Source organism: Serratia sp. CY76391, from assembly GCF_052166695.1.
GTDB lineage: Bacteria > Pseudomonadota > Gammaproteobacteria > Enterobacterales > Enterobacteriaceae > Serratia > Serratia nematodiphila.
Window position 1 is genome coordinate 53,324 of record NZ_JBJNOJ010000001.1, and the last position, 110,132, is coordinate 163,455.

Annotated in this window: 124 protein-coding genes and 4 tRNA genes; 82 read left to right on the plus strand and 46 right to left on the minus strand. The window is 55.5% G+C overall.

Going from position 1 to position 110,132, the window contains the following annotated elements; translation table 11 throughout:
* Positions 1-154: 154 nt before the first annotated feature.
* The 3 genes from mak to ACJ8PN_RS00315 all read left to right on the plus strand — a co-directional run bounded on the left by mak (position 155) and on the right by ACJ8PN_RS00315 (position 1,788).
* The gene (gene mak / locus ACJ8PN_RS00305; protein WP_171455027.1) at positions 155-1,069 is read left to right on the plus strand and encodes a fructokinase; all 915 of its coding nucleotides are present in this window, start codon (positions 155-157) and stop codon (positions 1,067-1,069) included.
* Positions 1,070-1,171: 102 nt separating this feature from the next.
* Positions 1,172-1,405, plus strand: coding sequence for a type II toxin-antitoxin system Phd/YefM family antitoxin (locus ACJ8PN_RS00310; protein WP_004940455.1), 234 nt, complete (start codon positions 1,172-1,174; stop codon positions 1,403-1,405).
* Positions 1,402-1,788 (plus strand): type II toxin-antitoxin system VapC family toxin, encoded by a 387-nt coding sequence (locus tag ACJ8PN_RS00315; RefSeq protein WP_442534462.1) that lies wholly within the window; start codon positions 1,402-1,404, stop codon positions 1,786-1,788. Before ACJ8PN_RS00310 ends, ACJ8PN_RS00315 begins: the two co-directional genes overlap by 4 nt.
* Here the strand turns inward: ACJ8PN_RS00315 and licT are convergent.
* From licT to sbcD, 3 genes are all read right to left on the minus strand, one after another.
* Positions 1,785-2,633, minus strand: a complete 849-nt coding sequence (gene licT, locus ACJ8PN_RS00320) for a BglG family transcription antiterminator LicT (protein ID WP_004940446.1) — start codon at positions 2,631-2,633, stop codon at positions 1,785-1,787. The genes ACJ8PN_RS00315 and licT overlap by 4 nt on opposite strands.
* A 231-nt stretch (positions 2,634-2,864) precedes the next feature.
* The gene (sbcC, locus tag ACJ8PN_RS00325) at positions 2,865-6,116 is read right to left on the minus strand and encodes an exonuclease subunit SbcC (protein WP_442534463.1); all 3,252 of its coding nucleotides are present in this window, start codon (positions 6,114-6,116) and stop codon (positions 2,865-2,867) included.
* Positions 6,113-7,345, minus strand: coding sequence for an exonuclease subunit SbcD (sbcD, locus tag ACJ8PN_RS00330; protein WP_442534464.1), 1,233 nt, complete (start codon positions 7,343-7,345; stop codon positions 6,113-6,115). The genes sbcC and sbcD overlap by 4 nt, the downstream gene beginning before the upstream one ends.
* Positions 7,346-7,560: 215 nt before the next feature.
* On the opposite strand from sbcD, the gene phoB reads away from it, so the two are divergent.
* The 5 genes from phoB (at position 7,561) to proY (ending at position 13,852) form a co-directional block, all read left to right on the plus strand.
* Positions 7,561-8,250 (plus strand): phosphate response regulator transcription factor PhoB, encoded by a 690-nt coding sequence (gene phoB / locus ACJ8PN_RS00335; RefSeq protein WP_004940438.1) that lies wholly within the window; start codon positions 7,561-7,563, stop codon positions 8,248-8,250.
* Between the two features lie 24 nt (positions 8,251-8,274).
* Positions 8,275-9,591, plus strand: coding sequence for a phosphate regulon sensor histidine kinase PhoR (gene phoR / locus ACJ8PN_RS00340; protein WP_004940434.1), 1,317 nt, complete (start codon positions 8,275-8,277; stop codon positions 9,589-9,591).
* A 14-nt stretch (positions 9,592-9,605) separates the two neighbouring features.
* Positions 9,606-10,568 carry a PstS family phosphate ABC transporter substrate-binding protein gene (locus tag ACJ8PN_RS00345; RefSeq protein ID WP_171453408.1) on the plus strand — a complete coding sequence of 321 codons (963 nt, stop codon included), beginning with the start codon at positions 9,606-9,608 and terminating at the stop codon, positions 10,566-10,568.
* 486 nt (positions 10,569-11,054) lie between these two features.
* Positions 11,055-12,371 carry a branched-chain amino acid transport system II carrier protein gene (gene brnQ, locus ACJ8PN_RS00350; RefSeq protein ID WP_442534465.1) on the plus strand — a complete coding sequence of 439 codons (1,317 nt, stop codon included), beginning with the start codon at positions 11,055-11,057 and terminating at the stop codon, positions 12,369-12,371.
* 74 nt (positions 12,372-12,445) lie between these two features.
* Positions 12,446-13,852, plus strand: coding sequence for a proline-specific permease ProY (proY, locus tag ACJ8PN_RS00355; RefSeq protein WP_004940425.1), 1,407 nt, complete (start codon positions 12,446-12,448; stop codon positions 13,850-13,852).
* Between the two features lie 32 nt (positions 13,853-13,884).
* On the opposite strand, the gene ACJ8PN_RS00360 is transcribed toward proY, so the two are convergent.
* Together ACJ8PN_RS00360 and ACJ8PN_RS00365 are read right to left on the minus strand one after the other, a co-directional pair.
* Complete coding sequence (locus ACJ8PN_RS00360) at positions 13,885-14,148, minus strand: hypothetical protein (RefSeq protein WP_171453409.1); 264 nt, start codon at positions 14,146-14,148, stop codon at positions 13,885-13,887.
* Positions 14,149-14,280: 132 nt separating this feature from the next.
* The gene (locus ACJ8PN_RS00365) at positions 14,281-15,537 is read right to left on the minus strand and encodes a mechanosensitive ion channel family protein (protein WP_004940416.1); all 1,257 of its coding nucleotides are present in this window, start codon (positions 15,535-15,537) and stop codon (positions 14,281-14,283) included.
* 246 nt (positions 15,538-15,783) lie between these two features.
* On the opposite strand from ACJ8PN_RS00365, the gene malZ reads away from it, so the two are divergent.
* Positions 15,784-17,607: a maltodextrin glucosidase gene (gene malZ, locus ACJ8PN_RS00370; protein ID WP_048322325.1), complete on the plus strand. Its 1,824-nt coding sequence runs from the start codon at positions 15,784-15,786 to the stop codon at positions 17,605-17,607.
* A gap of 53 nt (positions 17,608-17,660) precedes the next feature.
* Here malZ and ggt read toward each other — a convergent pair whose 3' ends face one another.
* The 3 genes from ggt to ACJ8PN_RS00385 form a co-directional block, all read right to left on the minus strand.
* Positions 17,661-19,424, minus strand: coding sequence for a gamma-glutamyltransferase (gene ggt / locus ACJ8PN_RS00375; RefSeq protein ID WP_351109997.1), 1,764 nt, complete (start codon positions 19,422-19,424; stop codon positions 17,661-17,663).
* Between the two features lie 235 nt (positions 19,425-19,659).
* Entirely contained in the window at positions 19,660-20,262 is a 603-nt protein-coding gene (locus tag ACJ8PN_RS00380; RefSeq protein WP_004940403.1) for a peroxiredoxin C, read from the minus strand.
* A 229-nt stretch (positions 20,263-20,491) separates the two neighbouring features.
* Positions 20,492-21,073: an ACP phosphodiesterase gene (locus ACJ8PN_RS00385; protein ID WP_442534466.1), complete on the minus strand. Its 582-nt coding sequence runs from the start codon at positions 21,071-21,073 to the stop codon at positions 20,492-20,494.
* Between the two features lie 119 nt (positions 21,074-21,192).
* On the opposite strand from ACJ8PN_RS00385, the gene queA reads away from it, so the two are divergent.
* Positions 21,193-22,263 (plus strand): tRNA preQ1(34) S-adenosylmethionine ribosyltransferase-isomerase QueA, encoded by a 1,071-nt coding sequence (gene queA / locus ACJ8PN_RS00390; protein ID WP_171453413.1) that lies wholly within the window; start codon positions 21,193-21,195, stop codon positions 22,261-22,263.
* Positions 22,264-22,374: 111 nt separating this feature from the next.
* Here queA and ACJ8PN_RS00395 read toward each other — a convergent pair whose 3' ends face one another.
* The 17 genes from ACJ8PN_RS00395 to ACJ8PN_RS00475 all read right to left on the minus strand — a co-directional run bounded on the left by ACJ8PN_RS00395 (position 22,375) and on the right by ACJ8PN_RS00475 (position 30,736).
* The gene (locus ACJ8PN_RS00395; protein ID WP_442534467.1) at positions 22,375-23,418 is read right to left on the minus strand and encodes a tyrosine-type recombinase/integrase; all 1,044 of its coding nucleotides are present in this window, start codon (positions 23,416-23,418) and stop codon (positions 22,375-22,377) included.
* Complete coding sequence (locus ACJ8PN_RS00400; RefSeq protein WP_442534468.1) at positions 23,322-23,645, minus strand: hypothetical protein; 324 nt, start codon at positions 23,643-23,645, stop codon at positions 23,322-23,324. The genes ACJ8PN_RS00395 and ACJ8PN_RS00400 overlap by 97 nt, the downstream gene beginning before the upstream one ends.
* 189 nt (positions 23,646-23,834) lie before the next feature.
* Complete coding sequence (locus tag ACJ8PN_RS00405; RefSeq protein ID WP_442534469.1) at positions 23,835-24,218, minus strand: hypothetical protein; 384 nt, start codon at positions 24,216-24,218, stop codon at positions 23,835-23,837.
* 1 nt (position 24,219) lies between these two features.
* Positions 24,220-24,429, minus strand: a complete 210-nt coding sequence (locus ACJ8PN_RS00410; RefSeq protein ID WP_442534470.1) for a ParE family toxin-like protein — start codon at positions 24,427-24,429, stop codon at positions 24,220-24,222.
* 53 nt (positions 24,430-24,482) lie between these two features.
* Positions 24,483-25,070 carry an antA/AntB antirepressor family protein gene (locus ACJ8PN_RS00415; protein WP_442534471.1) on the minus strand — a complete coding sequence of 196 codons (588 nt, stop codon included), beginning with the start codon at positions 25,068-25,070 and terminating at the stop codon, positions 24,483-24,485.
* Complete coding sequence (locus tag ACJ8PN_RS00420; RefSeq protein WP_442534472.1) at positions 25,067-25,369, minus strand: ash family protein; 303 nt, start codon at positions 25,367-25,369, stop codon at positions 25,067-25,069. Before ACJ8PN_RS00420 ends, ACJ8PN_RS00415 begins: the two co-directional genes overlap by 4 nt.
* A gap of 299 nt (positions 25,370-25,668) precedes the next feature.
* Entirely contained in the window at positions 25,669-26,295 is a 627-nt protein-coding gene (locus ACJ8PN_RS00425) for a hypothetical protein (RefSeq protein ID WP_442534473.1), read from the minus strand.
* Positions 26,292-26,831: a hypothetical protein gene (locus tag ACJ8PN_RS00430; RefSeq protein ID WP_442534474.1), complete on the minus strand. Its 540-nt coding sequence runs from the start codon at positions 26,829-26,831 to the stop codon at positions 26,292-26,294. The genes ACJ8PN_RS00425 and ACJ8PN_RS00430 overlap by 4 nt, the downstream gene beginning before the upstream one ends.
* The gene (locus ACJ8PN_RS00435; protein ID WP_442534475.1) at positions 26,824-27,279 is read right to left on the minus strand and encodes a hypothetical protein; all 456 of its coding nucleotides are present in this window, start codon (positions 27,277-27,279) and stop codon (positions 26,824-26,826) included. Before ACJ8PN_RS00435 ends, ACJ8PN_RS00430 begins: the two co-directional genes overlap by 8 nt.
* Positions 27,276-27,449, minus strand: a complete 174-nt coding sequence (locus tag ACJ8PN_RS00440) for a hypothetical protein (protein WP_442534476.1) — start codon at positions 27,447-27,449, stop codon at positions 27,276-27,278. Before ACJ8PN_RS00440 ends, ACJ8PN_RS00435 begins: the two co-directional genes overlap by 4 nt.
* Complete coding sequence (locus ACJ8PN_RS00445) at positions 27,442-28,149, minus strand: Dcm methylase (RefSeq protein WP_442534477.1); 708 nt, start codon at positions 28,147-28,149, stop codon at positions 27,442-27,444. The genes ACJ8PN_RS00440 and ACJ8PN_RS00445 overlap by 8 nt, the downstream gene beginning before the upstream one ends.
* Positions 28,142-28,801 carry a hypothetical protein gene (locus tag ACJ8PN_RS00450; RefSeq protein ID WP_442534478.1) on the minus strand — a complete coding sequence of 220 codons (660 nt, stop codon included), beginning with the start codon at positions 28,799-28,801 and terminating at the stop codon, positions 28,142-28,144. The genes ACJ8PN_RS00445 and ACJ8PN_RS00450 overlap by 8 nt, the downstream gene beginning before the upstream one ends.
* The gene (locus tag ACJ8PN_RS00455; protein ID WP_442534479.1) at positions 28,798-29,094 is read right to left on the minus strand and encodes a hypothetical protein; all 297 of its coding nucleotides are present in this window, start codon (positions 29,092-29,094) and stop codon (positions 28,798-28,800) included. Before ACJ8PN_RS00455 ends, ACJ8PN_RS00450 begins: the two co-directional genes overlap by 4 nt.
* A gap of 1 nt (position 29,095) precedes the next feature.
* On the minus strand, positions 29,096-29,944 hold the full coding sequence (locus ACJ8PN_RS00460) for a chromosome partitioning protein ParB (protein WP_442534480.1): 849 nt from the start codon (positions 29,942-29,944) through the stop codon (positions 29,096-29,098).
* Between the two features lie 3 nt (positions 29,945-29,947).
* The gene (locus tag ACJ8PN_RS00465) at positions 29,948-30,190 is read right to left on the minus strand and encodes a hypothetical protein (protein WP_442534481.1); all 243 of its coding nucleotides are present in this window, start codon (positions 30,188-30,190) and stop codon (positions 29,948-29,950) included.
* Positions 30,181-30,342: a hypothetical protein gene (locus tag ACJ8PN_RS00470; protein ID WP_442534482.1), complete on the minus strand. Its 162-nt coding sequence runs from the start codon at positions 30,340-30,342 to the stop codon at positions 30,181-30,183. Before ACJ8PN_RS00470 ends, ACJ8PN_RS00465 begins: the two co-directional genes overlap by 10 nt.
* Entirely contained in the window at positions 30,329-30,736 is a 408-nt protein-coding gene (locus tag ACJ8PN_RS00475; protein ID WP_442534483.1) for a hypothetical protein, read from the minus strand. Before ACJ8PN_RS00475 ends, ACJ8PN_RS00470 begins: the two co-directional genes overlap by 14 nt.
* Positions 30,737-31,167: 431 nt before the next feature.
* On the opposite strand from ACJ8PN_RS00475, the gene ACJ8PN_RS00480 reads away from it, so the two are divergent.
* Entirely contained in the window at positions 31,168-31,452 is a 285-nt protein-coding gene (locus ACJ8PN_RS00480; protein ID WP_442534484.1) for a type V toxin-antitoxin system endoribonuclease antitoxin GhoS, read from the plus strand.
* On the opposite strand, the gene ACJ8PN_RS00485 is transcribed toward ACJ8PN_RS00480, so the two are convergent.
* From ACJ8PN_RS00485 to ACJ8PN_RS00500, 4 genes are all read right to left on the minus strand, one after another.
* A complete protein-coding gene (locus ACJ8PN_RS00485) occupies positions 31,435-31,611 on the minus strand; it encodes a hypothetical protein (RefSeq protein ID WP_442534485.1) in 177 nt (58 codons plus the stop codon). The genes ACJ8PN_RS00480 and ACJ8PN_RS00485 overlap by 18 nt on opposite strands.
* A gap of 42 nt (positions 31,612-31,653) precedes the next feature.
* Positions 31,654-31,875: a hypothetical protein gene (locus tag ACJ8PN_RS00490; RefSeq protein WP_346407167.1), complete on the minus strand. Its 222-nt coding sequence runs from the start codon at positions 31,873-31,875 to the stop codon at positions 31,654-31,656.
* A gap of 17 nt (positions 31,876-31,892) precedes the next feature.
* Entirely contained in the window at positions 31,893-32,054 is a 162-nt protein-coding gene (locus ACJ8PN_RS00495) for a hypothetical protein (RefSeq protein WP_154640411.1), read from the minus strand.
* Between the two features lie 385 nt (positions 32,055-32,439).
* Positions 32,440-33,168: a S24 family peptidase gene (locus ACJ8PN_RS00500; protein ID WP_442534486.1), complete on the minus strand. Its 729-nt coding sequence runs from the start codon at positions 33,166-33,168 to the stop codon at positions 32,440-32,442.
* A gap of 329 nt (positions 33,169-33,497) precedes the next feature.
* Here ACJ8PN_RS00500 and ACJ8PN_RS00505 point away from each other — a divergent pair, with 329 nt between their 5' ends.
* From ACJ8PN_RS00505 to secF, 52 genes are all read left to right on the plus strand, one after another.
* Positions 33,498-33,872, plus strand: a complete 375-nt coding sequence (locus ACJ8PN_RS00505) for a hypothetical protein (RefSeq protein WP_442534487.1) — start codon at positions 33,498-33,500, stop codon at positions 33,870-33,872.
* Between the two features lie 18 nt (positions 33,873-33,890).
* Entirely contained in the window at positions 33,891-34,136 is a 246-nt protein-coding gene (locus tag ACJ8PN_RS00510; RefSeq protein WP_442534488.1) for a DUF4222 domain-containing protein, read from the plus strand.
* A complete protein-coding gene (locus tag ACJ8PN_RS00515) occupies positions 34,133-35,230 on the plus strand; it encodes a helix-turn-helix domain-containing protein (RefSeq protein WP_442534489.1) in 1,098 nt (365 codons plus the stop codon). The genes ACJ8PN_RS00510 and ACJ8PN_RS00515 overlap by 4 nt, the downstream gene beginning before the upstream one ends.
* Complete coding sequence (locus ACJ8PN_RS00520) at positions 35,227-35,691, plus strand: hypothetical protein (protein ID WP_442534490.1); 465 nt, start codon at positions 35,227-35,229, stop codon at positions 35,689-35,691. Before ACJ8PN_RS00515 ends, ACJ8PN_RS00520 begins: the two co-directional genes overlap by 4 nt.
* The gene (locus ACJ8PN_RS00525; RefSeq protein ID WP_442534491.1) at positions 35,688-36,320 is read left to right on the plus strand and encodes a recombination protein NinG; all 633 of its coding nucleotides are present in this window, start codon (positions 35,688-35,690) and stop codon (positions 36,318-36,320) included. The genes ACJ8PN_RS00520 and ACJ8PN_RS00525 overlap by 4 nt, the downstream gene beginning before the upstream one ends.
* Positions 36,317-36,724, plus strand: a complete 408-nt coding sequence (locus ACJ8PN_RS00530; RefSeq protein WP_442534492.1) for a hypothetical protein — start codon at positions 36,317-36,319, stop codon at positions 36,722-36,724. The genes ACJ8PN_RS00525 and ACJ8PN_RS00530 overlap by 4 nt, the downstream gene beginning before the upstream one ends.
* Positions 36,721-37,557, plus strand: coding sequence for an antitermination protein Q (locus ACJ8PN_RS00535; RefSeq protein ID WP_442534493.1), 837 nt, complete (start codon positions 36,721-36,723; stop codon positions 37,555-37,557). The genes ACJ8PN_RS00530 and ACJ8PN_RS00535 overlap by 4 nt, the downstream gene beginning before the upstream one ends.
* Before the next feature lie 448 nt (positions 37,558-38,005).
* A complete protein-coding gene (locus ACJ8PN_RS00540; RefSeq protein ID WP_442534757.1) occupies positions 38,006-38,638 on the plus strand; it encodes a hypothetical protein in 633 nt (210 codons plus the stop codon).
* Between the two features lie 128 nt (positions 38,639-38,766).
* Positions 38,767-38,843: transfer RNA gene (locus ACJ8PN_RS00545), tRNA-Ile, on the plus strand.
* 2 nt (positions 38,844-38,845) lie between these two features.
* A tRNA-OTHER gene (locus tag ACJ8PN_RS00550) sits at positions 38,846-38,920 on the plus strand.
* Positions 38,921-38,922: 2 nt separating this feature from the next.
* A tRNA-Thr gene (locus tag ACJ8PN_RS00555) sits at positions 38,923-38,998 on the plus strand.
* 3 nt (positions 38,999-39,001) lie between these two features.
* Positions 39,002-39,076: transfer RNA gene (locus tag ACJ8PN_RS00560), tRNA-Gly, on the plus strand.
* 483 nt (positions 39,077-39,559) lie between these two features.
* Positions 39,560-39,937, plus strand: coding sequence for a putative holin (locus ACJ8PN_RS00565; protein ID WP_442534494.1), 378 nt, complete (start codon positions 39,560-39,562; stop codon positions 39,935-39,937).
* Positions 39,927-40,205: a phage holin family protein gene (locus ACJ8PN_RS00570; protein ID WP_442534495.1), complete on the plus strand. Its 279-nt coding sequence runs from the start codon at positions 39,927-39,929 to the stop codon at positions 40,203-40,205. Before ACJ8PN_RS00565 ends, ACJ8PN_RS00570 begins: the two co-directional genes overlap by 11 nt.
* Before the next feature lie 5 nt (positions 40,206-40,210).
* Entirely contained in the window at positions 40,211-40,597 is a 387-nt protein-coding gene (locus tag ACJ8PN_RS00575) for a M15 family metallopeptidase (RefSeq protein ID WP_442534496.1), read from the plus strand.
* A complete protein-coding gene (locus ACJ8PN_RS00580) occupies positions 40,594-40,980 on the plus strand; it encodes a DUF2570 family protein (RefSeq protein ID WP_442534497.1) in 387 nt (128 codons plus the stop codon). The genes ACJ8PN_RS00575 and ACJ8PN_RS00580 overlap by 4 nt, the downstream gene beginning before the upstream one ends.
* Positions 40,940-41,167 (plus strand): Rz1-like lysis system protein LysC, encoded by a 228-nt coding sequence (lysC, locus tag ACJ8PN_RS00585; protein ID WP_442534498.1) that lies wholly within the window; start codon positions 40,940-40,942, stop codon positions 41,165-41,167. Before ACJ8PN_RS00580 ends, lysC begins: the two co-directional genes overlap by 41 nt.
* A complete protein-coding gene (locus ACJ8PN_RS00590; RefSeq protein WP_442534499.1) occupies positions 41,133-41,330 on the plus strand; it encodes a hypothetical protein in 198 nt (65 codons plus the stop codon). Before lysC ends, ACJ8PN_RS00590 begins: the two co-directional genes overlap by 35 nt.
* A gap of 60 nt (positions 41,331-41,390) precedes the next feature.
* A complete protein-coding gene (locus ACJ8PN_RS00595; protein WP_442534500.1) occupies positions 41,391-41,939 on the plus strand; it encodes a hypothetical protein in 549 nt (182 codons plus the stop codon).
* A complete protein-coding gene (locus ACJ8PN_RS00600; protein ID WP_442534501.1) occupies positions 41,932-42,840 on the plus strand; it encodes a hypothetical protein in 909 nt (302 codons plus the stop codon). Before ACJ8PN_RS00595 ends, ACJ8PN_RS00600 begins: the two co-directional genes overlap by 8 nt.
* Complete coding sequence (locus tag ACJ8PN_RS00605; RefSeq protein WP_442534502.1) at positions 42,837-43,457, plus strand: methyltransferase domain-containing protein; 621 nt, start codon at positions 42,837-42,839, stop codon at positions 43,455-43,457. The genes ACJ8PN_RS00600 and ACJ8PN_RS00605 overlap by 4 nt, the downstream gene beginning before the upstream one ends.
* A 17-nt stretch (positions 43,458-43,474) precedes the next feature.
* Positions 43,475-44,554: a terminase small subunit gene (locus ACJ8PN_RS00610; RefSeq protein WP_442534503.1), complete on the plus strand. Its 1,080-nt coding sequence runs from the start codon at positions 43,475-43,477 to the stop codon at positions 44,552-44,554.
* Entirely contained in the window at positions 44,551-45,876 is a 1,326-nt protein-coding gene (locus ACJ8PN_RS00615; RefSeq protein WP_442534504.1) for a terminase large subunit domain-containing protein, read from the plus strand. The genes ACJ8PN_RS00610 and ACJ8PN_RS00615 overlap by 4 nt, the downstream gene beginning before the upstream one ends.
* A 16-nt stretch (positions 45,877-45,892) precedes the next feature.
* Entirely contained in the window at positions 45,893-47,326 is a 1,434-nt protein-coding gene (locus ACJ8PN_RS00620) for an anti-CBASS protein Acb1 family protein (protein WP_442534505.1), read from the plus strand.
* Entirely contained in the window at positions 47,274-48,104 is an 831-nt protein-coding gene (locus tag ACJ8PN_RS00625; protein ID WP_442534506.1) for a hypothetical protein, read from the plus strand. The genes ACJ8PN_RS00620 and ACJ8PN_RS00625 overlap by 53 nt, the downstream gene beginning before the upstream one ends.
* Positions 48,085-49,404, plus strand: coding sequence for an NUDIX hydrolase (locus tag ACJ8PN_RS00630; protein ID WP_442534507.1), 1,320 nt, complete (start codon positions 48,085-48,087; stop codon positions 49,402-49,404). Before ACJ8PN_RS00625 ends, ACJ8PN_RS00630 begins: the two co-directional genes overlap by 20 nt.
* Entirely contained in the window at positions 49,391-50,011 is a 621-nt protein-coding gene (locus ACJ8PN_RS00635) for a hypothetical protein (RefSeq protein WP_442534508.1), read from the plus strand. The genes ACJ8PN_RS00630 and ACJ8PN_RS00635 overlap by 14 nt, the downstream gene beginning before the upstream one ends.
* 10 nt (positions 50,012-50,021) lie before the next feature.
* Positions 50,022-51,050, plus strand: coding sequence for a hypothetical protein (locus tag ACJ8PN_RS00640; protein WP_442534509.1), 1,029 nt, complete (start codon positions 50,022-50,024; stop codon positions 51,048-51,050).
* Positions 51,051-51,111: 61 nt separating this feature from the next.
* Positions 51,112-51,582 (plus strand): hypothetical protein, encoded by a 471-nt coding sequence (locus ACJ8PN_RS00645; protein WP_442534510.1) that lies wholly within the window; start codon positions 51,112-51,114, stop codon positions 51,580-51,582.
* Positions 51,582-52,037, plus strand: coding sequence for a hypothetical protein (locus ACJ8PN_RS00650; protein WP_442534511.1), 456 nt, complete (start codon positions 51,582-51,584; stop codon positions 52,035-52,037). Before ACJ8PN_RS00645 ends, ACJ8PN_RS00650 begins: the two co-directional genes overlap by 1 nt.
* Entirely contained in the window at positions 52,034-52,459 is a 426-nt protein-coding gene (locus ACJ8PN_RS00655; protein WP_442534512.1) for a hypothetical protein, read from the plus strand. The genes ACJ8PN_RS00650 and ACJ8PN_RS00655 overlap by 4 nt, the downstream gene beginning before the upstream one ends.
* Positions 52,446-53,390: a hypothetical protein gene (locus ACJ8PN_RS00660; RefSeq protein WP_442534513.1), complete on the plus strand. Its 945-nt coding sequence runs from the start codon at positions 52,446-52,448 to the stop codon at positions 53,388-53,390. Before ACJ8PN_RS00655 ends, ACJ8PN_RS00660 begins: the two co-directional genes overlap by 14 nt.
* Complete coding sequence (locus tag ACJ8PN_RS00665) at positions 53,390-54,715, plus strand: hypothetical protein (protein WP_442534514.1); 1,326 nt, start codon at positions 53,390-53,392, stop codon at positions 54,713-54,715. The genes ACJ8PN_RS00660 and ACJ8PN_RS00665 overlap by 1 nt, the downstream gene beginning before the upstream one ends.
* Before the next feature lie 24 nt (positions 54,716-54,739).
* The gene (locus ACJ8PN_RS00670; protein ID WP_261411723.1) at positions 54,740-55,168 is read left to right on the plus strand and encodes a hypothetical protein; all 429 of its coding nucleotides are present in this window, start codon (positions 54,740-54,742) and stop codon (positions 55,166-55,168) included.
* A complete protein-coding gene (locus ACJ8PN_RS00675) occupies positions 55,168-55,752 on the plus strand; it encodes a hypothetical protein (RefSeq protein WP_442534515.1) in 585 nt (194 codons plus the stop codon). Before ACJ8PN_RS00670 ends, ACJ8PN_RS00675 begins: the two co-directional genes overlap by 1 nt.
* Positions 55,753-55,846: 94 nt before the next feature.
* Complete coding sequence (locus ACJ8PN_RS00680; protein ID WP_442534516.1) at positions 55,847-57,676, plus strand: lytic transglycosylase domain-containing protein; 1,830 nt, start codon at positions 55,847-55,849, stop codon at positions 57,674-57,676.
* A 2-nt stretch (positions 57,677-57,678) separates the two neighbouring features.
* Positions 57,679-58,341: a hypothetical protein gene (locus tag ACJ8PN_RS00685; protein WP_442534517.1), complete on the plus strand. Its 663-nt coding sequence runs from the start codon at positions 57,679-57,681 to the stop codon at positions 58,339-58,341.
* Positions 58,338-58,604, plus strand: coding sequence for a hypothetical protein (locus tag ACJ8PN_RS00690; protein ID WP_442534518.1), 267 nt, complete (start codon positions 58,338-58,340; stop codon positions 58,602-58,604). Before ACJ8PN_RS00685 ends, ACJ8PN_RS00690 begins: the two co-directional genes overlap by 4 nt.
* 1 nt (position 58,605) lies before the next feature.
* Positions 58,606-59,604 (plus strand): hypothetical protein, encoded by a 999-nt coding sequence (locus ACJ8PN_RS00695; RefSeq protein ID WP_442534519.1) that lies wholly within the window; start codon positions 58,606-58,608, stop codon positions 59,602-59,604.
* A gap of 3 nt (positions 59,605-59,607) precedes the next feature.
* Complete coding sequence (locus ACJ8PN_RS00700) at positions 59,608-60,309, plus strand: phage baseplate protein (RefSeq protein ID WP_442534520.1); 702 nt, start codon at positions 59,608-59,610, stop codon at positions 60,307-60,309.
* Positions 60,309-60,656, plus strand: a complete 348-nt coding sequence (locus ACJ8PN_RS00705; protein ID WP_442534521.1) for a hypothetical protein — start codon at positions 60,309-60,311, stop codon at positions 60,654-60,656. The genes ACJ8PN_RS00700 and ACJ8PN_RS00705 overlap by 1 nt, the downstream gene beginning before the upstream one ends.
* A 118-nt stretch (positions 60,657-60,774) precedes the next feature.
* Positions 60,775-61,416, plus strand: a complete 642-nt coding sequence (locus tag ACJ8PN_RS00710; RefSeq protein ID WP_442534522.1) for a hypothetical protein — start codon at positions 60,775-60,777, stop codon at positions 61,414-61,416.
* A complete protein-coding gene (locus ACJ8PN_RS00715) occupies positions 61,409-61,777 on the plus strand; it encodes a hypothetical protein (protein WP_442534523.1) in 369 nt (122 codons plus the stop codon). Before ACJ8PN_RS00710 ends, ACJ8PN_RS00715 begins: the two co-directional genes overlap by 8 nt.
* Before the next feature lie 57 nt (positions 61,778-61,834).
* Positions 61,835-63,061: a baseplate J/gp47 family protein gene (locus ACJ8PN_RS00720; protein ID WP_442534524.1), complete on the plus strand. Its 1,227-nt coding sequence runs from the start codon at positions 61,835-61,837 to the stop codon at positions 63,059-63,061.
* Positions 63,045-63,671, plus strand: a complete 627-nt coding sequence (locus ACJ8PN_RS00725; RefSeq protein WP_442534525.1) for a hypothetical protein — start codon at positions 63,045-63,047, stop codon at positions 63,669-63,671. The genes ACJ8PN_RS00720 and ACJ8PN_RS00725 overlap by 17 nt, the downstream gene beginning before the upstream one ends.
* Positions 63,668-65,530 carry a phage tail fiber protein gene (locus tag ACJ8PN_RS00730; RefSeq protein ID WP_442534526.1) on the plus strand — a complete coding sequence of 621 codons (1,863 nt, stop codon included), beginning with the start codon at positions 63,668-63,670 and terminating at the stop codon, positions 65,528-65,530. The genes ACJ8PN_RS00725 and ACJ8PN_RS00730 overlap by 4 nt, the downstream gene beginning before the upstream one ends.
* Positions 65,530-66,159, plus strand: a complete 630-nt coding sequence (locus tag ACJ8PN_RS00735) for a tail fiber assembly protein (RefSeq protein WP_442534527.1) — start codon at positions 65,530-65,532, stop codon at positions 66,157-66,159. The genes ACJ8PN_RS00730 and ACJ8PN_RS00735 overlap by 1 nt, the downstream gene beginning before the upstream one ends.
* Positions 66,160-66,253: 94 nt before the next feature.
* The gene (locus tag ACJ8PN_RS00740; protein WP_442534528.1) at positions 66,254-66,442 is read left to right on the plus strand and encodes a hypothetical protein; all 189 of its coding nucleotides are present in this window, start codon (positions 66,254-66,256) and stop codon (positions 66,440-66,442) included.
* A gap of 212 nt (positions 66,443-66,654) precedes the next feature.
* On the plus strand, positions 66,655-67,779 hold the full coding sequence (gene tgt / locus ACJ8PN_RS00745) for a tRNA guanosine(34) transglycosylase Tgt (protein WP_004940392.1): 1,125 nt from the start codon (positions 66,655-66,657) through the stop codon (positions 67,777-67,779).
* 33 nt (positions 67,780-67,812) lie between these two features.
* Positions 67,813-68,145 (plus strand): preprotein translocase subunit YajC, encoded by a 333-nt coding sequence (gene yajC / locus ACJ8PN_RS00750; protein ID WP_004940391.1) that lies wholly within the window; start codon positions 67,813-67,815, stop codon positions 68,143-68,145.
* Positions 68,146-68,169: 24 nt separating this feature from the next.
* Entirely contained in the window at positions 68,170-70,017 is a 1,848-nt protein-coding gene (gene secD, locus ACJ8PN_RS00755; protein WP_004940390.1) for a protein translocase subunit SecD, read from the plus strand.
* A 10-nt stretch (positions 70,018-70,027) separates the two neighbouring features.
* Entirely contained in the window at positions 70,028-70,996 is a 969-nt protein-coding gene (gene secF / locus ACJ8PN_RS00760) for a protein translocase subunit SecF (RefSeq protein ID WP_004940389.1), read from the plus strand.
* A gap of 64 nt (positions 70,997-71,060) precedes the next feature.
* Here secF and ACJ8PN_RS00765 read toward each other — a convergent pair whose 3' ends face one another.
* Entirely contained in the window at positions 71,061-71,621 is a 561-nt protein-coding gene (locus tag ACJ8PN_RS00765; protein ID WP_351110000.1) for a DUF3251 domain-containing protein, read from the minus strand.
* Between the two features lie 174 nt (positions 71,622-71,795).
* Here ACJ8PN_RS00765 and nrdR point away from each other — a divergent pair, with 174 nt between their 5' ends.
* The 6 genes from nrdR (at position 71,796) to pgpA (ending at position 75,911) form a co-directional block, all read left to right on the plus strand.
* Positions 71,796-72,245: a transcriptional regulator NrdR gene (gene nrdR / locus ACJ8PN_RS00770; RefSeq protein WP_004940387.1), complete on the plus strand. Its 450-nt coding sequence runs from the start codon at positions 71,796-71,798 to the stop codon at positions 72,243-72,245.
* A 10-nt stretch (positions 72,246-72,255) separates the two neighbouring features.
* A complete protein-coding gene (gene ribD / locus ACJ8PN_RS00775; RefSeq protein WP_171453415.1) occupies positions 72,256-73,365 on the plus strand; it encodes a bifunctional diaminohydroxyphosphoribosylaminopyrimidine deaminase/5-amino-6-(5-phosphoribosylamino)uracil reductase RibD in 1,110 nt (369 codons plus the stop codon).
* A 107-nt stretch (positions 73,366-73,472) separates the two neighbouring features.
* Positions 73,473-73,943 carry a 6,7-dimethyl-8-ribityllumazine synthase gene (gene ribH / locus ACJ8PN_RS00780; RefSeq protein ID WP_004940385.1) on the plus strand — a complete coding sequence of 157 codons (471 nt, stop codon included), beginning with the start codon at positions 73,473-73,475 and terminating at the stop codon, positions 73,941-73,943.
* Positions 73,944-73,963: 20 nt separating this feature from the next.
* The gene (nusB, locus tag ACJ8PN_RS00785; RefSeq protein WP_004940384.1) at positions 73,964-74,380 is read left to right on the plus strand and encodes a transcription antitermination factor NusB; all 417 of its coding nucleotides are present in this window, start codon (positions 73,964-73,966) and stop codon (positions 74,378-74,380) included.
* A gap of 51 nt (positions 74,381-74,431) precedes the next feature.
* Positions 74,432-75,424, plus strand: coding sequence for a thiamine-phosphate kinase (gene thiL / locus ACJ8PN_RS00790; protein ID WP_171453416.1), 993 nt, complete (start codon positions 74,432-74,434; stop codon positions 75,422-75,424).
* Positions 75,417-75,911, plus strand: a complete 495-nt coding sequence (pgpA, locus tag ACJ8PN_RS00795) for a phosphatidylglycerophosphatase A (RefSeq protein ID WP_004940382.1) — start codon at positions 75,417-75,419, stop codon at positions 75,909-75,911. The genes thiL and pgpA overlap by 8 nt, the downstream gene beginning before the upstream one ends.
* 33 nt (positions 75,912-75,944) lie before the next feature.
* Here pgpA and ACJ8PN_RS00800 read toward each other — a convergent pair whose 3' ends face one another.
* The 4 genes from ACJ8PN_RS00800 to xseB form a co-directional block, all read right to left on the minus strand.
* Complete coding sequence (locus ACJ8PN_RS00800) at positions 75,945-76,919, minus strand: aldo/keto reductase (RefSeq protein ID WP_033634009.1); 975 nt, start codon at positions 76,917-76,919, stop codon at positions 75,945-75,947.
* A 107-nt stretch (positions 76,920-77,026) separates the two neighbouring features.
* On the minus strand, positions 77,027-78,892 hold the full coding sequence (dxs, locus tag ACJ8PN_RS00805) for a 1-deoxy-D-xylulose-5-phosphate synthase (protein ID WP_004940380.1): 1,866 nt from the start codon (positions 78,890-78,892) through the stop codon (positions 77,027-77,029).
* Positions 78,893-78,926: 34 nt separating this feature from the next.
* Positions 78,927-79,847, minus strand: a complete 921-nt coding sequence (gene ispA, locus ACJ8PN_RS00810; RefSeq protein ID WP_076740507.1) for a (2E,6E)-farnesyl diphosphate synthase — start codon at positions 79,845-79,847, stop codon at positions 78,927-78,929.
* Positions 79,848-79,852: 5 nt separating this feature from the next.
* The gene (gene xseB / locus ACJ8PN_RS00815; protein WP_015376838.1) at positions 79,853-80,116 is read right to left on the minus strand and encodes an exodeoxyribonuclease VII small subunit; all 264 of its coding nucleotides are present in this window, start codon (positions 80,114-80,116) and stop codon (positions 79,853-79,855) included.
* Positions 80,117-80,276: 160 nt separating this feature from the next.
* On the opposite strand from xseB, the gene thiI reads away from it, so the two are divergent.
* The 3 genes from thiI (at position 80,277) to ACJ8PN_RS00830 (ending at position 85,424) form a co-directional block, all read left to right on the plus strand.
* On the plus strand, positions 80,277-81,725 hold the full coding sequence (thiI, locus tag ACJ8PN_RS00820; RefSeq protein ID WP_004940377.1) for a tRNA uracil 4-sulfurtransferase ThiI: 1,449 nt from the start codon (positions 80,277-80,279) through the stop codon (positions 81,723-81,725).
* 451 nt (positions 81,726-82,176) lie between these two features.
* Positions 82,177-83,763, plus strand: coding sequence for a filamentous hemagglutinin N-terminal domain-containing protein (locus ACJ8PN_RS00825; RefSeq protein WP_171453420.1), 1,587 nt, complete (start codon positions 82,177-82,179; stop codon positions 83,761-83,763).
* 44 nt (positions 83,764-83,807) lie between these two features.
* Positions 83,808-85,424 (plus strand): ShlB/FhaC/HecB family hemolysin secretion/activation protein, encoded by a 1,617-nt coding sequence (locus tag ACJ8PN_RS00830; protein ID WP_442534529.1) that lies wholly within the window; start codon positions 83,808-83,810, stop codon positions 85,422-85,424.
* A gap of 46 nt (positions 85,425-85,470) precedes the next feature.
* Here ACJ8PN_RS00830 and yajL read toward each other — a convergent pair whose 3' ends face one another.
* Together yajL and panE are read right to left on the minus strand one after the other, a co-directional pair.
* Positions 85,471-86,073, minus strand: a complete 603-nt coding sequence (yajL, locus tag ACJ8PN_RS00835; protein ID WP_437189277.1) for a protein deglycase YajL — start codon at positions 86,071-86,073, stop codon at positions 85,471-85,473.
* On the minus strand, positions 86,036-86,947 hold the full coding sequence (gene panE / locus ACJ8PN_RS00840) for a 2-dehydropantoate 2-reductase (protein ID WP_171453423.1): 912 nt from the start codon (positions 86,945-86,947) through the stop codon (positions 86,036-86,038). Before panE ends, yajL begins: the two co-directional genes overlap by 38 nt.
* A 182-nt stretch (positions 86,948-87,129) precedes the next feature.
* On the opposite strand from panE, the gene ACJ8PN_RS00845 reads away from it, so the two are divergent.
* On the plus strand, positions 87,130-87,621 hold the full coding sequence (locus ACJ8PN_RS00845) for a YajQ family cyclic di-GMP-binding protein (protein WP_004940373.1): 492 nt from the start codon (positions 87,130-87,132) through the stop codon (positions 87,619-87,621).
* Between the two features lie 34 nt (positions 87,622-87,655).
* On the opposite strand, the gene ACJ8PN_RS00850 is transcribed toward ACJ8PN_RS00845, so the two are convergent.
* The 8 genes from ACJ8PN_RS00850 to ACJ8PN_RS00885 all read right to left on the minus strand — a co-directional run bounded on the left by ACJ8PN_RS00850 (position 87,656) and on the right by ACJ8PN_RS00885 (position 96,564).
* Positions 87,656-89,020: an MFS transporter gene (locus ACJ8PN_RS00850; RefSeq protein ID WP_033634004.1), complete on the minus strand. Its 1,365-nt coding sequence runs from the start codon at positions 89,018-89,020 to the stop codon at positions 87,656-87,658.
* Positions 89,021-89,218: 198 nt separating this feature from the next.
* Positions 89,219-90,109, minus strand: a complete 891-nt coding sequence (gene cyoE, locus ACJ8PN_RS00855) for a heme o synthase (RefSeq protein ID WP_015376842.1) — start codon at positions 90,107-90,109, stop codon at positions 89,219-89,221.
* Between the two features lie 17 nt (positions 90,110-90,126).
* Positions 90,127-90,465, minus strand: a complete 339-nt coding sequence (locus ACJ8PN_RS00860) for a cytochrome o ubiquinol oxidase subunit IV (protein ID WP_004940369.1) — start codon at positions 90,463-90,465, stop codon at positions 90,127-90,129.
* A complete protein-coding gene (locus ACJ8PN_RS00865; RefSeq protein WP_004940367.1) occupies positions 90,465-91,079 on the minus strand; it encodes a cytochrome o ubiquinol oxidase subunit III in 615 nt (204 codons plus the stop codon). The genes ACJ8PN_RS00860 and ACJ8PN_RS00865 overlap by 1 nt, the downstream gene beginning before the upstream one ends.
* A complete protein-coding gene (gene cyoB, locus ACJ8PN_RS00870; RefSeq protein WP_004940366.1) occupies positions 91,069-93,060 on the minus strand; it encodes a cytochrome o ubiquinol oxidase subunit I in 1,992 nt (663 codons plus the stop codon). The genes ACJ8PN_RS00865 and cyoB overlap by 11 nt, the downstream gene beginning before the upstream one ends.
* A gap of 3 nt (positions 93,061-93,063) precedes the next feature.
* Positions 93,064-94,014: a cytochrome o ubiquinol oxidase subunit II gene (gene cyoA, locus ACJ8PN_RS00875; protein ID WP_004940365.1), complete on the minus strand. Its 951-nt coding sequence runs from the start codon at positions 94,012-94,014 to the stop codon at positions 93,064-93,066.
* A gap of 441 nt (positions 94,015-94,455) precedes the next feature.
* The gene (gene ampG, locus ACJ8PN_RS00880; protein WP_171453425.1) at positions 94,456-95,934 is read right to left on the minus strand and encodes a muropeptide MFS transporter AmpG; all 1,479 of its coding nucleotides are present in this window, start codon (positions 95,932-95,934) and stop codon (positions 94,456-94,458) included.
* A 51-nt stretch (positions 95,935-95,985) separates the two neighbouring features.
* Positions 95,986-96,564 (minus strand): lipoprotein, encoded by a 579-nt coding sequence (locus ACJ8PN_RS00885; RefSeq protein WP_004940363.1) that lies wholly within the window; start codon positions 96,562-96,564, stop codon positions 95,986-95,988.
* 314 nt (positions 96,565-96,878) lie between these two features.
* Between ACJ8PN_RS00885 and bolA the strand changes: the two genes are divergently transcribed.
* The 9 genes from bolA to ACJ8PN_RS00930 all read left to right on the plus strand — a co-directional run bounded on the left by bolA (position 96,879) and on the right by ACJ8PN_RS00930 (position 107,523).
* Positions 96,879-97,193, plus strand: a complete 315-nt coding sequence (gene bolA, locus ACJ8PN_RS00890) for a transcriptional regulator BolA (protein ID WP_004940361.1) — start codon at positions 96,879-96,881, stop codon at positions 97,191-97,193.
* 367 nt (positions 97,194-97,560) lie between these two features.
* Entirely contained in the window at positions 97,561-98,865 is a 1,305-nt protein-coding gene (gene tig, locus ACJ8PN_RS00895) for a trigger factor (RefSeq protein ID WP_031300019.1), read from the plus strand.
* A gap of 438 nt (positions 98,866-99,303) precedes the next feature.
* The gene (clpP, locus tag ACJ8PN_RS00900; RefSeq protein ID WP_015376845.1) at positions 99,304-99,927 is read left to right on the plus strand and encodes an ATP-dependent Clp endopeptidase proteolytic subunit ClpP; all 624 of its coding nucleotides are present in this window, start codon (positions 99,304-99,306) and stop codon (positions 99,925-99,927) included.
* Between the two features lie 143 nt (positions 99,928-100,070).
* On the plus strand, positions 100,071-101,342 hold the full coding sequence (gene clpX, locus ACJ8PN_RS00905) for an ATP-dependent protease ATP-binding subunit ClpX (protein WP_004940354.1): 1,272 nt from the start codon (positions 100,071-100,073) through the stop codon (positions 101,340-101,342).
* Positions 101,343-101,536: 194 nt separating this feature from the next.
* Positions 101,537-103,891 carry an endopeptidase La gene (gene lon / locus ACJ8PN_RS00910; protein WP_004940352.1) on the plus strand — a complete coding sequence of 785 codons (2,355 nt, stop codon included), beginning with the start codon at positions 101,537-101,539 and terminating at the stop codon, positions 103,889-103,891.
* Positions 103,892-104,107: 216 nt separating this feature from the next.
* A complete protein-coding gene (gene hupB, locus ACJ8PN_RS00915; protein WP_004940351.1) occupies positions 104,108-104,380 on the plus strand; it encodes a nucleoid-associated protein HU-beta in 273 nt (90 codons plus the stop codon).
* A 178-nt stretch (positions 104,381-104,558) separates the two neighbouring features.
* Complete coding sequence (gene ppiD / locus ACJ8PN_RS00920) at positions 104,559-106,442, plus strand: peptidylprolyl isomerase (RefSeq protein WP_004940347.1); 1,884 nt, start codon at positions 104,559-104,561, stop codon at positions 106,440-106,442.
* A gap of 138 nt (positions 106,443-106,580) precedes the next feature.
* The gene (locus ACJ8PN_RS00925) at positions 106,581-106,955 is read left to right on the plus strand and encodes a ComEA family DNA-binding protein (RefSeq protein WP_442534530.1); all 375 of its coding nucleotides are present in this window, start codon (positions 106,581-106,583) and stop codon (positions 106,953-106,955) included.
* 154 nt (positions 106,956-107,109) lie between these two features.
* Positions 107,110-107,523 (plus strand): acyl-CoA thioesterase, encoded by a 414-nt coding sequence (locus ACJ8PN_RS00930; protein ID WP_004940344.1) that lies wholly within the window; start codon positions 107,110-107,112, stop codon positions 107,521-107,523.
* Between the two features lie 36 nt (positions 107,524-107,559).
* Here the strand turns inward: ACJ8PN_RS00930 and queC are convergent, their stop codons facing one another.
* Positions 107,560-108,258: a 7-cyano-7-deazaguanine synthase QueC gene (gene queC / locus ACJ8PN_RS00935; RefSeq protein ID WP_442534531.1), complete on the minus strand. Its 699-nt coding sequence runs from the start codon at positions 108,256-108,258 to the stop codon at positions 107,560-107,562.
* A 115-nt stretch (positions 108,259-108,373) separates the two neighbouring features.
* Entirely contained in the window at positions 108,374-110,089 is a 1,716-nt protein-coding gene (locus ACJ8PN_RS00940) for an SgrR family transcriptional regulator (protein WP_171453427.1), read from the minus strand.
* Between the last annotated feature and the right edge of the window lie 43 nt (positions 110,090-110,132).

The window sequence follows — 110,132 nt, forward strand, 5'->3', positions numbered from 1 at the left end:
AACGAATTGACGCTGAAAAATCGCCCCATTCTCTCCGAATTGCGTCGCTTTGCGCATCGGGAAAGGACGGGACGGAGAATGGGAAACAGGTGATTCATTCGCGCGCTTACATTAGGCTGTGACAACGCTGCGCGGCATCGAGGAGAAAAAATACGTGCGCATTGGCATCGACTTGGGTGGAACGAAAATTGAAGTGATCGCGTTGGCGAATGACGGGCGGGAGCTGTTTCGCCATCGCATCGCCACGCCGCGCCATGACTACCGGCAAACCCTGGCGGCGATCGCCGGGCTGGTGAAACTGGCGGAGGATCATACCGGCGAACGAGGATCGGTCGGGATCGGCATTCCCGGCACGCTGTCGCCGTTTACCGGGCGAGTAAAGAACGCCAACTCGGTGTGGCTCAACGGCCAGCCTCTGGATAAGGATCTGTCGGCGCTGCTGGCGCGCGAGGTGCGCATCGCCAACGACGCCAACTGCCTGGCGGTGTCGGAAGCCACCGATGGCGCCGGCGCCGGCGCGAAAACCGTGTTTGCGGTCATCATCGGCACCGGCTGCGGCGCCGGCGTGGCGCTGAACGGCCAGGCGCATGCCGGCGGCAACGGCATCGCCGGCGAATGGGGCCACAATCCGCTGCCGTGGCAGGATGACGATGAGCTGCGCTACGCCCGCGACGTGCCGTGCTACTGCGGCAAGCCGGGTTGCATCGAAACCTTTGTTTCCGGCACCGGTTTCGCCACCGACTATGCGCGCCTGAGCGGCAATGCGCTGCAAGGGCATGAGATCATGGCGCTGAGCGAGCGGGGCGATGCGTTGGCGGAGCAGGCGATTGGCCGCTACGAAATGCGATTGGCGAAATCGCTGGCGCACGTGATCAACATGCTGGATCCGGACGTGGTAGTGCTCGGCGGCGGCATGAGCAACGTGGATCGTCTGTACCGCACGGTGCCGCAGTTGGTGAAAGACTGGGTGTTCGGCGGCGAGTGTGAAACGCCGATCCGCAAGGCGGTTCACGGCGATTCCAGCGGCGTGCGCGGTGCGGCCTGGCTGTGGCCGCAACAGCAGCGCTAAGCGTTGCAACAAAGCGCGAGGCTGCTCGCGCTTTAAACCCTTTGCTGTACAAAAACTGGACGGCACTTTATGCTTTAGCTAACTTAGCTAAGGAGGACGCGTATGCCGATTCAGGCCAATATGCACGAAGCCAAATCCAATCTGAGCCAGCTGGCGGACAGAGCCGCGGAGGGAGAAACCGTGATTATTGCAAAAGCAGGGAAGCCGTACGTACAGCTGGTCGCCATCAAGGGGGAAGCGCGCCGCCCTGGCGCCGCCAAGGGCAGGTTCACCGTGCCGGCGGATTTCAACGCCGGGGATGCTGCCATTGCGGCGCTGTTTGAGGGCGATGAATGAAGCGCCTGCTGCTGGATACCCACGCGTTGCTGTGGTGGCTGATCGATGACGCCTGCCTGGGCGCGAACGCCAAAAGGCAGATCGCCGATCCGGGCAATGCAGTGTACGTCAGCGCGGCCAGCATTTGGGAGATCTCGATTAAGCAGGCGCTGGGCAAGCTGGTGCTGCCGGAAGACATCTTTGCGATCATCGAGGCCGAAGATTTTCTGTCGCTACCGATGGACGCCTTTCATTGCCAACAGGCCGGGCAGCTGCCGCCCCATCATCAGGATCCTTTCGATCGCATGCTGATCGCGCAGGCGCAGGCCGAGGGGCTGACGCTGATTTCCGCCGACGCGGTGTTTCCGCAGTACGGCGTGCGGGTGGCGGACGCCCGCCGTTAAACCGGCTTTTCCTCGCTTTCGCTGCGCACCCGTTCGATATGAATGGTCAGGAACATCATCTCTTCCGTGGTGAGCTGGTGTTGATAGTGCTTTTCGATGTGGCGGTTGATCTTGCCGGCGCAGGCGAATGACTCGCGGTACTTCTCTTTCACCACCTGATACAGCGAGTCGTCGTCGCTGTCGACATAGTTTTTCCCCAGCAGGCGCTGGGCGAAAAATTTCAAATGGGTGACGAACCGGTGGTAGCTCAGGGATTCCTCATTGTAATCAAAGCGGAAATGGTATTTGACCAGGTTGAGGATCTCTTGCATCACGCGGGTAATGTGCAGCGTGTTGTGCATCTCGTCGTTAAGCTGGGCGTTGACCAGGTGCAGGGCAATAAATCCGGCTTCGTCTTCCGGCAGCGCGGTATCCAGCCGCTGGGCGATCAGAGCCAGCGCCTCCAGCCCGACGGCGAATTCGGCCGGGTAGAGCTTTTTAATCTCCCACAGCAGCGCATTTTTGATATCCAGCCCTTGCGCATGGCGCTGCAGGGCGAAATGGATGTGATCGGTGAGCGTGATGTAGACGATGTTATGCAACTTGCCCGGCAGGCGTTCGCGGGCGAGGGTAATGATCCTGTCGGCAGTGGTGACGCAGGCCAATGGGATCTCGGCGAGCAGCTCTTTATAGCGCTCGGCGATTTCACCGCCGTTATGGGTGAACACCTTTTCGATCAGGCTTTCGTCCAGCGTATCGCCGGGCTTCTTTTTAAAGCCGATTCCTTTTCCCATCACCACCGTCTCTTCCTGACGGTCGTCCAGCGTAATCACCACGTTATTATTGAGTATTTTAGCGATTTTCATGGTTTTTCCCGGTGTTTCAGCATCCTGAAAACGAAAAAACCTGACGCCCGGAAGCGATCCCGGGCGTCAGGTTTTGCCTGTATTTTATGTTTCTGTCCTGCGGCCTGAGCGGCGAAGGGGATACAGTAACAATCCTGTTATGCCTGCATAATAACCCGTGCTCGCCGCGGCTCAACGCTTTTCACTGCGGAGTGCCGCCGCGGTCACACTTCTGCGCCGTGCGCGGCGGGATCATTCCAGCCTGAAGTGCGCCTCTAGCCGGCTGACGCCAAGCCCGTTGACCTTTTTCACTTTGATCTGCACCGGAATACGCTCTTTCATCGCCTCGACGTGACTGATCACGCCAATGGTTTTGCCGGAGGCGTTCAGACTGTCCAGCGCGTCCAGCGCGGTATCGAGGGTTTCGGCATCCAGCGTGCCGAAACCTTCGTCGAGGAACAGCGAGTCGATGCTGGTTTTGTGGCTGACCAGATCGGACAACGCCAGCGCCAGCGCCAGGCTGACCAGGAAGCTCTCGCCGCCGGACAGGGTGCGGGTATCGCGCAGCGCATCCGCCTGCCAGGTGTCCACCACCTGCAGCTCCAGCGCATCGCTGGTCTTGCGCTGCAGCAGGTAGCGCCCGTGCAGACGGCCGAGCTGATTGTTGGCCAGGTAAACCAGATGATCGAGCGTCAGCCCCTGAGCGAAGCGGCGGAACTTGTCGCCTTCTTTTGAGCCGATCAGTTGGTTGAGGTAGCTCCAGTCATCGTAGTCTTGCTGGCTGCGGGCGATCTGCTCGAACAGCGCCTGCTGATTGAGACGGCGTTCGGCGTCGCTTGCCAGCTGGTTGCGCAGTTCGCCCTGGCGCAGCTGCAGCGCCTTCAACTGCTGTGCCAGCTCGGCCAGCGATTGGGTGAGCGCGTTGAGATCCGCGTTGGCTTCATCCAGCCCTTCAGGGCGGTTCTGCCGGTGCTGTTCCAGCGTTTGCGTCGCCTGTGTCAGCAGGGCGGCGGCCTCCACCTGCCGCTGTTGCAGCTGTTCTTTGCGCTGCTGCAATTCGCGGCGCAGGGCGTCGTCCAGCAGCGCGGCGGCGAAGGCGGTTTCATCGGCGAATTCGCTGTCGGCCAGCGCCTGCTGCCACTGCTGCTGCGCCTGCTGCAGCCGCTCCTGCATCTGGGTGTGTTGTTGTTGCAGCCCGGCCTGCTGGCCGGCCAGGCGCTCGCGCAGTTCCTGCGCCTTTTGCCAGTGCTCGGCGGCCTGCAAACTGGCCTGTTCACAGGCGGTTTGTTTGGCGCGCAGCTGTTCGCGCACCTCGGCGACCTGCTGTTCGCCGAACAGCACCAGCCGCTGCGCACGTCGTTCAGCGAGGGTCTTCTCGCCTTCTTGCCAGCGTTGTTGCAGCTCTTGCTGCTGTTGCAGGCTGTCGGCGTGGGCTTTCTGCAGCAGCGTAAAGCGTTCTTCGAGCAACGCCAGCTGTTGCTGCGCCTGCTGCTGCTGCGTTTGCAGAGCGATGAGCGCATCCTTCGCCTGCTGTACCGCCTGCGCCGCCTGTTCATGCTGCTGCAGCGCCTGTTGCCCGCGCCGTTCTTCGTCGTCGCAGCCGTTCAGCCAGGCGCTGAGTTGCTCGCCATCCGCCAGCGTAAAGTCGAACGCCAGCGGCGCGCTGAGCTGCTGCCACTGCTGCTGTTGGGTAGCCAGCTGCTGTTCATCCTGCGCGATGGTTTGCTGCTGACGCTGCAACTGCTGTTGCAGGTTGTCGTAACGAGCTCGCAGCTCGACGCCTTGTTTTTGCAATGCTTCGGTCTGGACTTTCATTTGCTCCAGACGTTGCGCGGTTTCTGACAGTTTTACCTCTTGGTATTGTTCTACCGCCGGGTGCTCGCATGAGCCGCACAGCGGGCAGGGGGCGCCGGGTTGCAAACGGGCGCGCTCGGCCTCCAGACCCACGATCCGTTGTTCCAGCACATAGGTTTTTTCAACATCGGCCTGGTGGGCTTTCTGCTGCTTAAATCGCTGACGGATGAGTTCTAGCTGTGGTTCCAACTGGGTAAGTTCATGTTGACCGCTGTTTAGCTCTTGCCGCTGTTGTTCCAGCCGTTTAACGATTTGCTGCGATAAAGAGGATAGAGTAAACAGCTGCTGGCGCGTCGGGCGCAGATCCGCCAGGACGCCCAGGCGCTGGCGCAGCGGGGCCTGCGGCGTTTGCGCCTCCAGCGCCTGCTGCTGTTGCTGTTGAGCGGCCAGCGCTTCACTCAGCGCATTCAACTGCTGCTGAAACTGTGCGCTCTGCGTCGTCAGTTGGCTGCGCTGAGCGGTGAGCTGCTCCAGCGCGGTCTGCTGCTGGGCGCACTGCTGCGCGGCGGCATCGCCGGCCTGTCGCCGCTCGGCCTGGGTCGATAGCAGTTGGGCTATTTGATGGTCGAGCGGGGCGACCTGCTCGTCGATCAGCTGTTGCTGTTGCCGCATGTGTTCGGCATGCGCTTGCTGCGCCTGGCGGGTTTTCTCCACCGCCTGCTGCAGCGGGGTCAACTGCGCCGACTGCTGTTCCTGCTGTTGCGTCAGCTGGGCTGCCTGCTGTTGTATCGTCTGCAGCTCGGCGCGGCAGCGATCGCGTTCACCGCGCAGCGGCCGCAATTTCTCGGCCGGCTCGCTGAGCGCCAGCCGCTGCAGCTGCGGGGCGGCCTCCGCCTGCTCGCGCTGGGCGGTGTCCAGCCGCAATTGCCCCTCGCTTTGCTGTTGCCGGAGGCGTTGCCATTGCTGCAGCCAGCTCAGCGCCTGTTGCTGTCGCTGGGTTTGTTCGCCGAGAGCGATTTCCTGCGCGCTCAGCGCCGTCAGCTGTTCGGTCAGAGACTGGCGCTGCTCGTCGTTCAGCAGTTCGATGCCGCTGGCGCGTTGGTGCAACGCATCCAGGTCGGTTTTGGCCTGCTTGTGCGACTCGAACACCTGTTCGGACAACCGCCCGTAGATTTCGGTGCCGGTCAGCTCTTCCAGCAGCTCGGCGCGATCGTTGGCGTCGGCGTTGAGGAAGGCGGCGAACTGCCCCTGAGACAGCATCATCGATTTGGTGAAGCGGCCAAAGTCCAGCCCGGTGATGGCGGCGGTAAGCTCCAGCTTGTCGCGCACCTTGTCCGCCAGGATCTTGCCGTCCTCGCGGCGTGCCAGTTCGACCTTCGGCGCCTGCAGATTGCCGTCTGGCGCGTTTTTGGCGCGGCGCTGGCTCCAGAAGGCGCGATAGCCGATGCCCTTGACCTCGAACTCGACCTCCGCCAGCGATTCGGCGGTGTGGCGGGTCATCAGTTCATTCTGGCTCGGCGTGACGTTGAGGCGCGGCGTCTGGTGGTACAGCGCCAGGCAGATGGCGTCCAGCAGGGTAGTTTTGCCCGCACCGGTCGGGCCGGTAATGGCGAACAGGCCGTTGCTGGCGAACGGCTCGGCGGTGAAGTCAATCTTCCATTCGCCCTGCAGCGAGTTGAGGTTTTTTAACCGCAGGCTGAGGATTTTCATGGGTTGCTCTCTTCAGGGGTGTGCTGCACCGCCTCGACCACCTGGCGGAACAGTTGATGCATCCGCCGTTGGCGCGCTTCGGGCATGTCGGCCTCCTGCGCCAGGCGCCGTTCGAACACCTCGTTGACGCTCAGCTCGTTGAGCGTTTCCTTATCCTGCTGCGCGATCGCCTGGCGGCGCTGTTCTTTACTGCGCCGCAGCAGCACCACTTCCACCGGCAACGCATCCGCCATCAGCTGGATGCGGCGCTGGATATCGCTGAGGTAGTCCTGCGTCGCCACTTCGATATCCAGCCACACCGGCAGCTCGCCGGCATAATCGGCAAATTGCCGCAGCTGCCGTTCGATCTCGGCCAGATCGCCTTTGATCAGTTGCATGGGCTGAAACTGCGGGATCGTTAACGTTGCTACCCGTTGTAAAGCGCCGTCGGCGAAATCCACCAGGAAGACGCTTTTGGCTTTGCCCAGCTCATCGAAGCTCAGCGGGATCGGCGAGCCGCTATAGCGAATATGCTCCGATTTGGCGACGTTCTGCGCGCGGTGAATGTGGCCCAGCGCGATATAGTCGGCGGGGGGGAAGGCCTGCGCCGGGAAGGCGTCGAGGGTGCCGATATAGATGTCGCGCACCGAGTCGGAGGTGGTAACGCCGACGGTGGTCAGGTGGCCGGTGGCGACGATCGGCAGTGGCAGGCCCAACTGGTCGCGGCGCTCGCAGGCCGCCTGATACAGCGCTTGATAATGTTCGGCGATGGCTTCCTGCAGCGCCTGCTGTTTCTGCGCGCCGGATTCGCCGGCGCGGCTAGTGAGCAGATCGCGCGGCCGCAGGAACGGGATGGCGCACAGCACCGCGCCCGGCTGGCCGTCGCGTTGGTTAAGCACCACGATCTGCTGTTCCGGGGCGCCCTGCGCGCTGGCGATCACCGTGGTGTTCAGGCAGGAAAGCAGTTCACGCGATTCGTTCAGCGTCGCGACCGAATCGTGGTTGCCGCCCAGCACCACCAGTTGGCAGCCGGTGCGCTGCAGTTCCACCACGAAGCGGTTGTACAGCTCGCGGGCATAGCTGGGCGGCGAGCCGGTATCGAACAGATCTCCGGCGACGATCAGCGCATCCACCTGCTGCTGATCTACCTGTTCGATCAGCCAGTTCAGAAAAGCCTGGTGCTCGGCGGCGCGGCTTTTGGTGAAAAAGTACTGGCCAAGGTGCCAGTCAGAGGTGTGGATCAGGCGCATGACACTCCCGGATGTAAAGATAATGGCGATGATTATAAAGGCCGCGGCGGCGGCTGTCCCGGCGCAATGATGATGACAACCGGATGATTTTTCGTTACTGCGGGAAATAATCGCTATGCTTACTGCCTATAACAGCCGGTTTTTTTCATAAAAGTGTCACAAAACTGACGCATAATGGCGCCCGAAAAGTCGCTAACACATTGGCAGGATTGACGATGGCAAGACGCATACTGGTGGTGGAAGACGAAGCGCCGATCCGTGAGATGGTGTGCTTTGTGTTGGAACAGAATGGTTACCAACCGTTGGAAGCCGAAGATTATGACAGCGCCGTGACGCGTCTGTCTGAGCCGTTCCCTGATTTGGTGTTGCTTGACTGGATGTTGCCCGGTGGTTCCGGCATTCAGTTTATCAAACATATGAAGCGCGAAGCGCTGACCCGCGATATCCCGGTGATGATGCTGACCGCGCGCGGCGAAGAAGAAGACCGGGTGCGCGGCCTGGAAGTGGGGGCGGATGATTACATCACCAAGCCGTTCTCGCCCAAGGAGCTGGTGGCGCGCATCAAAGCGGTCATGCGCCGCATTTCGCCGATGGCGGTGGAAGAAGTGATTGAAATGCAAGGGCTAAGCCTGGATCCGTCCTCCCACCGCGTAATGGCGAACGATCAGGCGCTGGACATGGGGCCGACCGAGTTCAAGCTGCTGCACTTCTTTATGACCCACCCGGAGCGGGTTTATAGCCGCGAGCAGTTGCTTAATCACGTCTGGGGCACTAACGTTTATGTGGAAGACCGTACCGTTGACGTGCATATCCGTCGGCTCCGCAAGGCGTTAGAAACCAGTGGGCATGATAAAATGGTTCAAACCGTTCGGGGCACCGGCTACCGGTTCTCAACGCGCTACTGATCGCGCCGCGCTGGAGAATATGCCGTGTTAGAACGTCTGTCGTGGAAGAGGCTGGCTTTGGAGCTGGCTCTTTTCTGTCTGCCCGCCTTACTGCTGGGGCTGATTTTCGGTTATCTGCCCTGGTTCCTGCTGGCCTCTGCGCTGGCTGCGCTGGTGTGGAATTTCTACAACCAGCTCAAACTCTCCCATTGGCTGTGGATCGACCGCAGCATGACGCCGCCGCCCGGCCGCTGGAGCTGGGAGCCGCTGTTCTATGGCCTGTATCAGATGCAGCAGCGCAACCGCCGCCGCCGGCGCGAGCTGGCGCTGCTGATCAAGCGCTTTCGCAGCGGGGCCGAATCGCTGCCTGACGCGGTGGTGATGACCACCGTCGAAGGCAATATCTTCTGGTGCAACGGGCTGGCGCAGCATCTGCTCGGCTTTCGCTGGCCGGAAGACAACGGCCAGCACATCCTTAACCTGCTGCGTTATCCGGAATTCAGCCACTATCTGCAACAGCAGGAGTTTTCGCGCCCGCTGACGCTGCAGCTGAACAACGAACACTACGTCGAATTCCGCGTGATGCCGTATTCCGAAGGGCAATTGCTGATGGTGGCGCGCGACGTCACCCAGATGCGTCAGTTGGAGGGCGCGCGGCGCAACTTCTTCGCCAACGTCAGCCATGAGCTGCGTACGCCGCTGACAGTGCTGCAGGGCTATCTGGAGATGATGGGCGACGAAGAGCAGGATGGCTCGCTGCGCAGCAAGGCGCTGAGCACCATGCAAGAGCAGACCCGCCGGATGGACGGGCTGGTCAAGCAGCTGCTGACGTTGTCGCGCATCGAGGCGGCGCCCAATGTCGACATGAACGAGCGGGTGGATATTCCGCTGATGCTGCGGGTGTTGCAGCGTGAGGCGCAATCGCTGAGCGGTGGCAATCATGAGATCACCTTCCGGGTGAACGAACAGCTCAACGTGTTCGGCAATGAAGACCAGTTGCGCAGCGCGGTGTCTAACCTGGTGTACAATGCGGTCAACCACACGCCGAAGGGCACCCATATCGAAGTGAGCTGGCAACAGACGGCGCACGGCGCGCAGTTCCAGGTCAGCGACAACGGGCCGGGCATCGCCGCCGAACACCTGCCGCGCCTGACCGAGCGTTTCTACCGCGTCGACAAGGCCCGCTCGCGCCAGACCGGCGGCAGCGGGCTGGGGCTGGCGATTGTCAAGCACGCGCTCAGCCATCACGACGCGCGGCTGGAGATCCTCAGCGAACCGGGGATCGGCACCCGCTTTATCTTTACCTTGCCCAATCGGTTGATTGTTCCCGCCGCTTTATCAGAGAATGCGGTGAAAAATTAACGCGAGACACCGGTATGACCCGAATCACCCGAGGGCTGTTGCTTTGCCTGGCGCTGCTGGCCGGACGCGGCGCGCTGGCGCAGCCTGACGGCATGTTGGCGGGCAACCTGTCCAGCGTCGGTTCCGACACGCTGGCGAATCTGATGGCGCTGTGGGCGCAGGATTTCAGCCAGCATTATCCCAACGTCAACCTGCAGATCCAGGCCGCCGGCTCCTCGACCGCGCCGACCGCGTTGGCCGCGGGCGCCGCGCAGCTGGGCCCGATGAGCCGGCCGATGAAGGCGGCCGAGATCTCGGCATTCGAACACCGTTACGGCTATGCGCCGCTGGCGGTGCCGGTAGCGGTGGATGCGCTGGTGGTATTGGTGCATCAGGACAATCCGCTGCGCGGCCTCAACCTGCAGCAGCTCGACCGTATTTTCTCCGCCACCCGGCGCTGCGGCGAAAGCCAGCCGCTGACGCGCTGGGGCGAGCTGGGGCTGCGCGGCGACTGGGCGACGCGCTCGCTCCAACGCTTCGGCCGCAACTCGGCGTCCGGCACCTACGGCTATTTCAAACTGCGCGCGCTGTGCGGCGGCGATTTCATGCCGCGCGTCAATGAGCTGCCCGGTTCGGCCTCGGTGGTGCAGGCGGTGGCCGGTTCGCTCAACGGCATCGGCTACGCCAGCATCGGTTTTCGCGCCAGCGGCGTGCGGCTGCTGCCGCTGGCGGAGTCGGGAGAAGACTATGTCGCGCCTACCGCCGCCAACGTGCGCAACGATCGCTACCCGCTGTCGCGCTATCTGTATATCTACATCAATAAAGCCCCCCATCAACCGCTGGAGCCGCTGACCGCCGCGTTTCTCGATCGCGTGCTGTCGACACCAGGGCAAAGCCTGGTCAATCACGACGGCTATCTGCCACTGCCGCCGGCCGCCCTGCAGAAGACCCGCCAGGCGCTCGGGTTGCCACCGCTCGCGCCGGCTACGGTGCAATAAGCGACAAAAAGCGGCGTAATTTTCGCCTTTTTTTCACGGCAAAACGGAGCTTATACCACGCGAAAACCGGGCATTTATTGGCGTTTTCGCGCGGTAAAGTGATATATGCTTCACGTTTCGTGAATTCATTGTTCAAAAATGATACAAATCATGTAGTGTATATTTATTGATAGCCAATATGATCGACTGGTGGCTAAAGTTTATATGGTCGATAGCTCTGCTTTTCGCCGTGCGTCTTGCCTTGAAGCGCTATAAACGTTTACCTTAGCCTGCGTTGTCGGATTAAACCTCCATTTTTATAACTCCTAAAATTTTGCCCATCTTCATGAGCGGCCACTTTCGAATAGGGACATAAACGCCGGATCGACTGCGTTTAGGGTGCTTATTTGGCGCGGCGACGATCGGGCATGCCGGCAACCGGGTGGGGCGTTTCGCCACCACGCTATCGGACAATTTTTTTCATTTGAACAGGCAACACGACATCGTATGAGTCATCGTTTAACGTCAAAAGATATCCTGGCATTGGGCTTCATGACCTTTGCCTTATTCGTTGGGGCCGGGAACATCATTTTCCCGCCGATGGTCGGCTTGCAGTCCGGTGAACACGTCTGGACTGCGGCGCTCGGCTTCCTGATCACCGCCGTGGGCCTGCCGGTCATCACCGTCATCGCGCTGGCGCGCGTCGGCGGCGGCATCGACGCCCTCAGTTCGCCGATCGGCCGCGGCGCCGGCCTGCTGCTGGCGACCGTCTGCTACCTGGCCGTCGGCCCGCTGTTCGCCACGCCGCGCACCGCCACCGTGTCCTTTGAGGTGGGCATCGCCCCGCTGACCGGCGACGGCGCCATGCCGCTGTTCATCTACAGCCTGGTGTACTTCGCGCTGGTGATCGGCATCTCTCTGTATCCGGGCCGCCTGCTCGATACCGTCGGCCATGTGCTGGCGCCGCTGAAGATCGTCTCGCTGGCCGTACTGGGCATCGCCGCGCTGCTGTGGCCTGCCGGCGCGCCGATTCCGGCGACGACGGCTTATCAGAGCGTGCCTTTCTCCTCCGGCTTCGTTAACGGCTATCTGACCATGGATACGCTGGGCGCGCTGGTATTCGGCATCGTTATCGTCAACGCGGCGCGCTCGCGCGGCGTGAAAGACGCCGGTCTGTTGACCCGTTACACCATTCTGGCCGGTTTGATCGCCGGCGTGGGCCTGACGCTGGTTTATCTGAGCCTGTTCAAGCTGGGTTCCGGCAGCGGCGCGCTGGTGCCTGACGCCACTAACGGCGCGGTGATCCTGCACGCTTACGTTCAGAACACCTTCGGCGGCCTCGGCAGCTTCTTCCTGGCGGCGCTGATCTTCATCGCCTGTATGGTGACCGCGGTGGGCCTGACCTGCGCCTGCGCCGAGTTCTTCGCGCAATACCTGCCGTTCTCTTACAAGACGCTGGTGTTTATCCTGGGCCTGTTCTCGATGGTGGTGTCCAACCTCGGCCTGAGCCACCTGATCCAGATCTCCATTCCGGTGCTGACCGCGATTTACCCGCCGTGCATCGTGCTGGTGGTGCTGAGCTTCACCCTGCGTTGGTGGCACAGTGCGCCGCGTATCATCGCGCCGGTGATGCTTGTCAGCCTGTTGTTTGGTATTCTTGACGCGGTGAAAGCGTCCAGTTTCCAGCAGCTGCTGCCGGCCTGGACCACTCATCTGCCGCTGGCGGAGCAGGGGTTGGCATGGTTGCCGCCTTCGCTGCTGATGCTGGCGCTGGTCGCGATTTATGATCGGGTGTGCACGCGTTCCCAAGTGACCGCGCACTGATAATCCCCCCGGCTTAATTCAGGGCCACGGACATGTCCGTGGCTTTTTTACGTTTAAAACTATGGGTCATCTTCATGCAACAACAGTCACCCACCACCGCCTCCGACAATAAGCTGAAACGCGGCCTCAGTACGCGCCATATTCGCTTTATGGCGCTGGGATCGGCCATCGGCACCGGGTTGTTCTACGGCTCGGCGGACGCCATCAAAATGGCCGGCCCGAGCGTGCTGCTGGCTTACCTGATCGGCGGCATCGTGGCCTTCATCATCATGCGCGCACTGGGGGAGATGTCGGTCAATAACCCGCAAGCCAGCTCATTTTCCCGCTACGCGCAGGACTACCTCGGCCCGATGGCGGGTTACATCACCGGCTGGACTTACTGCTTTGAAATTCTGATCGTCGCCATCGCCGACGTGACCGCCTTCGGCATCTATATGGGCGTCTGGTTCCCGGAAGTGCCGCACTGGATCTGGGTGCTGAGCGTGGTGCTGATCATTGGTGCCATCAACCTGATGAGCGTCAAGGTATTCGGCGAGCTGGAGTTCTGGTTCTCGTTCTTCAAGGTCGCCACCATCATCATCATGATCGCGGCCGGCATCGGCATCATCATCTGGGGTATCGGCAACGGCGGACAACCGACCGGCATTCATAACCTGTGGTCGAACGGCGGCTTCTTCAGCAACGGCGTTATCGGCATGATCCTGTCGCTGCAGCTGGTGATGTTCGCTTACGGCGGCATTGAAATCATCGGCATCACCGCCGGCGAAGCCAAGGATCCGAAAAAATCGATTCCTAAAGCCATCAACTCGGTGCCGTGGCGCATTCTGGTGTTCTACGTCGGTACGCTGTTTGTCATCATGTCGATCTACCCGTGGAACCAGGTGGGCACCAACGGCAGCCCGTTTGTGCTGACCTTCCAGCATATGGGCATCACCGTGGCGGCAGGCATCCTCAACTTCGTGGTGATCACCGCTTCGCTGTCGGCGATCAACAGCGACGTGTTCGGCGTCGGCCGCATGCTGCATGGCATGGCCGAGCAGGGCCATGCGCCGAAGATGTTCAGCAAGGTGTCGAAACGCGGCATTCCCTGGGTGACGGTGGTGGTGATGATGCTGGCGCTGCTGCTGGCGGTGTACCTCAATTACATCATGCCGGAGAGCGTATTCCTGGTGATCGCCTCCCTGGCGACCTTCGCCACCGTGTGGGTGTGGATCATGATCCTGTTCTCCCAAATCGCCTTCCGCCGCAGCCTGAGCAAAGAGCAGGTGAAGCAGCTGGCGTTCCCGCTGCGCGGCGGGGTGTTCACCTCGGTGGTGGCGATCGTATTCCTGGTATTCATCATCGGCCTGATCGGCTATTTCCCGACCACGCGCGTCTCGCTGTACGCCGGCCTGGTCTGGGTGGTGTTGCTGCTGGCGGGGTATTGGTTCAAGGTCAACCGCCAGAAAAAACGCGCGCTGCTGGCGACGCAGCAAGACTAAATGGAAAAACACCGGCTGAGGCCGGTGTTTTTTTAGCGTTTATCTTCCACTTCCTCATCCCCGGCGGTGCGCGCTTCGATGCGCATACCGCCGTCGTTCAGGCGTTCCTCCTCTTCCTCGCCGGCGCAGCGTGCCAGCACTTCGCGAATGTCCTGCAGGTTGCTGCTAAGGGCGCTCAGCGAAGGTTGCAGATTGCGGGGCATGCGGCTTTCATCCAGCGATGCGCTGTGCAGGCAGCCGATAAACAGCAGCGTGGCCATCAGGGTGAACAGCCGATGACGTAACCGTTTCAGCAAGGGCTTTCCCTCTCGGTGGTGAAGGTGATGGCGCATTAACGCCGTTTTCGCCGGGGAAAAGAAGGGGATGGAGATATCTGCTGGCAATTGAAAGCGAATAATTACCAGCAGACACAGTTACGTCAGCCGACGTCAGGAAGCGTTCGCGCTTTGTCGCAGCATGCCGCGCAGGTCGTTGCCGGTCGGCGTCTGATGCACGCGCAGGCCGAACTCGTCGATCACCGCCAGGATATGGTCGAAAATATCCGCCTGAATGCTTTCGTACTCCGCCCAGACCGTGGTGTTGGTGAAGGCGTAGATTTCCAGCGGCAGGCCCTCCGGCGTCGGCGCCAGCTGGCGCACCATCAGCGTCATGTTTTGGTGAATGCGCGGGTGAGCGCGCAGGTAGGCTTCCAGATAGGCGCGCAGCGTGCCGAGGTTGGTGAGACGGCGGCCGTTGAGCGGCGAGGCCAGATCGACGGCGATCTCCTGGTTGTGCTGGCTCAGCTCCTGGGTTTTGTTATTCAGATAGCTGTGCAGCAGCGGGTTGCGCTGCAGGCGGCGCTGTTCCTCTTCCGACAGGAAGTGCACGCTGCCGGTGTCGATATTCAAGCTGCGCTTGATGCGGCGCCCGCCGGATTCCGACATCGAACGCCAGTTCTTGAATGAGTCGGAGATCAGCGCGTAGGTGGGGATGGTGGTGACGGTGTTGTCCCAGTTGCGCACTTTGACCGTGGTCAGGCCGATGTCGGTGACTGCGCCGTCGGCGCCGTATTTCGGCATTTCCAGCCAGTCGCCGATCTTGAGCATATCGTTGGCGGAGAGCTGAATGCCGGCCACCAGCCCGAGGATCGGATCCTTGAACACCAACATCAAGACCGCGGTCATGGCGCCCAGGCCGCTGAGCAGCAGCAGCGGCGATTTGCCCATCAGCAATGAGACGATCATGATGCCGATCAGGATCGCCGCCACCAGTTTCAGGCCCTGGAAAATGCCGCGCAGCGGCAGCTGATTGGAAATCGGGCTTTGGCGCAGCAGCGCCAGCAGCGTATCCAGCAGCGAGAACAGCGACAGCAGGGTGAAGGCGAGGATCCACACCTGCGCGGCGGTGACGATCACCGCCTGGGTCTGGCTGCCGCTCTGCAGCCACAGCGTCGCCTGGATGCTGATGATCACCCCTTGCAGCAGCAGTGCCACGCGCTGGAACAGTTTGTATTGGGTGATGGCCTGTTGCCAGACGCGCTGCGATTGCTGGCCACGGCGCTGAAGAGCAGCCAACACCACCCGGTGCAGCACCAGGTGGATCGCTACCGAGATCAGAACAATCAACCCCAATACCATCAACAGCGACATCACTCCGCCGAATTCCAAACCAAACTGTTCCAGCCAGCGCGTTATCTGTTGTTGCATTACCGCTCCTTAAAAAATGCGCAAAAAATATCCTGTAAACTTAAAACGCGTTAGCCTAAGGGGTAACGTGCAGGATTTGTACCTGTTTACCTTTTTTTACATCAAGTTAGCGCTATTTTTCGGTCTCCGCCCCCCGGCTCATCCCCGGGTTTTGCGGCCAGAGAGGAGGGGGAGTTGCACTTAACGTGGCATTGTTCGTTTCTTGAAGAACGCCGTCGATTTCGTTTGGTACAGCAGGAGAACAGTATGCTTAACGCCTGGCATCAACCGGTCCCGCCTTTTGTGGTAAAACAAGGGCAACGTTTGGATATCACGCTGTGGTTACAAGGGGATGAACTGCCTGAACGGGTATTTTTGCGCGCCGAACCGGACAACGAAGAGTGGCTGCTGGTGATGAAAGCGCAGCGCCACGAGGGGATGCGGCGCTACCAGGCCAGCCTGACGCTGAATGAGGGCGAGCCGACGCGGCGATACTGCTTCAAGCTGCTGTGGGCCGATCGCCAACAGTGGTTCGGCCCGCAGGGCTGGTCGCCAACGCCGCCGGGCCAGCTGGCGCAGTTCGCCGTCGACGATCCTGACAATGGCCCCGAGTGGGTGGCGGATCAGCTGTTCTACCAGATTTTCCCCGATCGCTTCGCCAGCAGCGGCGGCGAGCACGGCATCCAGAGCGGCAGTTATCGCCATCATGCAGCCGGCGCCGAGGTAATTCGGCGCGACTGGCAGCACCCGTTGGAGGATCGCCACGCCGCCTCGACCTTTTACGGCGGCGATCTGGACGGCATCAGCGGCAAACTGCCGTACCTGCAGCAGCTGGGCGTGACGGCGCTGTACCTGAACCCGATTTTTACCGCGCCGAGCGTGCATAAGTACGATACCGAGGACTATTACCAGGTCGATCCGCACTTCGGCGGCAACGCGGCGCTGCAGCGTTTGCGAGTAAGCACTCACAAGGTGGGCATGAAACTGGTGCTGGACGGGGTCTTCAACCACACCGGCGATTCGCACCCGTGGTTTGACCGCCATCGTCAGGGCGAAAACGGCGCCTGTCACCACCCCGATTCGCCGTATCGCGGCTGGTTCAACTTCTACCCGGACGGCCGCGCGCTCGATTGGAAGGGCAACGCCAGCCTGCCGAAGCTCAACTTCGCCGAGCCGCAGGTGGCGGAAGCGATTTATCAGGGCGAAGGCAGCGTGGTGCGTCACTGGCTGCGCCCGCCGTACAGCATCGACGGCTGGCGGCTGGACGTGGTGCATATGCTGGGGGAGAACGGCGGCGCCACCGGCAATCTGCGCCACCTGGCGGGCATCTATCAGGCGGTGAAGCAGGAGAATCCGCAGGCCTATGTCTTGGGCGAGCACTTCGGCGACGCGCGCCGCTGGCTGCACGCCGGCGTGGAGGATGCGGCGATGAACTACATGGGATTCGCGCTGCCGGTGCGGGCGTTTTTGGCGGGGCTGGACGTGGCCTACCACCCGGTGCGGCTGGACGCCGCCGGGTGCGCGCAGTGGATGGACGGTTACCGCGCCGGGCTGCCGCACAGCCGCCAGCTGATCCAGTTCAATCAGCTGGACAGCCACGATACCGCGCGTTTCCTCACGCTGTTGCAGGGGAACGCGGCGCGCATGCAGATGGCGGCGGTGTGGCTGCTGAGCTGGATCGGTGTGCCTTGCCTCTATTATGGCGATGAGATTGGGTTGGACGGCGGCAACGATCCGTTCTGCCGCAAGCCGTTCCCGTGGGACGTCGGCGACTGGGACCGGCCGCTGCTGGCGCTGTTCCAGCGCATGGCGGCGCTGCGTAAACAGAGCCTGGCGCTGCGTCGCGGCGGCTGTCAGGTGCTGTACGCCAGCGGCGAAACGCTGGTGTTCGTGCGCCTGTATCAGCAGGAGCAGGTGTTGGTGGCGCTGCAGCGCGACGGCAGCGGCCAGGCGCAGCTGCCGCATAACCCGCTGTTGGCGCGCGGCCCGTGGCGGCGTGTGGAAGGGCGGGGAGAGTTGAGCGAAACGGCGGGCGGGTTGCGGCTGCAGTTGGCGGAAGAGTCGGCCACCGTATGGCGCTGCGAGGGCTAAAGGGAGTGCGGGGGCAGAAACGCCCCCGCGATTAAGGTGAGTGGGTATTTACATCAGTAACCGACCGCGGAGCCTGCCGGACGGCGCACGTCGTTGGCGCCGTACAGGTAGCCTTCACGCACTTTACCGGAAACTGCCGAATCGTTGCCGGAGTTGGCCGGGCTGACGCCCGCCGCGCCCGGCAAACCGACCAGAATCAGTTCGGCGGCGCCCCACGGCGTTTGCTCGACCATCTTGTAGCCCATACCGTTCAGCAGCTTCAGCGTATCGGCGGAAACGCCGCGCTGTTCGTAGTACACCTCATCCGGCAACCATTGGTGATGGATACGCGGTGCGTCCACCGCTTCCTGCGGCGCCATGCCGTGGTCGATCACGTTCAACGCGGTCTGCAGGGTGATGGTGATGATGCGCGAACCGCCCGGCGAGCCCAGCACCATAAATATCTTGTTGTCCTTGGTCACCAGCGTCGGGCTCATTGACGATAGTGGGCGCTTACCGGGGGCAATGCTGTTGGCGGTGCCCTGCACCAGCCCGTACAGGTTTTTCTCGCCTACTTTCACCGTAAAGTCGTCCATCTCGTCATTGAGGAAGAAGCCGGTGCCCGGTGCGATCACCACGGCGCCGAAGCGGCCGTTGACGGTATAGGTGGTGGAGACCGCGTTGCCGTCGTGATCGACGATCGAATAGTGGGTGGTTTCCGGCTTCTCATGCGGCTCCATGCCGGGCTGCACGTTTTCCGACGGCGTGGCCTTGTCCGTGACGATTTTCTTGCGGATCTGCTCGGCGTAGCTCTTGCTCACCAGCCGGTCGATCGGGTTCTTGATGAATTCCGGGTCGCCCAGGTAGGTGTTGCGATCCATGTAGGCATGGCGCATCGCTTCGGTCATGGTGTGAATGGCCGCCGCCGAGTTGAAGCCCATGCTCTTCAGATCATAGCCTTCCACCACGTTGAGGATTTCGCACAGCGTCACGCCGCCGGAACTGGGAGGCGGCGCCGACACGAACTTGTAGCCGCGATAGCTGCAGGTGATCGGCGGGGTTTCGGTGACTTTATAGTTAGCGAAGTCGGCCGCCGTCAAAATGCCGCCGCCCTGTTTGGCCGCCGCCTCCACCGCCTGCGGGATCTTGCCTTTATAGAAGGCGTCGGTTCCGCCTTTGGCGATGGCCTCCAGCGTGTTGGCCAGATCGGTTTGCACCAGTTTATCCCCCGGCTGCAGCGGGCTGCCGTCCGGGCGCAGGAAGATTTTGGCCGATTCGGGATCCTGCTTGAAGCGTGCGATGGTGGTGTCGAGGATATCGGTGTCGGCGCGGGTCAGCACAAAACCTTCGCGCGCCAGCTTGATCGCCGGCGCCAGCACCTGTTCGCGGCTCAGTTTGCCGTACTTCTCGCGCGCGGTTTCCATCCCCAGCACGGTGCCCGGCACGCCCGCCGCCAGATAGCCATACAGGCTGGCGTCTTTCTTCACCTTGCCGTCGGCGTCCAGATACATGTTGGCGCTGGCCGCCGCCGGCGCGGTTTCGCGGAAGTTGATGAAGGTATCGGTGCCGTCCGCCAGGTGGACGGTCATAAAGCCGCCGCCGCCGATGTTGCCGCAGCAGGGGTTAACCACCGCCTGCGCATAGCCGACCGCCACGGCGGCGTCGATGGCGTTGCCGCCCATTTTCAGGATATCCACCCCGACCTGCGAGGCCAGGTGCTGCGAGGTGACCACCATGCCGTTTTTGGCTTCCACCGCCGGGTTGGATGCCGCATACAGGCTGCCGCTGACCAGCAGCGCCGCCATGGTCAGGGGTTTGCTCCATTTCTGTAAAAACATAGTTATTCCTACCCTGTCAGTTTTTTATTGTGTTGTGTTTTGCTTGCCGTTGTTCGCTTGCAAAGCGCGAGCCAGCGTTATTGATAGTAGCCGCAGATGGGCGTACGCGCGGTGGACAGGGTAGGAAATGTGAGCGGAAACAGGGAAATAAAGCACTGAAGGCGGGCGGGCTGCCCCAAAATGGAGCATAAAAAAACCGGCCGCGGGGGCCGGTTGATTCACTATCAGGCTGAAATTACAGCTTGGCAGCGTTTTCAGACAGGTATTTTGCCACGCCGTCTGGGGAAGCGCCCATACCTGCTTTGCCTTTTTCCCACTGAGCCGGGCACACTTCACCGTGCTCTTCGTGGAATTGCAGTGCGTCAACGGTACGGATCATTTCGTCGATGTTACGGCCGATTGGCAGGTCGTTAACCACCTGAGCACGCACGATGCCGTCTTTGTCGATCAGGAAGGAGCCGCGCAGCGCAACGCCGGCTTCCGGGTGTTCGATGCCGTAAGCTTTCTGGATTTCACGCTTAACGTCAGCAACCATTGCGTATTTCACTTCACCGATGCCGCCTTTGTCGACAGGGGTTTTACGCCATGCGTTGTGAACGAATTCTGAGTCGAAGGAAACGCCAACCACTTCAACGCCACGCTTCTGGAACTCTTCATAGCGGTGATCGAAAGCGATCAGCTCGGAAGGGCATACGAAGGTGAAGTCCATTGGCCAGAAGAACAGCACGGCTGGTTTGCCGTTCAGGTGCTTCTTCAGGTTGAAGTTTTCAACGATTTCGCCGCTACCCAGTACGGCAGCTGCAGTGAAGTCAGGGGCTTGACGAGTTACCAGGACCATAATTACTCCTGTAATAGGTGTTAAAGGGTGGATGTAAAAACAAGGGCCAGTATAGGGGCCGTGACTTGGTGAATAAAGGGTAAAAGACCAATCGATGAGATAGCTTTCACCTATCAAAGTCGTTGATATAATTTATCGAGCTTTAAAAATAACCTTTTCCCACAAAAGGGCAAGCGGCAAAACGTAAATTCTTGCAAGGCGCAGCAATTTCAAACGCTTGGGCTTGACCTCAGAGCGTTTTTCCCTTCGCCTGCCGCATCATTTGCGGATAAAACTGCCAGAATTGTGTTTCAAGCTGATGATAATGTTGTTCGACATCGGCGAACGAGCCGGCCAGCGCTTCGAGGCGCGGGCGGCGGCTGGCCATGCCCTGCAACACTCGGGCGATGAACGGCAATTCGGCGTAGCGTTCCAGCCAGCGCTCCGGCCACAGATAGCCGTTCAGGTTCTGAAAACGCGGCGGCGTGAGCGGCAGGTAAGGTTCGATCTGGCTGCGGGCTTCCTGGGTAAACTGGTGCAGATCGCGCGAGGGCTCCAGCTGCTGCCAGTGGCGCGCCAAAAAATGGTCCCACACCACGTCGAGGGTGATCGGCGCCACGCGGCGGTAGGGGGCGCTGAAATAGTCGCGGCTGGTTTTGACCTGCGGCAGGCTGTCGGTCAACACGTCGACGCGGCGGTGCATCATGATGCCGGCCACCACATCGGGCTGGTAGTCGGCGGCGGGGTTGCCGCGCACGAAGTCGGCCAGCAGGTTGCCCAGCAGCGAGCTGTCCGCCAGCATGGCCAGGTGAAGATGAGCGAGAAAATTCATCCCTCAACTATACCTGAAGTCAGGCAAATCCTCCTTATTTCTTGCCGCTGGCCGCCCCCGGCTTTAGACTAGGCCGCCTGTTTTTACCAACCAGCCCTAAATTGAAGAAGTGAATACCCATGCGCGTCGCTGATTTTTCGTTTGAACTTCCCGAATCCCTGATTGCCCATTATCCCCAGGCCGAGCGCAGCGCATGCCGCCTGCTGCAGCTGGACGGGCCGAGCGGGGCGCTGACGCATGGTGTATTCACCGATCTGCTGGACAAGCTGGAGGCCGGCGATCTGCTGGTGTTCAACAATACCCGCGTGATCCCGGCGCGCATGTTCGGCCGCAAGGTCAGCGGCGGCAAGATTGAAGTGCTGGTGGAGCGCGTGCTGGACGACCATCGCGTGCTGGCGCACGTGCGCGCGTCGAAAGCGCCCAAGCCGGGCGCCGAGCTGCTGCTGGGGGATGACGAGAGCATCGCCGCCACCATGGTGGCGCGCCACGATACGCTGTTCGAGCTGCGCTTCAACGACGAACGCGATGTCTTCACCATTCTCAACGCGGCCGGCCACATGCCGCTGCCGCCTTATATCGCTCGCCCGGATGAGGACGCCGACCGCGAACTGTATCAGACGGTCTACAGCGAGAAGCCGGGCGCGGTCGCCGCGCCGACCGCCGGCCTGCACTTCGACGAACCGCTGTTGGCGGCGCTGCGCGCCAAGGGCGTGGAAATGGCGTTCGTGACGCTGCACGTCGGCGCCGGCACCTTCCAGCCGGTGCGCGTGGAAACCATCGAAGATCACGTGATGCACGCCGAATACGCCGAGGTGCCGCAGGAAGTCGTGGATGCGGTGCTGGCCTGCAAAGCGCGCGGCAAGCGCGTGGTGGCGGTGGGCACCACCTCGGTGCGTTCGCTGGAAAGCGCCGCGGCGGCCAGCAAAGAGGCGCTGATTGCGCCGTTCTTCGGCGACACCAGCATCTTTATCTATCCGGGCTATCACTACCAGGTGATCGACGCGCTGGTGACCAACTTCCACCTGCCGGAATCCACCCTGATCATGCTGGTGTCGGCCTTCGCCGGCTATAAAAATACCATGAACGCCTATCAGCAGGCGGTGGCCGAGCAGTATCGTTTTTTCAGCTACGGCGATGCGATGTTCATCAGCCGTAATCCGCAGGCGGAAAACGAATCCGTCGGCGGCTAAATTCCCGGGCTGCGCGCACGGCGCGGCCCCGTTTCAACGACATCAGACTGTTTCTCTGATGCTCATGCTGTAACATGAGTTAGGGTGTGTGTTTGTTTCGTTGTAAAAACATTAACTTACAAGAGAGATTCTAACGGCGTCGTTCGTGCTTTCGGTGTCCTGTGCCAAAAACGTGACAATGCCGCTGAACTTGCTCAAATGCTCGCCGCTCAGGTGGGCATATTTATTGACCATCTCGAGCTTCTCCCATCCCCCCAGTTCTTTTAACACCATCAACGGGGTTCCGTTCTGAACATGCCAGCTTGCCCATGTATGGCGGAGATCGTGAAAGCGAAAATCTGTGATACCAGATAGCAGGAGTGCGCGTTCGAAATCTGTCCTGTTTATGTACCCTTCCTTTTCGCCATCAGCCGAGAATACATACTCATTGTCGAATGGGATTTTCCTCATCACCTCCACCGCGTCATCATTCAGCGGCAGCGGTCGAGCTTTCCCTGATTTTGCGTTTTCAGCTGTCACAACGGCCACCCGACGCCCCAGATCAACATCCTTCCATTTCAGCGACAAAATCTCTCCCAAGCGAGCTCCGGTCAATAAAGCAAACGAACAGACCCACTTCATCCAGTCATGGCGAAGATTGTTGATAAGCGACTTGGCTTCGCTTTTCTCAATCCAACGCACCCTAACCTTTGGCTCTCTCAGCGTTTGTGAGTACGGCATTCTATCTAGCCAACCGCTCTTGTCTGCCAGAGAGAACCCACGCATGATAAAAGACCGATAGCGATTTTTTGTTCCGTTAGCCAGGCGCTTTCTGGTGATCAAGTTATGGGTTGGCATATTGTCGGTTATTTCCTCTCCGGTGATCGAGGATATAAGCCTGCCTCCAAACACATCAAGCCAGTAACGAGCATAAGTTTGTTTATTGATGAAGCTGGCCTGACCTTCTGCATCACGAAGGGCCAAGACCAGTACGTCATCAAAAATCCTTTCCGGGCGCTTGTCCAGGTTAGCGACGGCCCATAGCTCATGCTTTAGTTTGTCGTGCAGTTGCTGGGCTTTTACTTTTTCCTCGGTGCCAGCAGAGCGTCTAATTCTCGTTCCGTCTGGCGCGGAGATATCAATCCAGTATTTTTTACCCCTTTTGAAGATCGGCATCGTTTTGACTCCTTACTGCCGACCACAGCCAGTCGGATGACATTGTTGTTTGTCGGAGTGAATTTTTCTAGGCTTTCTTTGTTGGCTCGCCATAACCCGCCAACTCTAAACATGTGATATTTTTCTGGATCGCGGTAGATGGTATGAGGCGACACTTTGATTTTCTTAGCGTACTCACCGATTTTCATTAGCTCGGCCTCATCCGAGGCTGTGGACTGTTCGGCCATTGCTACCTCTGCTTTTTACCTGCATCAATCCGCATACAGGCGCAACTGAGCCGCATCCACGCCGGTGGCTTTGCCGGTCAGTCGTGGGCAATCTTAGCTGCGTGCTTGTTGAGGATTTCGCGATAGGTGAGATTATTGGTAGGGGAGCGGTATTCGTTTAGAACCTCTTGTGCCGTGCTGCGCAGGTTATCATCTCGGGCTTTGTCCACGGCATTCACTCAGTAACCGATCGAACGTTTGACGCCGTAAGATGGCATTTACGGTTTCTTGATGCTCTCCCTCAAGGTAGGTCCATTTAGGGGCTGCGCGCTTTCTACCAATACCAATCGCAGCCTTAGAGTAGTTGGCATATTTGGGGGAGACGTAAACAACCTTAATTTTCATTGAGCGTTCCGCCCAGCGCCGTTCGAAAGCGATGGATGTTGAACGAGTGATGATGTTTCGCAGGTTTTTAATGTCTATGTCATCAAACCCAGCATCAGGGAATGTGCTTTTGAGCAGGTCAATGTGTCCTTTGACGTCATAAAAACCGCCATCTTTCTGAAGAAAACAGAGAAGTTGATAGTTAGTCATCTCATTTCCTTAATTCTGTGTTGTATTCGGAATGTGACATTAACCGCCATGTAGTGCCGTCGTCTTTCGACAGATAGCGCCACCAAGGGGTGACCGGGAGAGTTAAATATTTATGCTGATAGGTGCGGCGCGGTTTTGCCTGCCCAGCTCGATACGCGCACAAAACACCCTCAGCTTTATCGCTGATGTTTTTCGGTATGCGGGGTTTCATTGATATTTCCTATAGGGGATACAGAAACCCCAGCGGTTGCTGGGGGAGAAAAATTAGCTCAACCGAGGTACTGCGCCATCAGGGAGATTTGCTGCCAAGCTTTCTTTCACTCTGTTCGTTGTTATCTGAATCTCAATGATGCGGCCATTGAGTCGCCCAAGAATAGGGGACTTAATGGCTTTCAGAAGCGGTGCCAATTCCTTATCCCATATATTACGGATGTGTTGAGCCTGTTGGTGTGCTGCTATTGCGTAGTGTGCATCTATCTCTGCCTGGGTCGGCTGTGACCAATGCACCTCAGGTTGTTCCATTGTTTCTCTGCGTAGTTGCTTCTCGCAGTCGATAAAATAGCGTCTAACCTGCCGACCTTTCTCGTTGCGTTCGACCATGGCGAGCTCTTTGGCGGTGTCGAGGGTGAGGTGGTATTCCTTGCGACGACGTCCGCCAGTTTTCGCCGAATTTGGCGAAAACTCCGTGTAGTCTAGGTTCGCGATGAATCCATACTCTGAAATGCGTTCACGTATCCAGTTGGAGAAGTCGCGGCCAACCTCTAGAAACTTATGCAGATCACGCGCGTTGCAAAGTAGGGCCGATTCGTTACTGATGGTCCCGTCGAATACGAGTACGAGTTGGCTGTTCATGGCTGAACTCCTTTGTTGTTTTTGGAGTCACCACCAAGAGGTTCCAATCTCTGACTGGTGGTGAGACGTACAGGGTTGGAACTACCGGTCAACAAAGAACCCGGCGAGCCTTTCGGCTCCCCTGAACGCCCCACCATTGTTAGGTGTAGCTGTGCGCCGCACACAAAAAAACCGCATGGCGCGGTTGTGCGCTTTGTTGATGTTCGGTGTTCCAATCCCGACGGCCGATTTTGCGGCTGCACGGGCATGATAGACCGAACAACATAGCTGTTGCCACTGAAAATGCGAATTTTACTCATCGACTTACCCTAATTGGTTGAAATTAAGTCATTAATCGTCCTTGGCTCAGTGCGCACCTTAGGTAGTGTGGTAAATAAAATGGATTTAACAAATAGGTTTCGTAGATCGATAACAAAAAACCGATCGTTTTCATCGATCGGTTGCGGTTTTGTCTGAGAAAGTTCTTAATAATTTGATTTGAAACAGGAAAACTACAAAACGTGGTTAGTCGTGGATGACCTTCATCATAATCCACGCAAAGGCCAGGACGCAGCCGACGAAACCGAACAGGGCTACCAGGAGAGCGAGGGTAAACCAGTCAATCACTGCTTCCCTCCGGCGCTACGGTTCGCGTATGAGGGTGATCAGGCTCAATGAATTGACTTAATGCTGTATTCAGACGCTCCCGGAGTTGTTCTGTGCCGCTAAACTTCACGGCGGTATCGCGGAGACTGTTTACCAGTTCGCGGTAAACATGCGGCACTAACTTGTAACCGCTACTTACAGGTTGTTCGGCATGGCGCGTCACGACTGAATCCAGTTGCGGCGCGGGTTTGTCGATATTTTCCAGCATTGCGGCGCGGCAGGCGTCACCTTTACGTTCATATTTCACCCCAATTAAGGCCAGCGCAGCCATAACCTGCTCCAGGCGCACCATAACCCCCTCGTCGCTGTGGAACTCGGTAGGAAGTTTCACCACTGCTGGCGCTGGCGGGGCGGTGTAGAGCTTCGTGCCAGGCGCAAATGATTGAATGAGTCGGCGATATGCCAGCGCGTCTCCGCCATCATCGCCAACTACAATCACCGGCTGCGCCTCCCGGTTAGCCAGGAGTTCGCTGGTCAGCACCAGCAATTCATCCGGCCTCATGGTCATCTTCAATTTGGTGGCAGAAAGTTCCGTGGCGGCGTCATGAAGCCATTTCAGTCTTTCGGTCGTTAGTGTCATGCATCCCCCGTGACTTTGAACCCGGCGGCGCGAACGTCTTTGGCATGCTGAGTACGGCAACGAGGATGCGTTTCACAGGACAACCGCACCGGCGTAGCCAGCCGCTCACCAAGTTTGATATTCTGCTGCGTCAAGTCGGCATTCTTCTTGATTAGGCACTCGTTGTGAGTTTCCAGTTCGGACAACTCTGCTATGCGCTGTTCTGCTTCCTCTGCCCGTGCCAGATGCTTTGTCGCTGCCGACTCCCAAACCTTCACCTGGGCTTTCAGCTCATCGATAGCCATCATGATCGACTCGTTGTCGGGATTGCAGCCCAGCTCATTGCCGATTTCTTTGAACACCAGGGAGGCGTCTGCGCGGATGGCTTCCAGCTCGGCGATGCGCTTATCCTTCGCTTCCAGCTCTGCCAGCAGGGCGAAATATAGCTCTGCCTTAACGTGCGAACCGTTCACTGCTGGTGCCCATACAGCGAATGGCTCTCCACCGTGAATTTCCACCTCTGCATCAAATTGCTCTGGCTCCCTGAATTTATCCATTGCTCTGCTCCTTCATGGCTTTGCGTCGAGATTCGAAGAAGTCCATGCACTTGCTGAACTCAACGTCGATTTTCTCTGACTCGCGATTGAAATATGCCTGCGCGTCTTTTTCGCTATCCGGCGCAAATTCTCCAGGCCCGGCCAATTTATTGACGATCCACGCCATCGCAGCGTTTGGCCCTTCACCATGTTCAATTTCAATAACCGCCGCTTGCATAGTCAGTAGCATTTGGCCGAACAGCAGATCGATTTCTTTGATGCGCCAGCGCATGTATTCGTTGTCTGCCAGCAGGGTGGAGACGTACTCTTGCGAGTAGAGTGGGGAGCTTCCTTGCACATCAAAGAATGGCCTTACACTGGCCGTATCCCCGGACTTCAAAAGGGCTTGCGCCTGCTTGCTAACGAATCCCACCGGCTTGCTCAGTTCGCTCAGCTTCTCACTGCTCATAATGCTTTCTCCTGGGCCTCGGCCCGCTGCTTAATCCGCTGGCTTTCTTCCCCGGCTTCAAATGCAGCCTTTAAATCGATGCGAAGGCGGTCAGATGGAAATCGGTTTTCTGATTCAAGCCATTGATCGAACGTAAGAGGCTGCGGTCTGTTGCTCCTACGCTTAGCCATGCTGGGACTCCTTCGAATTAGCCTCAAACACCGCCCTTGCAAATCCCCTCGGAGTCGCGCTGCGAATGTTCTTTGTCCTCGTTGACTTGCCACCACACAGACGCCAGCCTGGGTTATCTTTCTGTTCCGGCGCTATGTGGCGCGGTTTTGGTTGGCGAAAGCCATTTCCGCACCAGATGTTCGTCGTCTTGTTGTAGCGATCGCGTCCAGGATAAACCTCCGGGTAGAGAGGGTGCTCATCACCATCAGGCAGATAGCCGGCGAAGTCACATGGCTGAAACGCAAAGTCCGGCTTCCGATAGATGCTGGACAGAACTCCGACAGGATTTTCGAAAGCCCACGGCGCACCGGTGATAATGCCAACTATGCGAACCAGGTCGGCAAGCTCAGCTGCTTCAATCTGGAACATCGGGTTAGCTTGTCGTTTGGCTTCGAAGTGACGGGCGCCGGCAACAGTCAGGTCGGTACACTCAGGGAACCCGAACACCATCACCACTCCATCACCCACCATCCGTGCAATCTCGCGTGCCTGGCTTAGCTTGTCGCAGGCGCTGAACCACATGCCAACGCGGACGTGATTGCCATCTCTGGTAATGCCGGCATCGTGTTGCCCATCGAAGCACCAGCACTCATAGCCGGCATCCAGCCACGGCTTTGCCATCAGCCCGGTGAAGTCGTAGAGGAAGATGGCCTTACCCACGCTCCGCCTCCCTAGCGCTGTCACCCACACGGCGAAACTCGATAACCCACACCCAGGGATTGGCGCGCCAGCTTTCTTCGCCGTAGATGGATCTCCAGAGAGTGCGAAAACCCATGTAGTGTTTCTCGCCAATAATGCATAACTCTGTCGGCGCGCCTTCAGCCTTGGCGTCCTCTTCGCTGATATCGTTCAGGCGCTCAACACGCACTGCGGTGATTTCCAGCAGGATGCGGCAGGCTTTACGTGGCATGTGAAGTGAAGGCGTCCACTTCAGCCCATACTCTTTGCGGACTTCATCGCCATAACTTCCAGCCGGAGTGTCGGCGCGATATGCGAACCCTTCAAATTTCCCGGTAGTGGCTTCAATGCCGGTGCCGGTTAAGTCCATGAACATCTCGCGCACCCACAGCCGATCGCCTACCTGGCCGAATTGGCATGAGAAAAGCGCTGAACGTTGATGCGTGCCGGTCGCATTTGATTCTGCCCAATGGTATTTGCCAATGTCGCTGCGTTTTGTGGAATCGCTAATGCGCAGCAGGCCGAACTGATTGGATTCTGGCTGCGCAGCCATAACCCGGCGCGTCTGGGTCTTGCGGCCGTCGAGAATGGCGCGAACCATCTCGCCGTTGAAAATCACTGGGCGCTCTTTCATTTGGCCTCCGGATGCTTTGCGTCGCCTTCGAATTTAGTCCCGCAGAGAGGGCAGTAGCTCATCATGCAAAGGTGATCTGCTTTGGTCTGGTTTGCTGCCAGTCCGCCGCCCTTGCGCTTGCGGTAGTAGCGAAATTTAAAATTCATCGCCACCGGGGAATGATCGCCCCCATTGAAATGCCATAAAGAGTGCTCAAAATTGGCCTCTTCAATTTCACCAAGTGATTCACCAATCTTTGCAGAAATGCGCTCTTTGAAAAGCGCGGTTGTTTTTTTAAAGCATTCACAGGCCATGTTATTTATCTCCGCGCTCTTCTTCATCGAATACTTGCGGATGCTGCTGTCGGTACTCGTTGAGGATGGTGTTAATTTCTTCTCTGGTTCCTGGAAGGAGCAGCAGAACATCACCTTCTTCACGAACCATTGGTGCAGCATCGTAGAGCAGCTCACAGAGCCGGCGGGCGCGTGTGGCGCTGAATTGTGGAATTGCTGTTGACTTGGTGGCTTTGGGTTTACCCTTCTTCTTGGCTTTTTCGGCATCGCTCTGTAAAATCTGCCCAGCCTTTTCACCATGTTTTTTTATGCGCTGTACCGCCAGTGGGATATCAACGTCACCTTCTTCTACCAATTGGTGTACGTCATAATTGGCGGAGAGCAGCACCAGGGCATTGTCGACTTTATAGCGGGGAATATGTAAGACCTCGGCGATTTTGTCAGCGTGCAAATTGAGGTTTTGCAAATCCCTGACCAATAGCGCCTCTTCATAATCAGTTATTGGTAGTTGATTATTGCTCGTCCTTACCCGCGCGATTCGCTCTATGTTATTGCCTTCGAATGGATCAATACGTATCCAATCTACGGGGCGACCTGCCTCATTGAGTAGGCGATGGAAGTTTTCATTCCGACGATGTCCTTCAATAATCCACACGCCGCCATCATCCCGGGGGATAACTTCAAGCGGAGGAACCTTCCCCCCAGCCAACATATATTGATATAATTTTTCCCCAGCCTCATGATAGCGTTCATTTTTTATACGAATATCAAATTCAGGATTGACGTGAATGTTTTTTAATTGGATTAAAAAGCCGGTCTTACCACGTTTGATGATTTTCTCATCAATCATCTTATTAAACGAATTAGTCATTGGTTACTCTACCTCGCTGATAATGTCGCCAATGGTATGATGTTGGCGGCGTGGGTGGGTTGGATGGGTTAGGGCGTATTTCAAGGTGTATTCAGCACCATTTCCTCTACCTTCCCAGATACAGGTTGCGCTGAGGATTTTTCCCTGAACCTCTTTCCCTTTGTGGTCTGTATAATTTACGATGGTCCCGATATGAAGTGTTGGCGCACATACGTTTGGCGGCAGAGGTTGTTTATTCATTTCCATACCACCCCCAACGCCATAATTACGAGAATAAATATGGTTGAATAAAACACTGTTTCTCCCTTGGTTGATTCATTGCGTCCATAGTTAGTGACATCATCGCCGGTAAGGCGGTATAAATGGCCGGTACGCCGGTCGAATTTAATTCCTGACATAACCGCTCCTTTTAAAATATCGTCCCTTTGGTTTTTGCGTCGGCATATAGCGCCCTGGTGCACGTATGCTTTGATGAAGTGCAGAACACAGGCCATCAGCGCAGACCAACAATGATTCGAGGTCGCGAAAGGGCAGTTTGATTGTTTTCTTAATGAGCTCTGAGCGTAGGCGCAGAACGCCGCAACACTGACAAGACGTTGCTTCAAGGCATTCCGTGGCGCTGGCGGCCACGACATCAAGGGCGTATTCACGTTGCGCCCCGGATTCATCGGTGTAATTGACCATGCCTGACCGGCAGTGGTTGATGGTAATAATCTGGTTATTGAAGCTCAGGCGTGAGCCTGCCGGCAGTGACGCTAATCGCGCCCCGCTGATGCGTGGGATAACTTGCATTGAATGTCCTCTCTGGAATTGAAAGTCACATGGATAAGGGCGCTGCCTTGTTGGTATCCGCGCTCGCTTTCGCTACGGTTCCGGCACATCCGGAGCGGTGGGCAACGCCCTTACTGATGGAGAAAAAAAGAGGCCGAACGAGGCCGGCCAAAGACTACACACAGCAATGTTGATTCATCCGGCTGCGGCCTGTTCTCACATTGACAACGCCCCTGAAGTCATGTGCAAGCCACATGCGGATGAGTGCCGGTTACGGTTCCGGCGTCACTTGAACCGCTTCTGACGAGCGTAATCAGTGACCGTTCCCTGGTGTTGGGGATTTTAGTGCCTGCTTTTTTAACCCTCTCAGGCGGCGAGGGTTTCCCTGCTTTCCACAGTCAAAGGAAATCGGATAGACTGGGTATTCCACAGTCAAAGAAAGGAAATAATTAATGGCTTTATTTTTAGTCCGAGTTGAACTATCACGTGCCGACGGTGATGAATACGACCAGTTGCATGAAAAGATGAAAGGAATTGGATTTAAAAAGACGGTTCTATTTGACGACGGTGCCGATTATAAATTACCTACCGGTACATACATGGGAGATAAAGCTGAAACGGCCGAAAGTGTAAGGGCTAAAGTTTCAGCATTAGCCGATCCGCTTTCTATTGGAAGGGCATCAGTCATCGTCTGTGAAGTTGAACATTGGGCGGCTTACTTATTTAAGGACAGATGAAGAGTTGCAAGCTCTACCTTCTGCTTCGTCACCTGATTCAAGCGCGTTTTTAGCAATCCAAATGCGGGCCTTGGTGCCTGCATTTGGCTCCAGTTGCTGGAGGCGTTTAGCATCCTCAAGCAGTAGTGCTATCACGTGCCGTAATTTTGTTTCGTTCATCGTTATTTCCTTATTGGCAAGCGCTGTAGGGCGCGGTGGGTGTTACTTAATTTTCAAAACCTTTCGCATTTCTGCTTGTGTTCGAATTGTATTGCACACAGTAAGGTCGCAATCTCCACGGTATGCAGTACCATCGGCACAAATAACAAGCGTGATGCCTTTTCTGCCTGGTTTGCTGATTTCGAAGCGATCTCCATTTCGACGCACATGACATCCGGCGGCTTCTGCATCACTAACTAATTTCTGAATGCCTTTGCTGGCCATCGTGTAACCCTCTACTGTTAGTTGGCGCACTGGTGCTTTTTGCTGAATACTCGCTGAGCCTGGATTGCTTTGCCTGCATCCGGTGTACGGTAGAAAACCTCGCGGCATTTGTTGCAGAACAGAACCTTCAGGCCGTGGCCATCAGTACCCCAGCCAACGTGCTCATTGATTGCTTTCATCGTGTAGCTCCTCAGTGGTTTTATGCCTACTGCCCCAGACCGGCAGCAGCAGGGTAAATCCACTTATCACGCTCCGATCTCGCATTCCGATTTCAACGGGGTAGCGGAGACATCCAGCGGGCCACCGGATTGTGGTTTGTGACTGCCCATTCCTGATTGTTAAAGAGCGTCCCGGTGGTTTGGGGTGACGTTGTTGCTGTCGATGGAACTGATTATTAGCCATCGGTTAATGTCAGTCAATAACCAATAGTTAATTAAGTTGATTTTTCAAATTAACCAATTGATTGATTTGGGAATTTATTTTTTGGTGAGGAAGGGCGGGGGATTTCAGGCACAAAAAAACCCGGCGGAGGGCCGGGTTTCAGTGATGATTACTGGTAGAGGGTTATCTGTAACGTTGGTACTTCTGCGGGATGCTTCCGATGATTTTACCGAAAAAACGAAACTCTTTTACTTCGTCTTGGCTTAAGGGCTCCCATTGGTTATAGGATTTGTTATCAGATAGCGCTAGAAATTTATCTTTGATTTTTTGAAGTCTTTTCAGGTGGATAGCATTGTCATATGCAAAAACATAGATGCCGTCACCGTTAAACTCGTTGTGCGTTGTATCAATGAAAAGCAGGTCGCCAGGGTCCAACGTCCCAGACATGCTATCTCCACCGACATTGATGAGCTTTATGTCGCCGCTGTGCTTATTGCCAAACATACTCATTGCCTCATCTTTCACGTACTCAACGGAGTGGACGCTTTCAACAAGATCATAGTTGTTTAACTCTTCCGCATTAGGCAACGGCAGTGCATCAATTTTGAAAATCTCATCACTGAACTCGATCACTTTGGGGGACTGATCCCCTTCTCGCATGGCCCCTCGTCCATATTCAAGCCATTCAGCCCGAATTCCAAGCCAGCGGCTTAGTGCAAGGATATTTGTCGAGTCAGGTATAGCGGCAGAATTTAACCACTTCCAAATGCCAGGCTCAGTGATAGATATGCCCTGCTTTTTGAGGGCTGTTCTCATTCGTCCGGGCAAGCCACGCCCACCAACTCCAGCCTCTAGACATGCACTGGTTAGTCGTTGTGAGAACTCTTCTTTTAAAACGTCTTTTTTAACCATTCGTTAATTATCCGGGCAATTGACATAACTGTCAGTTAAGATATATGCTTAACTTGAAGTTAATATTGTTTATAAGGATACATATGAACCCAGTCCAATTCGCTGTTGAAACTGTCGGCGGTCAGGCGGCAGCAGCCAAAATTTGCAACATATCCGCCCCGGCGATCAATCGCTGGTATTCCCGTGGGTGCTTACCGCGTACGGAGTACACCGGAAAAACTCAATATGCGCAGCTTCTTTCTGCTGCGGCGAACGGGAAGTTCACGGCTGAGTGGCTACTTAACGAAGCTAATCCAGACCGGACTGTTTAACAGGAGAAATTATTTCCGATGGAAAAAACAACATCACGCCAGTCTCGAGACGTTGAGTTTCTGGCAAATGAAAACGAGACGACGATCTTGACGGCGCTTTACGGCCAGCGGGAGGGGGAGGTAGCGCGGGATTTAGGCTATGACGCTTCGTGGCTGAGCAAGTGGAAGGCTGGGGCGCTGGCTGTGAGCTCGAAGGTATTGGCGCGGCTTGGTTTGCGGGTGGTTGACGCACAGGCACAGATAACGCCAGCGGGTTATGTCCCTATAGCGGAGCGACATTTAACAGCATTGCTGGAGCTTGCCCCGATGGGGGCTCAGTTCATGCGTCATGGGAACAACGTGCATTACGTGAACTTCACGAAGGCGCTTCCAGCGATTGCTGAGGCGCGGTAACGAGCGAAGGGGGTAATTATGCGCACAGAAGAGTTACAGGAGCGTTTTCGCCGGATGTTGCAGCGAAACACCTCGGTTATTAGCCAGGGTGCCGGTCCGCGTATTCCGATGATAGGTGAGTGCTACCGCGATGAGCGCGGGCGCATGATTACTGTTACGGCTTCCAGTTCGCTGGAAGTGACCTTTGAGCGCGACTTTTACCCGGAGCCTTGCGTAGTTCCGCTTTGGCAGTTTGATAAGCAGTTTAAGAGAGTGGCTGTATGAGCATTGATGCGATGAACTGGGCCAAGAAGATAAAGACAGGCAAGTCATCGGCAAAATCCGTTCTGACGTGGTTAGCGGACATGTGCGGCCCTGATCACTGTGCATTTCCGTCTATTGGCGCATTGGCTGAGGCGACGGAGCTGGACAAGAAGACGGTTCAGTCGAGTTTGCAATATCTCATCGCTATTGGGCTGATTGAAGATACCGGCGAACGCCGGGGAAGAACGAACCAAATACCGGTATATCGCCTTGTTGGTATTGAAGAAAGTGTTGCTGATGCTGAACACACCCAAAAACGGGAACATTACCAAAAACGGGATCGTTCGAAAAAAGCAGGAAACGATCCCAAAAAAGGGATTATTTGTAACGACCCCGAAAACGGGAATGTTACCGAAAACGGGATCGTTCAAGATAAGGCACCCGAAAACGGTGTTGTTAACGCCAGTGAAACGATCCCGTTTTTGGAAGGTAACGATCCCGAAAACGGGATCCGGAATCTATCAGGAATCTTAAAACCAAAAGAAATACCCCCCATAGCCCCCCAGACCGAACAACCGGTAAAGAACTTTGCCGACTTGGCGGGAGAGGTGTTGGATTTTCTGAATTCAAAAATCAACGGCAGAACCCCGAAGCGTGCCGACACCTTGCGAGAAATCACCGAACGCCTGGCAGAGGGAAACTCTGTGGATGAGCTGAACCTCGTTGCTGAACACCGCGCCAGCCAGTTGCTGAACAACCCCGAGTTGGGCCACATGCTTAGCGCCAGAATGATTTTCGACCCAACTCGCTTTGGGGGGTATCTGGCGGCTGCGAAAGCGTGGGATACAAAACGAGCCCAAAAAACGGCAATGGCGGCGGCTGTCGAACAACAGCGCCAAGAGCCACCGGCGGGCGACGTGCCGGGTATCGACTTTGACGATGCTTTCGACCGCTTGCTGGTGGAAGGGCTCCCCCCAGAAAACCCTGCTGAAAAATCAGCGTGGCAACACGTTCAAAAATATGGATTCAGCGCGAATGATGAAGATGGTGCACGTCGTGAATGGCGCGTCATTCTGACTCGCGCTTATGCCAAGACGAGAGGGGTTGAGGCATGACTGACGAAACGAACATCCCTGACAACAGCGATAACGTGCTGTTGTTCACCAAGCGCTTTGACGAGAACGCAGACATCACGGAAATGCGGAATTTCGTTGAGGAAGACACGAAGCAATCTCGCCGCTGTTTTCACCAGTCCGTAGGAGTTTCGGAGTACGAACGCAAAGTGACTTGCCGTCATTGTGGCGCGACCCTTGAGGCTTTCGATTATCTATTGTCTGTGGCGAAGCGCGAAACAAAACTCGATTGGGAACTGCGCGGTATGCGTCGTGAAATCACCGATCACCGCCAGGGGCTGGAGAAGCTGAAGCGCGAAGAGGTGAACTGCAAGGCCCGGATTAAAAACGCCAGCTTCAAGCTCAACGACCTCCGAATTGAGACTGAGAAGGTTGAGAAAGAGCTTAAATTTCTGACTGACCGCCTGGAGCAAGTGCGCGGGCTGCGAGGGGGTAAGGAGTGAGCAATATCCCTAAAGCCCGCTACTGCAAGGTCTGCAAATCAAGGTTCAAGCCTGAGACGATTTTTCAGTGGTGGTGTTGTGAAGAGCACAAGGCCGATTACGCCGTGATGTTGGTCGGCAAACAGCGTGAACAACGCGCAAAAGCGCAGCAGCGCAAACTGGATAAAGCCCAGAAGGAGGAACGGAAACAGCTTCGAGCCCGCAAGCAAGCGCTGAAGACTAAGCCGAAATGGAAAGCAGAGGCCCAGGTAGCGTTTAACCGTTATGTCCGCATCAGAGATGCCGGCAAGCCATGCATCAGCTGTGGTTCCACTCCTGCACAGAAATTTGGCGGCACAATGGATTGCGGTCACTACAGAACAAGAGGGTGTGCGGCGCATCTGGCGTTCCATTTGCACAACGCGGCGGGGCAATGCGTGCGTTGTAACCGTGACCAGTCTGGCGCTCAGAAAGCCTTTGAGAAGGGACTGGTTGAACGTATAGGGCCTGAAAAGGTTGAGGCGCTGAATAATAACAACGCGCCGCGCACCTTCACGATTGAGTATTACCAGCGCATTAAATCCATATTCACACGTAAGGCTCGGCGGTTGGAAAAGCGCCGGGCGAATCAACTTGAGGTGGCAGCATGAACGGTTTAACGCTGAAGCAGGAGAAAGTCCTGAATTTTATTAAGCAGTTTATTGCTGAGCACGGTTGCCCACCGACAAGGGTAGAGATAGCCGAGGGCTTTGGTTGGAAATCACCCAATGCTGTAGAGATTCATCTGCGGGGGCTGTGTACCAAAGGGGCGATAATTATCAAGCCTGGTGTGTCACGAGGTATCCGAGTCCAGGAGGATGACAAAAAGGTCATAATCACGCGTACTCAGTTCCGGCAGGTGTGCGATGCGCTAATCAATGCCACCAATTTGAACCAGCAGCTTTTGTTGCTTTCAACTGCCGATGAGCGTTCAAAAACAATTCATTATCAGGCCTTCAAGCTTTTACAAATAATTCGTCAGCAACTGTCTGAAGCCGTGGGAGAGAACGCATGAGGCTTGAATCGATCGCAAAATATTTTTCGCCGAAGTCACCTATGCTGAATGATTCAACGCCAGCGACTGCATCAGATGCGTTGACGATCAGCGATGTTATGGGGGCGCTGGGAATGTGCCAGGCTCAGGCGGAATTTGGTCTTGCGGCATTCCTGGGCAAGATTGGCATTAGCGAAACGGACAAGGTGAAAGCGGTGGTGCTGTTGGCAAAGTATGGCATGGCGCACTGTGACAAGGTTGCGGCAATTCGTAAGCTGTCGGGCGAGGTAAAGGCCAGGGTCGTCCTCACATTGGCGGTGTTTGCCTACATGGATTATTCCCGCAGCGCAGCCAGTGAAGTGCCTTGTGATGCGTGCGACAACGGTTTTATTGAGGAGCGCAAGTTTGTTATGAACAAGTTGGCGCTGGTCCACGATACTACCTATAGCTTTGTTCGTGGTGACTTGCCAGCGTCAATTACGCCAATTGAAGGTCGGGAGATGCTGGTGAAGCACACCTTCTATGATGTTACGCACAAGGTGTGTCCGAAATGTAACGGTAAGCGAGTCATCAAGACGGCGTGCAATGACTGCCGAGGCCGCTGCGAGGTGGTCGACAAAGCTGAGTCAGAACGGCAGGGGGTACCGGTTAAAAAACCGTGCAAGCGCTGTTCTGGGAGAGGATATGAACGCCTGCCGGCATCGAAAGCCTATAGAGCCATACAGGAATATATTCCCGATCTTCCTGAGTCATCCTGGCGCTGCCTCTATAAGCCATTCTACGAACAGCTTATTACTGAGTGTGATAAACAAGAATCAATTGCAGGGGAGCAGTTGCTCAAAGTGACTAAGTGAGCGTTTTATCGACAAGTTTTATGTTTTTATCGGCTGTTTATTGCATTTTTGCGGTTTTTGTGGAATCATTTTTCTAACGATGGGATTTGTGCGCCTGACGTTGATTGGCCCGCCCTTGTGCGGGCTTTGTTATTTCTGGCATATGGAACAGAAAGGCCAGGGGCGCTTTCTGTAGGGTGTGAAAACATAAAAAATTTTATGCCCTTCAAACGAAACAGAAAGCCACTTAAAAGGCGCATTTTTTGGCAATGGGGTGGTATGCCTTCATTTTGCTACTTAATGACTTTGAGTATAGCGCTCTACAAGACGAGACAAACAATCTAGAAGTTGAAGAGTTAATCGCAAACTATTACACTGTTCGTTAAACAACCGTAGTTGTATGAATAGCCGAAGCCTCAAACGCTTCAGCCTTCTTATCAGAAGTACTCCGGCAGTGTTGGAGGACATGATGAACAGACAAACAGCGAACACGAGAATGCCATTAAACATCCCTGAGGCTGGTTTCAACACCAAGCTTAACGTCACAGGCAACAACATCGAGCACACGACCGCTTTCATTCAGAAAGGCGTTGTGGACTTCTCGCTGCCTGGTTATACGACGCCTCACGGTTACCGTCTCGTAAAAGCTCGTACTGAAGACCATTATCGTTTGGTAACGGACTCTCAGGATCCAGTCACTGTGTACGCTGTTCGTTTGGAGTTCATGAACAACATCGTGCCTGGCAGAAGAAGCTGCACCCAGATTATGGTCTGGAGGAGTGTTCAGCCGCAGTACAACTCTGCTGTGACAGGATTGCCAAGAATGTTCTTCCAATACTTCTTGGAGAGTCATTCAATCGTCGTATCCGACAGTGAGCAGACCAGCGATGGTCGCCGATTCTGGGAAGGCATGATTGCATGGGCAATTCAGGAAGATGGCTACCATGTATATGTTTCAGATGGCACTGAAGAAGATCGTCCTTTGACCTTCATGACTTCGTGGGACGATTTCTACGGGACGTGGACTGATTTCTGTTGGGGAGATGATCGCGATTGTCATTCGCATCGACTGCTGGTAATCAGCAAAGATCAGCTTCACTAATCGTTAACTTTACCTGATTGAAGCCCCGGCCTTAAATGCAGGGGCTTTTTACTTTCTGGGCTATGATATGTAAAGAAATATCAATGGGTATTGTGTGGTTATGCTGACTGCATTAGTATTCGCGCCTCGGCCCTTTAGCTCAGTTGGTTAGAGCGCGTGACTCATAATCGCTCGGTCGCTGGTTCAAGCCCAGCAAGGGCCACCAAACCGCCATTAGCTCAGCAGGAAGAGCAACGACCATTAAGTTGTAGGTACGGGGTTCGAGGCCTCGATGGCGGACCAAAGCCGACTTAGCTCAGTAGGTAGAGCAACTGACTTGTAATCAGTAGGTCACCAGTTCGATTCCGGTAGTCGGCACCAATTGCGGTCATCGTATAATGGCTATTACCTCAGCCTTCCAAGCTGATGATGCGGGTTCGATTCCCGCTGACCGCTCCAACGTTGATGCCGTAATGCAGGTTGCATTTTTTGTTCAGACGCCACCACCTGAACAGCGGACAGCAAAGTGCAACCTATGTTGTGGCATGAATTGACAGCCGGGAAAGACCGGCACCCAACGGTAAGAGCATTTGCGGCGAGACGGGCGGTAACGTTGCGGTTGAGCGGAGTGTTCTTTCCGATGTGATGAAGAACAAGATGACAGTCCGGTCGAATCGGCAACATCGGAACCCTTTAAGCTGGCGTGTATGGGGACAGCAGAACGGCGACTTCCGGCATCACACAATTCAAGCCCTGGCTGATAGCCGGGGCTTTTGCATTCTGGTGGATCAGATTTCAGCCGCTGGTGGTGATTTACAACGATAGTGATCCACTGGCGACAATTACAAACCGAGAATTCGCGTCAATTACAGGCTGCGCTAACGCGTGGCCTTTTTTATGTCTTACGCCCGGCGTTCGCTGAGCGAGCAAAGGAGCAAAAAGATGGCTGAGCCTGTAGGGACTACTGGGGCGGCAACAACTGTATTGACCGGTGTGACCGTAGTCGGGCTGTTATCAGGCGTGGATTCCGGTGTGCTGATCGGCGCGTTTGCCGGGGCTGTAATTTTTGTGATGTCGGCCAGTGAGTTTTCGTGGCTGAAAAAGATGGCACTCTTTGTGGCTTCGTTGCTGGTGGGGATCCTTGCCGCACCGTTTGCCGCAGCCATTATCACGTGGGCAACGCCTGTCGGCATTGAAGCACATGAGCCGGTTGGTGCGCTGGTGGCTTCTGCTATCGCTGTCAGGCTTTTGATGTCAGCCAGCCAAAACCCAACAGGATTCTTCGACCGATTCCGGCGAGGGGGAAGCGATGCTAAATGATTACCTCTTAATCGTTAATGCCATCACCTGTGCGGTGATAGCCGCCCGTATGATGCTGTATCGCCGAAATGGTGCGACGCATAGGCCTCTCGCAGCCTTCTGTGCTTGGTTGCTGATTGTGGCTAGCGCCTCGGTGACCATCCGCATTCTGACTGGCGACTATCACTATTCGAACTGGTCGGAGACATTGATCAACATGGCGTTCTGCGTGGCGGTGATTGCATCACGTGGCAACGTCATGACCTTGGCTAAACCCTTTCAACGGTAAATATCATGACTTATACATTTAGCCAACGTAGCGAGAAAAATCTCGTTGGCGTTAACCCTGCATTGGTGGCGGTTACCCGTCGGGCACTTGAACTATCACCCGTTGATTTCGGCATCACGGAAGGTCTTCGTAGTCGTGAGCGTCAAAAACAGATGGTTGAAGCTGGGGCCAGCCAAACGATGAACAGTCGCCATCTGACCGGCCATGCCGTGGACGTGGTGGCATATCTCGGCAGCAATATCAGTTGGGAATGGAAATACTACGAACAGATCGCCGCAGCGTTTAAACAAGCAGGTGAAGAGCTGGGGGCTGCGGTTGAGTGGGGCGGTGATTGGAAGACTCTGAAAGATGGTCCGCACTTTCAGCTCACGTTTCGGGATTACCCGGCATGAGTGGATGGCTGCAAAAACTGACAAATGGGGGCTTATTGCTTCTGCTGGTGGTATCGATCTGCCTGGGCGGATATAGCTCGCTTTTGTCACATCGGCTGGAGCTGGCACGACAGCAGGTAGCAGAGCAGAAAAAAACGCTGACGCAGCAGGCCGCACTGATCGCCACCATGCAGGAACAGGACGCCCGTAACCGTAAGCTGATGGCCGAACAGCAACAGAGAGAGCAGCAACTGCGCCAGCGGGGCGAAATTTACCAGAGGAAATACCAGGATGCCATCAAAAACGATGAGTGCAGCCGCAGTGATGCTCCTGGCGGTGTGCTTGACCTCCTGCGCGGAACGGATGCCAACGCCGCCAGTGCCAATCATCCTGTTGCCCCCTGAGTCAGTATTCAAGCCTTGCGAGGTGCCAACGTTACAAGGCGACACCTGGGGCGACATTGGCAGTCATGCGCTGGCGCTCCAAACAGCTTTATCAATCTGCGCAGGCCAGGTGGCCACGCTGAACCAATGGCGGGAAGCCGCCGGGAGAAACCATGAGCAAAATCGTACTTACCTTGGAACAAATTAAAGAGCTGGCGCGTTTCGCAGAAGATGAAGGTCAGCCGTCCTATACCATTACCACCGGCACCATTCCAGCGTTTGAGGCTGAGGATGGGCAAAAAGTCGCGGAGTACAACGGCCTGATCGCTTACTCGGACTCGGAAGAGCACAGCGTTTTGCAGTTGGCCTGACGGCATTTCAGGTGGCCTTTGCGAGGGCCATCGAAAATGCATTCGTATGGTGTAGATGATATGGCACCTTTAACAATGGTTTGTATTGCCAGCGGTCCGTCATTGACGCGCTCAGATTGCCTGCTGGCTGTTAAATCTGGGTATCCCATAATTGCTGTGAATAGCAGTTGGCGTCTGGTTCCAGAATGCCACTATTTGTTTGCTGCTGACTTTGCCTGGTGGGATAAGTATCACGGCTTACTTGATACACCTGCTGAGCGATGGACGGCAAGTCCAAGAGCGCAAACCCGCTACGGATTGAATCTGTTTGTACCTGGTGATGCCGGTTCGTTTAACTCAGGACAACGAGCGATACAGCTTGCTGAATACCTCGGTGCTCGGAGGGTCATCCTGTTGGGTTATGACTGCTCATTGGATAACGGCCCACATTGGCACGGTGAGCACCCTGACAAAATGCATAACCCCACATACCAAGAAGTTGAGCGATGGCACCGTGAGTTTGCTGCGTTGAATAAAAATTTCCCAGAAGTGGAAATAATTAACTGCTCTCGGTACACGGCTTTAACCTGTTTCCACAAAAACATACCTGAGAATTTATTTCATGCCTGAAAAACTCTATTTCGACGGAATGCATGGTATTGGCGATAACATCAATCAACGATGTTTTATTAAGGCGCTGGTAAATAAAGACCATGAAATATGGCTTAAAACACCACTGCCTGAAATATATGCTGGTATCGATAACTTACACTTTGTCAGAACAAATACGCCATTACGTACGCAACGTAAAAATGAGCAGGCCAGCAGTGTCACATTTGAACGTGAGCCGCCAGGTGTTCCCTGCAAACGTATTTTTTATGGGAATGGTCATCTTCAGGCAGGAAGTATCTTCGATGCTATGGAGCAGCAGTTTGGCATTGCGCCGGCGGAGATGGACCTCCCGCATTTTCCTGCACCAGAGCTCCCCCTACCAAACGGCAAGCCGATAGCGCTAATCAGACCGACGACAGAGCGGACTGAGTGGCATAACGCCAGCCGTGGCCCGCTCAACGAGTACGTCGACGCAGTAGCAAAGATGCTGGCTTTACGTGGTTTCCACGTAATCAGCATTGCTGACAACGCCCCAGAGCTTGAGTGGATACCAGATTGCGAACCGTTCGCGCACCGAAAGCTGCACAACGGTGAATTGACGATAACCCAGATGCTGGCGCTGGTGGAAAGGGCTGACATTGTTCTGACCGGCGCTTGCGTCATATCTCATGCTGCACTGGCGTATCAGAAACCGATGATCTGCCTACAAGGCGGCAATGGTGGCAATAACCACCACAGCAAGATAACAGACGCCCGCTGCATGGATTTGTCGAGAGCGCTTTTTGTCTATCCGGACAACTATTGCCGCTGTCAGGAAATGAAGCACGATTGCGATAAGACGATCAGCAACCTGCCTGATTTGGTGCGGTCGTTCATCAACAATGTTTGGTTTGAGGCAAGGAAACGGATCGCGGCATGAAAACCTTCGACGAAGAAATTAAAACCGGCCTTGTCTGGCTACCAGAGTTGGGCATTGGTCGTTTTCCTGTGCCTGAACAGCGGCCATACGATGAAAGCTATTTCTCCCGGTACCAACAATTGGCAGATACACCAATGGGGCGTGAGTTAACAACATCGCGTATCAGATTAGTTGAGCGCTATTTTCGAGGTGGCAGTGTTGTTGATGTCGGCATTGGTAGCGGTCAGTTCGTAGAGATGCGCCCTCAGACAAAAGGATTTGACGTTAACCCTGCTGGGGTTCAGTGGCTGAAAGAGCGTGGATTGTGGGCTGATCTCTATGCGACGCGGCACGAGGCTCTGACATTCTGGGATAGCCTCGAACACATCGACAGGCCAGATTTTGCAGTAGCTCAGGCTGATAAATGGGTGTTTGTTTCCGTGCCTATTTTTTGCAGCGCTGAACACATCCTGCGTTCTCGCCATTTTCGGCGAGACGAGCATATCTGGTATTGGACGCATGACGGGCTGATTGGTTGGTTCCAGCAGCAGGGGTTCCGCTTGGCTGAACACAACATGATTGAAAGCGATCTTGGTCGGGACGGTATAGGCAGTTACGCGTTTTACCGCAAGGAGTAGACAAGAGGTAGTCCGCGATGGATATGGAGGCACTGAAACGCGATTACTGTGCCGGCGAAATCTCCATCGAGAAGGTGGCAAAAAAGCACGGCATAGCCAAATCTACACTGGTGGATATGGCGCGAAAGAACGGCTGGGTGCGTCAAAAAAAACCGACCAAACCCCCGACCAAAGCGTCCGTCCAAAATAAAAACAGTCGGACGGTCAGACGGAAAAACGGACGGACGGAAAAACGGTCGAAAACCCCCTCTGAGAATGGCGATAGTGAGCTATCCATTGACCCTGACGAATATGGTTTAACACGGCAGCAGGCCTGGTTTGCGTATTGGTTTGTGAAAACCAGATGCAGGGTTGAAGCGTACAGGTTGGCAGAGTTCGAAGGTGAAGGAAATACGGCGTATGTAGGGGCCAGCCGGTTGTACAGAAAGGATAAGGTGCAACGCGCTATTCGTGACCTCGAAAAGAAAGTAGCGAAGCGATACCAGGTTGAGTTTGATGAGCTTATTAGTCAGCTTGTTGCCATCATCAACGCCGACCCCAATGCATTATCTCAGTATCGACGAGTGAACTGCCGGCATTGTTGGGGAGATGGGCACAAATATCAGTGGCGAGACCTTGATGAACAACTACAGGCTGAAAAGAGAGCAGAGTCTGACGATAAGGCACCACCCGACTTCTCTGGCGGCATTGGCTTTGTGGAGAATATGGATCCTAATCCGAATTGCCCTCGCTGCAACGGAGAGGGGGAGGGAGAAACTTTTTATAGCGACACTCGCGACCTACTTGGAAATGAGCGTCAATACTTTCTTGGAGTAAAGGAAAGTAAGTTCGGTATTGAAATATTGACCGAAGATAAAAAATCTGCGCGTGCCCAATTGTTGCAGTTGTTGGCTCATCGACGTAATGAACAACTTCAATCATTGGATATTGAGCGCTTACAGCTCGCCAATGAGAAGCTACGTGCTGAAATTGAAAACCTGCGTAATGGTGCTAAGGGTAATGACACCATAGTGATTCACAACACGTTGAAAGTACCAGGTGCTGCACATCAGCCGGAAATAGATGCTCAGGAAGATTCGGCGGAGGATGAAGAGTGAGAGAAATATTCATCCCAGAGCTGCATGAGAAACAAAAAGAGGTGTGGACGGTAGGGAGTCAACATCAATATAACGTGGTGCGTTGCGGTCGACGTTGGGGGAAGACAGAAATACTTGTCATTATTGCCATATCTTACGTTACATCTTTATTTAAGCAGACGGGTACTGGCATTTTAGAAGGTGGACGCGTTGGTATCTTTACGGCTGAATATAAGCAGCAGTCGGAAATATTCGACAAGCTTGTTGAGTTGTTAGGCCCGTTGATTAAACGCAAGTCCAGTACCAAAGGTATTATCAGGTTAAAAAATGGCGCACGTATAGATTTCTGGGTTACAAATAACAACGTGCTGGCTGGGCGTGGTCGTGAATACGACCTTGTGCTGATTGATGAGGCAGCATTTACAAAGCTTGTGGAAATGCTGGAAGAAATCTGGCCGAAGTCTATTAAGCCGACGTTGATAACCCGCCGGGGGCGTGCCTGGGTCTTTTCTACGCCAAATGGTATTGATGAGTCGAATTTTTTCTATGCGATTTGTCACGATAAAACCCTTGGGTTTTACGAGCACCACGCGCCCACCTCATCGAATCCATTCGTGCCGCCAGATGAACTGGAGAAAGAGAAAAAGAACAGCGACCCGCGTGTATATCGGCAGGAGTTTGAAGCTGAATTTATCGACTGGTCAAAAGACGCACTTCTGGATATATCCAAGCTACTAGTGGACGATCTGCCTGTAGAGATGCCGCAATACTGCGACATGATTTTTGCTGTCGCGGATACCGCATTGAAAGGAGGCAGTGAAAACGATGGCACTGGCTTTGTCTATTTCGCTTACGAGGAGACATATAGTGACGAGCCTCGAATGTGGATCATTGATTGGGATCTAACACAGATTCAGGCTGCATTTCTTCCAGAGTACATGCCTGGCGTTTATGCCAATTTGGAGCGATTGGAAAGAGCTTGCAAGCCACGTTTAGGTAGCCAAGGCGTTTACATTGAAGATGCAGCTATGGGCGCTGTGCTGGCGCAAAAGGCGGAGTCTGAAGGGTGGTTAATGACCCCTATAAAATCAGCACTTACATCGAAGGGAAAAGATGAACGTGCTGTTTTAGCCTCAGGTCATCATTATTTGGAACGCTGCAAAATCGTAAAGGCAGCCTATGACAAAACTGTCGAATTCAAGCGCAGTACTGCGAATCACTTAATTAAACAGGTCGCCGCTTTCCACCTGGCAGATCCCAAAGCACATAAACGTGCTGACGACCTTTTCGATTGCTACACGTACGGTCTGATCATTGCGTTCGGGAACTACGAAGCGCTCTAAAACAGGAAATTCTGTAATGGCAGAAATTCAGCTCAACAACAACATGAGTACTGAGCTGACGAAAATACTGGAGGCTGATGAGATACAGCCCGGTACTGACGTCGGCTACGATCTCTGTAAACTCCTATGGATGTTCCACCCATTAGGTGGAAAGCTGGTGGAGAAGCCGATCAACATGGCGATGTGCAAGCCACGGCAATACAACGTTGATACCGACCCTGACGAGCGTGTCATTCGTCAATTTATGACCGTTTGGGAGCGTATGGGATTAAACGAAAAGATAAAAAATCTTTTCTTCATTTCACGCTGTTATGGTGCTGCTGCCATTGGTGTAGGAACCGATGGGGTGTCATGCAAAGATGAATTGCCGTCCTTCGGGCTTAAGGAAGATGACGTTTATATCAATGTGTGGGATCCGCTTAATGCTGCTGGTTCGATGGTTACGGACCAGAACCCGAACAGCAAATATTTTCAGCAGGCTAACCGAACGCTGAAGGTCACCGGCAAAAACTGGCACCATTCGCGAACGCTAAAAATTTTCAACGGTACGCCCATTTATCTTGAGTACCAAAGTGCCACTTTCGGTTTTACCGGTCGTAGTGTATTTCAGCGTGTTTTGTTTCCGATGAAGTCGTATATCGGGACGATGCATGCTAACGATCTCGTCAGTCAAAAGGCTGGCGTTCTGGTAGCGAAAACGGCTCAAAATGGTTCCGTCATGAGCGGTATCATGGCCGCTGCTGCGAAAGCAAAGCGAGAAATCGTAAAAATCGCGCGCAATAGTGGCGTTATCAATATCGGTACCAATGATGATATTGAGTCTCTCAACCTACAGAACATTGATAAAGCGCTCAGTACCGCGCGTGACAATATCATTTCTGATATTGCATCGGGCAGTGATGTGCCGGCTATTCTGATCAAGGAGGAGGCATTTTCTACAGGGTGGAGTGATGGCACTGAAGATTCTAAAGCTATCAGTCAATACGTTGACGGTGTACGTCAACAGATTGAGCCTGTGATGGATTATTTCGAGCGGTTGGTGCAGTACATTGCCTGGAACGAAGACTTTTTCAATGCACTTAAAGACGACTTCCCAGAAGTTATTACGGAAGATTACAAAACTACCTTTTATCAGTGGCGTAGAGAGTTTAGCGCCAAGTGGCAAGAGCTGGTGGAAGAGTCTCCAGATAAGCGACGGGAAAGCGACAGTAAAGTTGTTCAGCAGGCCACGACGGTATATTCATCGCTGGAGAAAAACTTTGACCCAGAGAACAGAGCAACGCTGGCTGAATGGCTTGCCAGCATCGTTAACGCCACGCAAACCTATGGCGATGTTCCGCTGCTTATCGATATGAAAGCTTTGGCAAACTATATTCCACCACCTCCGGAGCAACCCTATGGCAATCTCCAGCCGGGCGGCAAAGAGGAGGCGGGTCAAGACGCTGTATGAAGTCCTGACCGATGCGATTAACTACTACGTTGATAATGGGTGGGATTCAGAAGAGTCTCTGCTTGACTGGTGCAAAAGATTACGTGTTGCGGCCAGCAGGGAATCACCCAGCGACGATGTAGCGCGTAAGCACCTCACTGCCATATATAGTCGCCTTGTAGTCGACGGCGGCGCACTGCGGGATCAACCCGCTGACGGCCCTAAACGGGTTACCCTCGATAAATTGAAGCCCGAGTTTCGACAAGAACTCAATCGGCGGATATTCGCCAGCGCTAATTTGATAAAGCTTAACCGAGAGCAGGCTATTGAAAGAACCGTCCAGCGCTTTCAAGGATGGGTCACATCGATACCGCCTGATGGGGTAAGTGATATTGATAAGAATGCGCAAAAAGCGACATTTCGTAAATCTATCACCGATATGGACTTCATCAGTCGTCGAGTGGCGATTGACCAGGGGCATAAGCTCGCCAGTAACGTTAAATATTTGCTTTCCGTTCAAGGAGGAGCCATTGCGCTTAAGTGGCATTCCAATTGGCGACGTCCAGGATACAAATACCGAGAGGACCACAAGGAGCGCGATGAGCATATTTATCTGCTGCGTGATTCATGGGCTCTTGAACAGGGGCTGATTAAGCCGGTGAACGGTTATTACGATGAAATCACTGCTGCTGGCGAAGAAGTATTTTGCAGTTGTCAGGTATTTCCCATTTACGCCCCGCAGAAATTGCCGGACGAATTTTTAACGGAGAAGGGAAAACGTGAATTTAACAGAGCTTGAACTGGCCCAGCGCATTCGTGATGGCACTGCCTCATCACCGATGAAGTTTTCGAATATGTGGCTGGTTAACCTTCGAATTACGGGCACAGGGCTCGCCTATCGAACGGGGTTGAAAGAGCATGTTTGGCGGGATCCAAATCTTTATCTCAACGATGAGTTTTTGCAGCGTTGTAATGGTTTGCCGGTTATCGCTAATCATCCCGACAGCGCGGTGCTCACCGAGCAAGATTTCACCGAGCGTATTGTTGGCGCGGTCATGCTGCCTTATATCCGCGACGATGAAGTATGGGCTGTTTGCCGCATATATATCAGAGGGATCGTCGACGAGATCGTTAAAGGTTCGGTGTCGACGAGCCCTTCGGTCGTATTCAACAAAGCATCAGGCAATGTGGAAGTGCAAGATGGCGACACAAATTTCCTTATCGAAGGTGTGCCGTTTTTGCTCGATCACATCGCTCTGGTAACAGAGGACCACGGCTCGTTGGGCGTGTGGGACAAAGACAAGATCCCCACAGGGGTCGAGGTTTCCAATAAAGGTGACATTGATATGGACGAGAAGATGCTCGAAAGCCTCATCGCCAAGGTAGTCGGCGATGCTATGGGGGGACTTAATCAGGGGCTCCAGCAAGTTTCAGCACGTATGGACTCTCTGGAACAAGGGTATCAGGCCCGCGCTGATGCTGAAGAGGCTGAGAAAAAAGAAGCCAAAGAGAAAGCGGATGCCGCTGAACAAGCCAAAGCTGACGCTGCTGAAGAAGAACAGCGCAAAGCCGACGAAGCCGAAGCGCAGAAAAAAGCCGATGAAGATAAGGCAAAAGCTGATGCGGAAGCGGAAGAGCAACGTAAAGCCGATGAGGCAGCAGCGGCAGAAGAGAAGGAGCGCAACGATGCCGCTATGACTGAAGCACAGGTCAAAGCTGACTCTGCCTATAACGCCGTTGGTAAACGTGCACCTGAGCCATTCTCCGGTGAAAAAGCGCTGGATTACCGCAAGCGTGCGTTGATCTCCATGCAGAAACATTCGCCAAGTCATGCTGATGTGAATATTCGTGCTATCGCTGATTCTGCAACGCTCTCTGTGCTGGAAGAGGCGATCTACGGTGCGGCCCGAAAAACCATCGCAGAAGAGATGAATAACACGCAGGGGCAGTTGCATAAGCGTGTTCGTAGCGATGAAGCCGGACGTAGCATCACTGAATATCAGGGGGATCCGAATGTATGGCTGAGTGCTTTCAAAACGCCTGCACGTGTCCTTTCTAAAATCAACACACAGGGGAGCCTGAACAATGTCCGACATTAATTTCTCACCCTTCAAAACACAGGGCGCGTTTACCGGGATGTTTAACGTTGAGTCGCGTGGCCTGACGCAAGGCGATGCTCACGATGATCCTGCTGTTCGCTTGCAGCTCTGCACCGGCGCTTTAGCTGCGGATGTCGACGCGCCGGTATGGGGCGGTATTGGCGTGATGGAGTGTATCTCAAAAGCTGCTGAAAACGTCGCTGGATCCGCCATCAAGAAAGCATCAGCTTCAGTATGCAATGCGTTTACGGTGTTCAACCAGGCGCATCATGGCGTTACGACTGCCGGTAACCCGGTCCCGTTGTATTTGGCTGGTGGGTCTGTTCATTACTACCGCATTGGCTCTTTGGCACGGATTCCTTTGCCTATTAGTGAGGCGGTGGCTGCATTGGCAAAAAATGGTGATGAGCCCGTTGGTTCTGATGGTTTCGTATGGGATATGACAAATAACGTTATTGACGTTTATTCCAGCGCATCCTCGGGTAACCCAAAGGTAAACATCAAATTGCTGATGGTTTCGTTACAGGGAAACCTGACAGTGAAAAAAGAGACCGGCGGTAACGTGGTCTGGGAAAACGACAAGCCATGCGGCCTGTTCTTGATCTAAGGAGTCAGCAATGAGCGCATTTGCACCTGCGGTTACAACCGTGTCCCCATCAATGATGCTGCCGGAAATTATCATGCAATACAGCATGGCTTCCGGCGCATTTGATATCCTTCCGGGCTCTGCTCCGCTGGTAAAAATCGGGTCCAGCGACCTCGTTGTTTACCAAAAATATCTGCGTGCTACGACTCAGGCGCTTGTCGGCCAATCGCTTCCTGGTCAATTACCTTCTGCCAGCATCACCGGTGGCTACGATCAGATGATGACCTATCGTATTTCCACTCGTTCACAGTACAGCCATTTCGATACTGATGCTGCGAGCCGCTGGGGATACTCACTGGTGGAAGGTTTACGCTTGGCTAACCGACAAGGCCATGCCCAGCAGCTGCGAAATATGCTGTTGTATGGTGTGAAGGCGTCCAACAATGAGGGCATCACTAACTCACCGAATGCGACAACGCTAAACCTCGGCAGCGACAGCCAAGGTAATGACTCCTACACCACATGGGACTCCGGTGAAATGGCGAAGTTTATCCTTGGCCTCATTGCTGACCAGAAGACGCGCATGATGTTGCTGGGTCAACCTCTGACTACCGTTGTTCTTTGTCCGCAACGCTTTATGAAAGCGTTAGAGTGGACCGGTGTTGTTGAACTGACGAGCTATCAACGTCCAGGTGCTGGTACTGCCACCGTTGGTACGATGGTGAAAAATATCGCCGGCGATGCCAGCGGTGATGATGTGATTTTCTGCCAGGATGACACTCTGATTGGTAAAGGTGCTGGTGGGAATGATCTTATCGTCATCACCAACCCTGAGCTGGTGGTGCCGGAAGCCCGTCAGGACATTAATACCAATATTTTCGCTACGCTGACGCCAAACCAACAAGCGGTAAACGTGATGTTCTGCGATGTGGCCGCACCAACTGAGATTCCATCACCAATGCCGGATGGTGGCCTTACTACGCTGTATACCATGCGTTCAACGCCTGGCTGGAATTTCCGTGCGGAAGGTGTGACGTTACTTTCTGCTAAATACTCGTAATAGATAACCTTTCATCTCAGAACAGGGGAGCTTCGGCTCCCCATTTTATTGAGGACAATCCATGAAGCTCTATATTGCCAACTGTTCACGCCAAGCGCATAACTTCAATTACAAATTACCGGAAAAAACACAATCTTTTGGCGTTACGATCAAAGCTGGTGCGCAGCACCTTCTGGAGTATCCGCCAGAAGTTATCGAACATATTATTCGCCAGCATGAACCTTATGGTTTCCAACCGCGCAACAAGGTCGATAATAATTTCTCTGGCATTTGTTATTCGGTCGAGAAAACGGTGAGTACCAATGAAATCATCGAAAATGCGGAGCAGAAAACTGAGAACCTCGACAATATGTCGCAGGCGATTTTGGAAGCCAGTGCTGTTGCATTAAATAATGCGGTGGACAACGCTGTCATTCAGAGCGGTGAAAAGCCGAAAGATGATGGTATTCAGATGGAGATCAAGGGGGAGGCCGTCAACCAAGAACAAGACAACCCACCAAAAGTCGATAAAAAACTTCAGGTGAAAAAATAATGACAACGTTGCGCCCGACGTTTGAGGGATTCCTCAGTTTCGTCCGTGGCGTGATGGGCGTACCTGTGACAGCCATCCCTGACGACTCACCATCGTTGAAATGTTGCTACAACGCGGCGTTGGAGATAGTGAACGTCGGGATGGGGTTGTGCCAGATACCGACCATCTACACGGTCACGGTATACAACGCAGGTGGTTCGCTATTGCTGAACCATGCCATTGATATACCGCCAAGCACTTACTTTGCCGATATCAGAAAAAAGCTGGGGCTTGGGAAGCTCGTCAGTGGGTTGATGTCAGCGGCAGCAGATCAGGGTACATCGGGATCAATGGTTGTCAGCGATGCCATGAGTAATTTGACGTTGGCTGACCTGATGATGATGCAAGATCCCTATGGACGGCAGGTTATCGCTGTACTGATGGAAATGGGGCCACTCTGGGGGTACACGCCATGAAAGTTTGCCTTGGGGTTGTCGATTTACCGTATGTGGAAGACGGCGGTACAACCACCCATGAAGTAGCTGAGTTCCTTGAGGATAGATACAACCTCTTCACTTGGTTCTGGACACTTCATAAGGACACGATCGTCAATGAGGTCGGCGAGCATTTGGCATTTGCCATCGTCAATCACATCCAACATGGAGTGCCGATGGTAGGTAATGAAATGCTGGGCGAGACTATGCGGACCTTCAATATTTTCCTTGAACAAGAGGAGATGGCCGGACTTCCCGGAGTTCCAACCGGGGCTGCAATTCGGCGTGAGAATGCACGTTTGAAAAGTGGTAAGGGAAAGGGGGAAAGACGCCCATCCTTTATTGATACCGGTATCTTCAAAGCCTCTTTTATTGCATGGATAGACGAAAATGCCGAGTCTTGACGAAATAGCCGAAAGTACCGGTTCTCAACTCTCTTCTGTTCTCCAGTCCGCCGTAGAAACCATCTCATCCAATCAGCAGATCAATTTTCGTCTTTACGTGAAGCAGGTGTTGCCGTTGGATGGTTTCGTGTACTGGGTGAATGCGGGAATCATCAATAAGGATGAGCTGGCGCGTCTGGAGATCGGTAGCCTGCACACGGTAGCGATCAATGGCAGCTTACATCGTCAGGTGGTTACCGAACAGTCTGAAACGCTTTCCCGCGCGGTGAACAGCATCATCTTTACGCCAACAGAAAAGATTGACGATTTTAATGCCGAAAACCCTGACGCTATTTATCTGGGGGAATATGCCGGCACGCAATTCGCATTCTCTCGAATGGATAGCAGGTATACCCAGGCAGGGATCTACCACTACCGAGGAACGGCGATATTACCAACGATGCGGACCCAGATCATTGACAGTCCAGATGATATCTCTGACGAGTTGGTACTATCCAATAGCACGCCGATTTGGTTGTCGTTGAAAGCCTTTGCAACGGTTTACCCGTCCTTCCTTTCCCCGGCGAACCTGAAGCCCCCGTATATCGTCGCTGATGTGCGAGATACCCAACCGCTCCAGATGGCCCCTTTAACGAACTCCAGCGCTCGCTGGCAGCACGTACAAGATCGAGTCAGGGTAACGCTGTACGGATTGAGTAATGCCGAAGCATTGGACTATCTCGATTATGTGGTGTCCTCGGCGCTGGAGGAGGAAAGCTTTGGTATTACCAATCTTCCGGTAGTGACCGATGGAAAAGCCAACCAGGTTGAGATCACCGCACTGGCAAAACAGAAGTTTATCGACTTTGACGTCAATTATTACCAGGCGACGACGCGCGATATCTCCAAGCAGCTAATCAAAGAAGTCATCTTTAATTACGAGGTCGAATAATGGCTTACAACATTGTTACGGTTAACGTCTCGCAGACCATCGGCGCTACCCCGTCAAACCTGCAACAGATGTCAGCAATAATTTCTACTGGCTCAACGTTGGCAAAGCCTGGCGTTCCTGTGCTGATAACTCAAAACTCTGAAATAACGGATCTGGTCAAAAACGCCATTGGTTCACTGGCGGCTGAGGCTACATCATTTGGCGCTGATGTGACGATGACGTTGCCAACTGGTGTTGTCATCGATCGGACTATCGGTAGTGAAATCGAAATAACGATCAGTGGTTGTTCGCCGGCGAAGTGGAACGGAGTTTATACGGCAACGCTTTCAGCGCCAGGAACGCTCACTTGGGTTTCCCTTGAAGATATCTCTGGACAGCCAACAACGCTGGGAGCCTTTGCAATTGAAGGTAGCGACGATTTGATCACAGCGGTGAACACCTTCTTTGCTCAGGGTAATTCAGTAGGCACGTATCTACTGGAATTGGGGTATCTCGACGGCAAGGTTAAGGACGAAGTGGCCGCGCTGAAAACCTACATGGAAGAGCCTCTCAAGGCCTTTTATGCGTATTTGGTCCCCGCCGCGTGGGATAAAGATCCTGATTTCATCACATTGACGAAGTTGTACACGGCGAACGAGGCCAAGCAGTACTTCTTCGTGCTGACAACGGCACCGACGGACAGTAACTACCTCACGCCGTACGACAATATTAAGTCAGTGATTGCGGTGAACGATGATACTTACCCGACAACGAACGCCGCCGCATCAGTGATGTGGAATTTAGTCTCTGCGTCACCATCAGAGATCAACAAGGTTCCGCCAATGGCATTCCGCTTCCTGCAAGCCGTGAATGCGAATAAGGCCAAGGCGGCCATCCTCGCCACTATGACGAAGCAAAATATCAACTACGTCGGAACCGGGGCAGAAGGCGGCATTGCTAATACCATTCTCATTAAGGGGGTGACCAGTGACGGCAATGATATGTCCTACTGGTACTCCGTGGACTGGGTACAGATTAACGTCGACATGATGCTGGCTAACGCGGTGATCAACGGCAGCAACAACCCCATCAACCCACTTTATTACGATCAGGATGGTATCGACCGCCTACAACTGGTGGCGCAGGGCGTCTTCAATACTGGCACCTCGTACGGCCTGGTAAACGGTTCTCCAGTGGTTAACGCCATTTCCTTTAAGACCTACACCAAGGACAACCCGAACGACTACAAAATTGGTCGTTACGCTGGGCTTTCGGCAACTTACACGCCTATGCGCGGATTTACCGAAATTATCTTCAACATCAACGTCACCATGCAATTGGCTTAAAGGAGCTGAACCGTGCCGAATCCAATGATTAGTCCCGGAGTTCTCAACCGCGTCCGGGCCAGTGCCAAATTTACCGATCACCCTGAGTTGAATGTGTCTGCTTCCTACCTTGCGAAAGAAGGGGTGGAGATTTCATTCCAGGGCAACATTGTAGAGCCTCTACAGGCCATGACCGGTGTTGTTCAATCGCCGCAGCCCTACATCCTGGCACAGGCGAAAATACATCTGCTGCGCAGCCAGGCGCTCGCTACCCAGTATAAAAAACAATGGGAGGTGAACGGTATTGTGGGGGATGTGCGTCTGTATACCGACAGCAGCGTGTTCGGTGAATTTGATATGACCAATACGGCGATCACCTCTGTTGGTGATATGACGTTTGCCGGCGGAGATCCTGGCGTTGTCATCACCTTGACCGGCACCTATTACGTCAACTCGGATATGTGGGAGCTTTGATGAAAATTTCGCGTGCTATGAACCTTATCGTGCCGGTGGAAACGGAGACCGGCACGGCTTATATCCATTCAACGCCGATTTCAAAAGAAATTTACAAAGAGCATTTTCTGATCCTCAGCAAAACCTTTGCTGCCATTTTTACCGAAGGGTTGGGAACCGTCGTTGGGCCGCGTATCGCTTACATGATGTTGGAAAAAATTTCGACTGATGCTGGGGTATGGGAAGGCGCAGACGGTATCCGTAATACGCTGGTGGGCGAAATCATTCGCCTTTCCAATCTGGTGTATCCGGTCGAGGGAAAAGGTTGGGATACGAAACCCCTCGATGTGGCGTTGGAAAAGGGTGTTGTAGAGCTGGATGAGATGATCGGCGAACTCGTTTTTTTTACATGCGTCTCTGCGATAAACAAGCCGGACCAGGCCAAGGCCTTAATGGAAGTCGTGAGTGGTCTGTGGAACAGTGCAACCACATCGTTGAGCCTTATGGCCTGGATCGATTCGTTGGTGACATCGAAGCCACCCGCCAATTCTGGCGAGACGGAGAGCACGTCGTCAGCGAAATCCTCGACTACTGTGCCGGTATAGGTTTCCGCGAATTATTCATCGACACGCCATTAAATCTGAAAACAGCAGCTCAGTTGCGTGAGCTGCTGAAATGCAAACCACCTGGAGGGCTTTAATGGCCGGAAATCAATTACCCGTCCTGACGCTGGATATCGATGAAGAGAAGATCCGCCAGTTACAAGCGATTTCGGAAAAATTCAAGGCTGCATTCGGTGTCGGTCCCGGTGGTATGCCATTCAGCCCGCCGGTATCTGTTCCCAGCGATGAGAAGAAAGAGAAAAAGTCTCCGGCAACCCGTCCTGAATCTCAGTTCGATAAATTCTTCAAAGAATTGAATAAAGAGGCTCAAGGAACGTTAAAAACCTTTGGATTGATAAATCGCACTCTTGGTATAACGACCAGCGCACTGAAGGGGCTTTTCTCTACAACGCTATCCTGGGGTTCGAAACTGATTGCGTTGAGCGTGGCAGGGCCATTCGGCTTTGGCCTTATGGCACGGCAGGCAACTAATCAATATAGAAACGCTCAAGGGCTTGGTGTTACCACTGGGCAGATGCAGGCCGCAAAAAATGTTTATGGTACCCGTATTTCCGGTACCGATAGCATTATGCAGACATTGTCAGCTGTACAAAATGATCCAAATAACCCAGCGTATAAGGGGCTGATGGCACTGGGTCTTAACCCAATGGCCGGCGTGAGTGAAAATCTACCTAAACTACTGACAAAACTCGATGAGCTGTCCAAGCAATATAAAGATACCGGTGCTGTGCAGACAGTTTTAAGTAATATGGGATTGGGGTTCGTTGGTGCCGATACAATGAACCAGATAAAGGCTAACAGCGGTTATCTCCCGTTGCTTAATCAGCAATACGCCGAACGGTCCCAGCACTTGGACACAGGTATTGGTAGCGGTACGCAGGAAGCATTGCAGCGAGCGTACTCAAACCTTTCCTATAATGCTGACAGGATTGGTAATACGTTCCTTACAGCGCTTGCCAAGCTTTCTCCGTCGATCACAAAGTTTTCCGATTCCATTACTTCTGGGCTGGAGAAATTCATTCGCGGTGAGAACGGCAAAGCGCTTTTTGAAACAGTGGCACGTGGCCTTGAGAAGTTGGCAACTTGGCTTGGCAGTGAGCAGTTCCAAGATGATCTCACTGAGTTTGGGCGAGCGGTGAAGGCAATAGCTCGCACATTACGTGATGCTGTGTTATGGATAACCGGGAATGTTAATTTATCAGGTGTTGGTACTGGAAAAGATCAAGCAGATAGGAGCTTGGTCAATTTTGGTGAAAAATATTTGGGTGGGCAACTTCCAGGGGCCAACCCACTGACTAATAAATATACCGGTGTTTTTTCAGAGGACGCCGTTTATAGTCAATATCAAATGCCAAGCGGATTGAAAGGTAATATCCAGAATTTTGTTGAGCAGATGAATGACAAGGCTCAATTACCGAAAGGATTAATGCCAGCAATTGCGGATACCGAGTCCTCATGGAATCCTCTTGCAAAAAACAAAAAATCTGGTGCTGCGGGGCTGTTTCAATTTATGCCGGGAACTGCGAAAGCCTATGGACTAAGTGAAGAGGATGTTTTTGACCCTAACAAAGCAACTTTCGCAGCCGCAAAATATTTGCAAGACAACATGCGACGTTATAAAGGCGATATTGCGAAAACCCTCACGCAATACAATGGCGGTCGGATTGATAAAGACGGTAACCTGAGTCTGAAAATGGAAACCGTAAAATACCTCATGAAAATCCTTCCGCAAGTACAAGGTGGATTGGAGCAGCATCCTGGTATTATGGGGCAATTGAGTGCAGCACGCGACCAGCTTGCCCGTTCTCCAGATGATGCTCGCGCCACTATCAAGCTCGATATAAACCAAATGCCAGGTTCTGACATTAGTGCTCAAGTGCGTGGTGTTTATATACCTCCGAGGTGATAATGGGACTGAACTATTTCGGCAAAGCTTTTCAATTGGCGTTCGAGATCTCTCCGATTATGTTGGTTGATGGGCTGGCCGCAGAGGTTCCTGGTGGTACGCTGCCCATAGCTGCAATCACGGAAGGATTGAGTATTGCTAATGGCTTACTCCATGGTGAGATTGGTAATGGGCCGACAGCGCACTTTATGCCAATGGCCGGCACTACGCTGATTCAGCAGGATATCGGGAACCTCAATTTCTATAACCAAGCTACAGCAGCTAATGCGGTGGTGAATCGGCCAAACAGGGTCATGATGCAGATGTTGCGTCCGGTATCCACCACTGACGGCGGCTATGCCACTAAATCTTTGACGTTTACCGCGCTGAAAATGGCTCTGGATAAGCACAATCAGAGCGGTGGCAGTTACACCGTGTTGACCCCGGCTTTTATCTATACCGGGTGCCTGCTGCGTTCTGTAATCGATAATTCAGGATTTTCGGAGCAGAACAAGCAGGTGCAGCATTCATGGATGTTCGAGTTTGAGCAACCGCTGTTAACCATATCCCAGCTTGAGGCCACTCTCGGTAACCTGATGAATAAGTTTGACTCAGGTATGCCTGCATCGGGTGGGCTTGGCTGGAGCGCTAATGGGACCCAAATAGCAGGACCTCCGCCATTATGACGACAATCATTCCATTTAAGCCTAACGGCCAAGTACCGTTTTCATTCCAGGCAACGGTTGGCGGTGTAAATCTTTTCGCTACGGTGCCATACAACCTTTATGCCAATCGCTATTACCTGAAATTGGCTGATGGTCAGGGAAATACAGTTGTTTATATTCCCCTAATCGAATCACCGGATGATTATGACATAAATTTGGCGTTGCCATACGCCCCCGGCTCTCTGGTGTATCGGTCCAGTAGCCGACAGTTTGAGGCAACATAGGATGAGATATTACCGGTTAGAAATTAACGATAAAGATGGGCATCCTGCTTTTGCTCGTGATGGCACGCCCATAGGCCCATTTGATACTTCAACGCGCCCTGGTCATGGTCTACATATCGTTTTTGACGTTCTGATTGCTGGGTATGACGTCATTAGCAGTGGCACAGCGATAGCGATATATGGTTTGCCAATAACTATGCTGAGTCAAAGTGTGCAACTGAGCGGCTATCAAGTGAATTTATATGCAGGATTTTCCGACGGTTTGCCATTGGCTAATTCAAAGCAACAAGGCTTGATCATTAGCGGTCTGATATATAACCCCTATGCGAACTGGATTGGAACTGAACAGTCGCTGAATTTTATTGTTAACCCTAGCCCGCTCGTTAACGATAGTGGGCAGGCATTCAGCATAACGATGGATGGCAAGAAAGGCGAAAAAGTCAGTGATGTACTAAAGCGAGCCCTTACCGCTAGCTTTCCCAATACGGTTATTAATATTGAGATTAGCGATTTGCTGGTGCTACCGGAGGATTGGCCTGCTGTATATCACCGCATGGGGCAATTAGCCTCCGTAATTCGGGGGCAGTCATTCAGTATGATTAGATCCGACAGCTATAGTGGCGTTCAGATAGTCATGCAGAATGGGATGATCCGCGTCTTCGACAACATCACGACCAGTGAGACTGGCGGGATTAAAATTCTTCCGCAAGAGTTGATTGGTCAACCTACTTGGTTGGGCGTGGTGAGTATGTCATTCAAATGCCCGCTGAGGGCAGATCTGCATTGTGGTGACGTTGTAGAGTTGCCGGAGAATATGATCTCTGGGTCAGCATCAATCCTTTCCGTGAACTCAGAACAATCATATTCGATGCTAAGGAACAGGGTTAATTTTTCCGGAAAGTTTTTGATCACCTCCGTCCGTCATGTAGGCCAATATCTATCTCCCGATAGCAGCAATGCTTGGGTAACCATTTACGAAGCTATTGCACAGGTACAGTAAATAATGAGTGATTCCCAGAAATTCCCCTTTGCAAGAGCAATGGCGAACATGGCGAATACCATTGCAGAGGATAACGAGGCTATACGTGGAGGCGCGCTGCCGTGCCATGTTGTTGCCGTTAAGGGGCAAATAGTCACGGTGCAGTTCGATATCCTCCCTGATGGAATACAGTACCCGCAGATAACAATACCAATCGCGACCTTTGCATACATCCGTTATCCGATACAGATTGGTGATAAGGGCGTTACTGTGCCGGCAGATGTTTCATTGCGTGGTGTGTCCGGGTTGGGAACAGGGATCGCAAGCCGTTCGTTTTCCCCATCCCTGACCCCGTTGTTCTTCGTGCCAATCGCCAATTCAACATGGTCTGATGAGGAGCCAGATAAACTGGTTCTCTATGGCCCTGATGGAGCAATACTGAAAACGCTTGATGGTAGCGCGTCGGTCACGGCGTCTCCGAAAAAAATTTCGATCAAGGCTGAGGATATTTATCTGGTTGGCCGAATTCATCTGAACGGCCAAATCGTCCAGGATGCAGGACAAATATCAGGTGATGCCACGGCCTCTCTGATTGGTCCTCTCAACGTTGAAAAGGATGCAACTGTCAATGGCGTCAGCGTTAGCGGCCACGGTCACGATGTTAAAAACGTACAGGGCGGCAGCAGTACCATCACGTCGGAAAAACCAAATCCAGGAGGTAGTTGATGAGGACTTGGGGTAGGGTTCAAGATGGCACAGGTAAACAAAAATGGGTTGTCGTAGAGTCGGACGAAAATGGCGACTTTTCCTACGGTTGGTTAACTACGTTGATCCAGACATTGAAACTTGGCTTGGGTGAGTCGCCATTCTATGCCCAGTATGGCATACCTGCGCAGCAATCCATTGTTACGCAGGTTTACCCAGATTATTACGTGAACATCACCCAGCAACAGTTCGCTGGCTACTTTGCATCGCTGTCGATCACGAAGGTCGAAGGATCAACGAAGCCTACATATAACATACAGGCAATATTCCTCAATGGCGTGACCTATCGGGGAGAAATAGCTATTTAAAATCAGTGGTATGAGTGCACTCCTATGGACGCAAATTCATTGAGTAATGCTTCTATGGCTATGCACAATCTCAAGAAGTATAGATAATGGAAGTTTGTGGGCTGAATAGGAAGTGCGCATGAGGTATGTTATATCGACACTTAACAATGGTGGTTGTGATGTTGAAACAACTATTGAGTTTAAAGGTATAATATTTAATAAAAAGCATAAGTATAAAGCATCTGTTGACCAGAGAATTACATCACCTTCAGGGCGGTGGTTGTTAATTAACTTTTCGAGACATCCAAGTGAAGATGATGATCGATTGGTTTTATTTGATATTCGCTCGGGAAAGGTTGTGTTTAGTCTTGCAGACTTTCATTACTCTTACAATGAGTCATTTTCCTTTTGCTATAATGAAGAGTTCATAATATGTCACACTGAGGTATGTGACTTAACGATTGACCTTAATGGCAATGTTGTTAATGAACGGGTGTTTTACGAGGAATGTGTTAATCAGTCCATGCGTATTAATGAGTATGTTATTAACAAGTTTATTGATTTTTATGGTGACACGCAAGAAAATAGACAGAAGGCTATTCACGCCATAGATGGGAGTTTAAAATACGCTTCTTTAATTCGGCTGAAGGCTGAGCTTTTTGAAAGGTGTGGTGATTGGAGTGGTGCATTATCTTCCTACAAAGAAGCGTTATCCCTCGATTGCAATGTCGGAGTTAAACGTAAAATTCAAAAGTTATCAAAGGTGGTGGGTAATGGCTAGTTTATTTGTTTTTTGTCGATGCTTTTTGGTTGTGCTTGGGCTTGGTATTCCAACTTATTGTTTAGCTGAGAGAGGTAATGAACAGTTAACTACGGAACAAAATAGATTGTTGGCGAAAATTGTTGCTGATGAATTGGCATTAAAAAAGATGACTAATGCTTGTGTTCTCGTTGGAGAAGGGAAAAGAGAGCAGGCAATGGATTTGCTGAAGGGGATTGATTGGAATGGTACTTCTGTAAGTATATCTAAACTTGGTGTTGATTTTGATGGGGTTATTCATTTTTATCAACAACACCCTCAGTTAGATAAAGAATCATGCAATCGATATAGCGCTGAACTTCTTCATGACTCGTCAAGATAAAATTGAATTTCAATATATAAAAGGCTCACGGTTGTGAGCTTTTTTATTGGAGTAAATATGTCAGACCTACCAATAATAGTTACACAATCAGGCGCACAACCTACGCCACCGAAAACACTCTTGGCTAATCTTATCACAAATGTTTCCGCCATTGTTCCCGGTTATACAGCCAATCTACCAGCAGGTCTGATTACAGACTTGGCGAGCACGGCTACAGGGGCCGTTGCCCTTATCGATAGCGCGATGGTGGATACCATCAATTCGGTGACCCCATACGGTGCAAACGTACCTCTGTTGAAGCAGTTGGGGAATATCTATGGCGTAACGCAAGGCCAAGGCTCTAACACCTCTGTAAACGTCACCTTCATGGGGTTACCTGGCTTCGTTATTCCAAAGGGATTTATCGTTTCTGACGGCAACTACCAATATGCAGTACAGAACAATACTATCGTGCCTAACGGGGGGCAGACAGCCCCGGTATACTGTTTGGCAACCACGCCGGGGTCATGGGCCGTTCCTGAAGCCTCGGTTACCCAAATCATTACCTCGGTCCCCAGTTCGATTACGTTGACTTGTACGAACGTTACTGCGGGTGTTGCCGGCGAAGATAAGCAACCAGAGTCGTCGTATCGTGCACAGGTATTGCAGTCCGGCATGTCCACTGCGCAAGGGGTTCCCACGTTCTTACGAACGTTATTGCAAAAAGTTCCAGGCGTTAAAAGCAATCTGATCTCCTATCGGAATATCAGCGCTGGTAAATGGGCATTGATTGTTGGTGGTGGAGATCCGAACGATGTTGGTTTGGCTGTTTATCAGGCGATTCCGGATATATCCGTACTGACGGCGGACGTTGTCGACGGTGAGGGTAAGAAACCCGATAGTATTACTGTAACCATCACCGATTACCCAGACCAATACAACATACCGATCATCCTGCCAACGTCGCAGATGGTGACGGTAATCCTGACGTGGAACATACGGTTAACTGAGCTGCTTGACCCTGATAGCGTATCAGCGGCCACAACAGCGCAGTTGGTGGAATACATCAACGGGATACCTATCGGCGAACCCATAAATACGTATCAGGTCGAGTCTATTTTTCTGGAGGCAATATCTCCGCTCATCAACCCATCACAAGTGTCGTTGATAGAAATCAGTATTGGTATTAATGGTGTAATTGTTCCTCCGGCACCAGGTACAGGACTTGTATATGGTGGCGAGTATAGCTACTTCACAACAGACTCATCACATGTGACGGTACAGCAATATGGAAACAATAGTTGATAAAATAATACCGGCATATCCATTTGTTCAGTATAACGACGACCCAGATATTGTGGCATTTTTTACTGCATACAACAAAATGGCCCAAGATTATCTCACTGCGTTTAACGCTCTTACATTACCGTACTGGCCGGGTGAGATAATTAATGGTTATCTTCTGGACTGGATAGCGGCGGGTATCTATGGTGTTACAAGGCCGTATCTGAAAATCTCAGAAGGAAGTGTGGCGAAGGGAACTTACAACAGCGTTGAATACAATACGGTTCCTTACGCCAGACTAAAGAGTTATCGACCTGGACAAACGCAGTACTTACCTGATGAGTTCTTTAAACGAATTCTCACATGGAATTTTTATAAAGGTGATGGGTTCCAATTTTCTACGCCCTGGCTTAAGCGTCGTCTTTGTCGATTCATACATGGAAAGGCAGGTGTTGACCCGAATATTCAGAGCACATTTGATGTAAGTGTGACGAGTAGCAACGGTGTATTTGAATTGTCTATTCCAGATTATGGCGATGGCATCGGGAAGTTTTTGAAAACGGCGATAGAGCAGGGATTGGTTAACCTCCCTTTTATTTACTCATTCAACGTGACGGTAAATGAACAATGATTATAGGATTCGGTAATAATGTGGTGTCCGCTCTCGCATCGGATATCACTGCAACGCAAACTTCTATTGCGGTAATGCCGGGGGCTGGAGAAAAATTTGCTAGCTTGCTAACAACAGATATATCGAGTCCTGGTAGCCCGCATGGTATTTATGCAAAGTTAACGTTAACTGACAGCCAGCAAACTGTTTTTGAAATATGTCATCTGATGTCAGTAACGCAGGATACATTGGCCGTATTACGGGGTCAGGAAGGAACTCAGGCGAAAGGGTGGTCACTGAATGATGTGATTGCAAACTTTGCCACACGAGGCTCAGAGCAGCAGTTTGTTCAGATAGAGGCATTGCAGGCTGGGGATTATACGGCAGCGAAGGCAGGAGGAACGGCGAACGCTCTGGCTATATCGTTGACTTCGACTTTTTTTAATAATGAATCTACGGATTGGCAATTAAATACGCCACTAATAATCACGCCAACGGTTACTAACACTGGCGCTGCAACTTTGCAGGTGACCATTTCGGGTAAGGTTGTTGGTACCTACCCGCTGGTGAAAGGGAATAACACTGCACTTCAGGCTGGGGATATTGTTGCCAAGAATCCATTTGTCGTGGTTTTTAGCTCTGAACAGGAGCGTTTTACTGTATTAAACCCAACAACTGAAATTGGTGTTGTGCGCTCAGTGAACAACATTGGTCCAGGCGTAGGCGGTAACGTCGTTCTCCCGATGTATGGGTTAGGTATGGGGCCTCAGCACAAGGATGATGCGTTCAGCGATGTGGCTCAGATATACCGCATCAATAGTTCTAGCGCCAGCACCCCCGGCGGCAGTGTCTACGGGGTGATTTGTCTTCCATGTGACGGCGCACCTTCTGCGGCATATTTGGCCGCTGGTAACAATGGTGAGTTGCATGTCGGGCGCTCGACAACTGCATCTAAAGGCGTTTTGTGGAACCGAGTATATACCACAGCCTATAAGCCAACAGCTGCTGATGTAAATGCGCTGCCCATCACCGGCGGCACCATGACCGGTGAAATAAAGTCAACCAGCAGTGCAATTTTACGCGGAATTCAGGGGGGATATGGTGCCATGTGGCGGATGGACGCCAATGCTTTCTATTACCTTCTGACGAATCCAGGCGATCCAAACGGTAATTTCAACAGCCTGCGGCCACTTACTATCATCAACAACACCGGTAACGTCAACATTGGCACAGCCTTATCCGTTGACAGTCAGAACTCGATTTACAAGACCGGCATCCATACGTACAGCGACGGTGGCGGTAGCTATAACCAGACAAACGGCATGACTCTGCAAGGTGTTGGCGACCAAGTCGGTGAAATGTATTTTCTGGAGAACATCGGTAAATATGCCCACGTTGGGTTACATGCGAGAAGCGGCGGCCGTGATGCCTGGTATGAGTTTCGCCATGACGGCAATATTTTTGCCAACGGCACCAACGTTGCGCCGGTCGGGGTTATCGAAGCCTGGCCGAGCGATGTTCCGCCGACCGGATGGCTGATGTGTGATGGTTCCGGGTTCAATACTGGTGTATTTCCCAATCTTGCCCTGATATTCCCCAGTGGCCAACTTCCTGACCTACGTGGCGCATTCCTGCGCGGTAAGGACAACGGCAAGGGGGTTGACCCTAATCGTGGACTGTTATCCATTCAGCCTGGTCAAGCGCCAGCATCTGCCATTGGCGGTGGTGAATGGGGGAATTATGCTGGTAGAGACACTGGGCACACAGTTGGAACAGGGACAGATAACACCGGCACTTACCGTGTCATGCAGGAAACTGAACAGCAGCGCGAGACCCGCCCCTACAACGTCGCTATCAACTACATCGTGAGAGCAGCATAATGACCACAGCAAAATACAACCTCGATTTTGAACACGCCGTTTTAGGCCCGGAAGGCTGGTCGACAACATCGGGCTGGATATTGACGTATCAGTGCGCCTACAGCACTACGCGTGAGTATACCTCCTGCTACTGGCAATATTGCCAGCAGGGTGTTGGCATCGCCGCTGGTTCGTACACCGACAAACCAACGCAGCCCACCGAGGACAACAAAGCCATCCGGCGAACGGAGGATGGGAAAGCCTGGGAGATTGTTGATGATTTTCGCGGTCAGCAGTCATACAGCACTGATACCGGCGAGCCGCAGACGATTGACTACCTGGGGCCGATCCTTGCCGGCTGGACGCTGCTCGCTCCACAAACTCCCTATGACAAGTGGGATGGCAAGAAGTGGGTGACCGACAAAGAAGCCCAGCACGCCGCCCAAGTCCAGGAGGCCGCCGAAAAGAAAACTAAGCTGATGAGAGAGGCCACCACCGCTATCGCACCGCTGCAAGATGCTGTTGATACAGGTATTGCCACGGAGGACGAAACGCGCCAACTCACAGCCTGGAAAACCTACCGTGCACTGTTGAGCCGCATTAACCCTGAAGATGCGCCGGATATCAAGTGGCCTGTTCAACCAGAGTAACATTGTAGCCGGGCACAGCCCGGCTTATTTACCTGACAGCTCTCATGTGTTGTTTTACGATGGCTTGCCTAAAAATCGAACATGGGGAGTGATTATGGATGACGAACGCGCAGTGTTTATCGCTAACGAGATCGGGGCTGCTGTGATCGAACTGATCGCTAATGGGATGGACGTAAATCGTCCCAATATTACTGACTACTTGGAATTAAAGAGAAAGACTGTGGGCAACACGCTTTACAAAGGTGTGCTGAGAGATGCGGCAGCTGTTGTGCGGGAAAAGTAGGAGGGCAGATGCTTGGGGGCCTCAATTTGGCTTTGATTTGGGGCGACTTACTGTGACAGATTTGTGCCAAAAAATTGCCACAATTCGACAATTAACAGCAAAAACTTACAAAGCTCTTTTAGGCGACTGGCCTGTGGTGCGGCTTTGGCAGTTAGTTTAGAATACGCACCCTTTGTATATCATCAGACTGTTTCTCTGATGCTGGAGGCTTTGTGAAGTACGAACTACAAACTACCGATGGCCGCGCTCGCCGCGGCCGCCTGATTTTCGACCGCGGCGTGGTGGAAACCCCGGCCTTTATGCCGGTCGGCACTTACGGTACGGTCAAGGGCATGACGCCGGAAGAAGTGAAAGAGACCGGCGCGCAGATCCTGCTGGGCAACACCTTCCACCTGTGGCTGCGCCCGGGCCAGGAGATCATGAAACTGCACGGCGATCTGCACGACTTCATGCAGTGGCCAGGTCCGATCCTCACCGACTCGGGCGGTTTCCAGGTATTCAGCCTGGGGGCGATGCGCAAGATCAAAGAGGAAGGCGTGTACTTCCGCAACCCGATCAACGGCGACAAGGTGTTCCTGAGCCCGGAAAAATCGATGGAAATCCAGTATGACCTGGGCTCCGACATCGTGATGATCTTCGACGAATGCACGCCGTACCCGGCCGACTGGGACTACGCCAAGCGTTCGATGGAAATGTCACTGCGCTGGGCGGAGCGCAGCCGCAAGCGTTTCGACGAGCTGGAAAATAAAAATGCGCTGTTCGGCATCATTCAGGGCGGCGTTTACGAAGATTTACGTGATGTTTCCGTCAAAGGGCTGGTGGATATCGGCTTTGACGGGTACGCTGTGGGCGGCTTGGCTGTAGGCGAGCCGAAAGAGGATATGCATCGCATTCTTGAACACGTTTGCCCGCAAATTCCGGAAGATAAGCCACGCTATTTGATGGGCGTCGGCAAGCCGGAAGATTTGGTGGAAGGCGTGCGCCGCGGCATCGACATGTTCGATTGCGTCATGCCGACCCGCAACGCCCGCAACGGCCATTTGTTCGTGACTGACGGTGTGGTAAAAATCCGTAATGCCAAGCACAAGGATGATACTTCTCCGCTGGATAAGGACTGTGATTGCTACACTTGTCGCCATTACAGCCGCGCCTACTTGCACCATCTCGACCGTTGCAACGAAATATTGGGTGCTCGACTGAACACGATTCATAACCTGCGTCACTACCAGCGCCTGATGGCGGGTTTACGCCAGGCTATCGAAGAGGGTAAATTAGAGCAGTTTGTTGCGGATTTCTATGGTCGGATCGGCAAGCCGATTCCGCCTTTAAACGCTTGATCTAATAATTGATAACTTAATGAGGGAATTTCAATGAGCTTTTTCATTTCTGACGCCGTCGCATCCGCAGGGGCTCCGGCTCAGGGAAGCCCGTACTCTCTGATCATTATGCTGGTGGTGTTCGGCCTGATCTTCTACTTCATGATCCTGCGCCCACAGCAGAAACGCGCGAAAGATCACAAGAAGCTGATGGACTCCATCGGTAAAGGCGACGAAGTGCTGACCACCGGCGGCCTGATCGGTCGCGTGACCAAAGTGGCCGACACCGGCATCATCGCCATCGCGCTGAACGACACCACGGAAGTGATGATCAAGCGTGACTTCGTGGCGGCCGTTCTGCCGAAAGGTACCATGAAGGCCCTGTAATCTTTTTTCCCGAAGGGAATTGCCGTGCTAAACCGTTATCCTTTGTGGAAGTATCTGATGTTGATCGTCGTGATCCTCGTCGGTCTGCTTTATGCGCTTCCCAACATCTACGGTGAGGATCCGGCCGTACAAATCACTGGCGCGCGCGGCGTCGCCGCCAGTGAAACTACGCTGGACCAGGTCCGTACCGTATTAGAAAAAGACAACATCGCGAGCAAGTCGATTGCGCTGGAAAATGGCGCCATCCTGGCTCGCTTTAAAGATCCTGACGTTCAGCTGCGCGCCCGCGAAGCGCTGGTGACCGAGCTGGGTGACAAATTCGTCGTGGCGCTGAACCTGGCGCCGGCCACGCCGACCTGGCTGGCCATGCTGGGCGCAGAGCCGATGAAACTCGGTCTGGACCTGCGCGGCGGCGTGCACTTCCTGATGGAAGTGGACATGGACACCGCGTTGAGCAAGCTGCAGGAACAGACCATGGATACCCTGCGCAGCGAGCTGCGTGAGAAGGGCATTCCTTACGCGTCTATCCGCAAGCTGGACAACAACGGCGTGGAAGTTCGCTTCCGCGACGATGCGGCCCGTGACCAGGCCATCAGCTACATCGGCCCGCGTCAGCGCGATCTGGTGCTGTCCGCCAATGGCGCCAACACCATGAAAGCCAACCTGACGGACGCCCGTCTGAGCGAAGCGCGCGAATACGCCGTACAGCAGAACATCACTATCCTGCGTAACCGCGTCAACCAGCTCGGCGTCGCCGAACCGCTGGTGCAGCGCCAGGGCGCCGACCGCATCGTGGTTGAGCTGCCGGGCATTCAGGACACCGCGCGCGCCAAAGAAATTCTGGGTGCCACGGCGACCCTGGAGTTCCGTCTGGTGAACACCAATGCGGACGCCACTGCGGCGGCCAACGGCCGCGTGCCGGGCGACTCCGAGGTGAAATACACCCGTGACGGCCAGCCGATCGTGCTGTACAAGCGCGTGATCCTGACCGGTGACCACATCACCGACTCCACTTCGAGCACCGACGAATACAACCAGCCGCAGGTTAACATCTCGCTGGACAGCGCCGGCGGCACGTCGATGTCCAACTTCACCAAGGACAACATCGGCAAGCCGATGGCGACCCTGTTCGTGGAGTATAAGGACAGCGGCAAGAAAGACGCCAACGGCCGTGCGGTGCTGGTGAAACAGGAAGAGGTGATCAACGTGGCGAACATTCAGTCGCGTCTGGGCAACAGCTTCCGCATCACCGGCATCGGCAACCCGAACGAAGCGCGTCAGCTTTCGCTACTGCTGCGTGCGGGTGCGCTGATCGCGCCGATTCAGATCGTCGAAGAGCGCACCATCGGCCCAACTCTGGGTCAGCAGAACATCACCCAAGGTCTGGAAGCCTGTCTGTGGGGCCTGGTGGCGTCCATCGTCTTCATGGTGGTCTGGTACCGTAAGTTCGGCGTGATCGCCACCACGGCGCTGGTCGCCAACCTGGTGCTGATCGTCGGCGTGATGTCCCTGTTGCCGGGGGCGACGCTGACCATGCCGGGCATTGCCGGGATCGTGTTGACGCTGGCGGTGGCGGTCGACGCCAACGTACTGATTAACGAACGTATCAAGGAGGAGCTGAAGAACGGCCGGTCCGTTCAGCAGGCGATCCATGAGGGCTATAAAGGCGCGTTCTCCAGTATCGTCGACGCCAACATCACCACCCTGATCACCGCGGTCATCCTGTACGCAGTGGGAACCGGTTCGATCAAGGGCTTTGCGATCACTACCGCTATCGGTGTGGCGACGTCCATGTTCACCGCGATTGTCGGTACCCGTGCCATCGTCAACCTGCTTTACGGCGGCAAACGCATTAACAAGCTGTCTATCTGAGGAGTGCGTTGTGGCACAGGATTATACTGTTGAGCAACTCAACTACGGCCGTAAAGTCTACGACTTTATGCGCTGGGACTATTTGGCCTTCGGCATCTCGTTGCTGCTGTTGGTCGCGTCGATCGTCACCATGTCGGTGCGCGGCTTTAACTGGGGTCTGGATTTCACCGGCGGTACGGTGATTGAAATTAACCTGGAGAAGCCGGCTAACCTCGACCTGATGCGCGATACGCTGGAGAAGGCCGGGTTCCAGGATCCGATCATCCAGAACTTCGGCAGCAGCCGCGACGTGATGGTGCGCATGCCACCGGCGACCGGTACCGCAGGCCAGGAACTGGGCAACAAGGTGATCGGCGTGATCAACGACTCGGTGGATAAAAACGCCACCGTGAAGCGTATCGAGTTCGTCGGCCCGAGCGTGGGCAGCGAACTGGCGCAAACCGGCGGCATGGCGCTGCTGGTGGCGTTGATCTGTATCCTGATCTACGTTGGTTTCCGCTTCGAATGGCGCCTGGCGCTGGGGGCGGTTATCGCGCTGGCGCACGACGTGATCATTACGCTGGGCGTGCTGTCGCTGTTCCACATCGAGATTGACCTGACCATCGTCGCGTCCCTGATGTCGGTTATCGGTTACTCGCTGAACGACAGCATCGTGGTTTCCGACCGTATTCGTGAGAACTTCCGCAAGATCCGCCGCGGCACGCCTTACGAGATCATGAACGTGTCGTTGACCCAGACGCTGAGCCGTACGCTGATGACTTCCGGGACCACCCTGATGGTGGTGCTGATGCTGTACATCTTCGGTGGCGCGATGCTGCAAGGCTTCTCGCTGGCGATGCTGATCGGCGTGTCGATCGGTACCGTCTCCTCCATCTACGTCGCGTCCGCGCTGGCGTTGAAACTGGGGATGAAACGCGAGCACATGCTGCAGCAAAAAGTGGAGAAAGAGGGCGCGGATCAGCCTTCGATTCTGCCTTAACCGCCGCAGTATTCAGCGAAATGAGAAGGAGCGCCGATGGCGCTCCTTTTTTTTGCTTTGAGTTTCAGTGTTGCTGCACCACCGCCGGTTGGGCGGTCGAAACCAGACTGTGCAGACGGATATAGCCCAGCTGTTCCGGCGTCAGGCCGCTGAAGCGCAGCTCAAAGTCCTGGCCGGGTTTCGGCAGCAGCGAGTCGGCGCTGACGATCGGTTGCGACAGCGCCTCGGCGGTCAACGGCCGCCCGGTGGCTTCATCCAGTTGGCCCCATTCCACCACCGCGTTGAACGGCGGCAGCGTGGCCTGTGAGAGGATGCGCACATGCAGCTGCGCCTGCGTGCCGTTGGCTTCGCTCCTGATGTGGCTCAGCGAAACGCTCAGCTCGCCGATGCCGCTTTGCAAACGGGCAGCGCTTCGGGCTGCCGGCAGCAGGTAGACGCCGTTGTCGGAGTGCTGATTGAGCTGGTTTTGCCGCTCCAGCGCGGTGGCCTGATCGGTCAATACGCTCACTTTTTGGTTCAGCGCGGCGACCTGATGGCGCAGTTGAGGGACGGCGGCGTTGTGCGCGCAGCCTGCCAGCAACACGGCGGCGGCGAGCAGGGCGATTTTGGGGTAACAGGTTGTCATGACGGCGATTTCCTATGCTGAATCTCCTGTTATCAGCTTAGTCCGCCCGGAGGGGAAAGTCATATCGGCGCCGCTTCCCGGCTGCGTGTCGCAACAAATGGCCGCCGCCCTTTGTTGTGGCTGCACTTCGGGGTAAACTGCACTTATCTATAAAAACGTTTATCAGGACGTGTTATGCATTGCCCTTTCTGCGCCGCCGTTGATACCAAAGTCATTGATTCCCGCCTGGTGGGGGACGGTTCGCAAGTGCGCCGCCGCCGCCAGTGTCTGGTGTGCAATGAACGCTTCACCACCTTCGAGGTGGCCGAGCTGGTGATGCCGCGAGTGATTAAAAGCGATGAGGTGCGCGAGCCGTTCAACGAAGACAAACTGCGTCGCGGCATGCTGAAAGCGCTGGAAAAGCGCCCGGTCAGCTCGGACGACGTGGAAAACGCCCTTAATCATATCAAATCCCAACTGCGCGCCACCGGCGAACGCGAAGTGCCGACCAAACTGGTGGGCAACCTGGTGATGGACGCGTTGAAAAAGCTGGATAAGGTCGCCTACATTCGCTTTGCGTCGGTGTACCGCAGCTTCGAGGACGTGCGCGAGTTCGGCGAAGAGATTGCCCGCCTGCAAGACTAAAGGATCTTTCATGCATCACGACGAATTTTATATGGCGCGCGCCTTCGAACTGGCGCGTCTGGGGCGTTTCACCACCGCGCCCAATCCGAACGTCGGCTGCGTTATCGTGCGCGACGGCGAAATTGTCGGTGAAGGCTATCACTTGCGCGCCGGCGAGCCGCACGCGGAAGTGCACGCGCTGCGTATGGCGGGCGACAAGGCGCGCGGCGCCACCGCCTATGTGACGCTCGAGCCGTGCAGCCATCACGGCCGCACGCCGCCCTGCGCCGATGCGCTGGTGGCCGCCGGCGTAACGCGAGTGGTCGCGGCGATGCAAGATCCCAATCCGCAGGTGGCGGGGCGCGGGCTGTATAAGCTGCAGCAGGCCGGCGTCGAGGTGCGGCATGGCCTGATGCTGGCCGAAGCCGAAGCGGTCAACCTGGGCTTCCTCAAACGCATGCGCACCGGTTTCCCCTATGTACAGCTGAAGTTGGGCGCGTCGCTGGACGGGCGCACGGCGATGGCCTCCGGCGAGAGCCAGTGGATCACCTCACCCGAAGCGCGTCAGGACGTGCAGCGCCTGCGCGCGCAGAGCGCCGCGATTCTCAGCACCAGTGCCACCGTGCTGGCGGACGATCCGTCGCTGACGGTGCGTTGGGATGAGTTGGATGCCGAGACCCAGCGCCTCTATCCGCGCGACAATCTGCGTCAGCCGCTGCGCATCCTGCTCGACAGTCAGAATCGTATCACCCCGCAGCACCGCGTGGTGCAGCAGCCGGGCGCCACCTGGCTGGCGCGGTTGCAGGCGGATGAACAGGCCTGGCCGCAAGACGTTGAGCAGTTTATCTGCCCGGCGCACGGCGGCGGCGTCGATCTGGTGGTGATGATGATGCTGTTGGCCAAGCGCCAGGTGAATTCAATCTGGGTGGAGGCGGGCGCATCGCTGGCCGGCGCGCTGCTGCAGGCCGGCCTGGTGGATGAGCTCATTTTGTACATCGCGCCAAAACTGTTGGGCGATAATGGCCGCGGCCTGTGTCATTTGCCGGGCCTGGAGCGGTTGGCCGACGCACCGGAATTCGTCTTTAGCGACGTGCGCCAGGTCGGCCCCGATCTGCGTTTGCGCCTGCGGGCGAAACACTGAATCTCGCGCCCGCGCGCCGGTTTTACAAAAGCGCCGCGCAGGCGATGAAAGAATATGATAGAATCCGCCCCCCTGCGGGGTATTGAACCCATTTTTAAGGAAAGCCCATGAAAGTTATCGAAGGTGTTGTTGCTACTCCAAATGCCCGTGTGGCGATCGCAATTGCACGTTTTAACAATTTCATCAACGACAGCCTGCTGGAAGGTGCCATCGACGCGCTGAAACGCATTGGTCAGGTTGCTGACGACAACATCACCGTTGTCTGGGTCCCGGGCGCTTACGAGCTGCCGTTGACGGCGAGCGTATTGGCCAAAACCGGCAAATACGACGCGGTTATCGCGCTGGGCACCGTTATCCGTGGGGGCACCGCGCACTTCGAATATGTGGCGGGCGAAGCCAGCTCCGGCATCGGCAACGTTGCGATGAATGCCGAAATCCCGGTTGCCTTTGGCGTGCTGACCACCGAAAGCATCGAACAGGCGATCGAACGCGCCGGCACCAAAGCGGGCAACAAGGGCGCTGAAGCCGCGCTGACCGCACTTGAAATGATTAATGTTATCAAAGCTATCAAAGCCTGAATTTAGTTAAGGGGAATTCCGTGAAACCTGCTGCTCGTCGCCGCGCTCGTGAGTGCGCTGTTCAAGCGCTTTACTCTTGGCAGTTGTCTAAAAACGACCTTGCCGATGTTGAACACCAGTTCCTGACGGAGCAGGATGTCAAAGATGTTGACGTCGCCTATTTTCGCGAGTTGCTGTCCGGCGCGGCAGTGAATGCAGGTATGCTGGACGAACTGATGGCGCCATACCTGTCGCGTCAGCTCGAAGAGCTGGGCCAGGTGGAGCGCGCAGTGCTGCGCGTCGCGCTGTTTGAACTGAAAATGCGCGAGGATGTCCCTTACAAGGTGGCGATCAACGAAGCGATCGAACTGGCGAAAACCTTCGGCGCGGAAGACAGCCACAAGTTTGTGAACGGGGTGCTGGATAAAGTGGCGCCAACCCTTCGCAAGAAAAAGTAAAACATTAAGGCCGGTATCCCCGGCCTTAATTTCTTCTCGTGGAATATCGATATGGCATGCGGCGAATTTGACCTCATTGCCCGCTATTTTGACCGGTTTAAGCGCGTGCGCCGGGATGTACAGTTGGGCATTGGAGATGACTGCGCACTGCTGGCAGTGCCGGAGAAACAGCTGGTGGCCGTCAGTACCGATACGTTGGTAGCGGGCGTGCACTTCTTGCCGGACATCGATCCGGCCGATCTTGGTTACAAAGCACTGGCGGTCAATCTGAGCGATCTGGCGGCGATGGGCGCCGATCCGGCGTGGCTCTCGCTGGCCCTGACGCTGCCGGAGGTGAACGAGCCCTGGCTGAAGGCCTTCAGCGACAGCCTGTTTGATCAGCTCAACTATTACGGCATGCAGCTGATCGGCGGTGATACCACGCGCGGCCCGCTGAGCATGACGTTGACCATTCAGGGGCTGATCCCGGCCGGCCGGGCGTTAACCCGCAGCGGCGCGCGCATCGGCGACTGGATCTACGTGACCGGTACGCTGGGCGACAGCGCCGCCGGTCTGGCGATCCTGCAGGATCGTCTGGCGGTGCCGGAGGCGGCGGCGCGCGATTACCTGATCGCTCGCCATCTGCGGCCGCAGCCGCGGGTGCTGCAGGGGCAGGCGCTGCGCGATCTGGCCAGCTCGGCGATCGACATCTCCGACGGCCTGATTTCCGATCTGAAACACATCCTGAAGGCCAGCGACTGCGGGGCACGCATCGTGCTGGACGAGCTGCCGATGTCGCAGGCGCTGAGCAGCCACACCGACGCCGAGCAGGCGCTGCGCTGGGCACTGGCGGGCGGCGAAGATTACGAGCTGTGCTTCACCGTGCCGGAGATCAACCGCGGCGCGCTGGAAGTGGCGCTGAGCCATCTCGGCGCCGACTACACCTGCATCGGCCAAATTGGTCCGCTGTCTGAAGGCATCCGCTATTATCGCAACGACGAAGCGGTAGAGCTGGACTGGGCCGGGTTCGATCATTTCAATGCGGAGCCGGGCACTCATGGATGAAGCCAAGCGTCGGCTGCGGATGAGCAATCCGTGGCACCTGCTGGCCACCGGTTTTGGCAGCGGTTTGTCGCCGGTGATGCCGGGCACCATGGGATCGCTGGCGGCGATCCCGTTCTGGCTGCTGCTGATCCAGCTGCCGTGGCAGCTCTACTCGCTGGCGGTGATGTTCAGCATCTGTATCGGTGTCTATATTTGCCACCGCACGGCAAAAGACATGAAGGTGCACGATCACGGCAGCATCGTCTGGGATGAGTTCGTCGGCATGTGGATCACGCTGATGGCGTTGCCGGTCAATGACTGGCGCTGGGTCGCCGCCGGTTTCGTCATCTTCCGTATTCTGGATATGTGGAAGCCGTGGCCGATCCGCTGGTTCGACCGCAACGTGCATGGCGGCATGGGCATCATGGTCGACGATATCATCGCCGGCGTGCTGTCCGCCGGTATCATCTACCTGATTGGCCACCACTGGCCGATCGGGCTGTTCTGACAGACGGGCGCGGCGTTTCGCGCCCGCTTCCCTTTATTCAAATCCCGTCACCCGATGCGGCACGTAAGCCGTCTCCAGTTCCGCCACCTCTTGCGGCGACAGACTCAAATCGACCGCGGCGATGGCGTCATCCAACTGCTCGCTGCGTGACGCGCCGACGATCGGCGCGCTGACCGCCGGTTTGTTCAGCAACCAGGCCAGCGCGATCTGCGCGCGTGAAACGCCGCGTTCTTCGGCGAGGCTGGCGACGCGTTCGGCGATGATGGCGTCGATGCCTTCAGTTTCCTCGTACAGGCTTTTGCCGAACTGGTCGGAAACCAGCCGCGCGGTGGTTTCGCCCCAGGGGCGGGTCAGGCGGCCGCGCGCCAGCGGGCTCCACGGCAGTACGGCGATGCCTTCGGCGGCGCACAGCGGGTGCATCTCGCGCTCTTCTTCGCGCTGGATCAGGTTGTATTGATCCTGCATGCTGACGAAGCGCGTCCAGCCGTGCAGATCGGCGGTATACAGCGCCTTGGCGAACTGCCAGGCGTACATCGAGGAGGCGCCGATGTAACGCGCCTTACCGGCTTTCACCACGTCGTGCAGCGCTTCCAGCGTCTCTTCCAGCGGCGTTTCGTAATCCCAGCGGTGGATTTGCAGCAAATCGACATAGTCGGTGCCGAGACGGCGCAGGCTGTCGTCGATGGATTGCATGATGTTGGCGCGCGACAAACCGCGCTTCAGATTGCTCAGCGGGAAATAAACCTTGGTGGCGATAACGACGTCCTCGCGGCGGGCATAGTCGCGCAGCGCCCGGCCGAGGATCTCCTCGCTGCTGCCGTCGGAATAGCTGTTGGCGGTGTCGAAAAAGTTGATGCCGGCTTCCAGCGCCTGTTTCAGCAGCGGGCGGCTGCTCTCTTCCGGCAGCGTCCAGGCGTGATTGCCGCGGTTCGGTTCGCCATAGGTCATGCAACCCAGGCAGATGCGCGAGACGTTCAGATCGGTGTTGCCCAGTTTCAGGTACTTCATGCTTGCCTCCCATTCACAGCTCAGACAGTAACTGTAGCGCGGATCCCGGAGGGCGGAAATGAAAACGCCCCCGAAGGCGGAGGCGTTTTTTCAGGCGCGGGCGGCGATTACTGCGCCAGCCAGGTTTCGATTTGGCGCTGAATGCCGGCGGCGTCCAGCCCCAGATCGGCACGCAGTTCTTCCTGGGTGCCCTGTGAGACGAAGCTGTCCGGCAGGCCGAGGTTCAGCACCGGCACCGGACGGCGTTTGGCCATCAGCAGTTCGTTGACACCGCTGCCGGCGCCGCCCATGATGGCGTTCTCTTCCAGCGTGACCAGCGTTTCATGGCTGGCGGCCAGTTCGAGCACCAGCTGCTCGTCCAGCGGCTTGACGAAGCGCATGTCGACCAGCGTGGCGTTGAGCGCTTCCGCCGCTTGCGCGGCCTCCGGCAGCAGGGTGCCGAAGTTGAGAATGGCGATCTTTTCCCCCTGGCGGCGCACCACGCCTTTGCCGATCGGCAGCATGTTGAGCGGCTCCAGCGCCGCGCCGGTGCCGGTGCCGCGCGGATAGCGCACGGCGCTCGGGCCGTCGTTATAGTGATAGCCGGTATACAGCATCTGGCGGCATTCGTTTTCGTCGCTCGGCGTCATGATCACCATGGTCGGGATGCAGCGCATGAACGACAGATCGAACGCCCCCTGGTGGGTCTGACCATCGGCGCCGACGATGCCGCCGCGATCGATGGCGAACATCACCGGCAGGTTTTGGATCGCCACGTCATGGATCAACTGGTCGTAGGCGCGTTGCAGGAAGGTGGAATAGATCGCCACCACCGGCTTGTAGCCGCCGATCGCCAGCCCGGCGGCGAAGGTGACCGCGTGCTGTTCGGCGATCGCCACATCGAAATATTGCTGCGGATAGTCGCGAGAGAACTGCACCATGCCGGAGCCTTCGCGCATCGCCGGCGTGATCGCCATCAGTGAGCTGTCTTTGGCGGCGGTTTCACACAGCCAGTCGCCGAAGATTTTCGAATAGGTCGGCAGACCGCCGGCGCTTTTCGGCAGCGTGCCGCTGGCGGGATCGAACTTCGGCACCGCGTGGAAGCTGATCGGATCCTTCTCCGCCGGCGCGTAACCGCGGCCTTTCTTGGTCATGATGTGCAACAGCTGCGGGCCTTTCAGATCGCGCATGTTTTTCAACGTGGCGACCAGCCCCTGCACGTCGTGGCCGTCTACCGGGCCGATGTAGTTGAAGCCCAGCTCTTCGAACAGCGTGCCCGGCACCACCATGCCTTTCAGGTGCTCTTCGGTGCGTTTCACCAGCTCCTTGATCGGCGGTACGCCGGCCAGCACTTTCTTGCCGCCTTCGCGCAGGGTGGAGTAAAGCTTGCCGGACAGTAGCTGCGCCAGATGGTTGTTCAGCGCGCCGACGTTTTCCGAGATCGACATTTCGTTGTCGTTCAGCACCACCAGCATGTCCGGATTGATATCGCCGGCGTGGTTCATCGCTTCGAACGCCATGCCGGCGGTGATGGCGCCGTCGCCGATCACGCACACCGTGCGGCGGCCCTTGCCTTCACGCTCTGCCGCCACCGCCATGCCGAGGCCGGCGCTGATCGAGGTCGACGAATGGCCGACCGACAGCACGTCGTATTCGCTTTCGGCGCGCCACGGGAAGGGGTGCAAGCCGTTCTTTTGCCGGATAGTGGCGATCCGGTCGCGGCGGCCGGTCAGAATTTTGTGCGGGTAGGCCTGGTGGCCGACGTCCCACACCAGATGATCGAACGGCGTGTTGTAGACGAAATGCAACGCCACCGTCAGTTCGACGGTACCCAGCCCGGAGGCAAAGTGGCCGCTGGAGCGACTGACGCTGTTCAGCAGATATTGCCGCAGCTCATCGCACAGCTTCGGCAAGCTCTCTTTGGGCAGTGAGCGGAGTTCCTCGGGGTTTTCCGCTAGCGCCAGGGTTGGGTATTTGGCTATATCAAGACTCATTCGATACTCATATCAGAGGAGTTAACGTCACACGTTAATTGTCGCGTTCAATAATGAAGCTGGCTAACGCTCGCAATGGCGCTGTGTTATAAGATTGCGCTGCCAAAGTGTCTAATGCAGCTAATGCTTCCTGATAGAGATCCCACGCTTTTGCTTTCGCGCTGTCAAGCCCGAGCAACGCCGGGTAGGTACTCTTTCCGTGTTGTTGGTCCGCGCCCTGGCGCTTGCCGATCTTTTCAGTCTCGCCGACAACGTCCAAAATGTCATCCTGCACCTGGAACGCCAGGCCAACCGCGGCGGCGTAACGATCCAGCTGCGGCAGCGCCGCTCGCCCGGCTTCGCCGGCGCTCAGCGCGCCCAGGCGCACCGCCGCGCGGATCAGTGCGCCGGTTTTGTGGCGGTGGATCTGTTCCAGCGCCTGCAGATCAACGCGCTTGCCTTCAGCTTCCAGATCCAGCGATTGGCCGCCGCACATGCCGGCTACGCCGCTGGCGCTCGCCAGTTCGGAGACCATCGCCAGCCGATCGCGCAGCGCCACGTCGGGCATCTCGGCATCGGCCAGGATCGAAAACGCCAGCGTTTGCAGCGCATCGCCAGCCAGGATCGCGTTGGCTTCGCCGAATTTAATATGACAGGTCGGCTGGCCACGGCGCAGATCGTCGTCGTCCATCGCCGGCAGATCGTCATGGATCAGCGAGTAGGCGTGGATGCATTCCACCGCCGCCGCCGGCGCGTCCAGGTTGCTCAGCGAAACGCCGAACATCTGGCCGGTGGTGTACACCAGGAACGGACGCAGACGCTTGCCGCCCAGCAAGGCGCCGTGACGCATCGCCGCCACCATGTTGCCGTCGTTGAACGGCAGCGGGGCGATGAAGTCCAGCAGCGCGCGATCGGCGCGCTGGCGGAAAATCTGCAGTTGATCGGCAAAAGCGGCCGATGGGGCGATCTCAGACATGTCGGTTACTCGGCATCCGGTGTGAAAGGCGCCAGCGCCGCGTCGTCGGCGCTGTCGTTAAGAAGTATCTGCACACGCTGTTCCGCCTGTTGCAGTTTCTGCTGGCCTTGGCGCGCCAGCTGCACGCCGCGTTCGAATTCATTCAGCGCGTCTTCCAGCGGCAGTTCGCCCGACTCCAGACGCGTCACGATGCTTTCCAGCTCGCCAAGGGCGCTTTCAAAGCTGGCTGTTTGCTCTGTACTGGCTGATTGTGCTGGTTTTTTCGGCATAATTTTCTTTTTACGTCATCATGTGAACCGTGGCGCCAGAGCCTATCCTAGCGGATCTTGATTAGCAAATCATGGCGCTCATGTGTGGTTTTGTGCGCAGAGCGCGGCGATATGGTGATATACTCCGCGCCGTAATTCTTATCTGACAACAAAGACCGCCATGAAGTTTATCATTAAATTGTTCCCGGAAATCACCATCAAGAGCCAATCTGTGCGCTTGCGCTTTATCAAGATTCTCTCGACCAATATTCGCAACGTCCTGAAGCAGTATGATGAAACGCTGGCGGTCGTCCGTCACTGGGATCATATCGAAGTTCGCGCCAAAGATGAAAACCAGCGGCCGATCATTGCCGACGCGCTGACGCGCATTCCCGGCATCCACCATATTCTGGAAGTGGAAGATCGCGCTTATACCGATATCCACCACATCTTCGAGCAGACGCTGGAAGCCTACCGCGCCCAGCTGGAAGGCAAAACCTTCTGCGTGCGCGTCAAGCGTCGCGGCAAGCAGGCGTTCAATTCGCAGGACGTGGAGCGTTACGTCGGCGGCGGCCTGAACCAGCATATCGAGAGCGCGCGCGTTAACCTGACCCGCCCGCAGGTCACGGTAAACCTGGAGATTGAAGACGACAAGCTGATGCTGGTCAAACGCCGCCTCGAAGGCATCGGCGGTTATCCGGTCGGCACTCAGGAAGACGTGATGTCGCTGATTTCCGGCGGTTTCGACTCGGGCGTGTCCAGCTATATGCTGATGCGCCGCGGCTGCCGCGTGCACTTCTGCTTCTTCAACCTGGGCGGCGCCGCGCATGAGATTGGCGTGAAGCAGGTGGCGCACTACCTGTGGAACCGTTTCGCCAGCTCGCACAAGGTGCGCTTCGTCGCCATTGACTTCGAGCCGGTGGTGGGCGAGATCCTGGAGAAGGTCGACGACGGCCAGATGGGCGTGGTGCTCAAGCGCATGATGGTGCGCGCCGCTTCGCAAGTGGCCGAACGCTATGGCGTGCAGGCGCTGGTGACCGGTGAAGCGCTGGGGCAGGTCTCCAGCCAGACGCTGACCAACCTGCGCTTGATCGACAATGCGTCCGATACGCTGATCCTGCGTCCGCTGATCTCGCACGATAAAGAGCACATCATCAAACTGGCGCGTGAAATCGGCACCGAAGACTTCGCCAAAACCATGCCGGAATACTGCGGCGTGATTTCGAAGAGCCCGACGGTAAAAGCCGTCAAGGCCAAGATTGAAGAGGAAGAAAGCCACTTCGATTTCAGCATCCTCGATCGGGTGGTGAGCGAAGCGAAGAACGTCGATATTCGCTCCATCGCCGAGCAGGCGCAGGAGCAGGTGACCGAAGTGGAAACCGTTGCGGCCTTCGGCGCCGACGAGGTGATCCTGGATATCCGCTCCAACGACGAGCAGGAAGAGAAGCCGCTGCAGCTGGAACAGGTTGAAGTGAAAGCGTTGCCGTTCTACAAGCTGAGCACCCAGTTCGGCGATCTGGATCAGAGCAAAACCTATCTGCTGTACTGCGAGCGCGGCGTGATGAGCCGCCTGCAGGCGCTGTACCTGCTGGAGCAGGGCTTCAGCAATGTGAAGGTTTATCGCCCGTAATGCAGTTGCCGGCGTTGCCTGACGCCGGCCGTTTTCTTTTAAAGCGCATTTTCCCGCCAAATAACCCTTCTTATTACACTGTTTTCTAAATAATACAGTTAGCTTGTTTCTTATTTTACTTAAATAATCTTGGTCAATATATTAAATATGTATTGATTTTTTTATTCTTCGTCATAGCTATTATTGCTGCTGAATGCTGGCGGTCCTGTCGGCTTTTATATGCAAACATCCCGTTGAAATTGTGTTTCGGCATTTGATTGTGCATGGTTTTTTTCATGTATGTACGCATTATATTTTTGCTGAGCATAAGCTGTGAATGTTTTATGGCTAACGGGGATGCGCATATTGTAAAAGGGAATGTCCCTATGGCTGTTAATGTTTTGGCGATGTTTGCCTGGACGTCAGTTTATGGTTAATAGGGATGAATAATGCTATTTAAGGAGAGCAATTCATGAAGATGAATAAGACAACATTGTTGTTGTCGGCAACGTTGCTGGCACCCAGCGCGCCACTGTGGGCGCAAATAGCCCCTCTGGCGGGGGACGCATCGGTTGAGCGCGTCAATCAGGTGCCGGTAGTGAATATCAACCGCGCGGGTGCGGACGGTGTTTCGCATAATGTTTACACGCAGTTTGACGTTGGCGCTCAGGGCGCGGTTTTAAATAACAGTCTTTCTGGCGCGCATACGTCATTGGCCGGGGCCGTGGCGGGGAACGCGCAATTGGGGGGCCGCGCGGCCAAGGTTATTCTGAATGAAGTGAACTCGGCGAATAAAAGTATCTTGCAGGGGATGGTCGAGGTCGCCGGGCAACGTGCCGATGTTGTGATTGCCAATAAATCCGGCATTACCTGTAACGGCTGCGGCTTTATCAATGCCCGCAACGGCGTATTAACCACTGCCGATTTACAGTTTAAAGACGGCTCGTTTAACGGTTACCGCGTTAATCAAGGAAATATCCGAGTTGAAGGCGACGGGCTGAAAAAAGGCGATGCCGATTATACAGCCATCATTGCGCGCACGGCTGAAATCAGCGCAGCGGTTCATGCGGACGCCCTGTTAGTCTCGGCAGGGAAAAAAACGGTTTCAGCGGATTTATCCCGCTTCAATAGCGTTGAAGCATCTAAAGATAAACCTGACGTGTTGATCGACGTCGCCGAGTTGGGTGGCATGTACGCCAACAAGATTAAGCTGGTCGCCAATGAAAACGGCGTAGGCGTCAATACGTCCGGCAATGGTGGCATCAATGTGGTGGCTAAACAGCCGGGCGGCTCGCTCAATAACGTCAGCATCGTCAGTATCCAAACCGATACGGGAAGCTATGAAGTCGTAGACCCGGGCAACGGGGTGGTTCAGGCGGCTGGCCGGCCTACTGTCGGTATCGCCAACCGCGGTCAGATTCAGGCGAACAGCGGCGGCGCCGAGATTAGCGCCGATACGCTGATTAATCAGGGGGAGATCGCTTCTCTGGGGCAACTGAACATCAGCGCCACCCGGCTGCAAAATGAAAACAGTGTGAGCGCACGTTCGGCATCCGTCACGGCCACACAGTTGGACAATTCGGGTCGCATTACAGGCGGAGCAATGCAACTGAATGCGACTCAACTGAACAATCGCGGCAGCGTCAAAACGCAAAACGGTGTACTGACACTGCGTGCGACCCGCCTCGACAATAGCGGCAGCATTCAATCCGCGCAGGCTTTGCAACTCAACGCCACCCGTTTGTTTAATACCGGCAGTGGCGTGATCGAAGCCCAGCATGGCGCGGCGATCCAGGGAACTTCCATCACTAACCGCGGGAGTATCGTTTCTCGCGCTTCTTCCGTCAGCTTGTCGGATACCAGCTTCAGCAACTTTGGCAGGATTGAAGCGTATGGCGATATCAGCCATCGTGGTGTCTCTTTCAACAACTCAGGCACGATGCGCTCGACGGCCGGCGTGGTCACCAACAACGGCCGGGACATCAACAAACCCGTGAATAGCTGGGGTTGGGGATATGGCGGTTTCGGCTGGCCGTACGGTTGGTCTTATTGGCTGTGACAGGCGTTTCCCCCACCTTCGGGTGGGGGAATGGATGAGAGAGCATGAAAAGGGAATGTCTTATTCTTTGTCTGGGCGTGCTGTTCAGTTGTGGCAGCCGCGCCGACGCCATACCGGCGCCGGCCAAGCAACTCGTGAGCCAGGAAAGCCTCATCGGTGATACGCAGCGCAAACTGTTGCCGTCTTCCCCTCCTGTCTTGTCGCCGCAACCGGAGCAAAACGCGCGGGCGGACATATTTGTCCGTGAATCTCCGTGTTGGGTGATCGATAACGTCGAAACGGCGACGGCGCCAGTGCGCCTCACTGCTTTCAATCGGTTGGCGCATACCGCCCGCGGCCGCTGTATCGGTGAGCAAGGGTTGGCGAGGCTGCACAAAAAGCTGCAAAACGAGCTGATTGCACAAGGCTATATCACTTCACGGGTACAGCTCGGTGTGCAAGAGGCGCCAACGGGGATACTGAAGGTCAGCGTACACTATGGCCGCATCGGTCAGTTGAGAATGCAGGCGGGCAGCAGCGCTTATTTTCGGCCCGATGCGCTTTTTCCCATTGCGGCCGGCGACGTGCTGAATTTGCGCAGCCTCGAGCAGGGCCTGGAAAACATGGGGGGAATACCGGGCGTTATCAGCGACATCCGCATCGTTCCGGGGGAGCGATTAGACGAAAGCGATATCGAGATCCTTCGCCAACAGGATAAATATTGGCGCTTTACCGCCTGGACGGATGACGCCGGCGTTCGTTCGACGGGCCGCTATCAGGCCGGCGGCGCGCTGTATCTCGATAATCTGGCCGCATTGAGCGACGTATTTTATCTGTCGATGGCGCGCAGCGTTTTGGCGCCGCCGGGCAAAGGCAATGAAAGCCGCGCCCTGTACTATAGCTTGCCTTGGGGATTCTGGCGCTTCAGCGCGTTGGGCGGGGATAGCCGTTATCACCAGACTGTCGCCGGAAACTTTACCGATTATCGCTATAACGGCCGCTCGCAGTACTGGGGGCTGCAGGCTGATTATATTGTGGCGCGCGGGATGAATGAGAAAACGGCGTTGAACGCCCAGCTGTTGCAGCGTTATTACCGCTATTACCTCAATGATACGGAGATTGCCTTGCAGAGTACGCGGCTGACCAGCCTGAAGCTGGGGGGTAGCCATTTGTATTATGGCGCCCGTTCGCAGATCGCTCTGACCGCTGACGCCATTGCCGGTGTCGGTGAGGGCAGTACCAGCGCCGAACACCGGCTGAGAGTGGGCGGCAGCATGTTGAAACCCATCAGTGTGTCTGGCCTTCGCCTGCGCTATCTCGGGGAACTCTCGGGGCAGTGGGCGAACGCCGCACAGCCGATCCAGGATAAATCCTTTATCGGCGATCGTTCAACGGTGCGCGGGTTTAGCGGCGATAGCAAATTGATCGGCAGCAGCGGCGGGTATCTGCGCAATACGCTGATGTGGGAGCAAGGCGTACTGCAACCCTACATCGGGTTCGACTATGGCCAATTAGCCAAACAACAGGGGGAGGGGGGGAAGCTGGCGGGGAGCGTGATTGGCGTGCAGGTGAACCAGGAACGCTTTGCTGCGGACATTTTCGCCGGCGTGCCGGTGATCAAACCCGGATCGTTTCCGAATGAGCGCCTGGTGTTAGGCTTTTCCAGCCAGTTCAGTTTTTGACGCGTGGCGGGGCGCGGGTCTGCGCCCCGTGTTTGTGGACGTTAACTCAGTTTTCTTCAGCGTCGCGATAGTCGTACATTCCGGGGATCAGCACCAGCTGCGCGGCGATCTCCGCCGCTTTGGCTTTGCCGAGCAGCAGGTCTATCAGCTTCAGCGCAAACTCCATCGCAGTGCCCGGCCCCTGGCTGGTGAGCAAGTTGACGCGCGCGTCGTACACCACGCGGCGCTCCATCCATTTTTCCGACGGTATCCGATCTTTCAAACCCGGGAAACCGGTCATGTTGCCGACCGGGAACAGATCGTGGTGCTGCAGCACCAGCGCCGGCGCCGCACAGATGGCGGCGACGATATTCCCCTGCAGGTGCATCTGCCGCACTTTTTCCACCAGCAACGGGCTGTCGCGGAAGCATTCTGCGCCTTTTAGGCCGCCGGGCAGCACGATGGCGTCGAAAGGCTCATCGACGATCGCCACCAGCGGCGCGTCGGCCAGCAGCCTGACGCCGCGCGAACAGACGATAGTCAGCTCGCCATCACCGGCGACGCTGGCGGTAGTGACTTTAACGCCCGCCCGCACCAGCAGATCGATGGTGGTGACGGCTTCGGTTTCTTCGCTACCAGGTGCCAGGCAAACCAGCGCCGATACGCTCATATTCATTTTCCTTTCGTTTAATCAATTCAAACAGCCGCGCATTCTCCGGCAGCGTGAGGCCGTGGCTGCGCGCGCGGCGCAGCAGGTAGCCGGTGATGTAGTCGATCTCGGTGTGCCGCTGGCTGCGGATATCCTGCAGCATCGACGAAACGTTGTCGGCGGTGCTGTGGATCACGTCCATCACGTATTGCATCAGGCCTTCACAGGAGGTGTGGTAGCCCTCCATCGCCATCACGCCGGCGACTTCACGACACAGCGTTTCGATCTGCTCCGGGTAACGCTGCAGATCGCCGTTGCGGCAGCCGTACAGCGCCGTCAGTGGATTAATCACGCAGTTGACCGCCAGCTTGCGCCAGTTGGCCGAGGCGATGTTGTTGTGCCAGGCGACGTCGGGCAGCGCCTGATGCAGCACTTCCGCCAGGTGGCTGAGATGCTGGGCGGCCGGTGAGGTGGGGCCGATGTGGGTGATGCCGGTGGCGACGTGGATAATGGTGCTGCCTTCGTGGCGCGCGGCGTGGGTGGTGGTGCCCTGCAGGATGGGCTGGCCGTTTTGCGGCAGCTCCTCCTGGGTGCCCATGCCGTTATGCAGCAGCAAGATGGCGCACTGAGGATTCAGCTTCGGCAGCAGCGCGCCGACCGCGCCGGACACCTGCCAGGCTTTCAGCGTCACCAGCAGCAGCTCGCTTTGCGCGAGGTGCTCAGGATCGTTGGTGGGCAAATTGCGATTAAACGAGACGCCTTCCGGCTCGATCACGTTCACGGCGCAAAAAGGCTGCGGCACTCTTAGCCATCCCTGTACATCGTGGCCCTGCTGATACAGCCGGGAGAGCCACAGTTGTCCGAGCGCGCCGCAACCAAGAATGGTTATTTTCATTCAGTCTCCTTGGAAACACGGGAATACCGCTCAATTACCGTGATCTAACTATAGGCTTTATGGCAGCCTGAAGCGCTATCCCTGCGTGCGTTCAGCAGATTTTGTCTGAGGCGGCAAAGCGGTTATCATGCTCGGCATCAAAATCGCCTAAGCTATTAGGCACTCATTCAGGAGGAAGAAGTATGCCATCTTTCGACATCGTTTCCGAAATTGATATGCAGGAAGTGCGTAACGCCGTTGAGAACGCCACCCGCGATCTCGGCACCCGCTGGGATTTTCGCAACGTGCCGGCCAGCTTTGAGCTAAACGAGAAAAACCAAAGCATCAAGGTTGCCACCGAGTCTGATTTCCAGGTGCAGCAGTTGCTCGACATTCTGCGCGAAAAGCTGAGCAAGCGCAGCATCGACGGCGCCGCGCTGGAGATCCCGGAAGAGTTTACCCACAGCGGTAAAACCTACAGCGTGGAAGCCAAGCTGAAGCAGGGGATTGAAACCTCTGTAGCGAAGAAAATCGTCAAGCTGATCAAAGACAGCAAGCTGAAGGTGCAGGCGCAGATCCAGGGCGAAGAAGTGCGGGTGACCGGCAAGTCACGCGACGATTTGCAGAGCGTGATGGCGTTGGTGCGCGGCGGCGATCTGGGGCAGCCGTTCCAGTTCAAGAACTTCCGCGATTAATCTCGACGGGGCCGGCATTGCCGGCCCCGTTTCTTTACAGCGAATTGACCAGCGCTTCCAACTGACCGCGATTGGTCTGCTTGGTGTCCACCTTGACGTAGGCGCTGCGCTCTTCCGGCACCACGATCGCCTCGGCCACGCCGGGCTGCGCCCTCAGGCGGCTTTCCAGCGCCGAATCCTTCACCGCCAGTTCAGACAGCGTAATGCGCAGGCTGCTGACATACGGCGGCTCTTTCATGGTGCTGCTGACCAGGAACCAAACGGCGGCCAATACCGCGCCGGCGATAAACACCAAGCCTGCCCCCTGCAAACCGTACAGCCAGCCGCCGAGGCTGCCGCCGATCGCCACGCCGATAAACTGGCTGGTGGAGTAGACCCCCATCGCGGTGCCCTTATAGCCGGCCGGTGATTCTTTGCTGATCAGCGAAGGCAGAATGGCTTCCATCACGTTGAAGGCCATGAAGAACAGCTGCACGCCGGCGATGATGCCCCACAGGTGCGCGCCGGAGAGCCACAGCAGCACTTCGGCGAAAAACAGCACCGCCACGCAGCCCATAAACACCTGCTTCATGCGGCGATATTTTTCGGCATAGATGATGAAAGGCACCACGGCAGCGAACGACACCAGCATGGTCACCAGGTAGACGATCCAGTGTTCGCTGGCCGCCAGCCCGGCTTTCTCCATCGCCAGCGGCAGCGCCACGAAGCTCGACATCAGTAGGATATGCAGACACATGATGCCGAAGTTGAGTTTCAACAGGCGCGAGTTGCTCAGCACTTTGCGGAAACTGCCGCGCACAATGCTGGATTCGCGGTTCAACAGGTGAGTATCGGCGGAAGGTACCACCGCCAATGTGATGGCGATCCCGGCCAGCGCCAGCACGGCGATCATCCAGAACAGCGCATGCAGGCCGAAGGCGTGGGTAATTATAGGGCCCAACACCATGGCGATGGCGAAGGTGATGCCGAAGCTGACACCGATGAACGCCATCGCTTTGGTGCGGTTCTGCTCGCGGGTCAGATCGGAGAGCAGCGCCATTACCGCGGCGGCGATCGCGCCGGAGCCTTGCAACGCGCGGCCGAGGATCACACCCCAGATAGAGTCGGTCGCGGCGGCGATCACGCTGCCGAGGGCAAAGATCAGCAGGCCGCCGACGATCAGCGGCTTACGGCCGATGCGATCGGACACCAGACCGAACGGGATCTGAAACACCGCCTGCGCCAGGCCGTAGATGCCGATGGCGATGCCGATCAGCGCTTCGCTGGCGCCGTTGAGCGCCATGCCGTAGGTGGTCAACACCGGCAATACCATAAACATGCCGAGCATGCGTAGGGAGAATACGGTGCCCAATCCCCAGGTGGCGCGGCGCTCCTGCGGGGTCATTGAATTATCGTTCACATCAAACCTCGGTAAAAACCATGCCATCAGACGTTGCGACAGCGCCTGATGGCATGATTTCTGTAAAGCTGCGTCATTTTAGTGTGCAGGGCAGGGGGGGTAAATCGAATGTTGTTTAACAGATATTACAGTTTGGCCGCTTTTCGGCGTGACAAATAAAATGGGCCGCATACGCGGCCCATTGACAGATGATTTGGCTTACCAAACGTAGGTCACCAGCGCTTCAGGCGCCGCCGTGGCGCTGAAGTCGATCGACATCATCACGCTCAGGGAGGTGATGGCGACGATGGAGAACACGAACAGTTTGCGCGCCCAGACGCTGTCGTTTTCGGTCTTGTAACCGCGCAGCGCCATGCCCAGCCACCATACGCTCACCGCCGCAGCGACGATCAGGTATTTGTAGCCGGCGTAGCCCACCAGGGTCAGCATCAGCGTGGCGATCATAAATGCCAGGATGTAGACCGTGATGTGGTTCTTGGCGACGGAAATGCCTTTCACCACCGGCAGCACCGGAATGTTGGCCGCCTGGTAATCTTTAAAGCGGAAGATAGCGATCGCATAAGAATGCGGCATCTGCCACAGGCTAAAGATAGCCAGCAGGATCAACGCGCCGGCGTCGAACTCGTTGGTCACCGCGCAGTAGCCGATAACCGGCGGCGCGGCGCCCGACAAGCTGCCGATCAGCGTGCCGTAGACCGAATGGCGTTTCATGTACAGGCTGTAAACGCCGACATAAACCACGAAGCCCATCACCGCCAGCCACATGGCCAGCGGGTTGGCCGCGATATACAGCAACGCGAAGCCCGCAATACCCAACACGGTCGCATAAACCAGGGTGACACTCGGCGCGATCAGGCCTTTTACCAGCACCCGATTCTTCGTTCTCTCCATTTTCTTGTCGATATCGCGGTCGATGTAGTTGTTAAACACACAGCCCGACGCGACCACCAACGAGACACCCACCAGGGTGGCGAGAAACAGGGGATAGTCGATGCTCCCTTTGGAAGCGAGCAGGAATCCCCCAACGACAGAAATTAAATTGCCGAAAATAATTCCTGGTTTAGTGACTTGCAGGTATTGCTTAATCATCACGTGCAGCTCAGCTCTTAATCGACCATCATATTGATGTTGAGGTTGTACATAATCCAGAGTGAACCTACAACAACGATACCGATGATCATAGCGGTGAACAGCAATGCCACCAGGTTCCAGCGCTCTTCCGATGAGGTGTTCATGTGCAGGAAGTAAACCAGGTGAACAATCACCTGGATAACCGCCATACCGACAACAACCGCCAGGATGGTGGAATGAGAGGCAGTGCCGTTCATTACCATCGCAAATGGAATTACCGTCAGGATGATCGACAGGATAAAGCCGATCAGGTATGACTTCACGCTGCCGTGGCTTGCGCCGCCGTGAGAGGTTTCATGGGATGAATGGCTCATTACATAACCCCCAGCAGGTAGACAACGGTAAATACGCAGATCCAGACCACGTCCAGGAAGTGCCAGAACAGGCTCAGGCACATCAGGCGGGTTTTGTTGGTCGCGGTCAGGCCGAACTTGCTCACCTGAATCATCAGCACGATGATCCAAATCAGGCCGGAAGTCACGTGCAGACCGTGGGTGCCGACCAGCGCGAAGAAGCTGGACAGGAACGCGCTGCGATCCGGCCCGAAGCCTTCGGCGATCAGGTGATGGAATTCATAGATTTCCATCGCCACGAAGCCCAGACCAAACAGGAAGGTCAGGAACAACCAGGTATTTACACCGCCAACTTTACCCTTGTTCATGGCGATCATCGCCATGCCGTAGGTGATGGAGCTGAACAACAGCAGGAAAGTTTCGACCAGGACAAACTTCAGGTCGAAGATGTCTTTGCCTGAGGGACCGCCAGCGGTCCCGTTCACCAGGACTGCATAAGTCGCGAACAAGCTCGCAAACAAAATACAGTCGCTCATCAGGTAGATCCAGAATCCGAAGACTTTGGTCTCTCCCGCGTCGTGGTGCCCATGCTCTGCATGGGCTGCGTTATGATTGGTCAGAGTTTCAGTTGACATGGTTCACGCCTGCTTTACGGATTTGTTCGTAGTGTTGGTTCTCAATGCGCTCGATTTCATCAACCTGCACATAGTAGTCAACATCGTGATCGAAGCTCTTGCCGATCCAGACAACGATCATACCGATGAAGCCGGCCAGAGCCATCCACCAGATTTCCCAAATCATTGCGAAACCGAATACCAGGCTGAAGAAGGCGATGATAACGCCGGCACCGGTGTTCTTAGGCATATGAATCGGTTCGTATTTAGCCGGTTTCTTATAAGCTTCGCCTTTTTCTTTCATGTCCCAGAATTCATCACGGTCATGAATCTGCGGCACTACGGCAAAGTTATAGAACGGCGGTGGAGACGAGGTTGACCACTCCAGAGTACGAGCACCCCATGGGTCACCGGTCAGATCGCGGTTCTGTTCGCGGTCACGGATACTGACGAAGATCTGGGTCAGCTGGCACAGGATGCCGCAGGCGATCAGCGCCGCACCGCCGGCTGCAACCAGCAGCAGAGGGTGGAACTCAGGGTTGATGTTCTGGCTGATACGACGGGTCATGCCCATAAAGCCCAATGCGTACAGCGGCATGAAGGCGGTGAAGAAGCCGATGATCCAGAACCAGAACGCGCGGATGCCCCATTTTTCGTTCAGCGTGAAGCCGAAGGATTTCGGGAACCAGTAGGTCAGGCCCGCGAAGCAACCGAACACCACGCCGCCGATGATGACGTTGTGGAAGTGCGCGATCAGGAACAGGCTGTTGTGCAGCACGAAGTTCGCGCCCGGCACCGCCAGCAGAACGCCGGTCATACCACCCACGGAGAAGGTGATGATGAAGCCAACGGTCCACAGCATTGCGGAGTTGAGCTTGATGCGGCCCTGATACATGGTGAACAGCCAGTTGAAGATTTTCACCCCGGTCGGGATGGAAATGATCATGGTGGCGATACCGAAGAAGGCGTTAACGTTCGCGCCGGACCCCATGGTGAAGAAGTGGTGCAGCCAGACGATGAACGACAGAACGGTGATCGCGATGGTTGCCCATACCAGTGAGGTATAGCCGAACAGGCGTTTTCTGGAGAAGGTCGCGGTGACTTCGGAGAACACGCCGAACACCGGCAGAACCAGGATATACACCTCTGGGTGACCCCAGGCCCAAATCAGGTTGATGTACATCATCATGTTGCCGCCCATATCATTGGTGAAGAAATGGGTGCCCAGATAGCGATCCAGGGTCAGCAGCGCGATGGTGACGGTCAGAATTGGGAAAGAAACGATGATCAGGACGTTGGTACACAGCGCCGCCCAGGTGAACACCGGCATCTTCATCATAGGCATGCCAGGGGCACGCATCTTCAGAATGGTGGCGAAGAAGTTCACGCCGGTCAGCAGGGTACCCAGACCGGAAATCTGCAGACTCCAGATCCAGTAATCGACCCCGACGCCAGGACTGTACTCTTTACCCGACAGCGGCGGATACGCCAGCCAACCGGTCTGAGCGAACTCACCGACCCCCAGGGAGATGTTGATCAGCACAACGCCCACCACGAAGAACCAGAAGCTCAGGGAGTTCAGGAACGGGAAGGCGACGTCGCGCGCACCGATTTGCAGCGGCACCACGACGTTCATCAGGCCAACCACGAAAGGCATCGCCATGAAGAAGATCATGATGACGCCGTGCGCGGTGAAGATCTGGTCGTAGTGGTGCGGCGGCAGGAACCCGGCTTCGCCGGCGGACGCCAACGCCTGCTGGCTACGCATCATGATGGCGTCGGCAAAGCCGCGCAGCAGCATGACCATCGCCACGATGATGTACATGATACCAATTTTTTTATGGTCGACCGAAGTCAGCCATTCGCTCCACAGCCACTTCCATTTACCGAAATACGTCAGCAGCGCCAGCACTGCCAGGCCCCCGACAATAATTGCGGCTACGGTGACCATGATGATCGGTTCGTGGTACGGAACCGCATCAAGTGTTAATTTTCCCAACATCAGTTATTCCTCGGCTCCGGCGTGAGCAGCATGTTCACCCATGTCCATACCTTGGCTCATGTCCATGCCTTCGTGCGCGCCAGCGCCCTTGTGCATATCCATGTCGCCCATGAATTTGGCAATTGTTTCTTTGAACAAATTCGGTTTGACAGCGGCAAAGTACTCAACCGGGTTGTTTTCACTCGGCTCTGCCAGTTTGTTAAAGTCGTCGGTGGTGTTCAGGTTTTTAGACGATGCCTTCACCTTGGCCACCCACTGATCGAAGTCGCCTTCGGTCGGGGTAACGATCGCGGTGAATTTCATACCGGAGAAGCCTGCGCCGCTGTAGCTGCTGGAGATGCCTTTGTAGGCACCGGCTTCGTTGCCGATCAGGTGCAGTTTGGTCTGCATGCCGGCCATCGCATAAATCTGTCCACCCAACTGCGGGATAAAGAACGAGTTCATTACCGAGTTAGAGGTGATCTTGAATTCGACTGGAACATCTTTCGGGAAAGCCAGCTCATTAACGGTCGCAATGCCTTGTTCCGGGTAGATGAACAGCCATTTCCAGTCGAGCGACACCACTTCGATCGTCATCGGCTTCTTGTCAGTGACAATCGGCTTGAACGGATCGAGTTCGTGGGTGGTCTTCCAGGTAATGGTGCCAAGGATGGCGATGATAATGATAGGAATGGTCCAGACGACCGCTTCGATCTTGTTGGAGTGGGCCCAGTTCGGACTGTACTTGGCGTCTTTGTTGGAAGCGCGATACTTCCAGGCAAAGGCGAACGCCATGAAGATAACTGGCACCACTACGATCAACATCAATGCGATTGCAGTGATAATCAGTGTCCGTTGCTCAACACCAATTGCTCCTTTGGGATTCATCAAAACCATATCGCAGCCACTGAGCAATACAGTGCCTGCGATTAATGACAGCATCCCAATACTTTTATTGTATTTCTTAAGTCTCATCTAACGACCTCAATAACAAAGGCTCAATTGTCGTTTCATGTGTGCGGGCATTTTACGGGAAGGTTGCAGTACTGTAAACATGCTTAAGGGAGTGTCAGCGGCTTGTTGACACTTTCTGTTAAGGGGGTCACAGATGTAACCCTGCGTGACAATTTACCAATGACAACAACGCGTTGGCACGCTGAATCGTGACGAGCAGCCCGTATGTTAAGGAAAACTAAAGGTATGATGAATTTGGCGAAGAAATGCGCGGCGGGGAAATACGCAGAAAAGGTTTATTTAATGTAAAATAATTGTGTCTTAAAGGTGAATTTAATTTTATTTCCGAGTGCGGCAGTCGGATAAAAAAATAATTTCCGCGCCGATTATCTTTTTTTACCGAAATAAATATTCCCCCGGATCGCTTTTTTTTTCGGCCGGCGAAATCACCGGCCGTTCAGATTATGCCAAACGGGTGCGGCGCAGGGCGAGGTAATCCAACGTACTGCCCATGGCGACGCCGAGCAGGCTCAGCGCGGCGCCGACCTGCAGCAGCCGATCGGCCAACTGCGGGGCCTGCGTCCAATCCAGCGCATTGGCGATAAGCAACAGTAACCACAGGCCCAACAGCGAACAGCCTAGCGTCAGCAAGCGCAGCGCCCAACGGTAAGATTCTGAAAACTCGGTGCGCGGCATAAAATTGCCATGCTGCTGGGTGTGCTCCAGCGTCTGACGACAGATAGCGAGCAGCAGCAAGCCGGGCAGGGCAGCGGCGATAGAGAACAGGTAGAACAACGGCCAACCGTGGGCTTCAACGAACCAGCCGGCGATCGGGCCGACATAGACGCGCCCTACGGCGGACAGCGCCGACAGCAGCGCGAACTGGGTGGCGGAGAACGACCGGTTGCACAGCGTCATCAGCAGCGCCACGAAGGCCGCGGTGCCCATGCCGCCACACAGATTTTCGAGGAAGATGGCGCTGCCCATGGTGAGCAGGCTCTTGTCGGTCACCGCCAGGATCCAATACCCGAGATTGGAGACCGCCTGCAGGACGCCGAACAGCATCAGCGCGCGGAACAGGCTGAGACGCTGCATCAGCACGCCGCCGAACAGGGCGCCGACGATGGTCGCGAACAGGCCGAGGGTTTTGTTCACCAGCCCGACTTCACCGGCGTCGAACCCCACGCCGCGGATCAGGAAGGTGGTACTCAGGCTGCCCGCGAAGGCGTCGCCCATTTTATACATCACGATCAGCAGCAGGATCAGCCAGGCGTTGTTGCGGCCGAAGAAATCGCGCAGCGGCGCGACGACCGCCTGTTCCATGGTGCGCGGCGCCGGGATGCTTTCATCCGGCTCCGGCGCCAACAGCGTGGCGGCCACGCCGATCAGCATCAATCCGGCCATCAGCCAGTAGGTGGCTTGCCAGCCGAAATAGCGATCCGCCAGCCACAGCGCCAGGCCGCCGGAAACCAGCATCGCCAGCCGATAACCCAGCACCGAGATCGCCGCGCCCGTGCCGCGTTCTTCGGCTCTCAGCAGATCGGTTTTATAGGCGTCGAACACGATATCTTGCGAGGCGGAGCAGAACGCCACCAGCACCGCTAACGCTGCCAGCCACCACAGGTGCTGCGCGGGCTGCATAAAGCCCATCGCCACAATCGCCGCCACCAGCAACAGCTGGCTGATCAGCAGCCAACCGCGCCGCCGCCCGAGAAACGGCGGGGTATAGCGGTCCATGAACGGCGACCAGAGGAATTTGAAGACATAGGCCTGGCCCACCAGCGAGAAGATGCCGATGGTTTTCAGATCGATATTTTCGACGGTCATCCAGGCTTGCAGCGTGCCGGAGGTCAATGCCAGCGGCAGACCCGACGCGAAGCCCAGCAGCAGCAGAATGGCGGAGTTACGCTGGGTGAAGATGTTCAGATAGTGTTTCGACATGAGTTCCCTGTCTGCGCCGCCCGATTCGCCGGGCGGCACAAGGCGCGGCGATTAACGCGCGTTTTGCTTGATGAAATCGTTGACGCTGGTGTCCTGAGCCATGTCGGCGATCACGTCGCCCAGCACGGAGTTGACGGCGTCGGTGATCTTCTCGTTGGTCGCCGTGAAGGCGCCCTGCACGTTATAGGTCGAGCGGTAATTCTTCACCTGCTTGTTGCCGTTCTTCGCCTGGGCGATGATCGAAATGTCGGCTTTGGTGGTGATGTTGTAGCGCAGGTTACCTTCGGCGACGTCCGCGTACAGGTTATTGACGACGATTTGCAGCGCCACCGGGCCGTCGGCACCGATCATGTAGCCGCGTGCGCCCATTTGTTTCTCCAGCACTTCCTGCAGCAGGAAACGCAGATCGCGCGATGGCGTCAGCGTGACCAACTGGCCGTCGCGGTTCACCTTGGCCAGCGCCTGGTCGGTGCGCTGATCCGCGCCGTTGATGCTGACAGTGATGCCCTGCAGGGTAGGATCCTGCTGCGGCAGAACGATTTTCGGCGTGACGTTCAGGGTGTTGCTGCTGGTCGCGCAGCCGGCCAGCAGCAGGGCGGCCAGCAAAGGAAGACAAAGTTTCTTTAACATGTTTTCTGTCTCATTCTCGATGGATTTAGCAATAATCAGAGCGGGATAGCCGACAACAAATTGCCGACATCATAGCATCGCCGCCGTGCGGTGGAAGCGCGGAAGGCGCCTGAGTGACAAATTTTTACCTGCCGTTGATAAAAACACGCTTTTTTGGCCCGCTCAATCGGATAATCCCCCAAGCGGCGGGGATGGCGCTCATCATTTGACCGCAGAAAAGAGAAATTTGTCCCGGCGATGGTCTAAACGGGGGAAAACCGGCTAATATTGAACTAGATGGGCACGGTCCTCTGCCGGTGTTGTAAGGAGATCCTATGATTCGCGAGCAAATAGAAGCAAAGTTAAGGGCGGCGTTTGAGCCCGCGTATCTGGAAGTCGTTGATGAAAGCTATCGTCATAACGTTCCGGCGGGTTCAGAAAGCCATTTCAAAGTGGTATTGGTCAGCGATCGCTTCGTCGGCGAACGTTTTTTGACGCGCCACCGCTCCATCTACGGCGTATTGTCGGAGGAGCTGGCGGACGGCGTACACGCGCTGGCGCTGCACACCTATACGCTCAAAGAGTGGGAAGGGTTGCAGGATACCGTGCCGGCCTCGCCGCCGTGCCGCGGCGCCGGCACGCTGGCCTGAGGGGGAAATTTTCAGGTATCAGTGGAACTTTGCCCATGAATTAGGGTATTACTACTGACGAATTTTGAAACGGCCTGCGGGCCGTTTCTGTTTTTGACGACGACACGGCCGACGCGCAATGTGGCCAACGTTCGGTCTGTTTTGGCGGCCTTTGGGCGATCGAATCGGCAAAAGTGTGAGTTTTAGCGCGCCTGCGCCGCCTAGCTTTCCTCGACTCGCCACGCATGCGCCGCTATAATGTCGCGTCTTATTTTTCCGGAATGGTTTCGGGACGCTTCTGTCATCAGGGAACTCGGTTCTTATCTGTAGCCGTCCTGGTTCTTGGAACGGAGTTGACCGAGCACTGTGATTTTTTTGAGGTAACAAGATGCAAGTTTCAGTAGAAACCACTCAAGGCCTTGGGCGCCGTCTCTCTATTACTGTACCGGCTGATACTATCAAGCAGGCGGTGAAGAAAGAGCTGATCAACGCAGCGAAAAGCGTGCGTATCGACGGCTTCCGCAAAGGCAAAGTGCCGATGAACATCGTGGAACAGCGTTACGGCGCCTCTGTTCGTCAGGACGTGCTGGGCGAAGCGATGCAGCGCAGCTTCGTTGACGCGATCATCAAAGAAAAGATTAATCCGGCTGGCGCACCAAACTACGTGCCGGGCGAGTACAAAGAAGGTGAAGACTTCACTTTCGCCGTTGAATTCGAAGTGTATCCAGAAGTTGAGCTGAAAGGCCTGGAAAACATCGAAGTTGAAAAACCCGTAGTTGAAGTGAACGACGAAGACGTCGACGCGATGCTGGATACCCTGCGCAAGCAGCAGGCCACCTGGAAAGAAACCGATCGCGCGGCGGAAGCTGAAGATCGCGTGACCGTTGACTTCACCGGTTCTATCGACGGTGAAGAGTTCGAAGGCGGCAAAGCGTCCGACTTCGTGCTGGCAATGGGCCAGGGCCGCATGATCCCAGGCTTCGAAGAAGGCCTGGTCGGTCACAAAGCGGGCGAAGAGTTCTCCATCGACGTGAACTTCCCGGAAGACTACCACGCGGAAAACCTGAAGGGCAAAGCGGCCAAATTCGCTATCGTGCTGAAGAAAGTTGAAGAGCGCGAGCTGCCGGAACTGACCGAAGAGTTCATCAAGCGTTTCGGCGTGGCGGACGGTTCCGTTGCCGGCCTGCGCACCGAAGTTCGCAAGAACATGGAGCGCGAGCTGAAAGGCGCCGTGCGTAACCGCATCAAGTCTCAGGCGATCGAAGGCCTGGTGAGCGCGAACGAAATCGACGTGCCTGCTGCCCTGATCGACGGCGAAATCGACGTGCTGCGTCGTCAGGCTGCACAGCGTTTCGGCGGCAACGAGAAGCAAGCGCTGGAACTGCCACGTGAACTGTTCGAAGAGCAGGCGAAACGCCGCGTAGTGGTTGGCCTGCTGCTGGGTGAAGTGATCAGCACCAACGATCTGAAAGCTGACGAAGACCGCGTGAAGACGCTGATCGAAGAAATGGCCTCCGCCTACGAAGATCCGAGTGAAGTCATCGAGTTCTACAGCAAAAACAAAGAGCTGATGAACAACATGCGCAACGTGGCTCTGGAAGAGCAAGCGGTTGAAGCCCTGCTGGCGAAAGCGAAAGTGACTGAAAAAGCCACTACCTTCAGCGAGCTGATGAACCAGACTCAACAGGCGTAATGCCGGCGTGCCGGGCGCGATGAACGGCGCCCCCGGTTTCGCCTGGCGAACCGGCGCACGATGAAAAAGCCCGCAACCTCAGGTTGCGGGCTTTTCTTTTTGCCACGTTGCTGATTAATCTCAGGTTAAGCGGGATAATATGCACTATATTTACCCTGTTGCCTGGGGAACTGGCTGGCATGATAAAGGTCAGAATAACGGCATCGTTTTCGGCGCGCGGAGAAAATCGGCTCCTGGGCTTGAAATCGCGCCGGGATCCCCCCATCTGTAGTGAATAATTCTGGGGCTGTTTGCCAAAGTGCGCGGGATAAAACAACCGTCGGGTACGTGCGGCGCGGGTCGAATGCTTGAGCATAGTCATCATGGCCGTTCTCAAGTAGAATCGGCGTATTAGGGTGACACCCTGGCCGCCAAGGCAATTTCTATTAGGAGACGGTAATGTCATACAGTGGCGAACGAGATCAATTTGCACCGAACATGGCGCTGGTGCCGATGGTGGTAGAGCAGACTTCACGCGGGGAGCGTTCTTACGACATTTATTCCCGCCTGCTGAAAGAGCGCATCATTTTCCTGACCGGCCAGGTGGAAGATCACATGGCCAACCTGATCGTGGCGCAAATGTTGTTCCTCGAAGCGGAAAGCCCGGAAAAAGACATTTACCTCTACATCAACTCGCCGGGTGGGGTAATTACCGCGGGCATGTCAATTTACGACACCATGAAGTTCATCAAGCCGGACGTCAGCACCATCTGTATGGGCCAGGCGTGCTCGATGGGCTCCTTCCTGCTGACCGCGGGCGCCAAAGGCAAACGTTTCTGCTTGCCGAACTCGCGCGTGATGATTCACCAGCCGCTGGGCGGCTACCAGGGCCAGGCGACGGACATCGAAATCCACGCGCGTGAAATCCTGAAGGTGAAAGCGCGCATGAACGAACTGATGGCCGAGCATACCGGCCAGCCGCTGGAGCAGATCGAGCGCGATACCGAGCGCGATCGCTTTATGACCGCGGACGAAGCCGTGGAATACGGCCTGGTTGACGGCATTCTGACACACCGCAGCTAGAACCACGCGGCGCCGATGGACTATAGTAATCAGAGTGGGCAGGGGCTCGTTCTGTTGCGGCCCCTCGGCGTTCCCGATATGAGTTTGGGCGCACTGCCGCCGTGATTTTCCTGCGGGACAAGACTAAAGAAGAGGTTTGACTGATGACAGATAAGCGCAAAGACGGTTCAGGAAAGCTGCTGTACTGCTCTTTTTGCGGCAAAAGCCAGCATGAAGTGCGCAAGCTGATTGCCGGGCCGTCAGTGTATATCTGCGATGAATGTGTCGATCTGTGTAACGACATTATTCGCGAAGAGATTAAAGAAGTTGCCCCGCATCGTGAGCGCAGTGCGCTGCCGACGCCACACGAAATTCGTCACCACCTGGATGACTACGTCATCGGCCAGGAGCAGGCGAAGAAAGTGCTGGCGGTTGCGGTGTACAACCACTACAAACGCCTGCGCAACGGCGATACCAGCAACGGTATCGAGTTGGGCAAGAGCAACATCTTGCTGATCGGCCCGACCGGCAGCGGCAAGACTCTGCTGGCGGAAACGCTGGCGCGCTTCCTGGATGTGCCGTTCACCATGGCCGACGCCACCACCCTGACCGAAGCCGGTTATGTGGGTGAGGACGTGGAAAATATTATCCAGAAGCTGTTGCAAAAATGTGACTATGACGTGCAGAAAGCGCAGCGCGGCATCGTTTATATCGATGAAATCGATAAGATTTCCCGTAAGTCCGACAACCCGTCGATCACGCGTGACGTCTCGGGTGAAGGCGTGCAGCAGGCGCTGCTGAAGCTGATCGAAGGCACCATCGCTGCGGTTCCGCCGCAGGGCGGGCGCAAGCATCCGCAACAGGAATTCCTGCAGGTCGATACTTCCAAGATCCTGTTTATCTGCGGCGGCGCATTTGCCGGCCTGGATAAGGTGATCGGTCAACGCGTCAACACCGGCTCCGGCATCGGCTTCGGCGCGACCGTCAAGGGCGAGTCCGAGAAGGCCACCGAAGGCGAACTGCTGCTGCAGGCCGAACCGGAAGATTTGATCAAGTTTGGTCTGATCCCTGAGTTCATCGGCCGTCTGCCGGTGGTGGCGACCCTGAGCGAGCTGAGCGAGGACGCGCTGATTCAGATCCTGAAAGAGCCGAAGAACGCCCTGACCAAGCAGTATCAGGCGCTGTTCAATCTGGAAGGCGTGGAGCTGGAGTTCCGCGACGAAGCGCTGAACGCCATCGCCAAGAAAGCCATGGCGCGCAAAACCGGCGCCCGCGGCCTGCGTTCCATCGTGGAAGGCGCGCTGCTCGACACCATGTACGATCTGCCGTCGATGGACAGCGTAGACAAAGTGGTGATCGACGAGTCGGTGATCGCCGGCCAATCCAAACCGCTGCTGATTTACGGCAAGCCTGAAGCCCAGGCGTCTGGCGAATAATTAGCCAGTTAAACCAGCGCGTTATCAGCAAAATGGGGGATTTCATCCCCCATTTCTTTTTCCTGCATTCTTGCCGTTGAATGTAAGAGATTCATCCCCATATACTCATTAACCAGATTTTATGAAACGTTAGATGCTTGCGTCTCATGAGATTCCCCCTCAACCTGGCGGAAATTAAACTAAGAGAGAGCTCTATGAACCCTGAGCGTTCCGAACGCATTGAAATCCCCGTTTTGCCATTGCGCGACGTGGTGGTTTATCCGCACATGGTGATCCCGTTATTTGTTGGCCGGGAAAAATCGATTCGGTGCCTCGAAGCCGCAATGGATCACGATAAGAAGATCATGCTGGTGGCACAGAAAGAGGCCTCAACGGATGAACCTGGCATTAACGACTTGTTCTCGGTCGGCACCGTAGCGTCGATCCTGCAGATGCTGAAGCTGCCGGACGGCACGGTAAAAGTGCTGGTCGAGGGGCTGCAGCGCGCACGCATCACTACGCTGTCCGACAGCGGTGAGCATTTCGCCGCGCAGGCAGAATACCTTGAGTCGCCGGCTATCGACGAGCGCGAGCAGGAAGTGCTGGTGCGCACCGCGATCAATCAGTTTGAAGGCTATATCAAACTGAACAAAAAAATCCCGCCGGAGGTGCTGACTTCACTCAACAGCATCGACGACGCCGCGCGCCTGGCGGACACCATCGCCGCCCATATGCCGCTGAAACTCAGCGATAAGCAGTCGGTGCTCGAGATGTCCGACATCACCGAGCGTCTGGAATACCTGATGGCGATGATGGAATCGGAGATCGACCTGTTGCAGGTTGAGAAACGCATCCGTAACCGCGTCAAGAAGCAGATGGAGAAGAGCCAGCGCGAGTACTATCTGAATGAGCAGATGAAGGCGATTCAGAAAGAACTGGGCGAGATGGACGACGCGCCGGACGAGCACGAAGCGCTGAAGCGCAAGATCGATGCGGCGAAAATGCCGAAAGAGGCGCGCGAAAAAACCGAAGCGGAACTGCAAAAGCTGAAGATGATGTCGCCGATGTCGGCGGAAGCGACCGTGGTGCGCGGCTACATCGACTGGATGCTGCAGGTGCCGTGGAATGCGCGCAGCAAGGTGAAAAAAGACCTGAACAAGGCGCAGGAAGTGCTCGATACCGATCACTACGGCCTGGAGCGCGTGAAAGATCGCATCCTCGAGTACCTCGCGGTACAGAGCCGCGTCAGCAAAATCAAGGGGCCCATCCTGTGTCTGGTGGGGCCGCCGGGCGTGGGTAAAACCTCGCTGGGGCAGTCGATAGCCAAGGCGACCGGTCGCCAGTACGTGCGCATGGCGCTGGGCGGCGTGCGTGACGAAGCGGAAATCCGCGGTCACCGTCGTACCTACATCGGTTCGATGCCGGGCAAACTGATCCAGAAGATGGCCAAGGTTGGGGTGAAGAACCCGCTGTTCCTGCTGGATGAGATCGACAAGATGTCTTCCGACATGCGCGGCGATCCGGCCTCTGCTCTGCTGGAGGTGCTGGATCCGGAACAGAACGTGGCGTTCAACGACCACTACCTGGAAGTGGATTACGATCTGTCCGACGTGATGTTCGTCGCCACCTCGAACTCGATGAACATTCCTGCACCGCTGCTGGACCGTATGGAAGTGATCCGCCTGTCGGGTTATACCGAGGACGAGAAGCTCAACATCGCCAAACAGCACCTGCTGCCGAAGCAGCTCGAGCGCAATGCGCTGAAAAAAGGCGAGTTGACGGTCGACGACAGCGCCATCATCGGCATTATTCGCTTCTATACCCGCGAAGCCGGGGTGCGCAGCCTGGAGCGTGAAATCTCCAAACTGTGCCGTAAAGCGGTGAAAACGCTGCTGATGGACAAGAAGCGCAAGCATATCGAGATCAACGGCGACAACCTGAAGGATTACCTGGGCGTGCAGCGCGTCGATTACGGCCGTGCGGATACCGAAAACCGCGTGGGCGAAGTCACCGGGCTGGCGTGGACGGAAGTGGGCGGCGATTTGCTGACCATCGAAACCGCCTGCGTGCCGGGCAAAGGCAAGCTGACCTACACCGGTTCTCTGGGTGAAGTGATGCAGGAATCGATTCAGGCGGCGCTGACCGTGGTGCGCGCGCGCGCGGAGAAATTGGGTATCAACGCCGATTTCTACGAGAAACGCGACATCCACGTGCACGTGCCGGAAGGGGCGACGCCGAAAGATGGCCCGAGCGCCGGTATCGCGATGTGCACCGCGCTGGTCTCCTGCCTGACCGGCAACCCGGTACGCGCCGATGTGGCGATGACCGGCGAGATCACGCTGCGCGGTCAGGTGTTGCCGATCGGCGGCCTGAAAGAGAAGCTGCTGGCGGCGCATCGCGGCGGCATCAAAACCGTGCTGATCCCTTACGAGAACAAGCGCGATCTGGAAGAGATTCCGGACAATGTTATCGCCGATCTGGAGATTCATCCGGTGCAGCGAATCGATGAAGTTTTGAACATTGCGTTGCAAAACCCGGCCTTCGGCGCACTGCCGGTAGCGGCAAAATAGTGACGAATCGCAAAAACCATTGATAAAACTTATACTGGCAAGCCATTTCGGACTTGCCAGTATTTTTTTGTACCGCTAAGTTAGATCTCTGTCGGCCCGCGTTTTGTCACCCAGTCGGTGGCTTGCCAAGGTTCGATGGGATTGATATAACAGCTGCGCTGTCGCAACCGTAGGGATTTTTCGGTGCGACGATAGAATTCTAGAGGGGATGATAGAGTGAATAAGTCACAACTGATCGACAAGATTGCCGCAGGTGCTGATATTTCCAAAGCGGCAGCGGGACGTGCTTTAGACGCAGTAATCGCTTCCGTTACCGACTCCCTGAAAGCAGGGGATGACGTGGCTCTGGTAGGTTTCGGTTCCTTTACCGTGCGTGAACGTTCGGCCCGTACCGGCCGCAACCCGCAAACCGGTAAAGAGATCAAGATCGCGGCAGCCAAAGTACCTGCCTTCCGTGCAGGGAAAGCGCTGAAAGACGCTGTAAACTGATTTAGCGTCTAACCGTTTAGCGTAACAGGGTTTTGTAATAAACAATCACCTGACGCAGCGGTGCTGGTAAGGTAAGATACAAGGCGCATCGGACTGATGCGCTTTTTTTATTTTTGTCGCAGGGAACGCGCCTGCGCAAGGGTTGTTAATCCACATCACAGCGGAGTGTTGTCACACTATGATGGACAATTTACGCGCGGCTGCCAATCACGTCGTGCTCAAAATCATCCTGGCCCTGATCATCCTGTCATTCGTTCTGACCGGGGTGGGTAACTACCTGATCGGCGGCTCCGGCGATTATGCTGCGAAAGTAAATGGTCAGACGATCGAACGCGCTCAGCTGGAACAGGCTTTCCAAAGTGAGCGCAGCCGCATGCAGCAGCAGCTGGGTGACCAGTTCTCTGCGCTGGCCGGCAACGAAGGCTACATGCAGCAGATGCGCCGTCAGGTGTTGTCCCAGTTGATCGACAACATGCTGCTTGACCAGTATGCCAAGAAGCTGGGCCTGGCGGTCAGCGACGATCAGATCAAGGACGCCATCCGCAAGGCGCCTTACTTCCAGACTAACGGCCAGTTCGATAACGCCAAATATCTCGATCTGATTGGCCGCATGGGCTACACCGCCGACAACTTCGCGCAGTCGATGCGCCAGCAGTTGGTCAATCAGCAGGTGATCCAGGCCTTCGGCGAGTCCGGTTTCGTGCTGCCGTCTGAATCGCAAGCCATGGCGGCGCTGGTGCTGCAGGAGCGCGACGTGCGCCTGGCGACCATCGATTTGAAAGCGCTGCAGGCGAAACAGAGCGCCGGCGACGACGAACTGAAGGCGTATTACGATCAGAACAAGAACAGCTTCATCGCCCCGGAGCAGGTGAAGGTGAGCTATATCCCGCTGGACGCCGCGTCCATGCAGGACAAGGTGAAAGTGAGCGAAGAGGACATCAACGCTTACTACGACCAGCACAAGAGCAGCTACGGCCAGCCGGAGCGTAAAAACTACAGCGTGATCCAGCTGAAAACCGAGGCGGAAGCCAACGCGGCGCTGGATGAGCTGAAGAAGGGCGCCGATTTCGCCACCCTGGCGAAAGAAAAATCCACCGACATCATCTCACGCCGCACCGGCGGCGAGCTGGGTTGGCTGGAGCCGGAAACCACCGCCGACGAACTGAAGCAGGCTAACCTGACCGAGAAAGGGCAGCTGTCTGGCGTAGTGAAATCCTCCGTCGGCTACCTGATCGTGCGTTTGAACGACATCGAACCTGAGAAACTGAAACCGCTGAGCGAAGTGCATGACGCCATCGCCAAGCAGGTGCAGCAGGAGAAAGCGGTAGACGCCTATTACGCACTGCAGCAGAAGGTGAGCGAAGCGGCGACCAGCGACAACGAATCTTTGGCCTCGGCTGAGGAAGCGGCCGGCGTGAAAGCGGCGCAAAGCGACTGGTTCACCCGCGACAACATCCCTGCCGCGCTGAACTTCAAACCGGTGGTGCAGGCGATCTTCGACGGCTCGCTGATCGGCGAGAACGGCGCGCCGGGCAGCAACTCCGACGTGATCACCGTAGACGGCGACCGCGCTTTCGTGGTGCGCGTGAGCGGCCACAAGCCGGAAGGCATCGAACCGTTCGACCAGGTAAAAGACCGCGTGGCGGAACTGGTGAAACGCAACAAGGCGCTGCAGGCAGCGAAGCTGCAGGGCGAGAAGCTGCTGGTTGAGCTGAAGCAGGGCAAGGGCGACGAAGCGATGAAAGCCGCCGGCCTGAGCTTTGGCGCCGTGCAGAAGATGGCGCGCGCGCCGGAAGACAGCCAGCTGGTGGAGAGCGTGTTCGCGCTGCCGCACCCGCAGGACGGCAAACCGGTGTACGGCATGTCGCAGGATCGTCAGGACAACGTGGTGCTGATTGCGCTTGATGCGGTGAAGCCAGGCACGCTGCCGGAAGACGAAATGAAAACCTTCGTCGGCAAGATGGAAGAGGGCGCGACCGGCGTTTCCTTCGATTCGCTGCTGGCGAGCCTGCGTAAAGAAGCCAAGATCAAAATGGGCGCCGCTGAGCAACAGCCTCAGTAATCGCCGCATTTTTCTGCAACGCAGTGCAACAAACAAAGGCCGCTTTCGCGGCCTTTTCCATATCTGACATCCGTCGATTGCTGAATATTCGCCGCCGCGGCAAGGTAGCCGTGCTGTCACACACAAGGAGGATACAGCATGCAATATTCAGAGAAAAAAGCGTTTTCCGGTTACCGTCGTCACGTTAACGCCGCGCTGACCGCGCTGTTGTTATGCCTGGCCGGGCCGGCCGCCGCGGTGGAAAAAAACGAGGCGCCGATGCTCTCAACACCGGCGAGCCATGGCGGACAATCGGTGATGACCAAGGCAACCGAAGAGGCGGCGGTCAGCATCAATCAGGCCACTGCCGAACAACTGGCCGCCGCCTTGAGCGGCGTCGGCCTGAAGAAGGCGGAAGGCATCGTGCGCTATCGCGAACAGAACGGGCCGTTCACCCAGGTTGAGCAGTTACAGGAGGTACCGGGCATCGGGCCGGCGCTGTTTGAGAAGAACCGCACCCGGCTGAAAATGTGATCCCGGTCGCGGCTGCGTGGCAAAATGGCGCTGAGGCCGTGACTCCTCTGCTACATTTTACAGGTCTTACCAGTTTGGCGCGTTGACCAAACGGGCGAGGGAGCCAGCGCGGCTCCCTCTTTCTGTAATCACCAGGCAGGAGCGATCGTTCCCTATGCAAACCTTTATCAAAGTTCGCGGTTATCACCTTGATGTTTACCAGCACGTTAACAACGCCCGCTATTTGGAGTTTCTGGAAGAGGCGCGTTGGGAGTGGTTGGAGAACGAAGCCGGGTTCCGCTGGATGACGGAAAACAACATCGCTTTCATCGTGGTGAACATCAACATCAATTACCGCAGCCCGGCGGTATTGGGGGATAAGCTGCGTATCGACAGCCAGATGGTGCAGCTCAACGGCAAGAGCGGGGTGCTGAGCCAAAAGGTGACGCAGGATCCGGCGGGGACGCCGGTGGCAGACGCGCTGCTGACTTTCGTGTGCGTCGATCTGAAAACGCAGCGTGCGCTGCCGATCGAAGGAGAATTGCGCGAGCACCTGGAGGCGCTCACGCTGAAGGATAATCCGCAGTAAGCTCACGGGCGGCATAGGCTGCCGCCGTCACTGCCCTCAGGCCAGGCCGGCTTTCTGTTTCAACGCCGCCATCACTTCTGCCTGGTTGGTCCGGTACTGCGTCAGGCCATTGGCGCGCAGGTTGCAGGCGGCGCACTCGCCGCAGCCGTCACCCTTGATGCCGTTGTAGCAGGTCAGCGTATCCTGGCGTACGCGATCCAGCTGGTGGTAATAATCCGCCAGCGCCCAGGTCTCGGCCTTGTTCAGCCACATCAGCGGCGTTTCGAAGCGGATATCGCGGGCGATGCCCAGCGTCACCGCCTTGTTCAGTGCTTTAACGAACTCGTCGCGGCAATCCGGGTAGCCGGAGAAATCGGTTTCACACACGCCGGTGATCACCGCTTCCGCTTCGACCTGGTAGGCGTAGATCGCCGCCAGCGTCAGGAACAGGATGTTGCGGCCCGGTACGAAGGTGCTCGGCAGCGCATTTTTCTGGTTGGGATCGTAGGCGGGAACCGGAATATTGTCGCGCGTCAGGCTGCTGACGGCCAGCTCATTGAGCAGCGTTACGTCCAGCACCTTGTGCGCCTTGGCACCGAGGGTTACCGACAGTTCTTGAGCCACTTCAATCTCGGCGCGATGGCGCTGGCCGTAATCGAACGTGACGCAGTGAACTTCGTCATACTGTTGCAATGCCTGGATTAAGCAGGTCGTGGAGTCTTGTCCACCGCTGAAAACGACAACCGCGCGCTTCATAAAATCACCTTTTTGGGCTTTGGCCTCTCCCGATACACATTCGGGCGGCAGGATAAAAATTGCGTTGCGGCGACAATAGTAGCAGAAAGGGCCGCCAGGCGCAGGGCGGTTCGGCTCAGGCCGGTGCGTCGTCCACCGGCGGCGGCAGCCACGCCTGGCAAAAATCGAACCAGCCGTGGGCGGTCAGCGTGACGCCATGCATGCGCGGCGGCGCGCTGATCTGATACTGGTAGTGGAACAGCGGCGTGATGATGGCGGCGGCCATCAGCCGTTGATAATAGGCCTGCAGCCGTGCGAAACGCGGTTGCTGCGCCTGCAGCTGCTGGATCTGCCGCAGCGTATCCTGTTGCTGCTGCCAGCGGCTTTCCGTCAGGATGCCGCGCCACAGCGTATCCTGCCGCAGCCAGCTCTCCAGCGTCGCCTCCGGCGCTTCGCCGATCAGGTTGTCCGCCAGCAGCAGATCGGCCTGGGCGATCTGTTCCTCGCTTTGCCAGCGCTTGCCGGCATAGTAACGCACTTCCAGCTCGCAGCCGTGCTGCGCGAGCAACCGCTGTAGCGCGGCCGTCACCGTTTCCAGCTCGACCGGCGGCCGATACAGCAGCGTCAGCCGGGCGGGCAGGGCGACATCCTCTTCGACCTGTTGGTGGGGGATGCGCCAGCCGGGTAGCATTTCATGGCTGGGGGTGATCACGCTGTTGGGGATCGGCAGATGGCTCAGCAGGCCGGACTGCTGGATCAGCATCAGCAGCTTTTGCCCCTGGGCTTCGTTCAGCACGCCATGGCGCAGGTTCAGCGCCAAATAACACCAGCCCAGGCTCATGCTGCGCTGCACCGGCCGGGCCTGCGCTAAATCGTCTTGCTGGCCTATGGTGATGCGCACCGGATGCTGGCAACTGGTGTAGGTGCCGGCGGTAGGTAAATCGGGGGTGATCCAGTATTCGATGGTATCCAGATACGGATGCTGCAGATGATAACCGGCGTGCTGTTCCAGCCGCACCAGTTGCGGCTCATTCAGTGTCAGCTTGAACGGGCCGGCGCCGATGGCCGGCAGCTCCGGGTGAGTCATCAGGCAAGGCAGCTCCGCCAGCCGGTGGGCCAGCCAGTAGTCCGGCAGGTGCAGATCGAACTGAATGCACAACGGATGCGGCAGGCTGATGCGCGCGACGTTGGCCAGGCTCGGTTGGCTGCGCGGATGGCGCTGCAGTTTTTCCAGCGTTTGCAGCAGTTGGTGGCCGGTCAACGGTTCGCCGTTGTGCCAGCGCAGCTGGCTGCGCAGAAAGAAGCGCCAGCGCAGGCCGCGATCGCTAATCTGCCAATGGTGCGCCAGATCGGGCTGCGGTTCCGGGTTACCGGTCATCAGGCGCGTCAGTCCGGCGTGCAGGGTCGACACCAGATGTTGTTCGGCGCGGCCGGTCAATGTGAGCGGGTCGAGCGCTTCCAGCGTGCGGTAATAGGGAATACGCAGTGTCGGGCTGCCGGCCTGCCATTGCCCGCCGAGGTGCGGGCTGAGCAGATCCTGCAGGTGCTGCGGATCGAGCTGCGCCATCTCCAGCGCTCCCTGATGATTGCCCTGTTGCAGCAGCTGTTGAAGCAGCTGCGCGCGCAGTTCATCCGGGGTTTTCAGGCAGTGCAGGCGAGCGCGCTTACCGCGGCCGGGCTGCGAATGCCAGCTCAGCCAGCCTTGATCCTGCAGCTGCTGCACCAGCGTGCGGGCATGGCGTTCGCTGCAGTAGAACATCGCCGCCAGTTCGCCGATGGTCACGGCGATCGGCGCGCTGCCGAGCTGTTGATACAGGCGTTGATATTGGCTGAGGCGGTGAACCAGGCGCATGGGCAGAAATCCGGAACAGTTTTCTCAAATTGTTCACTATTAC

What these genes read in the sequence shown, in the direction of transcription:
- ACJ8PN_RS00605 (WP_442534502.1), top strand. Translation starts at nt 42,837, where the DNA reads ATGAAAACCTTCGACGAAGAAATTAAAACCGGCCTTGTCTGGCTACCA.
- sbcD (WP_442534464.1), bottom strand. Translation starts at nt 7,345, where the DNA reads ATGCGCCTGATCCACACCTCTGACTGGCACCTTGGCCAGTACTTTTTC.
- malZ (WP_048322325.1), top strand. Translation starts at nt 15,784, where the DNA reads ATGCTTAACGCCTGGCATCAACCGGTCCCGCCTTTTGTGGTAAAACAA.
- tig (WP_031300019.1), top strand. Translation starts at nt 97,561, where the DNA reads ATGCAAGTTTCAGTAGAAACCACTCAAGGCCTTGGGCGCCGTCTCTCT.
- panE (WP_171453423.1), bottom strand. Translation starts at nt 86,947, where the DNA reads ATGAAAATAACCATTCTTGGTTGCGGCGCGCTCGGACAACTGTGGCTC.
- ACJ8PN_RS00420 (WP_442534472.1), bottom strand. Translation starts at nt 25,369, where the DNA reads ATGAGTAAAATTCGCATTTTCAGTGGCAACAGCTATGTTGTTCGGTCT.
- yajL (WP_437189277.1), bottom strand. Translation starts at nt 86,073, where the DNA reads ATGAGCGTATCGGCGCTGGTTTGCCTGGCACCTGGTAGCGAAGAAACC.
- ACJ8PN_RS00685 (WP_442534517.1), top strand. Translation starts at nt 57,679, where the DNA reads ATGGGACTGAACTATTTCGGCAAAGCTTTTCAATTGGCGTTCGAGATC.
- phoB (WP_004940438.1), top strand. Translation starts at nt 7,561, where the DNA reads ATGGCAAGACGCATACTGGTGGTGGAAGACGAAGCGCCGATCCGTGAG.
- ACJ8PN_RS00705 (WP_442534521.1), top strand. Translation starts at nt 60,309, where the DNA reads ATGAGGACTTGGGGTAGGGTTCAAGATGGCACAGGTAAACAAAAATGG.
- ACJ8PN_RS00475 (WP_442534483.1), bottom strand. Translation starts at nt 30,736, where the DNA reads ATGCAAGTTATCCCACGCATCAGCGGGGCGCGATTAGCGTCACTGCCG.
- ACJ8PN_RS00410 (WP_442534470.1), bottom strand. Translation starts at nt 24,429, where the DNA reads ATGAAACCCCGCATACCGAAAAACATCAGCGATAAAGCTGAGGGTGTT.
- ACJ8PN_RS00405 (WP_442534469.1), bottom strand. Translation starts at nt 24,218, where the DNA reads ATGACTAACTATCAACTTCTCTGTTTTCTTCAGAAAGATGGCGGTTTT.
- ACJ8PN_RS00740 (WP_442534528.1), top strand. Translation starts at nt 66,254, where the DNA reads ATGGATGACGAACGCGCAGTGTTTATCGCTAACGAGATCGGGGCTGCT.
- ACJ8PN_RS00725 (WP_442534525.1), top strand. Translation starts at nt 63,045, where the DNA reads ATGGAAACAATAGTTGATAAAATAATACCGGCATATCCATTTGTTCAG.
- ACJ8PN_RS00520 (WP_442534490.1), top strand. Translation starts at nt 35,227, where the DNA reads ATGACTGACGAAACGAACATCCCTGACAACAGCGATAACGTGCTGTTG.
- ACJ8PN_RS00315 (WP_442534462.1), top strand. Translation starts at nt 1,402, where the DNA reads ATGAAGCGCCTGCTGCTGGATACCCACGCGTTGCTGTGGTGGCTGATC.
- ACJ8PN_RS00800 (WP_033634009.1), bottom strand. Translation starts at nt 76,919, where the DNA reads ATGAAGTACCTGAAACTGGGCAACACCGATCTGAACGTCTCGCGCATC.
- ACJ8PN_RS00710 (WP_442534522.1), top strand. Translation starts at nt 60,775, where the DNA reads ATGAGGTATGTTATATCGACACTTAACAATGGTGGTTGTGATGTTGAA.
- queA (WP_171453413.1), top strand. Translation starts at nt 21,193, where the DNA reads ATGCGCGTCGCTGATTTTTCGTTTGAACTTCCCGAATCCCTGATTGCC.
- licT (WP_004940446.1), bottom strand. Translation starts at nt 2,633, where the DNA reads ATGAAAATCGCTAAAATACTCAATAATAACGTGGTGATTACGCTGGAC.
- ACJ8PN_RS00570 (WP_442534495.1), top strand. Translation starts at nt 39,927, where the DNA reads ATGCTAAATGATTACCTCTTAATCGTTAATGCCATCACCTGTGCGGTG.
- ggt (WP_351109997.1), bottom strand. Translation starts at nt 19,424, where the DNA reads ATGTTTTTACAGAAATGGAGCAAACCCCTGACCATGGCGGCGCTGCTG.
- brnQ (WP_442534465.1), top strand. Translation starts at nt 11,055, where the DNA reads ATGAGTCATCGTTTAACGTCAAAAGATATCCTGGCATTGGGCTTCATG.
- ACJ8PN_RS00565 (WP_442534494.1), top strand. Translation starts at nt 39,560, where the DNA reads ATGGCTGAGCCTGTAGGGACTACTGGGGCGGCAACAACTGTATTGACC.
- ACJ8PN_RS00690 (WP_442534518.1), top strand. Translation starts at nt 58,338, where the DNA reads ATGACGACAATCATTCCATTTAAGCCTAACGGCCAAGTACCGTTTTCA.
- ACJ8PN_RS00700 (WP_442534520.1), top strand. Translation starts at nt 59,608, where the DNA reads ATGAGTGATTCCCAGAAATTCCCCTTTGCAAGAGCAATGGCGAACATG.
- ACJ8PN_RS00415 (WP_442534471.1), bottom strand. Translation starts at nt 25,070, where the DNA reads ATGAACAGCCAACTCGTACTCGTATTCGACGGGACCATCAGTAACGAA.
- ACJ8PN_RS00440 (WP_442534476.1), bottom strand. Translation starts at nt 27,449, where the DNA reads ATGGCTAAGCGTAGGAGCAACAGACCGCAGCCTCTTACGTTCGATCAA.
- ACJ8PN_RS00730 (WP_442534526.1), top strand. Translation starts at nt 63,668, where the DNA reads ATGATTATAGGATTCGGTAATAATGTGGTGTCCGCTCTCGCATCGGAT.
- clpP (WP_015376845.1), top strand. Translation starts at nt 99,304, where the DNA reads ATGTCATACAGTGGCGAACGAGATCAATTTGCACCGAACATGGCGCTG.
- ACJ8PN_RS00675 (WP_442534515.1), top strand. Translation starts at nt 55,168, where the DNA reads ATGAAAATTTCGCGTGCTATGAACCTTATCGTGCCGGTGGAAACGGAG.
- ACJ8PN_RS00575 (WP_442534496.1), top strand. Translation starts at nt 40,211, where the DNA reads ATGACTTATACATTTAGCCAACGTAGCGAGAAAAATCTCGTTGGCGTT.
- queC (WP_442534531.1), bottom strand. Translation starts at nt 108,258, where the DNA reads ATGAAGCGCGCGGTTGTCGTTTTCAGCGGTGGACAAGACTCCACGACC.
- ACJ8PN_RS00385 (WP_442534466.1), bottom strand. Translation starts at nt 21,073, where the DNA reads ATGAATTTTCTCGCTCATCTTCACCTGGCCATGCTGGCGGACAGCTCG.
- ACJ8PN_RS00590 (WP_442534499.1), top strand. Translation starts at nt 41,133, where the DNA reads ATGAGCAAAATCGTACTTACCTTGGAACAAATTAAAGAGCTGGCGCGT.
- ACJ8PN_RS00430 (WP_442534474.1), bottom strand. Translation starts at nt 26,831, where the DNA reads ATGGATAAATTCAGGGAGCCAGAGCAATTTGATGCAGAGGTGGAAATT.
- sbcC (WP_442534463.1), bottom strand. Translation starts at nt 6,116, where the DNA reads ATGAAAATCCTCAGCCTGCGGTTAAAAAACCTCAACTCGCTGCAGGGC.
- ACJ8PN_RS00865 (WP_004940367.1), bottom strand. Translation starts at nt 91,079, where the DNA reads ATGTCAACTGAAACTCTGACCAATCATAACGCAGCCCATGCAGAGCAT.
- lysC (WP_442534498.1), top strand. Translation starts at nt 40,940, where the DNA reads ATGCCAACGCCGCCAGTGCCAATCATCCTGTTGCCCCCTGAGTCAGTA.
- ACJ8PN_RS00455 (WP_442534479.1), bottom strand. Translation starts at nt 29,094, where the DNA reads ATGGCCTGTGAATGCTTTAAAAAAACAACCGCGCTTTTCAAAGAGCGC.
- pgpA (WP_004940382.1), top strand. Translation starts at nt 75,417, where the DNA reads ATGGATGAAGCCAAGCGTCGGCTGCGGATGAGCAATCCGTGGCACCTG.
- xseB (WP_015376838.1), bottom strand. Translation starts at nt 80,116, where the DNA reads ATGCCGAAAAAACCAGCACAATCAGCCAGTACAGAGCAAACAGCCAGC.
- ACJ8PN_RS00380 (WP_004940403.1), bottom strand. Translation starts at nt 20,262, where the DNA reads ATGGTCCTGGTAACTCGTCAAGCCCCTGACTTCACTGCAGCTGCCGTA.
- ACJ8PN_RS00845 (WP_004940373.1), top strand. Translation starts at nt 87,130, where the DNA reads ATGCCATCTTTCGACATCGTTTCCGAAATTGATATGCAGGAAGTGCGT.
- ispA (WP_076740507.1), bottom strand. Translation starts at nt 79,847, where the DNA reads ATGTCTGAGATCGCCCCATCGGCCGCTTTTGCCGATCAACTGCAGATT.
- ACJ8PN_RS00505 (WP_442534487.1), top strand. Translation starts at nt 33,498, where the DNA reads ATGGAAAAAACAACATCACGCCAGTCTCGAGACGTTGAGTTTCTGGCA.
- ACJ8PN_RS00925 (WP_442534530.1), top strand. Translation starts at nt 106,581, where the DNA reads ATGCAATATTCAGAGAAAAAAGCGTTTTCCGGTTACCGTCGTCACGTT.
- cyoE (WP_015376842.1), bottom strand. Translation starts at nt 90,109, where the DNA reads ATGATTAAGCAATACCTGCAAGTCACTAAACCAGGAATTATTTTCGGC.
- ACJ8PN_RS00670 (WP_261411723.1), top strand. Translation starts at nt 54,740, where the DNA reads ATGATTAGTCCCGGAGTTCTCAACCGCGTCCGGGCCAGTGCCAAATTT.
- ACJ8PN_RS00825 (WP_171453420.1), top strand. Translation starts at nt 82,177, where the DNA reads ATGAAGATGAATAAGACAACATTGTTGTTGTCGGCAACGTTGCTGGCA.
- ACJ8PN_RS00735 (WP_442534527.1), top strand. Translation starts at nt 65,530, where the DNA reads ATGACCACAGCAAAATACAACCTCGATTTTGAACACGCCGTTTTAGGC.
- ACJ8PN_RS00680 (WP_442534516.1), top strand. Translation starts at nt 55,847, where the DNA reads ATGGCCGGAAATCAATTACCCGTCCTGACGCTGGATATCGATGAAGAG.
- ACJ8PN_RS00395 (WP_442534467.1), bottom strand. Translation starts at nt 23,418, where the DNA reads ATGCCGATCTTCAAAAGGGGTAAAAAATACTGGATTGATATCTCCGCG.
- ribH (WP_004940385.1), top strand. Translation starts at nt 73,473, where the DNA reads ATGAAAGTTATCGAAGGTGTTGTTGCTACTCCAAATGCCCGTGTGGCG.
- ampG (WP_171453425.1), bottom strand. Translation starts at nt 95,934, where the DNA reads ATGTCGAAACACTATCTGAACATCTTCACCCAGCGTAACTCCGCCATT.
- ACJ8PN_RS00535 (WP_442534493.1), top strand. Translation starts at nt 36,721, where the DNA reads ATGAGGCTTGAATCGATCGCAAAATATTTTTCGCCGAAGTCACCTATG.
- ppiD (WP_004940347.1), top strand. Translation starts at nt 104,559, where the DNA reads ATGATGGACAATTTACGCGCGGCTGCCAATCACGTCGTGCTCAAAATC.
- yajC (WP_004940391.1), top strand. Translation starts at nt 67,813, where the DNA reads ATGAGCTTTTTCATTTCTGACGCCGTCGCATCCGCAGGGGCTCCGGCT.
- ACJ8PN_RS00510 (WP_442534488.1), top strand. Translation starts at nt 33,891, where the DNA reads ATGCGCACAGAAGAGTTACAGGAGCGTTTTCGCCGGATGTTGCAGCGA.
- ACJ8PN_RS00595 (WP_442534500.1), top strand. Translation starts at nt 41,391, where the DNA reads ATGGCACCTTTAACAATGGTTTGTATTGCCAGCGGTCCGTCATTGACG.
- thiI (WP_004940377.1), top strand. Translation starts at nt 80,277, where the DNA reads ATGAAGTTTATCATTAAATTGTTCCCGGAAATCACCATCAAGAGCCAA.
- ACJ8PN_RS00645 (WP_442534510.1), top strand. Translation starts at nt 51,112, where the DNA reads ATGAAGCTCTATATTGCCAACTGTTCACGCCAAGCGCATAACTTCAAT.
- ACJ8PN_RS00620 (WP_442534505.1), top strand. Translation starts at nt 45,893, where the DNA reads ATGGCAGAAATTCAGCTCAACAACAACATGAGTACTGAGCTGACGAAA.
- ACJ8PN_RS00530 (WP_442534492.1), top strand. Translation starts at nt 36,317, where the DNA reads ATGAACGGTTTAACGCTGAAGCAGGAGAAAGTCCTGAATTTTATTAAG.
- ACJ8PN_RS00490 (WP_346407167.1), bottom strand. Translation starts at nt 31,875, where the DNA reads ATGGCCAGCAAAGGCATTCAGAAATTAGTTAGTGATGCAGAAGCCGCC.
- ACJ8PN_RS00485 (WP_442534485.1), bottom strand. Translation starts at nt 31,611, where the DNA reads ATGAACGAAACAAAATTACGGCACGTGATAGCACTACTGCTTGAGGAT.
- ACJ8PN_RS00885 (WP_004940363.1), bottom strand. Translation starts at nt 96,564, where the DNA reads ATGTTAAAGAAACTTTGTCTTCCTTTGCTGGCCGCCCTGCTGCTGGCC.
- ACJ8PN_RS00465 (WP_442534481.1), bottom strand. Translation starts at nt 30,190, where the DNA reads ATGGAAATGAATAAACAACCTCTGCCGCCAAACGTATGTGCGCCAACA.
- nrdR (WP_004940387.1), top strand. Translation starts at nt 71,796, where the DNA reads ATGCATTGCCCTTTCTGCGCCGCCGTTGATACCAAAGTCATTGATTCC.
- ACJ8PN_RS00365 (WP_004940416.1), bottom strand. Translation starts at nt 15,537, where the DNA reads ATGCAACAACAGATAACGCGCTGGCTGGAACAGTTTGGTTTGGAATTC.
- ACJ8PN_RS00435 (WP_442534475.1), bottom strand. Translation starts at nt 27,279, where the DNA reads ATGAGCAGTGAGAAGCTGAGCGAACTGAGCAAGCCGGTGGGATTCGTT.
- ACJ8PN_RS00540 (WP_442534757.1), top strand. Translation starts at nt 38,006, where the DNA reads ATGAACAGACAAACAGCGAACACGAGAATGCCATTAAACATCCCTGAG.
- ACJ8PN_RS00940 (WP_171453427.1), bottom strand. Translation starts at nt 110,089, where the DNA reads ATGCGCCTGGTTCACCGCCTCAGCCAATATCAACGCCTGTATCAACAG.
- ACJ8PN_RS00765 (WP_351110000.1), bottom strand. Translation starts at nt 71,621, where the DNA reads ATGACAACCTGTTACCCCAAAATCGCCCTGCTCGCCGCCGCCGTGTTG.
- thiL (WP_171453416.1), top strand. Translation starts at nt 74,432, where the DNA reads ATGGCATGCGGCGAATTTGACCTCATTGCCCGCTATTTTGACCGGTTT.
- ACJ8PN_RS00715 (WP_442534523.1), top strand. Translation starts at nt 61,409, where the DNA reads ATGGCTAGTTTATTTGTTTTTTGTCGATGCTTTTTGGTTGTGCTTGGG.
- lon (WP_004940352.1), top strand. Translation starts at nt 101,537, where the DNA reads ATGAACCCTGAGCGTTCCGAACGCATTGAAATCCCCGTTTTGCCATTG.
- ACJ8PN_RS00600 (WP_442534501.1), top strand. Translation starts at nt 41,932, where the DNA reads ATGCCTGAAAAACTCTATTTCGACGGAATGCATGGTATTGGCGATAAC.
- ACJ8PN_RS00610 (WP_442534503.1), top strand. Translation starts at nt 43,475, where the DNA reads ATGGATATGGAGGCACTGAAACGCGATTACTGTGCCGGCGAAATCTCC.
- dxs (WP_004940380.1), bottom strand. Translation starts at nt 78,892, where the DNA reads ATGAGTCTTGATATAGCCAAATACCCAACCCTGGCGCTAGCGGAAAAC.
- proY (WP_004940425.1), top strand. Translation starts at nt 12,446, where the DNA reads ATGCAACAACAGTCACCCACCACCGCCTCCGACAATAAGCTGAAACGC.
- ACJ8PN_RS00640 (WP_442534509.1), top strand. Translation starts at nt 50,022, where the DNA reads ATGAGCGCATTTGCACCTGCGGTTACAACCGTGTCCCCATCAATGATG.
- ACJ8PN_RS00830 (WP_442534529.1), top strand. Translation starts at nt 83,808, where the DNA reads ATGAAAAGGGAATGTCTTATTCTTTGTCTGGGCGTGCTGTTCAGTTGT.
- bolA (WP_004940361.1), top strand. Translation starts at nt 96,879, where the DNA reads ATGATTCGCGAGCAAATAGAAGCAAAGTTAAGGGCGGCGTTTGAGCCC.
- cyoB (WP_004940366.1), bottom strand. Translation starts at nt 93,060, where the DNA reads ATGTTGGGAAAATTAACACTTGATGCGGTTCCGTACCACGAACCGATC.
- ACJ8PN_RS00515 (WP_442534489.1), top strand. Translation starts at nt 34,133, where the DNA reads ATGAGCATTGATGCGATGAACTGGGCCAAGAAGATAAAGACAGGCAAG.
- ACJ8PN_RS00665 (WP_442534514.1), top strand. Translation starts at nt 53,390, where the DNA reads ATGGCTTACAACATTGTTACGGTTAACGTCTCGCAGACCATCGGCGCT.
- ACJ8PN_RS00500 (WP_442534486.1), bottom strand. Translation starts at nt 33,168, where the DNA reads ATGGTTAAAAAAGACGTTTTAAAAGAAGAGTTCTCACAACGACTAACC.
- clpX (WP_004940354.1), top strand. Translation starts at nt 100,071, where the DNA reads ATGACAGATAAGCGCAAAGACGGTTCAGGAAAGCTGCTGTACTGCTCT.
- ACJ8PN_RS00695 (WP_442534519.1), top strand. Translation starts at nt 58,606, where the DNA reads ATGAGATATTACCGGTTAGAAATTAACGATAAAGATGGGCATCCTGCT.
- ACJ8PN_RS00480 (WP_442534484.1), top strand. Translation starts at nt 31,168, where the DNA reads ATGGCTTTATTTTTAGTCCGAGTTGAACTATCACGTGCCGACGGTGAT.
- ACJ8PN_RS00930 (WP_004940344.1), top strand. Translation starts at nt 107,110, where the DNA reads ATGCAAACCTTTATCAAAGTTCGCGGTTATCACCTTGATGTTTACCAG.
- ACJ8PN_RS00400 (WP_442534468.1), bottom strand. Translation starts at nt 23,645, where the DNA reads ATGGCCGAACAGTCCACAGCCTCGGATGAGGCCGAGCTAATGAAAATC.
- ACJ8PN_RS00345 (WP_171453408.1), top strand. Translation starts at nt 9,606, where the DNA reads ATGACCCGAATCACCCGAGGGCTGTTGCTTTGCCTGGCGCTGCTGGCC.
- ribD (WP_171453415.1), top strand. Translation starts at nt 72,256, where the DNA reads ATGCATCACGACGAATTTTATATGGCGCGCGCCTTCGAACTGGCGCGT.
- ACJ8PN_RS00310 (WP_004940455.1), top strand. Translation starts at nt 1,172, where the DNA reads ATGCCGATTCAGGCCAATATGCACGAAGCCAAATCCAATCTGAGCCAG.
- ACJ8PN_RS00450 (WP_442534478.1), bottom strand. Translation starts at nt 28,801, where the DNA reads ATGAAAGAGCGCCCAGTGATTTTCAACGGCGAGATGGTTCGCGCCATT.
- ACJ8PN_RS00860 (WP_004940369.1), bottom strand. Translation starts at nt 90,465, where the DNA reads ATGAGCCATTCATCCCATGAAACCTCTCACGGCGGCGCAAGCCACGGC.
- cyoA (WP_004940365.1), bottom strand. Translation starts at nt 94,014, where the DNA reads ATGAGACTTAAGAAATACAATAAAAGTATTGGGATGCTGTCATTAATC.
- ACJ8PN_RS00425 (WP_442534473.1), bottom strand. Translation starts at nt 26,295, where the DNA reads ATGACACTAACGACCGAAAGACTGAAATGGCTTCATGACGCCGCCACG.
- ACJ8PN_RS00660 (WP_442534513.1), top strand. Translation starts at nt 52,446, where the DNA reads ATGCCGAGTCTTGACGAAATAGCCGAAAGTACCGGTTCTCAACTCTCT.
- ACJ8PN_RS00655 (WP_442534512.1), top strand. Translation starts at nt 52,034, where the DNA reads ATGAAAGTTTGCCTTGGGGTTGTCGATTTACCGTATGTGGAAGACGGC.
- ACJ8PN_RS00625 (WP_442534506.1), top strand. Translation starts at nt 47,274, where the DNA reads ATGGCAATCTCCAGCCGGGCGGCAAAGAGGAGGCGGGTCAAGACGCTG.
- ACJ8PN_RS00470 (WP_442534482.1), bottom strand. Translation starts at nt 30,342, where the DNA reads ATGTCAGGAATTAAATTCGACCGGCGTACCGGCCATTTATACCGCCTT.
- ACJ8PN_RS00460 (WP_442534480.1), bottom strand. Translation starts at nt 29,944, where the DNA reads ATGACTAATTCGTTTAATAAGATGATTGATGAGAAAATCATCAAACGT.
- ACJ8PN_RS00580 (WP_442534497.1), top strand. Translation starts at nt 40,594, where the DNA reads ATGAGTGGATGGCTGCAAAAACTGACAAATGGGGGCTTATTGCTTCTG.
- ACJ8PN_RS00720 (WP_442534524.1), top strand. Translation starts at nt 61,835, where the DNA reads ATGTCAGACCTACCAATAATAGTTACACAATCAGGCGCACAACCTACG.
- ACJ8PN_RS00650 (WP_442534511.1), top strand. Translation starts at nt 51,582, where the DNA reads ATGACAACGTTGCGCCCGACGTTTGAGGGATTCCTCAGTTTCGTCCGT.
- ACJ8PN_RS00635 (WP_442534508.1), top strand. Translation starts at nt 49,391, where the DNA reads ATGTCCGACATTAATTTCTCACCCTTCAAAACACAGGGCGCGTTTACC.
- ACJ8PN_RS00495 (WP_154640411.1), bottom strand. Translation starts at nt 32,054, where the DNA reads ATGAAAGCAATCAATGAGCACGTTGGCTGGGGTACTGATGGCCACGGC.